Source organism: Actinophytocola sp. (assembly GCF_035762905.1).
Taxonomy (GTDB): Bacteria; Actinomycetota; Actinomycetes; order Mycobacteriales; family Pseudonocardiaceae; genus DASYTH01.
The window spans coordinates 112688-206709 of sequence record NZ_DASUCC010000070.1 but is presented as its reverse complement, the minus strand read 5'-3'; the positions used below and the strand labels follow the sequence as shown (position 1 = coordinate 206709).

92 protein-coding genes, 1 tRNA gene and 1 pseudogene (1 of these 94 cut by a window edge) are annotated in these 94022 nt (G+C 71.7%); 53 read left to right on the top strand and 41 right to left on the bottom strand.

Annotated features, from left to right (window positions below):
• On the bottom strand, window positions 1-416 hold a 416-nt coding region (locus VFV67_RS14510), incomplete at its 3' end, for a hypothetical protein (protein WP_326470368.1).
• 38 nt (window positions 417-454) lie between these two features.
• Here VFV67_RS14510 and VFV67_RS14505 point away from each other — a divergent pair.
• The 5 genes from VFV67_RS14505 to VFV67_RS14485 all read left to right on the top strand — a co-directional run bounded on the left by VFV67_RS14505 (window position 455) and on the right by VFV67_RS14485 (window position 4984).
• Window positions 455-976 carry a gamma carbonic anhydrase family protein gene (locus tag VFV67_RS14505; RefSeq protein WP_326470367.1) on the top strand — a complete coding sequence of 174 codons (522 nt, stop codon included), beginning with the start codon at window positions 455-457 and terminating at the stop codon, window positions 974-976.
• 44 nt (window positions 977-1020) lie between these two features.
• Entirely contained in the window at window positions 1021-1437 is a 417-nt protein-coding gene (locus VFV67_RS14500) for a 50S ribosomal protein L11 (protein WP_326470365.1), read from the top strand.
• 10 nt (window positions 1438-1447) lie between these two features.
• Window positions 1448-2710 (top strand): serine hydroxymethyltransferase, encoded by a 1263-nt coding sequence (gene glyA / locus VFV67_RS14495; protein ID WP_326470363.1) that lies wholly within the window; start codon window positions 1448-1450, stop codon window positions 2708-2710.
• Between the two features lie 142 nt (window positions 2711-2852).
• Entirely contained in the window at window positions 2853-3383 is a 531-nt protein-coding gene (locus VFV67_RS14490) for a MarR family winged helix-turn-helix transcriptional regulator (protein WP_326470362.1), read from the top strand.
• On the top strand, window positions 3383-4984 hold the full coding sequence (locus tag VFV67_RS14485; protein ID WP_326470361.1) for an MDR family MFS transporter: 1602 nt from the start codon (window positions 3383-3385) through the stop codon (window positions 4982-4984). Before VFV67_RS14490 ends, VFV67_RS14485 begins: the two co-directional genes overlap by 1 nt.
• Window positions 4985-5011: 27 nt before the next feature.
• On the opposite strand, the gene VFV67_RS14480 is transcribed toward VFV67_RS14485, so the two are convergent.
• Window positions 5012-5512: an inorganic diphosphatase gene (locus VFV67_RS14480; RefSeq protein WP_326470384.1), complete on the bottom strand. Its 501-nt coding sequence runs from the start codon at window positions 5510-5512 to the stop codon at window positions 5012-5014.
• Between the two features lie 51 nt (window positions 5513-5563).
• Here VFV67_RS14480 and dacB point away from each other — a divergent pair, with 51 nt between their 5' ends.
• The 19 genes from dacB (at window position 5564) to VFV67_RS14385 (ending at window position 24345) form a co-directional block, all read left to right on the top strand.
• On the top strand, window positions 5564-7309 hold the full coding sequence (gene dacB / locus VFV67_RS14475; protein WP_326470360.1) for a D-alanyl-D-alanine carboxypeptidase/D-alanyl-D-alanine endopeptidase: 1746 nt from the start codon (window positions 5564-5566) through the stop codon (window positions 7307-7309).
• A 54-nt stretch (window positions 7310-7363) separates the two neighbouring features.
• A complete protein-coding gene (locus VFV67_RS14470; protein WP_326470359.1) occupies window positions 7364-8437 on the top strand; it encodes a zinc-dependent metalloprotease in 1074 nt (357 codons plus the stop codon).
• A gap of 27 nt (window positions 8438-8464) precedes the next feature.
• Window positions 8465-10069 (top strand): penicillin-binding transpeptidase domain-containing protein, encoded by a 1605-nt coding sequence (locus tag VFV67_RS14465; RefSeq protein WP_326470358.1) that lies wholly within the window; start codon window positions 8465-8467, stop codon window positions 10067-10069.
• 20 nt (window positions 10070-10089) lie between these two features.
• Window positions 10090-11061, top strand: coding sequence for a tRNA lysidine(34) synthetase TilS (tilS, locus tag VFV67_RS14460; RefSeq protein WP_326470356.1), 972 nt, complete (start codon window positions 10090-10092; stop codon window positions 11059-11061).
• Between the two features lie 7 nt (window positions 11062-11068).
• Window positions 11069-11623, top strand: a complete 555-nt coding sequence (hpt, locus tag VFV67_RS14455) for a hypoxanthine phosphoribosyltransferase (RefSeq protein WP_326470354.1) — start codon at window positions 11069-11071, stop codon at window positions 11621-11623.
• Entirely contained in the window at window positions 11620-12264 is a 645-nt protein-coding gene (locus VFV67_RS14450; protein WP_326470383.1) for an ESX secretion-associated protein EspG, read from the top strand. The genes hpt and VFV67_RS14450 overlap by 4 nt, the downstream gene beginning before the upstream one ends.
• 189 nt (window positions 12265-12453) lie before the next feature.
• On the top strand, window positions 12454-14799 hold the full coding sequence (ftsH, locus tag VFV67_RS14445) for an ATP-dependent zinc metalloprotease FtsH (RefSeq protein WP_326470351.1): 2346 nt from the start codon (window positions 12454-12456) through the stop codon (window positions 14797-14799).
• Window positions 14800-14824: 25 nt separating this feature from the next.
• Window positions 14825-15427 (top strand): GTP cyclohydrolase I FolE, encoded by a 603-nt coding sequence (gene folE, locus VFV67_RS14440; protein WP_326470350.1) that lies wholly within the window; start codon window positions 14825-14827, stop codon window positions 15425-15427.
• A 35-nt stretch (window positions 15428-15462) separates the two neighbouring features.
• Window positions 15463-16266, top strand: coding sequence for a dihydropteroate synthase (gene folP / locus VFV67_RS14435; RefSeq protein WP_326470382.1), 804 nt, complete (start codon window positions 15463-15465; stop codon window positions 16264-16266).
• Entirely contained in the window at window positions 16263-16637 is a 375-nt protein-coding gene (folB, locus tag VFV67_RS14430) for a dihydroneopterin aldolase (protein ID WP_326470349.1), read from the top strand. The genes folP and folB overlap by 4 nt, the downstream gene beginning before the upstream one ends.
• Window positions 16634-17119: a 2-amino-4-hydroxy-6-hydroxymethyldihydropteridine diphosphokinase gene (gene folK / locus VFV67_RS14425; protein ID WP_326470347.1), complete on the top strand. Its 486-nt coding sequence runs from the start codon at window positions 16634-16636 to the stop codon at window positions 17117-17119. The genes folB and folK overlap by 4 nt, the downstream gene beginning before the upstream one ends.
• A gap of 400 nt (window positions 17120-17519) precedes the next feature.
• Complete coding sequence (locus VFV67_RS14420) at window positions 17520-17867, top strand: hypothetical protein (RefSeq protein ID WP_326470345.1); 348 nt, start codon at window positions 17520-17522, stop codon at window positions 17865-17867.
• Between the two features lie 156 nt (window positions 17868-18023).
• On the top strand, window positions 18024-18503 hold the full coding sequence (locus tag VFV67_RS14415) for a DUF3180 domain-containing protein (RefSeq protein WP_326470344.1): 480 nt from the start codon (window positions 18024-18026) through the stop codon (window positions 18501-18503).
• Window positions 18504-18549: 46 nt separating this feature from the next.
• Entirely contained in the window at window positions 18550-19857 is a 1308-nt protein-coding gene (locus VFV67_RS14410) for a DUF6779 domain-containing protein (protein WP_326470343.1), read from the top strand.
• A gap of 189 nt (window positions 19858-20046) precedes the next feature.
• Window positions 20047-21174 carry a PrsW family intramembrane metalloprotease gene (locus tag VFV67_RS14405; RefSeq protein ID WP_326470381.1) on the top strand — a complete coding sequence of 376 codons (1128 nt, stop codon included), beginning with the start codon at window positions 20047-20049 and terminating at the stop codon, window positions 21172-21174.
• A 123-nt stretch (window positions 21175-21297) separates the two neighbouring features.
• Window positions 21298-22194 (top strand): Rossmann-like and DUF2520 domain-containing protein, encoded by an 897-nt coding sequence (locus VFV67_RS14400; RefSeq protein WP_326470342.1) that lies wholly within the window; start codon window positions 21298-21300, stop codon window positions 22192-22194.
• Entirely contained in the window at window positions 22191-23066 is an 876-nt protein-coding gene (gene panC, locus VFV67_RS14395; protein WP_326470341.1) for a pantoate--beta-alanine ligase, read from the top strand. The genes VFV67_RS14400 and panC overlap by 4 nt, the downstream gene beginning before the upstream one ends.
• Before the next feature lie 10 nt (window positions 23067-23076).
• Window positions 23077-23550, top strand: a complete 474-nt coding sequence (gene panD, locus VFV67_RS14390; protein ID WP_326470340.1) for an aspartate 1-decarboxylase — start codon at window positions 23077-23079, stop codon at window positions 23548-23550.
• 6 nt (window positions 23551-23556) lie between these two features.
• Window positions 23557-24345 carry a type III pantothenate kinase gene (locus VFV67_RS14385; RefSeq protein WP_326470337.1) on the top strand — a complete coding sequence of 263 codons (789 nt, stop codon included), beginning with the start codon at window positions 23557-23559 and terminating at the stop codon, window positions 24343-24345.
• Window positions 24346-24467: 122 nt separating this feature from the next.
• Here the strand turns inward: VFV67_RS14385 and VFV67_RS14380 are convergent, their stop codons facing one another.
• Window positions 24468-25250 (bottom strand): class I SAM-dependent methyltransferase, encoded by a 783-nt coding sequence (locus VFV67_RS14380; protein ID WP_326470336.1) that lies wholly within the window; start codon window positions 25248-25250, stop codon window positions 24468-24470.
• Between the two features lie 64 nt (window positions 25251-25314).
• On the opposite strand from VFV67_RS14380, the gene lysS reads away from it, so the two are divergent.
• Together lysS and VFV67_RS14370 are read left to right on the top strand one after the other, a co-directional pair.
• Entirely contained in the window at window positions 25315-26820 is a 1506-nt protein-coding gene (gene lysS / locus VFV67_RS14375; protein WP_326470334.1) for a lysine--tRNA ligase, read from the top strand.
• A gap of 125 nt (window positions 26821-26945) precedes the next feature.
• Window positions 26946-27290 (top strand): Lsr2 family protein, encoded by a 345-nt coding sequence (locus VFV67_RS14370; protein WP_326470333.1) that lies wholly within the window; start codon window positions 26946-26948, stop codon window positions 27288-27290.
• Window positions 27291-27463: 173 nt separating this feature from the next.
• On the opposite strand, the gene VFV67_RS14365 is transcribed toward VFV67_RS14370, so the two are convergent.
• On the bottom strand, window positions 27464-28312 hold the full coding sequence (locus tag VFV67_RS14365; protein ID WP_414636247.1) for a (2Fe-2S)-binding protein: 849 nt from the start codon (window positions 28310-28312) through the stop codon (window positions 27464-27466).
• A 316-nt stretch (window positions 28313-28628) separates the two neighbouring features.
• Here VFV67_RS14365 and VFV67_RS14360 point away from each other — a divergent pair, with 316 nt between their 5' ends.
• Together VFV67_RS14360 and VFV67_RS14355 are read left to right on the top strand one after the other, a co-directional pair.
• Complete coding sequence (locus VFV67_RS14360; RefSeq protein ID WP_326470332.1) at window positions 28629-31187, top strand: ATP-dependent Clp protease ATP-binding subunit; 2559 nt, start codon at window positions 28629-28631, stop codon at window positions 31185-31187.
• A 1187-nt stretch (window positions 31188-32374) separates the two neighbouring features.
• Window positions 32375-35536 carry a BTAD domain-containing putative transcriptional regulator gene (locus tag VFV67_RS14355; protein WP_326470331.1) on the top strand — a complete coding sequence of 1054 codons (3162 nt, stop codon included), beginning with the start codon at window positions 32375-32377 and terminating at the stop codon, window positions 35534-35536.
• Between the two features lie 111 nt (window positions 35537-35647).
• On the opposite strand, the gene VFV67_RS14350 is transcribed toward VFV67_RS14355, so the two are convergent.
• Both VFV67_RS14350 and VFV67_RS14345 read right to left on the bottom strand, forming a co-directional pair.
• Window positions 35648-36460, bottom strand: coding sequence for an ABC transporter permease (locus VFV67_RS14350; protein ID WP_326470329.1), 813 nt, complete (start codon window positions 36458-36460; stop codon window positions 35648-35650).
• Window positions 36457-37431 carry an ATP-binding cassette domain-containing protein gene (locus VFV67_RS14345; RefSeq protein ID WP_326470378.1) on the bottom strand — a complete coding sequence of 325 codons (975 nt, stop codon included), beginning with the start codon at window positions 37429-37431 and terminating at the stop codon, window positions 36457-36459. The genes VFV67_RS14350 and VFV67_RS14345 overlap by 4 nt, the downstream gene beginning before the upstream one ends.
• Before the next feature lie 137 nt (window positions 37432-37568).
• On the opposite strand from VFV67_RS14345, the gene VFV67_RS14340 reads away from it, so the two are divergent.
• Together VFV67_RS14340 and VFV67_RS14335 are read left to right on the top strand one after the other, a co-directional pair.
• The gene (locus VFV67_RS14340) at window positions 37569-37790 is read left to right on the top strand and encodes a hypothetical protein (RefSeq protein WP_326470327.1); all 222 of its coding nucleotides are present in this window, start codon (window positions 37569-37571) and stop codon (window positions 37788-37790) included.
• Window positions 37771-38781, top strand: coding sequence for an endonuclease/exonuclease/phosphatase family protein (locus VFV67_RS14335; RefSeq protein WP_326470325.1), 1011 nt, complete (start codon window positions 37771-37773; stop codon window positions 38779-38781). The genes VFV67_RS14340 and VFV67_RS14335 overlap by 20 nt, the downstream gene beginning before the upstream one ends.
• 3 nt (window positions 38782-38784) lie before the next feature.
• Here VFV67_RS14335 and VFV67_RS14330 read toward each other — a convergent pair whose 3' ends face one another.
• The 3 genes from VFV67_RS14330 to VFV67_RS14320 are packed head-to-tail and all read right to left on the bottom strand — an operon-like array spanning window position 38785 to window position 41399.
• Window positions 38785-39612: an SIR2 family NAD-dependent protein deacylase gene (locus VFV67_RS14330; protein ID WP_326470324.1), complete on the bottom strand. Its 828-nt coding sequence runs from the start codon at window positions 39610-39612 to the stop codon at window positions 38785-38787.
• Window positions 39609-39923 (bottom strand): antibiotic biosynthesis monooxygenase, encoded by a 315-nt coding sequence (locus VFV67_RS14325; RefSeq protein WP_326470323.1) that lies wholly within the window; start codon window positions 39921-39923, stop codon window positions 39609-39611. Before VFV67_RS14325 ends, VFV67_RS14330 begins: the two co-directional genes overlap by 4 nt.
• 24 nt (window positions 39924-39947) lie before the next feature.
• Window positions 39948-41399, bottom strand: coding sequence for a M1 family metallopeptidase (locus VFV67_RS14320; protein WP_326470322.1), 1452 nt, complete (start codon window positions 41397-41399; stop codon window positions 39948-39950).
• An 81-nt stretch (window positions 41400-41480) separates the two neighbouring features.
• Between VFV67_RS14320 and VFV67_RS14315 the strand changes: the two genes are divergently transcribed.
• Window positions 41481-42251 carry an alpha/beta fold hydrolase gene (locus VFV67_RS14315; RefSeq protein ID WP_414636246.1) on the top strand — a complete coding sequence of 257 codons (771 nt, stop codon included), beginning with the start codon at window positions 41481-41483 and terminating at the stop codon, window positions 42249-42251.
• Here the strand turns inward: VFV67_RS14315 and VFV67_RS14310 are convergent.
• From VFV67_RS14310 to VFV67_RS14295, 4 genes are all read right to left on the bottom strand, one after another.
• Window positions 42248-42775, bottom strand: a complete 528-nt coding sequence (locus tag VFV67_RS14310) for a 2'-5' RNA ligase family protein (RefSeq protein ID WP_326470320.1) — start codon at window positions 42773-42775, stop codon at window positions 42248-42250. The genes VFV67_RS14315 and VFV67_RS14310 overlap by 4 nt on opposite strands.
• 21 nt (window positions 42776-42796) lie before the next feature.
• Window positions 42797-43828 carry an N-acetylmuramoyl-L-alanine amidase gene (locus VFV67_RS14305; RefSeq protein WP_326470318.1) on the bottom strand — a complete coding sequence of 344 codons (1032 nt, stop codon included), beginning with the start codon at window positions 43826-43828 and terminating at the stop codon, window positions 42797-42799.
• Window positions 43829-43920: 92 nt separating this feature from the next.
• A complete protein-coding gene (locus VFV67_RS14300; RefSeq protein ID WP_326470316.1) occupies window positions 43921-44808 on the bottom strand; it encodes an A/G-specific adenine glycosylase in 888 nt (295 codons plus the stop codon).
• A 15-nt stretch (window positions 44809-44823) separates the two neighbouring features.
• Entirely contained in the window at window positions 44824-45477 is a 654-nt protein-coding gene (locus VFV67_RS14295) for a winged helix-turn-helix transcriptional regulator (RefSeq protein ID WP_326470314.1), read from the bottom strand.
• Between the two features lie 93 nt (window positions 45478-45570).
• Here VFV67_RS14295 and VFV67_RS14290 point away from each other — a divergent pair, with 93 nt between their 5' ends.
• Window positions 45571-46368, top strand: a complete 798-nt coding sequence (locus VFV67_RS14290) for a nuclear transport factor 2 family protein (protein ID WP_326470312.1) — start codon at window positions 45571-45573, stop codon at window positions 46366-46368.
• On the opposite strand, the gene VFV67_RS14285 is transcribed toward VFV67_RS14290, so the two are convergent.
• From VFV67_RS14285 to VFV67_RS14275, 3 genes are all read right to left on the bottom strand, one after another.
• Window positions 46329-46820, bottom strand: a complete 492-nt coding sequence (locus VFV67_RS14285; RefSeq protein WP_326470310.1) for a carbonic anhydrase — start codon at window positions 46818-46820, stop codon at window positions 46329-46331. The genes VFV67_RS14290 and VFV67_RS14285 overlap by 40 nt on opposite strands.
• A gap of 74 nt (window positions 46821-46894) precedes the next feature.
• On the bottom strand, window positions 46895-47041 hold the full coding sequence (locus VFV67_RS14280) for a hypothetical protein (RefSeq protein WP_326470308.1): 147 nt from the start codon (window positions 47039-47041) through the stop codon (window positions 46895-46897).
• A 125-nt stretch (window positions 47042-47166) separates the two neighbouring features.
• Window positions 47167-48267 (bottom strand): LacI family DNA-binding transcriptional regulator, encoded by a 1101-nt coding sequence (locus VFV67_RS14275; protein ID WP_326470306.1) that lies wholly within the window; start codon window positions 48265-48267, stop codon window positions 47167-47169.
• Between the two features lie 152 nt (window positions 48268-48419).
• Here VFV67_RS14275 and VFV67_RS14270 point away from each other — a divergent pair, with 152 nt between their 5' ends.
• From VFV67_RS14270 to VFV67_RS14260, 3 genes are read left to right on the top strand one after another with little or no spacing between them, the layout of a single operon-like run.
• Entirely contained in the window at window positions 48420-49313 is an 894-nt protein-coding gene (locus tag VFV67_RS14270; protein WP_326470304.1) for a metal ABC transporter solute-binding protein, Zn/Mn family, read from the top strand.
• Complete coding sequence (locus tag VFV67_RS14265) at window positions 49310-50179, top strand: metal ABC transporter ATP-binding protein (RefSeq protein WP_326470302.1); 870 nt, start codon at window positions 49310-49312, stop codon at window positions 50177-50179. The genes VFV67_RS14270 and VFV67_RS14265 overlap by 4 nt, the downstream gene beginning before the upstream one ends.
• Window positions 50179-51066 carry a metal ABC transporter permease gene (locus VFV67_RS14260; protein WP_326470300.1) on the top strand — a complete coding sequence of 296 codons (888 nt, stop codon included), beginning with the start codon at window positions 50179-50181 and terminating at the stop codon, window positions 51064-51066. The genes VFV67_RS14265 and VFV67_RS14260 overlap by 1 nt, the downstream gene beginning before the upstream one ends.
• Here the strand turns inward: VFV67_RS14260 and VFV67_RS14255 are convergent.
• From VFV67_RS14255 to VFV67_RS14205, 11 genes are all read right to left on the bottom strand, one after another.
• Window positions 51017-52243 carry a DUF445 family protein gene (locus tag VFV67_RS14255; protein ID WP_326470299.1) on the bottom strand — a complete coding sequence of 409 codons (1227 nt, stop codon included), beginning with the start codon at window positions 52241-52243 and terminating at the stop codon, window positions 51017-51019. The genes VFV67_RS14260 and VFV67_RS14255 overlap by 50 nt on opposite strands.
• A gap of 13 nt (window positions 52244-52256) precedes the next feature.
• Window positions 52257-52805: a hypothetical protein gene (locus tag VFV67_RS14250; protein WP_326470297.1), complete on the bottom strand. Its 549-nt coding sequence runs from the start codon at window positions 52803-52805 to the stop codon at window positions 52257-52259.
• 19 nt (window positions 52806-52824) lie between these two features.
• Complete coding sequence (locus tag VFV67_RS14245; protein ID WP_326470295.1) at window positions 52825-54156, bottom strand: hypothetical protein; 1332 nt, start codon at window positions 54154-54156, stop codon at window positions 52825-52827.
• A 31-nt stretch (window positions 54157-54187) separates the two neighbouring features.
• Window positions 54188-55630: a hypothetical protein gene (locus VFV67_RS14240; protein ID WP_326470293.1), complete on the bottom strand. Its 1443-nt coding sequence runs from the start codon at window positions 55628-55630 to the stop codon at window positions 54188-54190.
• A 130-nt stretch (window positions 55631-55760) separates the two neighbouring features.
• On the bottom strand, window positions 55761-57194 hold the full coding sequence (locus tag VFV67_RS14235; RefSeq protein WP_326470291.1) for an MBOAT family protein: 1434 nt from the start codon (window positions 57192-57194) through the stop codon (window positions 55761-55763).
• Between the two features lie 67 nt (window positions 57195-57261).
• Entirely contained in the window at window positions 57262-58224 is a 963-nt protein-coding gene (rlmB, locus tag VFV67_RS14230) for a 23S rRNA (guanosine(2251)-2'-O)-methyltransferase RlmB (RefSeq protein ID WP_326470289.1), read from the bottom strand.
• Between the two features lie 2 nt (window positions 58225-58226).
• Complete coding sequence (gene cysS / locus VFV67_RS14225) at window positions 58227-59618, bottom strand: cysteine--tRNA ligase (protein WP_326470288.1); 1392 nt, start codon at window positions 59616-59618, stop codon at window positions 58227-58229.
• 37 nt (window positions 59619-59655) lie between these two features.
• Window positions 59656-60351 (bottom strand): HAD family hydrolase, encoded by a 696-nt coding sequence (locus tag VFV67_RS14220; protein WP_326470287.1) that lies wholly within the window; start codon window positions 60349-60351, stop codon window positions 59656-59658.
• Complete coding sequence (gene ispF, locus VFV67_RS14215; RefSeq protein ID WP_326470286.1) at window positions 60348-60830, bottom strand: 2-C-methyl-D-erythritol 2,4-cyclodiphosphate synthase; 483 nt, start codon at window positions 60828-60830, stop codon at window positions 60348-60350. Before ispF ends, VFV67_RS14220 begins: the two co-directional genes overlap by 4 nt.
• Window positions 60827-61492, bottom strand: coding sequence for a 2-C-methyl-D-erythritol 4-phosphate cytidylyltransferase (ispD, locus tag VFV67_RS14210; RefSeq protein ID WP_326470285.1), 666 nt, complete (start codon window positions 61490-61492; stop codon window positions 60827-60829). The genes ispF and ispD overlap by 4 nt, the downstream gene beginning before the upstream one ends.
• Before the next feature lie 21 nt (window positions 61493-61513).
• Window positions 61514-62005, bottom strand: coding sequence for a CarD family transcriptional regulator (locus VFV67_RS14205; RefSeq protein WP_325157921.1), 492 nt, complete (start codon window positions 62003-62005; stop codon window positions 61514-61516).
• Window positions 62006-62309: 304 nt separating this feature from the next.
• Here VFV67_RS14205 and VFV67_RS14200 point away from each other — a divergent pair, with 304 nt between their 5' ends.
• Window positions 62310-63011 carry a hypothetical protein gene (locus VFV67_RS14200; protein ID WP_326470283.1) on the top strand — a complete coding sequence of 234 codons (702 nt, stop codon included), beginning with the start codon at window positions 62310-62312 and terminating at the stop codon, window positions 63009-63011.
• Between the two features lie 36 nt (window positions 63012-63047).
• The gene (gene radA, locus VFV67_RS14195) at window positions 63048-64412 is read left to right on the top strand and encodes a DNA repair protein RadA (RefSeq protein ID WP_326470281.1); all 1365 of its coding nucleotides are present in this window, start codon (window positions 63048-63050) and stop codon (window positions 64410-64412) included.
• Here the strand turns inward: radA and VFV67_RS14190 are convergent.
• Both VFV67_RS14190 and VFV67_RS14185 read right to left on the bottom strand, forming a co-directional pair.
• Window positions 64386-64697: a DUF397 domain-containing protein gene (locus VFV67_RS14190; RefSeq protein WP_326470279.1), complete on the bottom strand. Its 312-nt coding sequence runs from the start codon at window positions 64695-64697 to the stop codon at window positions 64386-64388. The two genes, radA and VFV67_RS14190, sit on opposite strands and share 27 nt — an antisense overlap.
• Before the next feature lie 16 nt (window positions 64698-64713).
• Entirely contained in the window at window positions 64714-65556 is an 843-nt protein-coding gene (locus tag VFV67_RS14185; protein ID WP_326470277.1) for a helix-turn-helix transcriptional regulator, read from the bottom strand.
• A 113-nt stretch (window positions 65557-65669) separates the two neighbouring features.
• Here VFV67_RS14185 and VFV67_RS14180 point away from each other — a divergent pair, with 113 nt between their 5' ends.
• Window positions 65670-66047: a hypothetical protein gene (locus tag VFV67_RS14180; protein WP_326470275.1), complete on the top strand. Its 378-nt coding sequence runs from the start codon at window positions 65670-65672 to the stop codon at window positions 66045-66047.
• A gap of 103 nt (window positions 66048-66150) precedes the next feature.
• Here the strand turns inward: VFV67_RS14180 and VFV67_RS14175 are convergent, their stop codons facing one another.
• Genes VFV67_RS14175 through VFV67_RS14160 form a run of 4 tightly spaced genes read right to left on the bottom strand, consistent with a single transcriptional unit; the run spans window position 66151 to window position 71817 of the window.
• Window positions 66151-67233, bottom strand: a complete 1083-nt coding sequence (locus tag VFV67_RS14175) for a CU044_5270 family protein (protein WP_326470273.1) — start codon at window positions 67231-67233, stop codon at window positions 66151-66153.
• Window positions 67226-67783 carry a sigma-70 family RNA polymerase sigma factor gene (locus tag VFV67_RS14170; RefSeq protein WP_326470271.1) on the bottom strand — a complete coding sequence of 186 codons (558 nt, stop codon included), beginning with the start codon at window positions 67781-67783 and terminating at the stop codon, window positions 67226-67228. Before VFV67_RS14170 ends, VFV67_RS14175 begins: the two co-directional genes overlap by 8 nt.
• 34 nt (window positions 67784-67817) lie before the next feature.
• Window positions 67818-70361 carry a trehalose-phosphatase gene (gene otsB, locus VFV67_RS14165; RefSeq protein ID WP_326470270.1) on the bottom strand — a complete coding sequence of 848 codons (2544 nt, stop codon included), beginning with the start codon at window positions 70359-70361 and terminating at the stop codon, window positions 67818-67820.
• 16 nt (window positions 70362-70377) lie between these two features.
• Window positions 70378-71817, bottom strand: a complete 1440-nt coding sequence (locus tag VFV67_RS14160) for a trehalose-6-phosphate synthase (RefSeq protein WP_326470268.1) — start codon at window positions 71815-71817, stop codon at window positions 70378-70380.
• A 142-nt stretch (window positions 71818-71959) separates the two neighbouring features.
• Here VFV67_RS14160 and VFV67_RS14155 point away from each other — a divergent pair, with 142 nt between their 5' ends.
• The 3 genes from VFV67_RS14155 to VFV67_RS14145 all read left to right on the top strand — a co-directional run bounded on the left by VFV67_RS14155 (window position 71960) and on the right by VFV67_RS14145 (window position 73909).
• Window positions 71960-72874 (top strand): hypothetical protein, encoded by a 915-nt coding sequence (locus VFV67_RS14155; protein ID WP_326470266.1) that lies wholly within the window; start codon window positions 71960-71962, stop codon window positions 72872-72874.
• Window positions 72874-73821, top strand: coding sequence for a threonine ammonia-lyase (locus VFV67_RS14150; protein WP_326470264.1), 948 nt, complete (start codon window positions 72874-72876; stop codon window positions 73819-73821). The genes VFV67_RS14155 and VFV67_RS14150 overlap by 1 nt, the downstream gene beginning before the upstream one ends.
• Before the next feature lie 12 nt (window positions 73822-73833).
• A tRNA-Thr gene (locus tag VFV67_RS14145) sits at window positions 73834-73909 on the top strand.
• Between the two features lie 127 nt (window positions 73910-74036).
• Here the strand turns inward: VFV67_RS14145 and VFV67_RS14140 are convergent.
• Window positions 74037-74675, bottom strand: coding sequence for a hypothetical protein (locus tag VFV67_RS14140; protein WP_326470262.1), 639 nt, complete (start codon window positions 74673-74675; stop codon window positions 74037-74039).
• A 336-nt stretch (window positions 74676-75011) separates the two neighbouring features.
• On the opposite strand from VFV67_RS14140, the pseudogene VFV67_RS14135 reads away from it, so the two are divergent.
• Both VFV67_RS14135 and VFV67_RS14130 read left to right on the top strand, forming a co-directional pair.
• Window positions 75012-75333: pseudogene (locus VFV67_RS14135) on the top strand (sigma factor-like helix-turn-helix DNA-binding protein).
• Window positions 75321-75626, top strand: a complete 306-nt coding sequence (locus VFV67_RS14130; protein WP_326470260.1) for a hypothetical protein — start codon at window positions 75321-75323, stop codon at window positions 75624-75626. Before VFV67_RS14135 ends, VFV67_RS14130 begins: the two are co-directional and overlap by 13 nt.
• Before the next feature lie 1471 nt (window positions 75627-77097).
• On the opposite strand, the gene VFV67_RS36780 is transcribed toward VFV67_RS14130, so the two are convergent.
• Window positions 77098-78027 carry a pentapeptide repeat-containing protein gene (locus tag VFV67_RS36780; RefSeq protein WP_414636249.1) on the bottom strand — a complete coding sequence of 310 codons (930 nt, stop codon included), beginning with the start codon at window positions 78025-78027 and terminating at the stop codon, window positions 77098-77100.
• Window positions 77913-78824, bottom strand: a complete 912-nt coding sequence (locus tag VFV67_RS14120; protein ID WP_326470256.1) for an alpha/beta hydrolase — start codon at window positions 78822-78824, stop codon at window positions 77913-77915. The genes VFV67_RS36780 and VFV67_RS14120 overlap by 115 nt, the downstream gene beginning before the upstream one ends.
• A gap of 121 nt (window positions 78825-78945) precedes the next feature.
• Here VFV67_RS14120 and VFV67_RS14115 point away from each other — a divergent pair, with 121 nt between their 5' ends.
• Window positions 78946-79281 carry a helix-turn-helix domain-containing protein gene (locus VFV67_RS14115; RefSeq protein WP_326470255.1) on the top strand — a complete coding sequence of 112 codons (336 nt, stop codon included), beginning with the start codon at window positions 78946-78948 and terminating at the stop codon, window positions 79279-79281.
• A 15-nt stretch (window positions 79282-79296) separates the two neighbouring features.
• Here VFV67_RS14115 and VFV67_RS14110 read toward each other — a convergent pair whose 3' ends face one another.
• On the bottom strand, window positions 79297-81192 hold the full coding sequence (locus VFV67_RS14110; protein ID WP_326470254.1) for a family 20 glycosylhydrolase: 1896 nt from the start codon (window positions 81190-81192) through the stop codon (window positions 79297-79299).
• 58 nt (window positions 81193-81250) lie between these two features.
• Here VFV67_RS14110 and VFV67_RS14105 point away from each other — a divergent pair, with 58 nt between their 5' ends.
• A complete protein-coding gene (locus VFV67_RS14105) occupies window positions 81251-82543 on the top strand; it encodes a hypothetical protein (protein WP_326470253.1) in 1293 nt (430 codons plus the stop codon).
• A 14-nt stretch (window positions 82544-82557) separates the two neighbouring features.
• The gene (locus tag VFV67_RS14100; protein ID WP_326470251.1) at window positions 82558-83520 is read left to right on the top strand and encodes an NAD-dependent epimerase/dehydratase family protein; all 963 of its coding nucleotides are present in this window, start codon (window positions 82558-82560) and stop codon (window positions 83518-83520) included.
• Here the strand turns inward: VFV67_RS14100 and VFV67_RS14095 are convergent.
• The 3 genes from VFV67_RS14095 to VFV67_RS14085 are packed head-to-tail and all read right to left on the bottom strand — an operon-like array spanning window position 83482 to window position 85448.
• Window positions 83482-84372 (bottom strand): glycosyltransferase, encoded by an 891-nt coding sequence (locus tag VFV67_RS14095; protein WP_326470249.1) that lies wholly within the window; start codon window positions 84370-84372, stop codon window positions 83482-83484. The genes VFV67_RS14100 and VFV67_RS14095 overlap by 39 nt on opposite strands.
• A 35-nt stretch (window positions 84373-84407) precedes the next feature.
• A complete protein-coding gene (locus VFV67_RS14090; protein ID WP_326470247.1) occupies window positions 84408-84755 on the bottom strand; it encodes a DUF2304 domain-containing protein in 348 nt (115 codons plus the stop codon).
• Between the two features lie 3 nt (window positions 84756-84758).
• The gene (locus VFV67_RS14085; protein ID WP_326470245.1) at window positions 84759-85448 is read right to left on the bottom strand and encodes a glycosyltransferase family 2 protein; all 690 of its coding nucleotides are present in this window, start codon (window positions 85446-85448) and stop codon (window positions 84759-84761) included.
• Between the two features lie 152 nt (window positions 85449-85600).
• Between VFV67_RS14085 and VFV67_RS14080 the strand changes: the two genes are divergently transcribed.
• From VFV67_RS14080 to VFV67_RS14050, 7 genes are read left to right on the top strand one after another with little or no spacing between them, the layout of a single operon-like run.
• Window positions 85601-86623, top strand: coding sequence for a Gfo/Idh/MocA family oxidoreductase (locus VFV67_RS14080; protein WP_326470244.1), 1023 nt, complete (start codon window positions 85601-85603; stop codon window positions 86621-86623).
• Window positions 86623-87585 (top strand): NAD-dependent epimerase/dehydratase family protein, encoded by a 963-nt coding sequence (locus VFV67_RS14075; RefSeq protein WP_326470242.1) that lies wholly within the window; start codon window positions 86623-86625, stop codon window positions 87583-87585. The genes VFV67_RS14080 and VFV67_RS14075 overlap by 1 nt, the downstream gene beginning before the upstream one ends.
• Before the next feature lie 5 nt (window positions 87586-87590).
• A complete protein-coding gene (locus VFV67_RS14070; RefSeq protein ID WP_326470241.1) occupies window positions 87591-88712 on the top strand; it encodes a DegT/DnrJ/EryC1/StrS family aminotransferase in 1122 nt (373 codons plus the stop codon).
• A complete protein-coding gene (locus tag VFV67_RS14065; protein WP_326470240.1) occupies window positions 88709-89395 on the top strand; it encodes an acetyltransferase in 687 nt (228 codons plus the stop codon). Before VFV67_RS14070 ends, VFV67_RS14065 begins: the two co-directional genes overlap by 4 nt.
• Window positions 89392-90495 (top strand): DegT/DnrJ/EryC1/StrS family aminotransferase, encoded by a 1104-nt coding sequence (locus VFV67_RS14060; protein WP_326470239.1) that lies wholly within the window; start codon window positions 89392-89394, stop codon window positions 90493-90495. The genes VFV67_RS14065 and VFV67_RS14060 overlap by 4 nt, the downstream gene beginning before the upstream one ends.
• A 49-nt stretch (window positions 90496-90544) precedes the next feature.
• Window positions 90545-92062: a DUF2142 domain-containing protein gene (locus VFV67_RS14055; RefSeq protein ID WP_326470237.1), complete on the top strand. Its 1518-nt coding sequence runs from the start codon at window positions 90545-90547 to the stop codon at window positions 92060-92062.
• Window positions 92055-93608 (top strand): DUF2142 domain-containing protein, encoded by a 1554-nt coding sequence (locus VFV67_RS14050; protein WP_326470236.1) that lies wholly within the window; start codon window positions 92055-92057, stop codon window positions 93606-93608. Before VFV67_RS14055 ends, VFV67_RS14050 begins: the two co-directional genes overlap by 8 nt.
• Here VFV67_RS14050 and VFV67_RS14045 read toward each other — a convergent pair.
• Window positions 93605-94022 carry the final stretch of a class I SAM-dependent methyltransferase gene (locus VFV67_RS14045; RefSeq protein WP_326470234.1) on the bottom strand. 632 nt of this gene lie beyond the right edge of the window, so 418 of the gene's 1050 nt are visible here — the last part of the coding sequence; its start codon lies off the right edge, out of view; the stop codon is at window positions 93605-93607. The two genes, VFV67_RS14050 and VFV67_RS14045, sit on opposite strands and share 4 nt — an antisense overlap.

The window sequence follows — 94022 nt, the reverse complement described above, 5'->3', positions numbered from 1 at the left end:
GGTGTCGGGGAGGTAGAGGGGGTCGGGGTATGCGGGGTGCGGGGTGCGGGGAGGGGGAGAGTGGTAGTGGAGGTTGATGGGGGCCAGTCGCCGAGGAGGGATACGGCGCCGATGTGGCGGAGGCAGCTGGCGAGGGCGGCGGGGAGGGGGCCGATCTCGTGGGTGAGGGTGTCGAGCTCGGTGTGGTCGGTGGGGGTGGGCGGACGGTGGAGGGGGAGGGTGGCTTCGGGGATGAAGCCGAGGTGGGGGAGGGCGGCGGTGATGCGGGCGATGTGCCGGGCGACGCGCTGCATGGTGGCGTCGGCGACGGCGGTGACGTCCGCACGGAGCCGCGGGGGGACGGGGCCGAGGGCACGTAGTTCCCGCCAGACGGACTCGTGGTCGCCGCGGGTGTACCGGTGGAGGAAGGACGTCACTGTCAGAGGGTAGGGGCGGGGCTGGCTAATGTGGACGGATGCCGCTGTTTTCGTTTGAGGGTAAGAGTCCGATGGTGCATCCGGAGGCGTGGATCGCGCCGACCGCCAGTCTGATCGGGGATGTGGTCGTGGAGGCGCGGGCCTCCGTCTGGTATGGGGTGGTGGTGCGGGCGGACTTCGGGCGGGTGGTGATCCGGGAGGGGGCGAATGTGCAGGACAACTCGGTGATCCATGTGGGGGAGTACGGCTGTGAGGTGGGGGTGGGGGCGACGATCGGCCATCTGTGCATGGTGCACGGGTGCACGATCGGCGCCGAGGCAATCGTGGGGAACGGGGCGACGGTCCTCGACGGTGCGCATGTGGGGGCCCGCACGATGGTGGCGGCGGGCGCCGTGGTGACGCCGGGGACCCGGGTGCCGGACGAGGTGATGGCGGTGGGGGCGCCGGCCAAGCGGTTCCTGCCGGTGTCGGAGTCGGCGCGGTTGTTCGTTGAGCACAACCCGGCGATCTACCAGGAGCTGGCCCGGCGGCACCGGGACGGGACCGCCGAGGTGTCGTAAAGAGTTTGCGGTTGCCGTTGCGGCAATGCCTAGCGTCGCGCGGCGTGGCGAAGAAGCAGACGTATCAACAGACGCTGGAGCTGGTCGCCGGGGACGCGGCCATGATGGAGCTGGGCAAGATGCTCGGCCCGACCGGGGTGAACCTGGTCGAGGTGAAGCGGGCCTACGACGCGGGCACCGCGGACCAGCGCGGTGACGTGGTCCCGGTCGTGGTGACCGTGTTCGACGACCGCGGGTTCGAGCTGCGGTTCAAGACGCCGCCGACCTCGTTCCTGATCCGCAGGGCGTTGGCCGGCAACGGATCGAGCCGGCTGAGCCGGGAGCAACTCGAAGCGATCGCCCGGCGCAAGCTGCCGGACCTGAACACCGGTGATCTCGTGAAGGCGATGCGCACCGTGGCCGGGACCGCACGGTCCATGGGTGTCCACGTCGACCATGGTTTCTCGAGCGGAGGCGACTAGGGTCTTGGGCATGCACGAGCCCGCCATTCCGCACCTCACCGCCGCCGACCCGGAGCTCGCCGCCCTCGTGGAGGGGGAGGCCCGCCGCCAGTTCGAGAAGGTCCGGCTGATCCCGTCGGAGAACTACGTGTCGACCGCCGTGCTCGAGGCGACCAGCTCGGTCCTGACCAACAAGTACTCCGAGGGCTATGCCGGCAAGCGGTACTACGAGGGTCAGCAGTTCATCGACCAGATCGAGACGCTGGCGATCGAGCGGGCCAAGGCGCTGTTCGGCGCGGACCACGCCAACGTGCAGACCTACTCCGGCTCGCCCGCCAACCTGGCCGTCTACCTGGCCCTGGCCAACCCGGGCGACACCGTGATGGGCATGGCCCTGCCGGCCGGCGGGCACCTCACGCACGGCTGGGCCGTGTCCGCCACCGGCAAGTGGTTCAACGCGGTGCAGTACGGCGTGCGCAAGGACACCGGCCGGGTCGACCTGGACGAGGTGCGCGAGCTGGCCCGTGCCGAGCGGCCGAAGCTGATCTTCTGTGGCGGCACGGCGATCCCGCGCACGATCGACTTCCCGGCGTTCGCCGAGATCGCCCGCGAGGTGGGCGCGGTGCTGGTCGCCGACATCGCGCACATCGCCGGCCTGGTCGCCGGCGGGGCGCACCCGTCGCCGGTCGGGCACGCCGAGGTGATCACCACGACCACCCACAAGACGCTGCGCGGGCCGCGCGGCGCGATGATCCTGTCCGACGCGGCGCACGCGAAGGCGCTGGACAAAGCCGTGTTCCCGGGTCTGCAGGGGGGGCCGCACAACCACACCACCGCGGGCATCGCGGTGGCCCTTGCCGAAGCGGCCCGGCCGGAGTTCGCCGAGTACGCCGCCGGTGTCGTGGCCAATGCCAAGGCGCTGGCCGAGGCGCTGATCGAGCGCGGGTTCGACCTGGTGTCCGGCGGCACGGACAACCACCTGATCCTGATCGACCTGACGAGCAAGGGGATCGCCGGGAAGCCGGCGGCGCAGGCGATGGACCGGGCCGGGCTCGAGCTGAACTACAACACCGTGCCGTTCGACCCGCGCAAACCGTTCGATCCGTCCGGGGTGCGGCTGGGCACGCCGGCGATCACCACGCGTGGTCTGGGTGTCGAGCAGATGACCCAGATCGCCGACTGGATCGACCGGGCGGTGCAGGCGGCCGCGTCGGCGGACGAGGCGACGATCGACAAGATCGCCGCCGAGGTGCGCGACCTGCTGGCCGACTACCCGATGCCCGGCTGGGCCTGACCAGGTCAAACCCGCCGATTGTCGGTGGCCTCCGGCATGCTCGCCGGATGTGACCCGAATCGAGTTGCGCGTGGCCCCCGGACGGATGCATGCTTGTACCGAACAACTAATTGGTTGATACAAGCAAGCAGGGAGTGCCCCGGTGGTTGCGCAGAGTGATCAGGCGCAGGTCCCGCAGCTGACCCAACGGGAATTGGAGTGCGGCCGGCGGCTGACCGCGGCTATGTTCGCGATGGGCAAGCAGCAGGCCACCATCGGTGCCCGACTCGCCAAGACGGGCGGCTTCGACCGGTCCGGGTTCATCCTGCTCAAGACCCTGGTCGCGATGGGTCCGACCAGGTCGAGCACGCTCGCGGCGGCGGTCCACTCCGATCCGTCCACGATCAGCCGGCAGGTCGCCGCGCTGGTCCGGGACGGGTTGGTGGAACGCCAGGCCGACCAGGAGGACGGCCGGGCGAGTCTGCTCGCCGCCACGCCGGCCGGGGTCGCGTTGCTGGAGGAACAACGCAGGCGGATGGGTGTCTCGCTGGCCAGGGTGGTCCAGCAGTGGTCGCCGGAGGATCTCGACCGCTTCGTCGAGCTGTTCGAGCGGTTCGTTGCCGACCACGAGAGCTACCTGCCCACATTGATCGACGAATGCGCCCGGTGGGCGCGTTCCGAAGGGGAGAACTGATGTCGGAACAGGCCCTGAAGCCGGACGCACCAGGGGAGGGTGCGCTCGGCCATCGCCAGATCATGCTGGTGGTGTACGGCCTCATGCTGGGGATGCTGCTCGCCGCCCTGGACATGACCATCATGGGGACGGCGACCAAGACGATCGCCGACGAACTGCACGGGCAGACCATCCAGGCGTGGGTGACCACCGCCTACCTGATCACGTCCACGATCGCCACACCGTTGTACGGCAAACTGTCCGACATCTACGGGCGCAAGCCGATGTACCTGACCGCGATCCTGCTGTTCCTGGTCGGCTCGGTGCTGGCCGGCATCGCGAACTCGATGTACGAGCTGGCCGCGTTCCGGGCCGTGCAGGGCCTCGGCGCCGGCGGTCTGATGTCGCTCGCACTGGCGATCATCGCCGACATGGTTTCGCCCCGGGAGCGCAGCCGCTACCAGGGCTACTTCATGAGCGTCTGGGGTCTGTCCAGTGTGGCCGGTCCGGTGGTCGGCGGGTTCTTCGCCGGCGTCGACACCTTCGCCGGGATCGACGGCTGGCGCTGGGTGTTCCTGGTGAACGTCCCGGTCGGGATCGTCGCGCTGATCGTGGTCACCCGGTACCTGAACCTCCCGCACCGCCGGGTCGACCACCGGATCGACTACTGGGGTGCGGCCGCCCTGACCCTCGGCGTGGTCCCGCTGCTGATCGTGGCCGAGCAGGGGCGCGAGTGGGGATGGGACTCCGGCCGGGCGATCCTGATGTACGCGAGCGGCGTGATCGGTTTGGCGCTGTTCGTGTTCGTGGAGCGCCGGATGGGCGACGAGGCGCTGATCCCGTTGCGGCTGTTCAAGTTCTCCGTGTTCTCACTGTCCAACGCGGTCAACTTCGTGATGGGCCTCGGCATGTTCGGCATGATGATGTCGCTGCCGCTGTACCTGCAGATCGTCAAGGGCGCCTCGCCCACCGAGGCCGGCCTGCTCAGCCTGCCGATGACCGTCGGCATCATGACCACCGCGATGGGCAGCGGTGTGGTCATCTCGCGGACCGGGCGCTACAAGGTCTTCCCGATCGTCGGGCTGGGCATCATGTCCGCGTCGATGTTCCTGTTCGGACAGATCGGCACGGACACTCCGCTGTGGCACACCATGCTGATCATGGTGCTGGCCGGCGCCGGACTCGGGCTGTGCATGCAGACGCTGGTGCTGGCGGTGCAGAACGTGGTGCCGCCCAAGGACATGGGCGTGGCCACCTCGTCCGCCACGTTCTTCCGGTCGATCGGCGGCACGGTGGGCACCGCGGTGTTCCTGTCCATGCTGTTCACCGTGGTGATCGACCGGCTGGCCGGGCTCGCCGGGCCGCGGGCCGGCGCCATCGACCTCAACGACACGTCGTTCCTCGAGCAGATGAGCCCGGAGCAGAAGCGGCCGATCCTGGACGCCTTCTCGCACGGCATCGACGTCGTCTTCACGGTCGGCGGGTTCGTCGTCCTGGTCGCGTTCGTGATGATCTGGTTCCTCAAGGAGGTGCCGCTGTCGATGAAGTCGGGCCTGGAGCGGCGCGCCGACGAGGACGGTCAGAAGAGTGAGCCGGCCGCGACGGCGACGCCGGTGAGCTGACCCGAGGAGGGAGCGGCCCCGTCCACGTCAGTCGTGGGCGGGGCCTTCGGCGTCCCGCAGCCGCTGGTAGGAGCGGTTGATCTCGGCCTCGGCCTCGACCCGGCCCACCCAGGTGGCGCCCTCGACGCTCTTGCCCGGCTCCAGGTCCTTGTACACCTCGAAGAAGTGCTGGATCTCCAGCCGGTGGTACTCGGCCAGGTGGTGAATGTCACGCAGGTGCTCGGTGCGCGGATCCGCCGCCGGCACGCAGAGCACCTTGTCGTCGCCGCCCTTCTCGTCGGTCATCCGGAACATCCCGATCGCCCGCGCCTTGATCAGGCAGCCGGGGAAGGTGGGTTCCTGGACCAGTACCAGGGCGTCCAGCGGGTCGCCGTCCTCGCCGAGGGTGTTCTCCACGAAGCCGTAGTCCGCCGGGTACTGGGTGGCCGTGAACAGCGTGCGGTCCAGCCGGATGCGACCGCTTTCGTGGTCCATCTCGTACTTGTTGCGGACCCCTTTCGGGATCTCGATGGTGACGTCGAACTCCACGCAGTCCTCGCTCGTGTCGGCCATTCCCCCAACCTCACTAGTGTGGACCACGTGCCGGAACACGATGGGGACGGTCAGGCGGACGCCGCCTGGCCACAGGTCGACGACGACGAGTCGGCGCCGGCGCCGGCCGACGCGCCGACCAGGCGGATTCCGGTGCCGCCGCCGGCCGACGAGATCACCCGGCATGTTCCGCGGCCGCCCCAGCCGGTGGCCGACGTCACCCACCGGATCCCGATCCCACCGCCCGGGCCGTCGGCACCGCCCGCGCCTCATCCGGACCAGCGGTTCACCGGTGTGATCCCGATCCCGGCCGCCTGGGGTCCCGAACCGCAGCGGGCCGTGCCGATGCGGATTCCGCCGCAGCCCGAGCTGCAGGTGCCGCCGCCACGCCCCGGACGCAGGCGCACCGCGCTGCTGGTGGCCGCCGCGCTGGTCGTGGCGGTCGGCGCCGGCGCGGGCGTGGTGTTCGGGGTGCCCGGCGTGGCCCGGACCCTTGGCCTTACCGACGACGAGCCCGAGGTGGTGATCTCGCCGCCGGCGGCCCCGGTCCAGTTCGCCCCGGCGCTCAAGGCTCCCGGCGATCAGGTCCCGGCGCCCACCCCGGCCGGGGTGCGGACCGCGCTGGCCGGGCCGGTGGCCAACCCCGCGCTCGGCACGCTGACCGGCACCGTGCTCGACCCGGTCAGCGGCACCGTGCTCTGGGAGCAGGGCGCCGACACCGCACTGGTGCCCGCGTCCACCGGCAAGATCCTCACCGCGGCGGCCGCGTTGCTCGCCCTCGACCACACCGAGCAGCTGACCACGACCGTGGTGGCCGGCAAGGATCCCGGCTCGGTGGTGATCATCGGCGGTGGCGACCCGACGCTGTCCGCGCTCAAGGCCGGTGCCGAGTCGGTCTACCCGGGCGCCGCCCGGCTCGACGACCTGGTCGCCAAGGTCAAGACCGCGGCCGGCGACGTGCGCACCGTCTACGTCGACCTCGGCCGCTACACCGGCCCTGGGCTGCAGACCTCGTGGGATCCCCGCGACGTTGCCGGCGGCTACATCGCCCCGATCGTGCCGGCCATGCTGGACGGCGGCCGGGCCGACCCGACCGCGGAGAACTCCTCTCGCAGCCCCAACCCGGCCAAGGCGCTGGCCGACGAGTTCGCCAGGCGGATCGGCGCCACAGTCGGTGCCACCGCCGCGGTCACCGCCCCGCAGGGCGCCGCGGTGCTCGGCGAGGTGCGCTCGGCGCCCATGGTCGAGCTGGTGGACACCATGCTGCAGCGTTCGGACAACGTGCTCGCCGAGGCGATCGGCCGCGAGGTGGCTCGGGTCGCGGGCGCCGAAACCTCGTTCACCGGAGCCAGCCAGGCCACGCTGAAGGTGTTACGGGACAACGGTTTCGATCTCAGCGGCGCGAACCTCGCGGACGCGAGTGGACTGTCCGGCCAGGACCGGGTGCCGGCCCGGCTGCTGGCCCAGATCCTGTCCGTGGCCGCCGGTCCGGACGGCAAGGACCCGCGCACGGCCAAGTTGCGCCCGCTGCTCGGCGGGCTGCCGGTGGCCGGCGGCAGCGGCACGCTGGCCGACCGGTACCAGACCCCGGCCGCCGCGCCCGGAAAGGGCTGGGTGCGCGCCAAGACCGGAACGCTGAGCGTGCCGCCGGTCAACTCGCTGGCCGGGGTGGTGCTCGACACCGACGGCCGGCTGCTGGTGTTCGCGCTGATGACCAACGGCTCGGCGGCCAACACCGCCCGGCCCGCGCTGGACGCGATCGCCGCTGCGCTGCGGCAATGCGGTTGCCGCTGAAGCTCCACCCAACCGACACAACATCCGCGCGAGAACACAGGTAGCGTCGGTGAGGTGAGCGAAGCGGCCGGCGGCAACGGGTCGGCGCCCGGACCGGCGCCGGTGGACTGGGGGCTGGCCGTGGCGACCGCCCAGCGGCTGGTCCGGCCGGGCCCGGTGATCCCGCTGGCCGAGGCCGAGCGGACCGTCGCCGAGCTGCGCGACGTCACCGGCGTCGCGGAGAACCATGTACGCGAGCTCACCGGTCTCGGCGCGGGTCTGACCGTGCATCCCGGCGAGGTGGTCGACCGGCACGGCTGGGTCGCGGCCGCCGCTGCGGGTCTCGAGGCGCTCACCGACGGCGCGCTGCCCACCGGCGCCAACGGCTATCTCGGCGGGGTCATGGCCGGCGGCGCGGGGCTGCAGGCCGGCCTTGTGCTCGCCTACCTCGGCGGGCGGGTGCTCGGCCAGTACGACCCGTTCGGCGGTGCGGGCGCCGGCCGGCTGCTCCTGGTGGCGCCGAATGTCGTTGCCGCGCAACAGGCTCTGGACGTGCCGGCGGCCGACTTCCGGATGTGGGTGTGCCTGCACGAGTGCACGCACCGGTTGCAGTTCACCGCCGTGCCGTGGTTGCGCGACTACTTCGCCGGTGAGGTCGGCCGGTTCCTGGCCGGTCTCGAGGACACCGCCGGCTCCGCGCTCAGCCGGCTGCCCGAGCTGATCCGGGGGATGCGTGAGCGCAAGGCGTCCGACGAGCGTGGCGGTCCGATCGCGGTGATGGAGATCATGCAGTCGCCCCAGCAGCGCGCGGTGTTCGACCGGCTGATCGCGCTGTCCACGCTGCTCGAGGGGCACGCCGATCATGTGATGGACGCCGTGGGTCCGACCGTGGTGCCCAGCGTCGGGCTGATCCGGCAGCGGTTCACCGCGCGCAGGCGCGGCGGCGGGCTGCTCGACCGGGCGCTGCGCACGCTGCTCGGGGTGGACGCCAAGGTGCGGCAGTACGCTGTCGGCGCGGAGTTCACCAGGCAGGTGGTGGATGCCGTCGGAATGGACGGGTTCAACGCGGTGTGGACCGCGCCGGACACCCTGCCGCTGCGTTCGGAGATCAACGATCCACCCGCCTGGCTGCGCCGCGTGCACGGGTAGGCACAAGAAAGATCCTGGGGAAAGACAATGACACCGCTGGCTAAACGCTGGGTCCTTGGCGTACTCGTCGGCACCTGCGCGGTCATCGTGACGCTGGCCGTGGTCGTGGTGTGGCCGACGAAACCGGTCGGCGCCAACACCGGCCCGGCCACCTCGGCCTCGGTCACGGCGCCCGCACCGCCGACGTCCGACGTGGCCGGGGCGTTCCTGGCCGCGTTCGCCAAGGGGGACGCCACCGCGGCGGCCGCGCTCACCGACGATCCGCAGGCGGCCGCCGGCACGCTTTCCTCGGTGTGGCGAGGACTCGCGCCGCAGTCGGTGATCGCGGAGCGGGCCGCGCCGGACCCGGCGGCCACCGAAGTACCGTTCACGGTCACCTGGACGTTCGGCCCGCAGCGCGTCTGGACCTACCCGAGCACGCTGTCGCTGACCGAGGCGCGGCGGGTGCGCTGGACGCCGGCCCTGGTCCACCCGAAGCTCGCCGCCGGGCACGGCCTGGTGCTGCGCGGCAGCACCGGGCAGCCGGCGGTGCTCGACCGGGACGGCACCCCGCTGCTGGTCTGGCAGGCCGACGGGCCGGCCGTCGTGGACCCGGCGCTCGCCCCGCTGCTCCTGCCCGCCATGGCCAGGGTCGCCCGGGAGCAGGGCGGCGCGAACGGCTGGCACGTGGCGCTGACCGACGCCGCCGGCACCGAGCTGGAGCGCCTGGCCGGGTCGGGCGGCGAGGGCAAGCCGCTGGCCTCGGTGCTGAGCATCCCGGTGCAGCGGGCCGCCCAGGCCGCGGTCGACTCGGTCGCCGCACCCGCCCGGTTGGTCGCCATCAAACCGTCCACCGGCGACATCCTGGCCGTGGCCCAGAACGGCCCGGCCGGCGCGGAGCCGAGGGCGCTCAACGGTCTCTACCCGCCCGGCTCGACGTTCAAGATCGCCACGGCGACGGCGGCGCTGCAGGCCGGCGTGGCCACCCCGGACACCGTGCTGCCCTGTCCGGGGTCGCTCACCATCGGGCAGCGGACCATCCCCAACGACAACGGGTTCGCGCTCGGGGACGTCCCGCTGCACAGCGCCTTCGCCCGGTCCTGCAACACCACGTTTGGCCAGCTGGCCGCCGACCTCGGACCGGACGCGCTGAGCACCGCCGCCGGCCAGCTCGGGCTGAACGCAGACTTCACCATCCCGGGCCTGACCACCGAGGCCGGCGCGGTGGAGCCGGCGCAGGGCAACGCGCAGAAGGTGGAGAACGGCATCGGTCAGGGCACGGTGCGGGCCAGCCCGTTCGGCGTCGCGCTGATGTCGGCCACCGTGGCCAGCGGCCGGGCGGTCGTGCCGCGGCTGTGGCGGGACCTGGCGACCGAGGTGACCGCCGGGTACCAGCCGCCGCCGCGCGCGGTGCTGGACCGGGTGCGAGCGATGATGCGCGAGGTGGTCACCGCCGGCACGGCCACCGCGATCGGCCGGCGCGGGGCGGTGTTCGGCAAGACCGGGACCGCGCAGTTCGGCGACGGCTCGGCGGCGCACGGCTGGTTCACCGGTTACCGCGGCGACCTCGCGTTCGCCGTGCTGGTCGAGAGCGCCGGCTCGTCCGCCCCGGCGGTGGCCGCGTCCAGCGCGTTCTTAGGTGGTGTCGGATAGCTCGTGGGATCCTGCTGCCGATGCACGATGCGGTCGCGGAAACCCGGGGCGCGGTTCGCCGGCTGCTGACCGGCGGCCCGGCCGGTGCGCACCTGGCCGCCGGGACGCTGGCCGTGGCCGTGTCCGGCGGCGCCGACTCGCTGGCCCTGGCCGCGGCGGCGCAGCACGTGGCGCACCGGCTCGGGCTGACCGTCACCGGGCTGGTGGTCGACCACGGCCTGCAGCCCGGTTCGGCCGACGTCGCCGCGGCCACCGCCAAGGAGCTGGATCGGATCGGGCTGGACGACGCGCGGGTGCTGCCGGTGACGGTGGCCGGGCAGGGCGGTCCGGAGGCCGCCGCCCGCCGGGCCCGGTACGGCGCGCTGCGCGCCGCCGCGCCGGACGGTGCCCTTGTGCTGCTCGGCCACACCCGGGACGACCAGGCCGAGACCGTGCTGCTCGGCCTCGGCCGGGGCTCGGGCGCGCGTTCGATCGCCGGTATGCGGCCGCTGGACCCGCCGTGGGCCCGGCCGTTTCTCGACCTGCCACGGGCCACCACCCGCGCGGCCTGCTCGGCGCTCGGCCTGCAGCCGTGGGACGACCCGCACAACGGCGACGCCCGGTTCACCCGGGTCCGGCTGCGGCACGAGGTGCTGCCGCTGCTGGAGGACGTGCTGCGCGGCGGGGTGGCCGGCGCGCTCGCCCGGACCGCCGCCCAGCTGCGCGAGGACGCCGAGGCCCTGGACGGGCTGGCCGCCGAGCTGTCGGTGCGGGCCGGGGTCGGAGCGGAGTTGGACGTGGCGGCGCTGTCCACCGCGCCGCCGGCGCTGCGTCGCCGGGTGCTGCGGTCCTGGCTGCTCGAGGCCGGGGCCCGGGAGCTGACCGACGCGCAGCTGCGTTCGGTGGACGACCTGATCGGGGCGTGGCGCGGCCAGGGCGGCGTGTGGCTGCCGGGCGGGTTGGAGGCCGAACGCGCGCATGGCAGGCTGCGGGTGACCGGGCCGCGACGTTAGGGGAACCGTGTACGACGGCGATATCGCCTCCGTGCTGATCACCGAGGACCAGATCAACGAGAAGATCGCCGAGCTGGCCGTCAAGGTGTCGGCGGACTATCCGGAGCAGGGCGACCGCGCGGATCTGGTGCTGATCGGCGTGCTCAAGGGTGCGGTCATGTTCATGACCGACCTGGCCAGGGCGCTGACCGTGCCGGTGCAGCTGGATTTCATGGCGGTCAGCTCGTACGGCTCGGCCACCTCGTCCTCCGGTGTGGTGCGCATCCTCAAGGACCTCGACCGGGACATCGAGGGCCGCAACGTGCTGATCGTCGAGGACATCATCGACTCCGGGCTGACCCTGTCCTGGCTGCTGAAGAACCTGGCCTCGCGTAACCCCGCCTCGCTCGAGGTGTGCGCGCTGCTCCGGAAGCCGGACGCGGTCAAGATCGACGTGCCGGTGCGCTACGTCGGCTTCGAGATCCCCAACGAGTTCGTGGTCGGCTACGGCCTCGACTACGCCGAGCGGTACCGGGACCTGCCCTACATCGGCACCCTCGAGCCGAAGGTGTACTCGCCCTGACCGCCCGGCTCGACCCGCTGGAGCTGGACTTCCTGTGGGAGGCGCGGCAGGTGGGGGAGCCGCCCTACCCGTTGCGGATCAGCTCCCACGGGGACACCGACGACGAGCGCGCGGAGCTGCGCCGGGCGGTGCACGCCCGCCCGGTGGACCCGCGGGTGCCGGACTGGCTCGGGGTGCTGGCCGGCGCCGAGGTCAGCATCGACGCGGTGTTCGTGCCGGAGTCCGGCGCCGAGCCGGTGCGCGCGCTGGTCGCCGCGCGCGGGCGGGCCGCGGTGCTGGCCGTGCAGGACGCCGGCGGCCTCACGCTGCGGCCGATCGAGCCGACCGGGCTGGTCTGGACGATCGTCGAGCTGCTGCCGGCGGCGCCCCGGGGCAGCCGGCGGTCGGTGTCGGTGCCCTCGGCGGAGTTCGGTCCGCTCGGCGCCCAGCGCGGGCTGCGCGGCGGGCAGTTCGCCGCCAACGGGCGCGGCCGGGCCGGGGTGCGCCGCCGCTCACCGGTGCTGGCCTGGTTCGACGACGACACCGGCCGCTACCTCGGGCAGGCCACCAAGGGCTGGACCACCGTGGCACCGGCCGACGCGCCAGCGCTGCGCAAGCGCATCTCTGAGATGATGACGGGCGTCACGGACGGTGGCCGGTAGGCCAGGGAACCTACCGCCCGTGCGGACCGTTGACCGAGTTGCACGCTGCGCCCACTTCGTGAGGTAAGGGTGCCCTAGCGGGCGGTAGGCTGGTTGTGATCCGGTTCGTGCCGTCCGGCCGGGTGATGGGCCGTCAATGCCCCACATGCACGTCAGGGAGGGTCGGGCCGCCCCCGCGGCCATAAGTGAATGGACCGCAAGCGCCTGCTTCGCAACCCGCTGTTGTGGATCTTGGTAGTGCTGCTGCTCTACTTCGGTATCAGCACGCTGTTCGACGACACCCGCGGGTACACGGAAGTTCCGACCTCCAAGGCGATGGCCCAGATCAACTCGGGCAACGTCGAGCGAGCCGAGTTGGAGGACAAGGAACAGCGACTCAAGCTGATCCTGCGCAACTCGATCGACCAGGACGGTCAACAGACCAAGCAGATCCTCACCCAGTACCCGGGTGGGGGTGAGGTCACCAACCAGATCTACGACTCGCTGCTGCGCAACGGCAACACCGAGTTCAAGACCACGGTGACCCAGGAGTCGTTCCTCACCCAGATCCTGATCTTCATCATCCCGCTCGGCCTGCTGCTCATCCTGCTCATGTGGATGATGAACAACGTCCAGGGCGGCGGTAACCGGGTGCTCAACTTCGGCAAGTCCAGGGCCAAACAGCTGCCCAAGGACATGCCCAAGACCACGTTCTCGGACGTGGCCGGCGCCGACGAGGCGGTCGAGGAGCTCTACGAGATCAAGGACTTCCTGCAGAATCCGGCCCGCTACCAGGCGCTCGGCGCGAACATCCCGAAGGGCGTGCTGCTCTATGGCCCGCCGGGCACCGGCAAGACGCTGCTGGCCCGCGCGGTGGCCGGCGAGGCCGGCGTGCCGTTCTACTCGATCTCCGGCTCGGACTTCGTCGAGATGTTCGTCGGTGTCGGCGCCTCCCGGGTGCGCGACCTGTTCGAGCAGGCCAAGCAGAACGCGCCGTGCATCATCTTCGTCGACGAGATCGACGCGGTCGGCCGCCAGCGCGGCGCCGGCCTCGGCGGCGGCCACGACGAGCGCGAGCAGACCCTCAACCAGCTGCTGGTCGAGATGGACGGGTTCGACGCCCGCGGCGGGATCATCCTGATCGCGGCCACCAACCGGCCGGACATCCTGGACCCGGCGCTGCTCCGCCCCGGCCGGTTCGACCGGCAGATCCCGGTGTCCGCACCGGACCTGATGGGCCGCAAGAAGATCCTCGAGGTGCACTCCAAGGGCAAGCCGTTCGCACCGGACGTCGACATGCACTCGCTGGCCAAGCGCACCGTGGGCATGTCCGGCGCCGACCTGGCCAACGTGATCAACGAGGCGGCGCTGCTCACCGCACGGCAGAACGGAACGCTGATCAACGGGGCCGCGCTCGAGGAGTCGGTCGACCGGGTGGTCGGCGGACCGGCCCGCAAGAGCCGGATCATCTCCGAGAAGGAACGGAAGATCACCGCTTACCACGAGGGCGGGCACGCGCTCGCCGCGTGGGCGATGCCCGACCTGGAGCCGGTCTACAAGCTGACCATCCTGCCCCGCGGGCGCACCGGCGGGCACGCGCTGGTCGTGCCCGAGGACGACAAGCAGATGCTCACCCGCTCGGAGATGATCGCCCGGCTGGTGTTCGCCCTCGGCGGTCGCTCGGCCGAGGAACTGGTCTTCCACGAGCCGACCACCGGTGCGTCCGGTGACATCGACCAGGCCACCAAGATCGCCAAGGCGATGGTGACCGAGTACGGCATGAGCGCCCGGCTCGGTGCCGTGAAGTACGGCCAGGAGCACGGCGATCCATTCCTCGGCCGGTCGATGGGCCACGCGGTGGACTACTCGCTCGAGGTGGCGCACGAGATCGACGAGGAGGTGCGCGCGCTGATCGAGGCCGCGCACACCGAGGCCTGGGACGTGCTCAACACCTACCGGGACGTGCTCGACGACCTGGTGCGCGAGCTGCTCCAGAAGGAGACCCTGCAGCGCAAGGATCTCGAGCGGATCTTCTCCAACGTGGAGAAGCGCCCCCGGATCACGGCGTTCAACGAGTTCGGCGGCCGCACGCCGTCGGACAAGCCGCCGATCAAGACCCCGGGCGAGCTGGCCAAGGAGCGCGGCGAGCCGTGGCCGCCGGTGCTCGAGGAGCCGGCGCCGACGCCGGTGTCCACCGCGCCCGGTGCCGGCGAGCTGCCCGGCGGTCCGCCGCGCACCAGCCCGGAGCCGGCCGGCGGCAATGGTGCCGGCCCGAACGGCCTGCCGCAACCGGCGCCGCCGCCGCGTCCGTACGGCGGCCCGCCGCTGTACCCGCCGCCGCCCGGCACCGAGCGGCACACCGAGCGGCACGGCCGGGTTGCCGGTCCGCCGAACTACGGGGCGCCGCCCGGCTGGACGCCGGCGACCACGCCGTCCGGCTACCCGCACCGGCAGGACTGGCCGCAGCCGGGCACGCCGAACGTGTCCGACGCGGCGCCGTCCGAGGAAGACCGGGAGCGGCGTGACCGCGGGTCCGAATGGGATAGTGGCCGCTGAGCCACCCCATCCGTCGGAGGTACCCGTGAGTGCCGCTGTGCCCCTCGAACTGCCCGGGTTCGACCAGGACCGGGCCGAGAAGGCGGTCCGCGAGCTGCTGCTGGCCTGCGGTGAGGACCCGGACCGGGACGGCCTTCGGGAGACCCCGGCCCGGGTGGCGCGCGCCTACCGGGAGATGTTCGCCGGCCTGTACACCGACCCGGACTCGGTGCTGGACAAGACCTTCGAGGAGAGCCACGACGAGCTCATCCTGGTCACCGACATCCCGATGTTCTCGGTCTGCGAGCACCACCTGGTGCCCATGTACGGCATGGCGCACGTCGGCTACATCCCGAGCGAGGCCGGCCGGGTCACCGGCCTGTCCAAGCTGGCCCGGCTGGTCGACATGTACGCCAAGCGGCCGCAGGTGCAGGAGCGGCTCACCTCGCAGGTGGCCGACGCGCTGATGCGCAAGCTGGAGCCGCGCGGCGCGATCGTGGTGATCGAGGCCGAGCACCTGTGCATGGCGATGCGCGGCATCCGCAAGCCCGGGGCGCGGACCACCACGTCGGCGGTGCGCGGCGTGTTGAAGACCTCGGCGTCGTCCCGGTCCGAGGCGCTGGACCTGATCAACGGGCGCAGCCGGTGACGGTGCGGCTGCCCAACCCGGGGCGCTGCGCGGTGATGGGCGTGGTGAACGTCACACCGGACTCGTTCTCGGACGGCGGCCGCTACCTGGACCGGGACGACGCGGTGGCGCACGGCCTGGCGATGTGGCGCCGGGGGGCCGACCTGATCGACGTCGGCGGCGAGTCCACCCGGCCGGGAGCGTCCAGAGTGGACGCCGAGACCGAGATCGCCCGCGTGGTGCCGGTGATCTCGGCGTTGGCCACGGCGGGCGCGCTGGTCAGCGTGGACACCACCCGCGCCCAAGTGGCCGACGCGGCGCTGGCCGCCGGTGCGGGCGTGATCAACGACGTGTCCGGCGGGCTGGCCGACCCGGACATGGTCTCGGTGGCGGCGGGGTCCGGCGTGCCATGGATCCTGATGCACTGGCGCGGGCACAGCCGCGACATGGACACGCTGGCCCGGTACACCGACGTGGTCGCCGAGGTGCGCGAGGAGCTGTGCCGGCGGGTGGACGCGGCGCTGGCCGGCGGGGTCGACCCGACCGCGATCGTGGTCGATCCCGGGCTGGGCTTCGCGAAGCACGCCGAGCACAACTGGGCCCTGCTGCGCCGGCTGGATGTGTTGCTGGGGTTGGGTTTCCCGGTGCTGATCGGCGCGTCCCGCAAGCGGTTCCTCGGTGCCCTGCTCGCCGGTCCGGACGGTGTCCCGCGGCCGGCGGACGGCCGGGAGGAGGCCAGCGTCGCGGTGGCCGCCCTGGTCGCCGCGGCCGGCGTGTGGGGGGTGCGGGTGCACGACGTGGACCGGACGCTGGACGCGGTCGCGGTGGCCGCGGCGGTGCGGGCGGAGGCGAGTCGATGACCGACCGGATCGTGCTGACCGGGCTGCGGGTGCGCGCCAACCACGGGGTGTTCGAGCACGAACGCCGCGACGGTCAGGACTTCTTCGTGGACGTGACCGCGTGGCTGGATCTGCACACGGCGGCGCGCACCGATGATCTTGCCGACACCCTCGACTACGGCGCGCTCGCCGTGCGGGTCGCGGAGATCGTCGGCGGCCCGCCGCGAAACCTGATCGAGGCGGTGGCCACCTCGGTCGCCGAGGAACTGATGGCCGACGAGCGCATGCATGCCGTCGAGGTGACCATTCACAAACCCACCGCCCCGATCCCGCTCACCTTCGCCGACGTCGCCGTCACCGTTCGCCGCTCCCGCCGAGGCGGCCGCCGTTGACCCGGGCGGTCCTGTCCATCGGCTCCAACCTGGGCGACCGGCTGGCCAACCTCCGCATCGCCACCGCCGGCCTGGCCCCCAACCTGGTGGCCGCCTCCAGCGTCTACGAGACCGCGCCCTGGGGCGTCACCGACCAACCCGACTTCCTCAACGCCGTGCTCCTGGTCGACGACCCCGAGGCCGACGCCTGGGCCTGGCTGCACCGCGCCCAGGACCTCGAACGCCGCGCCGGCCGGGTCCGCACCCAGCACTGGGGCCCGCGCACGCTCGACGTGGACATCGTCACCGTCGACGGCGTCACCAGCGACCATCCCGACCTGCTGCTCCCCCACCCCGGCACCCCCCACCGCGCCACCGTTCTCCTTCCCTGGCTGGAAATCGACCCCACCGCCACCCTCCCCGGCCACGGCCCCCTGCGCGACCTCCTCGCCACCCTCGACACCACCGGCATCCACCGCTGCGACGACCTCACCCTGCACTGACGGGCGTCCTCATCCGATCAGGTGGTCGATTCGAGCCGCGCGGAGTGGCGAATGGGCGACAAAGCCGTGCCCCGGGCAGCATGCAGAAAAGCAGAGGCTGACACGGGGCGTACAAATCGCAGGTTACCACCCGAGAAGGGCACGGGCTCGATGAGAGAAAACCCGAACCAGCAGGTCCATGCCCTGTTGCGGGACTTTTCGCCGGGCCGGATGGAGCCTTACCTCAACGCGCGTCGCGTTCCGGCTGTACGCCTGGAACGTCGCGGTGTCGGCAGCGTTCGCTGGTCCACTGCATTGCCTGGAGGTCGTCCTTCGGAACGCCGTGCACCGTGCGCTGACCGCATGCTTCGGTCGGGAGGACTGGTGGGCCCGTCGCGGTCTGACCCTCCACTCGATTGCCATGCAGAGCATCGCCGAAGCCACCGCGAAGATCGACCGGAGGCGGAAGGAGGTGACGGCCGATCGGGTCGTCGCCGAACTCAACCTCGGCTTCTGGGTCGCGCTGCTCGGCCGAGGTCTCAACTATGAGACCCGGCTCTGGCGGCCGGCGCTGCGCCTGGCGTTTCCGCGGTACACCGGCGGACGGGCGGCGCTACACGAGGAGTTGGAGACGGTCCGGCTGTTGCGGAACCGCATCTCTCATCTCGAACCCATTCACCGCCGGCATCATCTTGCCGACTACGACAAGATTCTGCGCATCGTCGGCTACATCTCCCCGGAGGCCGTGGCGTTTCATCAGGGGCCATGACCGGGTGCGGGAGGTGTTGGCGCGGCGCTCCGGGGTGTTCGCCGGTTCGGTCGATCCCCGGTTCTGAGCGGCCCGGCCAGGTACACAGTGGACAGACACGGTGTGATCGAGCGCGGCTGTCGGGGTGATCGGGGTTGGGTGGGTACCGTGGGCGGCATGCATTTCACCAGGGCGCGGGATCTGGCCGGGGTGGGGCTGGTGGCCGCGGTGGTGGTGTATCTGGTGGTGCGGCTGGCGTATGGGGAACTGCCGAAGTTTCCGGCGTTGGGCGGGGTGCCGCTGCTGGTGTTGGGGGTGGTCGAGGCGGCGTTGGGATCCTCCTTGCGCAACCGGATCCGGAACCCGGGGGACGGGCGGCCGGTGCAGCCGCTGACCGCGGCGCGGGCGGTGGCGCTGGCGAAGGCGTCGTCGGTGCTCGGGGCGATCATGCTGGGCGCGTGGCTGGCGGTGCTCGGGTATGTGGCGCCGCGGCAGGACGAGTTGGCGGCGGCGGCCGACGATCTGCCGGGAGCGGTGGTGGGAGTGCTGTGCGCGGCCGTGCTGATCGCCGCCGCGCTGTGGCTGGAGTACTGCTGCCGGACCCCACACGACCAGGATGATCAGCGTTCGAATACGCAACCCGGTCCAGCGGGTTGAGATTGTCCGGCATCCACGTTATTAACGGACAGGTATGGTACGGCGCATGCCAGCCTCGGACTTCGAGCCGGCGACCCGCTCTCAGGCGGGCCGCCTGATTCTTGCTGGCGGGCTGGTTCTTGCCGTCGGCGCCGCCGCGGTCCTCGTGCTCAGCGACGACCAGCGCTGGCTGCGGTTCGGCGTGATCGCGGCACTGTGGGCGGCGCTGATCGGCGCGTTCCTCGCGGCCAGGTACCGCGGCCGGGCCGGCGAACGCGACGACCGGGCGGCCGACCTGCAGGCCATGTACGAGCTCGAGCTGGAGCGGGAGATCGCCGCCCGCCGGGAGTACGAGGCCCGGCTCGAGGTGGAGATCCGCACTCAGGTCGAGGACCAGGCGCGGCAGGACGTGGCGGCGTTACGCGACGAGTTACGCACGCTCCGGCAGACGTTGGAGAACCTGCTCGGCGGCGAGGTACTGGTCGAGCGATATGCGTTACAGGCGCGGGCCACCCGGATGCGCGCTCTGCCCGAGGAGATGCAGCAGCGGCCGCTCAAGCGACTCGCCGCCGGCGGCGGCGCCGGGCCGCGGCCGGGTGACCCGATGACCGAGGTGTTCGACTCCGTACGGTCGACTTCCCGCCCGGTCCAACCGGTTCCCCGCCAGGATCCGCCGCCGCTGCGGGTAGTCGACCCGGCTCCGGCGGCCAGGCCGCCCCAGCCGCAGCGCCCCACCGGCCCGGACCGGATCGACCCCGGCTGGACGCCGTCCTGGGAGCAGCGCGACCCGCGGTCCCGCCCGCCGCAGACCAGCGGCGGTTATCCCCGGGCCCAGGCCAGCGGTTCCTTCCCGCCCGCCCAACGCAGCAGCGGCGGCTTCCCCCCGGCCCAAGCGAGCGGAGCGTTCCCGCCGGCGCAGGCGAGCGGAGCGTTCCCGCCGGCGCAGGCCAGTGGCGCCTTCCCGCCCGCCCAGCGCAGCGGCGCCTTCCCGCCCGCGCAAAGCAGCGGAGCCGCGTTCCCACCGGCCCAGCGCCACCCGCAGCAGCCGCCGGGCTACCCGAACCCGCAGAGCAGCAGCGGCGGGTTTGCCCCGGCCGCACCCACCGGTCGCCGGCACCGGCCGGACAACCCGGAGCCCGAGCCGCAGCGCCGCCGCCACGCCCGGCCCGAGGACCCCGAACCCGGTGGCCGCAGGCGTCGCGCAGAGGGCGTGCCGGCCTGGCAGGAGGTCGCCGCCTGGAAGCCGGAGGCCGCCCCCGGCAACCGCACCAGGAACGAGCGGACCGGCTCGCACACCAGCGGCTCGCACTCCGTTGCCGACCTGCTTGCCAGCCAGAGCGAGCCGCCGCGGCGGCGCCGCCGGCGCGAGGACTGAGCCCGAACCGGACCACCCGACGTGAACACCAGCGGCGCGGACCGCGGATCCCCGCAACGCGGCCCAACCCCCCGGCGACGCGGCCACACCCCCCGGGAACGCGGCCACACCCCTCGGGAACGCGGCCACACCCCCCGGGAACGCGGCCACACCCCCCGGGAACGTGGCCACACCCCCCGCCGGCTGACGGTGCTCTTCCCGGTGGCCGGCCTGCTGCTGCTCGCCGCCTGCGGGCTGATCCTGCTCGCCCTGTCCACCGCGCGGGTCGGACTGGTCGCCGAGTTGGTCGGGGTGGCCGCGGCACTGCTGCCGGTCGGACCGGTGGTGGCCGCGTTCCTCTGGGTGGACCGGTGGGAGCCGGAGCCGGCCCGGCTGCTGTGGCTCGCGTTCGGCTGGGGTGCCTGCGTCGCCACGATCACCGCGCTGCTGATCAACAACACCGCCGAGGCGGTCGGCGACCTGCTGCTCGGTTCGGGCAAGGGCGACCGGATCAGCGCCGTGGTGTCCGCGCCGCTGTTCGAGGAGGCGGCCAAGGGCGCGTTCGTGCTGGCGATCATGCTGCGGTTGCACCAGGAGTTCGACGGGGTGATCGACGGCATCGTCTACGCCGGGTTCGTGGCCGCCGGGTTCGCGTTCACCGAGAACATCTACTACTTCGGCCGGGCGTTCGCCGAGCACGGCTTCGGCGACACCACCACGTCCGGCGTGATCACCGCGTTCATCCTGCGCGGGGTGCTCTCCCCGTTCACCCATCCGCTGTTCACCTGCATGATCGGGGTGGGCGTGGGGATCGCGGCGCGCACGTCGAAGCCCCAGCTGCGGGTGGTCGCCCCGGTGGCCGGCTACCTGGCCGCGGTGGTGCTGCACGCGCTGTGGAACGGCGCCGCGACGCTGGGCGGCGGGACCGCGTTCCTCAACGTGTACTTCCTGGTCATGGTCCCGATCTTCATCGCGGCCGTGCTGTTCGTGAACTGGCATCGCAAGCGCGAGCAGCAGATCGTCGCCGCGGCGCTGCCGGCGATGGCCACCCAGCGCCTGATCGCGCCCGGCGAGGCCCGCTGGCTGGCCAGCCTGACCGCGCGGCGGTCCTGGCGCTCGGCGACCCGCAGGCGGTCCGGCCGGGCCGCAGCGGGCGCCGTCGCCGGCTACCAGGCCGCGGTGAGCGAGCTGGCCTTTCTGTGGCATGCCAAGGAGTTGGGCCTGGCCGGACCGGACGGCGCGCAGCGGGAGGCGGTCCTGGCCACGGTGCTGGTCGCGCGCCGTCAGGAGGCGGTCCGGTTGGCCGGGCTGGAACCGTCGGCTCACCGGGACCGGTGAAAGCCGTCACGGGAGCTGCGTGTGGACCCGGCGCGGCGGCTACTCTCGGCGCCGTCGTCTGGTACCCACGACAAACGGGACTGGAACGAGTGAGGAGCCACTGCGGATGAACGCGACGACGCGATGAGCCGTCCGGCGCGGTTGGCGGTCGGGGTGGTCTCCGCCGGCCGGGTGGGGGCGGTGCTCGGGGCCGCGCTGGCCAGGGCCGGACACACCGTGGTAGCCGCGTCCGGGGTGTCCCGGCAGTCGGTGCGGCGGGCCGAGGAGCTGTTGCCCGGGGTTGCGCTGCTGCCCCCGGACCAGGTGGCCGGGGGCGCCGACCTGGTGCTGCTGGCGCTGCCCGACGACGCGCTGGCCGGGACGGTGCGCGGGCTGGTGGCCACCGGGTCGGTGCGGTCCGGCCAGATCGTGGTGCACACCTCCGGCGCGTACGGCGTTGAGGTGCTCGATCCGGTCGCCGAGATCGGCGCGCTGCCGCTGGCGCTGCACCCGGTGATGACCTTCACCGGCCGGGCCGAGGATCTGCACCGGATCTCCGCCTGCAGCTTCGGGGTCACCGCCACCGAGGGCGACGAGGCGGCCTGGAGCGTCGGGGAGGCGCTGGTGGTGGAGATGGGCGCCGAGCCGGTGCGCATCCCGCCCGCGGCCCGTCCGCTGTATCACACGGCGCTGGTGCACGGCGCCAACCACCTGATCACGCTGGTCGGCGAGAGCGCGGAGCTGCTGCGGGACTCCGGCGTCGGCGAGCCGGAGCGGCTGCTCGGTCCGCTGCTGTCGGCCGCGCTGGACAACGCGCTGCGACATGGCGACCGGGCCCTGACCGGTCCGGTGGCCAGGGGCGACGCCGGCACGGTCCGCGCGCACCTCGCGGTGCTGACCAAACACGCCCCACAGATGCTGCCGGCCTACCGCGCGCTGGCCACCCGCACCGCCCGCCGGGCCCAGGACGCCGGCCTACTGCGCGCCGACCTGGCCCCGGACGTGATCGCGGCGATCGAGAGCGGCGAGGAGAAACAATGACCGCCCAGTTCACCCGGGGCCAGCTGCACGTGCACAGCGAACCCGACGAGGTGGCCAAGCTGACCCGCGCGCTGCGGTCGGTGGGCCGCAAGGTGGCGCTGGTGCCGACGATGGGCGCGCTGCACGCCGGCCACCGGGAGCTGCTGCGCCGGGCCGCGCGGATCCAGAACACCGTGCTGGTCGCGTCGATCTTCGTCAACCCGTTGCAGTTCGGCGCGGGCGAGGACTTCGACCGCTACCCGCGCCCGCTCGAGGCCGACCTCGAGATGTGCGCGAAGGAGCGGGTCGAGGTGGTGTTCACGCCGGAGCGGTCGGCCATGTACTCGCCGGACGCGCAGGTGACCGTCGACCCTGGACCGCTCGGTGCGCAGCTCGAGGGCGCCGCCCGGCCCGGGCATTTCGTCGGGGTGCTCACCGTGGTGGCCAAGCTACTCGGCATCGTGCGGCCGGACTTCGCGTTCTTCGGCGAGAAGGACTACCAGCAGCTGGTGCTGATCCGGCGGATGGTGCGCGACCTCAACCTGGACACCCGGGTGATCGGCGTGCCGATCGTGCGCGAGCCGGACGGCCTGGCGCTGTCCTCCCGCAACGTCTATCTGGATCCGGAGCAGCGCCGGTCGGCCGCCGTGCTGTCCGCGGCGCTCGCCGCCGGCGCGCACGCGGGTGCGCACGGCCCGGCCGCCGTGCTGGCCGCGGCCGGCGCGGTGCTGGCCGGCGAATCCGGGGCGGACGTGGACTATCTCGAGCTGCGCGACCCGGTGCTGGGCCCGGCGCCGGAACACGGTGAGGCGAGACTCCTGGTGGCCGCGAGGGTCGGCACCACCCGGCTGATCGACAATGTTCCGGTGCTGCTGGGCAACCAGCCCGCCTAGGAGGGTCGTCATGCTCCGCACGATGCTCAAGTCCAAGATCCACCGGGCCACGGTCACCCGCGCCGACCTGCACTACGTCGGCTCGCTCACGGTCGATGCGGACCTGCTGGACGCGGCGGACCTGCTGCCCGGCGAGCAGGTGTCGGTGGTCGACGTGACCAACGGGGCCCGGCTGGAGACCTACGTGATCCCGGGCGAGCGGGGCAGCGGGGTGCTCGGCATCAACGGCGCGGCCGCGCATCTGGTGCACCCCGGCGACCTGGTGATCGTGATCTCCTACGGGCTGATGGACTCGGCCGAGGCCGCCGCGCACCGGCCGCGGGTGGTGTTCGTGGACGCCGGCAACCAGGTGGTGACCACCGGCGCCGACCCGGGGCACGCCCCGGCGGGCTCCGGCCTGAAGAGCGAGCCGGCCGCGGGACGCCCGGCGGCCGAGACGGCCGACGCGGCCCGGTTGGACGCGTTGCTGTCCACCGAGAGCTGAGCCCGCGTGCTGCTGACCATCGATGTCGGGAACACCAACGTCGCGCTCGGCCTGTACTCCGGCCAGGGCGACGAAGCGACGCTCGAGCACGACTGGCGGATGCGCACCGACGCCCGGATCACCGCCGACGAGCTGGCCCTGACCATGCGCGGCCTGCTCGGCCCGCAGGCCGACGCGGTCACCGGGGTGGCCGCGCTGTCCACCGTGCCGGCCGTGCTGCGCGAGCTGCGGGTGATGCTCGGCCGGTACTACGACGCGGTGCCACGGGTGATCGTCGAGCCGGGCGTGCGCACCGGGGTGCCGCTGCTGGTGGACAACCCGAGGGAGGTCGGCGCCGACCGCGTGATCAACACGTTGGCCGCGCACCACCTGTACGCCACCGCGTGCGTGGTGGTCGACTTCGGCACCTCCACCAACATCGACGTGATCTCGGCAAAGGGGGAGTTCCTCGGCGGGGTGTTCGCACCGGGCATCGAGATCTCGGTGGACGCGCTGGCCGCCCGCGCCGCCGCACTGCGCAAGGTGGAGCTGGTCCGGCCGCGCTCGGTGATCGGCAAGAACACCGTGGAGTGCCTGCAGTCCGGCATCATGTACGGCTTCGCCGGGCAGGTGGACGGCCTGGTCCGGCGAATCACCGACGAGCTGGCCCGGACCGGGCACGCCGGTCCGGTGACCGTGATCGCCACCGGTGGGCTGGCCCCCCTGGTGATCGACGAGTCGCAGACCATCGCGCACCACCGGCCGGACCTGACCCTGCTCGGGCTGCGGCTGGTCTTCGAGCGCAACACCCGCTAGCGGGCCCGGTGGATCACCGAGACAGCCTCGGCCCACCCAACGCAACCTCAGGGGCACCGTGACGCAACCCGGCCACAATCAACCCGCCAACCGCACCATCGGCTGGAACGCAACAACAGCAGTTAATCCCGGAGAGGCGGAACAGTCCGCCGGGCGCGCTGCACCACGGTGCGCAGCGGCAGGTCGAACTCGCCGCCGGCGATCTCCGGGCGGGACTCCAGGAAGGCCTGGATCCGGGCCAGGATCGCCGCCCGCTGCGCCGCCGGGATCATCGCGGTGTGCGAGTAGGTGGCGATGGTCGCGGTCAGCGACTCGGCGGTGCGCCGCTGGACGTGCGCGAACTGGGCCACCTCGAACGGCTCGAGCCCCGCGGAGGCCGGCATCCCCGACTCGTACGGCCACGGGTCACCGTGCGTCTCCGCGCGCACCCGGGCCAGCTCGGCGACCCATTCGACCCGGCGGTCCTCGTCGTTCCACAGCCCGGCCACCACGCCGCCGGGCCGCAGCACCCGGGCGCACTCGGGGAACGCCCGGTCCAGGTCGAACCAGTGGAACGCCTGCCCGGCCAGCACCGCGTCCACCGACGCGTCCGGCAGCGGGATCCCCTCGGCCGTGCCGTCCAGCGCCGGCACGTCGGGGTGCTGCCGGGCGAACTCGGCGCGCATGCCGGGATCGGGCTCGACCGCGGTCACCGCAAGGCCGAGGGCGAGCAGGCCGTCGGTGAGCTTCCCGGTGCCGGCGGCGAGGTCGAGCACCTGCCGCACGGGACGAGCCGCGCCGGCCAGCGCCCACCGGATCGCCTCGGCCGGATAGTCGGGCCGGTGCTGCGCGTAGGCGGCGGCGTTGGGGCCGAACGTGGCCAGCCGGGCGGCGATTGTCGGGTCGGCTGTCGGGTCTTCCGCCATGCCCCGAACCTAGCCGGTCAATACCCGTTGGCCTGGCCTTCTGCGCTCTCCGTAGGCTTGAATCATGACCGAAGAGCTCCCCCAGCCCGCGCCCGACGATCTTCCCGAGCAGATGCGGATTCGTCGGGACAAGCGGGACCGGCTGCTGGCCGCGGGGGTCGAGCCCTATCCGGTCGAGCTGCCGAGGACGCACACCCTGGCCGAGGTTCGGGCCGCCCATCCGGGGCTGCCGGCGGACACGTTCACCGGCGCGGTGGTCGGGGTCGCGGGGCGGGTGATGTTCCTTCGCAACACCGGCAAGCTGTGCTTCGCGACGCTGCGCGAGGGCGACGGAACGGAACTCCAGGCGATGCTCAGTCTGGACCGGGTGGGTGCGGACGCCCTTTCCGAGTGGAAGTCGGTCGTCGATCTGGGCGACCACGTATTCATCCGGGGCGAGGTCATCACGTCCAAGCGTGGCGAGTTGTCGGTTCTTGCCACCGATTGGCAATTGGCGGCGAAGGCATTGCGTCCGCTACCGGTCGCGCACAAGGAGCTTGGTGAGGAAACGCGCATTCGGCAGCGCTACGTCGATCTCATCATGCGACCGCGCGCGCGTGAGGTGGCGCGGATGCGGGCCGCGGTTGTCCGTTCGTTGCGGGAAAGTTTTCACCGCCGGGGTTTCCTCGAGGTGGAGACTCCGATGTTGCAGACGATGCATGGCGGTGCTACCGCTCGTCCGTTCGTCACCAAGTCCAACGCCCTCGACATGGACCTCTACCTGCGCATTGCACCGGAGCTGTTCCTCAAGCGATGTGTGGTCGGTGGTATCGAGAAGGTCTTCGAGATCAACCGGAACTTCCGCAACGAAGGCATGGATTCTTCACATTCGCCCGAGTTCGCGATGCTGGAGTACTACGCCGCCTACGAGACCTACGACAGCATGGCCGTGCTCACCCGCGAGTTGGTGCAGGAAGCCGCGCAGGCGGTATTCGGTGGCCAGCAGGTCACCTTGGCGGACGGATCCCCTTACGACCTTTCGGGGGAATGGGGTTCTCTCACGATGTACGGATCGCTGTCCGAGGCACTTGGCGATGAGATCACGCCGGACACTTCCGTCCAGATGTTGGCCAAGCACGCACGGGCGCACGGCATCGAGCCGGACCCGAAGCACCTGGGTCACGGAAAGCTCGTCGAGGAGCTGTGGGAGCACTTGGTGGGCCGGCACCTGGGGGTGCCGACATTCGTCCGGGATTTCCCGGTCGAGACCGCGCCGCTGACCCGACAGCACCGCAGCGTGCCTGGGGTGGCCGAAAAGTGGGACCTCTACGTTCGGGGTTTCGAGCTGGCCACGGGTTACTCCGAGCTGGTGGATCCCGTTGAGGAGCGGACCCGGTTGGAGCAGCAGGCGAAGTTGGCCTCGGCCGGGGACGACGAGGCCATGCGTCTTGATGAGGACTTTCTGCGCGCACTGGAGTACGGAATGCCGCCGAGCGGCGGTGTCGGAATGGGCATCGATCGGTTGCTGATGGCGCTCACCGGTCTCGGCATCCGGGAGACGATCCTGTTCCCGCTGGTGCGACCGGAATGATCCGGCCCGATCTCGTCGGATCTCAACAATAGGACGTCGATTTGCGCTAACCTGGCCCGGAGGAGTATTTATATTGGGGGCCGGGCCCGGCCACAATCCCCGTGTGCTTACCCAGGAGGATCCGCATGGCGCAGAAGGTGACGGTCACACTGGTCGACGACTTGGACGGTTCCGAGGCGGAGGAGACCGTCGAGTTCGGTTTGGATGGGGCGTCGTACCAGATCGACTTGTCCGAGGACAATGCTGAACGGCTACGCGACGCTCTGGCCGAGTATGTGGAGCACGCCCGCCGTTCCGGTGGCCGTAAACGTGGCCTCAGCCGGCCGGCCGGGCGCCCGCCCCGTACCGCTTCGGCGGACCGCGAGCAGAACCAGGCAATTCGGCAGTGGGCGCGTAAGCAGGGTATGAAGGTGTCCGACCGCGGGCGAATCCCGTCCGACGTTATCGACGCGTACAACTCGCAGGCCTGATACGTCGGTCCCGTTGAGGGGGCCTGCCGGTGGGGTGACCGGCATGCCCCTTGGCCGCCCGGGGGATTCGCTAGGCGTGGAAATACTGGGGCAAACACCGATCGGCGACGGCAATCTCGCCGGTTTGGGGCACCGCGGAATGGACGACCGCACGGCGATCCGCCGGGTATCGGTCAGCAGGGCGACTCGCGGGGGGACAGCCGGGGGCAGGACGCGCACACGCCCTGGCCCGACTCGAGCAGGTAATGGAAGCAGCAGCTTTCCCGGCGGCGGGTCCAGTGCGGATGGCCGTCCGGGTCCAGCTTCGGCCGCACGGTCGACGTCGAGGTGAGCGGCGCCACCTGGCCGTCGAGCACCAGTGTGGCGTCCAGCACCCCGGCGCCCTCGTCGCCGCCGTAGCGCCCGGCGTACCACAGGGAGGTGTCCAGCGCGTCGGTCGCCGTCGCCCACAGCGTGTGCCGGCCGAACCGCACGGTCGGCTCGAACGCCGTCACGAACCGGGTGGCGTGCGCCACGTACCGGCCGCGCAGCAGTGCGGCCAGCGCGTGCTCGTCGGGTACCACGGTGGCGTGCGGGGTGCCGGCCGCCGGATCGTCCGGCAGGCAGGCGAACGCCGGGCTGCGCACCGCGATGGCCGCCGGGTGCGGCCGCGGGTCGGCCATCCGGAACGCCAGGTCGGCCGGGCGCAGCGAGGGCACCCGGCGCTCATGGTGGAACAGCAGCGCGGCCAGGTAGGCCGGCACGAACATGTACCAGTACATGACGTAGCCGGCGGTGGTCCGCTCCGGCGCGTCGCCGTACCGGTCGGTCAGCCACCGGGCCAGCTCGGCGCGCCACCGGTCGAAGCCGGCCGGGTCGTCGAGCAGGCGTTGGCAGCCATGCCAGCCGGTCTCGCCGGCCGGCACGCCCAGCCGCAGCCGGGCACGCCGCTGCAGCGTGCTGACTCTGGCCAGCGAATCCTCCAGGTACCGCGGTCGCTCGCGGCGTCCGGCACCCGGCACCGGCGCGTATCCCGCGGTCACCCGTTCTCCTATCCGGTGAGGTATGCCTTACCTTACCGGACCCACTCGGGTGCTCGCTCGGCGCTCAAGCAGGAGTCCAGCCGAACGTCCTGTTCGCGGGGAGCGGAAATATCCACAATTGCGGAATCCGCCCAGGCCCTCGCACGTTGGGCAGGGTGACGACGAGTTCATGGCGTCGAGGAAAGAATGCGGACCGCTTGGTCGTCGCTAAGTCGTACTGAGCGCGACGGGCCAGGCGACTACAGTGGTCCTACGGTGCTGAATCCACCCGGTGGAGGTGGTAGAGGGCCGCCGGCGCAGCAGTCAGGGAGTGCACATGTTTGAGAGGTTCACCGACCGCGCGAGGCGGGTGGTCGTCCTGGCCCAGGAAGAGGCCAGGATGCTCAACCACAACTACATCGGCACCGAGCACATCCTCCTGGGTCTGATCCACGAGGGTGAGGGTGTCGCCGCCAAGGCGCTCGAGTCGCTGGGGATCGCTTTGGAAGGCGTGCGTCAGCAGGTCGAGGAGATCATCGGCCAGGGCCAGCACGCGCCGAGCGGTCACATTCCGTTCACCCCTCGGGCCAAGAAGGTCCTCGAGCTGTCCCTGCGCGAGGCGCTGCAGCTCGGCCACAACTACATCGGCACCGAGCACATCCTGCTCGGCCTGATCCGCGAGGGCGAGGGTGTCGCCGCGCAGGTGCTGGTCAAGCTGGGGGCCGACCTCAACCGGGTGCGTCAGCAGGTGCTCCAGCTGCTCTCCGGCTACCAGCACGGCAAGGAGTCGGCGGAGACCGGTGGCCGGGGGGAGGGCACCCCGTCCTCGTCGCTGGTGCTCGACCAGTTCGGCCGCAACCTCACCGCGAGCGCCCGCGAGGGCAAGCTCGACCCGGTGATCGGCCGGTCCAAGGAGATCGAGCGGGTCATGCAGGTGCTGTCCCGGCGCACCAAGAACAACCCGGTGCTGATCGGCGAGCCCGGCGTTGGCAAGACCGCGGTGGTCGAGGGCCTGGCCCAGATGGTGGTCAAGAACGAGGTCCCCGAGACGCTCAAGGACAAGCAGCTCTACACGCTGGATCTCGGTTCGCTGGTGGCCGGCTCCCGGTACCGCGGTGACTTCGAGGAGCGCCTGAAGAAGGTGCTCAAGGAGATCCGCACCCGGGGCGACATCATCCTGTTCATCGACGAGATCCACACGCTGGTCGGCGCGGGTGCGGCCGAGGGCGCGATCGACGCGGCCTCGATCCTCAAGCCGATGCTGGCCCGTGGTGAGCTGCAGACGATCGGCGCCACCACGCTGGACGAGTACCGCAAGTACGTGGAGAAGGACCCGGCGCTCGAGCGGCGGTTCCAGCCGATCCAGGTCGGCGAGCCGACCCTTGAGCACACGATCGAGATCCTCAAGGGCCTGCGCGACCGGTACGAGGCGCACCACCGGGTGACGATCACCGACCCGGCGCTGGTGGCCGCGGCCACGCTGGCCGACCGGTACATCAACGACCGGTTCCTGCCGGACAAGGCGATCGACCTGATCGACGAGGCCGGCGCCCGGATGCGGATCCGCCGGATGACCGCGCCGCCGGACCTGCGCGAGTTCGACGAGAAGATCGCCGACGTGCGCCGGGAGAAGGAGTCCGCGATAGACGCGCAGGACTTCGAGCGGGCGGCCAAGCTCCGCGACCAGGAGAAGACGCTGCTCGGGCGCAAGGCCGAGCGGGAGAAGCAGTGGAAGGACGGCGACCTCGACGTCGTCGCGGAGGTCGACGACGAGCAGATCGCCGAGGTGCTGGCGAACTGGACCGGCATCCCGGTGTTCAAGCTCACCGAGGAGGAGACCACCCGGCTGCTCCGCATGGAGGACGAGCTGCACAAGCGGATCATCGGCCAGGTGGACGCGGTCAAGGCCGTGTCCCAGGCGATTCGCCGCACCCGCGCGGGCCTGAAGGACCCGAAGCGTCCGTCCGGCTCGTTCATCTTCGCCGGGCCGTCCGGTGTGGGTAAAACCGAGCTGTCCAAGGCGCTGGCGAACTTCCTGTTCGGCGACGACGACGCGCTGATCCAGATCGACATGGGCGAGTTCCACGACCGGTACACCGCCTCGCGGCTGTTCGGCGCCCCGCCCGGGTATGTCGGCTACGAGGAGGGCGGCCAGCTCACCGAGAAGGTGCGGCGTAAGCCGTTCTCGGTGGTGCTGTTCGACGAGATCGAGAAGGCGCACCAGGAGGTCTACAACACCCTCCTGCAGGTCCTCGAGGACGGCCGGCTGACCGACGGTCAGGGCCGCACGGTGGACTTCAAGAACACCGTGATCATCTTCACCTCGAACCTCGGCACCCAGGACATCTCCAAGGCGGTGAGCCTGGGCTTCACCTCCGGTGGCGGTGAGCAGAGCTACGAGCGGATGAAGGACAAGGTCAACGACGAGCTCAAGAAGCACTTCCGGCCGGAGTTCCTCAACCGGATCGACGACATCATCGTCTTCCACCAGCTCGAGGAGCACGAGATCGTCCAGATGGTCGACCTGATGATCTCCCGGGTCGAGGCCCAGCTGCGGAGCAAGGACATGGCGCTGGAACTCACCTCCGCCGCCAAGAAGCTCCTCGCCAAGCGCGGCTTCGACAAGGTGCTGGGCGCCCGCCCGCTCCGGCGCACCATCCAGCGCGAGATCGAGGACCAGCTCTCCGAGAAGATCCTGTTCGGCGAGCTGATGCCGGGCCAGATCATCATCGTGGACGTCGAAGGCTGGGACGGCGAGGACGGCGGCTGGGACAAGGCCCGCTTCGTCTTCCGCGGCGAACCCAAGCCCTCCAACGTCCCCGACTCCCCCCCGGTCGACCTCGCCGTTTCCCAGGGCCCCATCGACCCCGCCGCCGAATCCGCCGAGTCCGACTAACCACCCAATCAACCCACCCGAAGGCCGCCTCCGCCCCCACGGCGCAGGCGGCCTTCGCCTTCCCCACGAGTCACCGCGTCAGGCACCGAGCCACCAGGCCCAGGCACCCGAGCCACCACGTCCAGGCACCCGAGCCACCACGTCCAGGCACCCGAGTTGCCAGGTCGGGCAGCCGGGCCGCCAGGTCCAGGCGCCCGAGTCGCCGCGTCGGGCAGCCGAGTTGCCGTGTCGGGCAGCCGAAACGCCGCGTCGGGCACCGGCGTCGCCGAGTCGGGCAGGCGAGGTGCTGATCGCGGCGTGAGATGCCGGGTCAGGCAGCCGAGCTGCCGGGTCGGAGCACGCGAGTTGCCGTGTCGGGCACCCGACCCGGCGCGTCCGTCGCCGAGTTGCCGATCGAGCACGTGAGCCGCCGGGTCGGGCAGCCGAGTTGCCGTGTCGGGCACCGGCGTCGCCGGGTCGGTGCACGCGAGTTGCCGGGTCCGGCAGCCGAAACGCCGTCTCGGGCACCCGAATCGCCGGGTCGGTGCACGCGAGTTGCCGTGTCGGGCAGCCGAAACGCCGTCTCGGGCACCCGAATCGTCGGGTCGGTGCACGCGAGTTGCCGTGTCGGGCACCCGACCCGCCGCGTCCGGCAGCCGAGTTGCCGATCGAGGCACGTGAGACGCGGGGTCAGGCAGGCGAGTTGCCAGGTCAGGCAGCCGAGTCGCCGTGTCCGGCAGCCGAGTTGCCGATCGAGGCACGTGAGACGCGGGGTCAGGCAGGCGAGTTGCCAGGTCAGGCAGCCGAGTCGCCGTGTCCGGCAGCCGAGTCGCCAGGTCCGGCAGCCGAGTCGCCGGGTCGAGCACCGGCGTCGTCGGGTCGGGCACCCGACCCGCCGCGTCCGGCAGCCGAGTTGCCGATCGAGGCACCTGAGATGCCGGTTCGGGCAGGCGAGTTGCCGCGTTGGGCAGCTGAGTCGCCGGCTAGGGCGGTTCGAGTCGCCGCTTGGGGGTGTGGGGTCGGGAAGGCGGGTTGGCGGGTTGGGGCTGGTGGGTGGGTGGCTGGCGAGTTGGTGGCGTGTGGTCAGGGTTGGCCGGAGTTTGGTGGGCTGGGTGTGGGTGTGCCGGGGGGTTGGGGGTTTCTGGGAAGCTGGGGGTGTGCGGGTGGGGTTGTTGGGGCCGCTGAAGTTGGCTGCCGAGGATGGGTCGGTGATCGACCTCGGTGGGGCGCGGCTGCGCATGTTGTTGGTGCGGCTGGCGTTGGAGGCGGGGCGGGTGGTGCCGACCGAGGTGTTGATCGATGGGTTGTGGGGGGAAGCGCCGCCCAATGACGCGAATAATGCGCTGCAGTCGTTGGTGTCGCGGTTGCGGCGGGCCTGTCGGGGGGAGCAGGGGGAGCGCGGGGGGCGGAGGGAGAACGGGGGGAACGGGGGGATTGTCGAGTCGCATCCGGCGGGGTATCGGCTGGTGGTGCGGCGGGAGGATGTGGACGTTTACCGGTTCGAGGAGCTGGCGGGGCGGGGCCGGGACGAGCTGAGGGCGGGGCGGCCGGGGGAGGCGGCGGGGACGCTGCGGGCGGCGTTGGAGCTGTGGCGGGGGCCGGCGATGGTGGATGTCGCGGAGGCGGCGTTCGCGGCGGCGGTGGCGGCGCGGCTGGACGAGGTGCGGGCGACTGCGGTCGAGGATCGGATCGAGGCTGACCTGCAGCTGGGGCGGCATCAGGAGGTGCTCCCCGAGCTGCGGACGCGGTTGGCGGAGCAGCCGTTGCGGGAGCGGCTGGCGGGGTTGCTGATCCGGGCGCTCTACCAGGCGGGGCGGCAGGGAGATGCGCTGGCCGTGTACGAGAGCACGCGGCGGGTGTTGGGGGAGGAGCTGGGGGTCGAGCCGTCGGCGGAGCTGCGGGACGTTCAGCTCGCGGTGTTGCGGGGCGAGGACACCGAGCGGGATGGCGGGAAGGGAGGGTGGCTGCCGGCGCGGCTGACCAGCTTCGTGGGGCGGCGGGACGAGTTGGCCGAGCTGGCGCAGCGGCTGCGGGACGGGCGGCTGGTGACGCTGGTCGGGCCGGGTGGCGCCGGGAAGACCAGGCTGTCCACCGAGGTGGCGGCGGCGAGTGGGATGCCGGGATGGTTCGTCGAGCTGGCCCGGGTGACCGACCCGGCCGACCTGACCGGGGCGATGCTGACCGCGCTGAACCTGCGAGAGGTCCGGGTGCTCGAGCCGGGCGCGCACCGGCCGGCCGAGCCGATGGACCGGCTGGTGGAGGCGCTCGGCGCGCAGCGGTGCCTGATCGTGCTGGACAACTGCGAGCATCTGATCGCGGCGGCCGCGGAGGTGGCGGACGCGCTGCTGGCCCGGTGTCCGGCGCTGCACATCCTGGCCACCAGCCGGGAGCCGCTGGCGATCACCGGCGAGGTGGTTTTCCCGGTCGGGCCGCTCGACCTGCCCAAGGCCGCCGCCGACCTGGACGAGGTGCGGGGTACCGACGCCGTCCGGTTGTTCACCGACCGGGCCGCGGCGGCGCACCCCGGGTTCGTGCTCGACGCGCACAACATGGCCGCCGTGGTGGAGATCTGTCACCGGCTCGACGGGCTCCCGCTGGCCCTGGAACTGGCCGCGGCCCGGCTGCGCTCGATGACCGTCGAGCAGATCGCCGCCCGGCTCGACGACCGGTTCCGGCTGCTCACCGCCGGCAGCCGCACCTCCATGCCGCGGCACCGCACGCTGCGCGCGGTGGTCGAGTGGAGCTGGGACCTGCTGGAGAAGCCGGAGCGGATCCTGGCCAGCCGGCTGGCGGTGTTCGCGAGCGGGGCCTCGCTGGAGGCGGCGACCGCGGTCTGCGCCGACGACGACCTGCCCGCCGCCGACGTGCTCTACGTGCTGGCCTCGCTGGTGGAGAAGTCCCTGGTCGACGCGTACGGCAGCGCCGACGGGCCGCGGTACCGGATGCTGGAGACGGTGCGCGCCTACGCCGCCGAGCGGCTCGCCGAGGCGGGCGAGACGGACCGGGTGCACGCCCGGTTCAACCTGTTCTTCCTGGCCCTGGCCGAGGAGGCCGACCCGCACCTGCGCGGCGCCGAGCAACTGCGCTGGATCGCCCGGCTGTCCGGCGAGCAGGACAACCTGCTGGCCGCCATCCGGCACGCCACCGACGCGGGCGACGCCGACACGGCGCTGCGGCTGACCATGGCCTCGGCGTGGTTCTGGGCCATGTCCGGCCGGCAGCAGGAGGCGGTGGCGCTGGTCCATCGGGTGGTCGACCTGCCGGGCCCGGCCCCGGACCATGCCCGGGCGGCGCTGCGGCTGGTGGCCGCCGCGTCCAACCCCCCGCCCGGATCGCCCGGCCTGCTGGACCGGGACCTGCTGGCCCGGGCCCGGACGGAGCTGGCCGAGAGCAACGCGATGCTGCACTTCCCGGTGCTGGCCATGGTGGAGCCGATGCTGGCCGCGTTCACCGGCGACAAGGCGGGCGCCTGGGCGGTGCTGGACCGGGCGGCGCACCACCCCGACCCGTGGGGCCGGGCCGCGGCCGAGCTTGGCCGCGCCTACCTGGCCGAGAACGAGGGCCAGGCGGCCGAGGCCGAGCGGGCCGCGACGGCGGCGCTGGAGGTCTTCCGGGAGCTGGGCGACCGGTGGGGCCAGGCCCTCGCGCTGGGCCAGATCTCCGAGCGCCGGACCCTGCGCGCCGATCACACCGGCGCGATCGCGGCCTACGAGGAGTCGATCAGGCTGGTGTCCCAGCTCGGCTCGCTGGACGACGTGCCGGAGCTGCACGCCCGGCTGGCCGCGCAGCGGGCCAGGGCCGGCGACCTGGACGGGGCCGAGCGGGACCTGGCAGCCGGGCTGGCGCTGGCTCGGCAGCGCGCCTCGCCCGAGTCCGAGTCCATGCTGCTGTGCTCGGTGGCCGGCTTGGCCCGCCGGCGCGGCGACCTCGCCGCGGCACGCGAGCACCTGGCGCGGGCCGCCAGCCTGCTGGCCGGCGTGGAGCGCCCGATCGGCCACTGGCAGGCCTGGTACGAGCTCGCCGCCGTGCCGATCACGATCGCCGCCGGCGATCTGGCGGCCGCCCGGGCGGGATTGCGCCGGGCGCGCGAGGCGCTGGCCGAGCTGATGGACCTGCCGCTGATCGCCACCATCGCGGCGAACGCCGCCGACCTGCTGGTGCACACCGGCGACCCGGCCGGCGCGGCCCGGCTGCTCGGTGCCGCCACCGCGTTACGCGGCACGCCGGACCTGGGCGACCCGGAGCTGACCGAACTGATCGCCACGATCACGGCGGAGATCGGCCCGGACGCCTACACGACGGCGTACGAGCGCGGGCTCGGCCTCGACCGAAGCCACGCGCTCGCCGCCCTAGACGAGGTAATTGGCTAGGCCTGTCCACAGTGGATCAACGCGTGACGTCCTGGCCCGACCAACGCAACCTCAGGGGACCGTGACGCAACCCAGCCACTATCAATCCGCTCCCCGGAGAGGCGGACAGCCCTAACCAACCCGGCGCCGGTAGGCGCGCAGGGCCAGCGGGAAGAACACCACCGCGATGCCGACCGCCCAGAGGAACGCCCAGCCGGCATGCCCGGCCCAGTCGCCGCCGAGCAGCAGCCCGCGGGCCGCCGAGGTCAGGTGGCTGACCGGGTTGACGTCCACCCAGCCCTGCATCCAGCCGGGCAGCGTCTGCGGGGAGACGAACACGTTGCTGGCGAAGGTGAGCGGGAACAGGATGCCGATCAGCGTGCCCGGCACCGCGTTCGGCGACTTCACCAGCATGCCGACCAGCACCGACACCCAGCACAGGCACAGGCCGAACAGCACCATCAGGGCCGCCGCGAGCAGGAACGATGCCGGGTCGGTCTGCACCCGAAAACCCATGATCACCGCGGTGACGATCAGCACGGTGAGCGCTGCGACGTACCGAACGACGTCCCCGAACACGGCCCCGACCAGCGGTGCGGACCGGGCGATCGGCATGCTGCGGAACCGGTCGAAGACGCCCTTGGTGATGTCGGTGTTGAGTGCCATGCCGATGCCCAGGCTGGCGAACACGGTGTTCTGCACCATCAGGCCGGGCAGCAGCACCTGCAGGTACTCGTCGCTGCCGCCCTGGATCGCGCCGCCGAACAGGTAGACGAACATGACCAGGAAGATGATCGGCTGCAGGGTGACGTCGAGCAGGCTCTCCGGGTTCTTCTTGATCTTCACGATGCTCCGCCCGGCCAGCACCAAGGCGTGCCGGACGGCCTGGGCGGGGGCGACGGTGCGGACGACCGGCCGGGGCTCGGCCATGGTCAACGTGGTCATTTCTGGCTCCCTTCGGTGACCAGCTCCGGCTCGCCGGTGCTCGACCTGTGCCCGGTGAGGGCGAGGAACACGTCGTCGAGGCTGGGCAGCCGCAGCGACAGCTCGTCCACGGTCAGACCCCAGTCGTCCAGCCGGCGCACCACGGCGGAGAGCAGCACCGGGTCGTCCACCGGGACGGTGAGCAGCCCGGTGTCGTCCCGGTTCGGCCGGGTCCCGGTGAGCTCGTGCAGGATCGTGCCGATCGTGTCCAGGTCGCCGGCCTGGGTCGGGCGCACCTGCAGGGTCTGGCCGCCTGTGCGCCGCTTGAGCTCGTCCGGCCGGCCGGCGGCGATCACCTGGCCGCGGTCGATGACCGTGATCAGGTCGGCGAGGTGGTCGGCCTCGTCCAGGTACTGGGTGGTCAGCAGCACGGTGGCGCCGTCGGCGACCAGCGAGCGGATGATCTGCCAGACCTCGGCCCGGGCGTGCGGGTCGAGGCCGGTGGTCGGCTCGTCCAGGAACAGCACCCGGGGCCGGCCGACCAGGCTTGCGGCCAGGTCGAGCCGCCTGCGCATGCCGCCGGAGTAGGTCTTGACCGCCCGGTCGCCCGCGTCGGACAGCTCGAACCGGTCGAGCAGCTCGCCGGCCCGGACCCGGGCGCCGGCCTTGGCCATGTTCAGCAGCCGTCCGATCAGCACCAGGTTCTCCCGGCCGGTCAGGTCCTCGTCCACCGACGCGTACTGCCCGGTGAGGCCGATCAGCCCGCGCACCGCGACCGCGTCGGTGCGTACGTCGTGGCCGCCGATCGCGGCCCGGCCGGCGTCCGCGCGCAGCAGCGTGGCCAGGATCCGCACGACGGTGGTCTTGCCGGCTCCGTTGGGCCCGAGCAGCCCGAGCACCTTTCCGGCCGGCACGGTCAGGTCGACCCCGTCCAGCGCGACGGTGTCGCCGAACCGTTTCACCAACCCCTCGGCCTCGATGGCCGGTGTGATCGTGTCCCTCGTGTCACTCATGTGGACACCATCTGGGGCCGCGCTGACAGCGCACGCACATCCCGCTGGCACCGGCTGACAGCGCGCCGTTGCGATAAATCACAGCCGGTCGGGCCGGCGTGCGGCATTCTGGCGGTGTGAGCCTGGACGATGACCCGTTCGACTGGCGAGTCACCAAGGACGGTCAGGTGCTGGTGTCCCGCCGCGGCCGGGTGGTGACCACGCTGCGCGGCGCGGCGGCCGCGCGCCTGATCGGTCTGCTGGACTCGGCCGACGACGCCGCCGCGCAGCAGCTGCTCGCCCGGGCCACCGGCAACTACAAACGAGGCAACGAGCGCCATGCTCAAGAAACCCGCTGACCGAACGCCCGAACCGAAGCCCGAGCGCGGGGCCGGGAAGGAGCGCCGGCCCAAGGTCGGCGGCCGCCGGACCACGGCGGTGCTCGGCCTGTTCACGCTGGTGTTCCTCGGCATCGCGGTACTGCGGGTGTTGGGGGTGGACGGCGCGCCGGTGCTGGTCGCGGCCCTGACCCTGACCCCGTACATCGCCGCGGCGGGCCTGCTGCTGGCCCTGGTCGCGTTCCTGCTGCGCCGCCGGGCGCTGGCCGCCGCCGTGCTGGTGATGGCGCTGTCGATGGTCGTGCTGCTGGTGCCCAGGTACTTCAGTGACGCCCAGCCGCCGGCCGACGGCGAGCGGCTGCGGGTGATGGCCGCCGACCTCAACGCCGGCCGGACCGACCCGGCGACGGTGCTGCGGCTGGCCCGCGAGCAGGGGGTCGACGTGCTCACCCTGCCGGAGCTGACCCAGGAGGCGTTGGAGGCGCTGGACACCGCCGGGCTTGCCGAGGTCATGCCGTACCGGGCGGTCGATCCGCGGCCGGGCGGCAACGGATCCGGCATCGTGGCCCGGCTGCCGCTGCGCCAGACCGTGCCGGTCGATCCGGTCATCCGGGCGCAGGTCGCGGCCGTGGTGGACCTGCCGGGGCGGGACGACGTCGAGGTGCTCGCGGCACACGTGGTGTCGGTGGCCGACGGCGACGCCGCACTGTGGCGCGCCGAGCTGGCCCGACTGCCGGCCCCGCAAGGGGACCGGGTCCGGGTGCTCGCCGGGGACTTCGCGGCCACGTTCGACCACGCGTCGTTCCGCCGGATCCTCGACCCGGGCTACGCCGACGCCGCCGAGCAGACCGGCGAGGGCCTCACGCCCACCTGGATGAGCTGGCCGTTCGGCCCGCCGGCCACCATGGACCACATCCTGGTGGACGCCCGGTGCGCCGTTGCCAGCTACGCGGTCTTCGACCTCCCCGGCGGCGACCACCGCGCCCTACTCGCCGAAATCGTGTTGCCGTAGACCTCAGCCGAGCCCACTATCCAGTTCGGACAGGGTGGCCGCGGCGCCGGCCGCGATCGCCACGCCCCGGCCGTGCCGGACGGCGGGCTCGCGCGGGTTGATCCGGATCAGCGCGCCGGTCGTGGCGGCGGCCAACTCGGCCTGCCGGCGCACGGTGGGCACCGCGGTGCCGGCGCCGATCTCCAGCACGACAAGGTGAACCCCGCGCAGCCCGCGCCGCCAGGCGGTCAGCTCGTCCAGCCGGTCCTGGCAACGATCGGGCACCCAGCCGGCATCGCCGAACATCAGGATGTTGGGCCGGGCCAGGCCGCCGCAGTGCGGGCAGGTCGGCAGCGGCCCGACCGCGCGCATGGTGTCCGGGTCCACGGCCACGTCGATCCCGTCGGCCGGCCAGGTCACGTCCCGGCACGGGCCAAGGCACTGCAGGTGGTGGATCGAGCCGTGCACCTCGGCCACGTGGTCGGCCGGGAACCCGGCGACCTGAAACTGTCCGTCCACATTGGACGTGAACACCCGGGCGCCGGCCGGCGCCGCCGCCGCCCACCGCAGCAGCACCTCGAACCCCTTGTGCGGCTTGGTGTTCCGGTACAGCGCCAGGCGATGACCGTAGAACCCCCAAGCCAGCTCGGGATCCTCGGCGAAGTGCACCGGGTCGGCCAGCTCGACGAACCGCAGCCCGAGCCGGGCGTACGGCGGGTAGGCGTGCCAGAACCCCTCGTCGCCACGGAAGTCCGGCAGCCCGGAATCCACCCCCATGCCGGCGCCGGCGCAGATCAGCAGCGCCTCGGCCCGGCGCAGCAGCGCGGCGGCCGCGTCGAGTTCCGCCGTCACTCCGCCGGTTTGGGCGTGGCCGAGTGCACGATCTCGAACTCGAGCAGGCTCGACCCGGTGCCGACCGGCTTGGCCCGCTCACCGGAGTGCGCGGCCATCCCGGAGCCGCTCATCCACTCCCGGAAGTGCTCGTCGGACTCCCACTTGGTGACCACGAAGTAGCGGCTCTCGCCGGACACCGGGCGGAGCAGGTCGAAGCCGAGGAACCCGGGCGCGGAATCCACGGCGCCGAGGCGGGCGGCGAACCGCCGTTCCAGCTCTGGGCCCGAGCCGTCCGGCACCTCGATCGCATTGATCTTCACCACTGCCATGGGCCCAGCGTAGGCCAGCCGACGCTACCGGCGCAGGTTCCCCGGGTAGAGGTACTGGTCCGCGGGCTTGCCCTCGTTGCGGAACCAGGCGGCGAAGAACTCCCGCAGGTCCTGCCCGGCCACCTGCTGGGTGAACTCCTCGAACTCCGGCCACGAGGCGTTGCCGTCCCGGTGCTTGGCCGGCCATTCGCGCAGCACCCGGTTGAACGCCTCGTCGCCGATCTGCCGGCGCAGCGCGTGCAGGGCCAGTGTGCCCTTGTCGTAGACGGCGGTGAACTCGTTGCCCGGGCCCATGTCGTAGAGCTTGCGGTTCCAGAACCGGTCGGAGGCCCGGGCCACCTCCCGGCGGTACTCGGCGTCGAGGTCCTTGTCGTCCTTGGCCTCTTCCCACAACCACTGCGCGTAGCTCGCGAAGCACTCGTTCAGGCAGATGTCCGCCCAGTTCTGCACGCTGACCGAGTCGCCGAACCACTGGTGCGCGTTCTCGTGCACCAGGACGGGCAGATCGGCCCACTTCGCGTAGATCGGCCGGCCCTGGGTCTCCAGCGAGAACCCGATGTTCTCGTTGAGGTAGATGCCGCCGGCCGCGCTCTGCGGGTAGGGCCCGAACTTCTCGCTCAGGAACGCGAGCACCTCGGGCAGCCGCCGCTCGACCGACTTCTTCTCCTCCGCGCCCGGGGCGTACGCGCTGACCACCGGCAGCCCGTCGGGCAGGGTGGACCGATCGAAGGTCCACTTGTCGATGCCGACCGTGGTCAGATAGGTGGCGATCCTGGTCGGCTCCACCCAGGTGTAGGTGGTCCAGCCACCGTCGCTTGTGGACGGTTCCTCGCGCCCGTTGGAGATCACGCTCCAGCCGGTGGGCACCCGCGCGGTGAGCTTGAAGGTGGCCTTGTCCCTCGGGGTGTCGTTGGCCGGGTACCAGCTGGTCGCCGAGTGCGGCTCGCCGGCCGCGAACGCGCCGCCGGAGCGGGCGATCTGCCAGCCGTTGGTGCCCAGGTTCGATTCCTCCATCGTCTTGGGCACGCCGCCGTAGCGGACCCGGGTGCGGAACGTCGAGCCGTTGGCGACCGGCTCGGCCGGAGTGATCACCAGCTCGTGCTCGCCCTGCCGCTCGAACGTGGCCGGCTTGTCGTTCACCTCGATGGCGCTGACCTCGAGCCCGTGCAGGTCGAGGTTGAACCGGGCGATGTCGGTGCCGGCCTTCGCGGTGATCACCGTGTCCCCGTCCAGCTTCCTGGCCGGCGGGTCATAGCTGATCGACACGTGGTAGTCGGTGACGTCGTAGCCGCCGTTGCCGTCGGTGGGGTAGTACGGGTCGCCGGCGCCGTCCGCGGTGACGGTCCCGGTGACCGGGGGCGCCGGCGTGCTGCTGCTCGGCGGGTCGGGCTGGCTCGGGGCAGTGCCGCTGCACGCGGCCACCGCGAGGGCGGCGGACAGCGCGCCGGCGAGCCGGATCGCGGTTGCCAGTGACATGGTTGGGCTCCCCGAGTCGGTGGTCTTGTGCGACATCATGACCGGTTTGGAGTATTGCGCGAGTTGGGTTGGAGGTTTCGCGTGGTGGCGACCCCGGGAGTGGTCGAGTTCGGCGGCACCGGACCGGGCATCCTGCTGCTGCACGGGCTGATGGGCCGGGCGACGACCTGGTGGCCGGTGTCCCGCTGGCTGACCGGATACGGCCGGGTGATCGGGCTGGACGCGCGCGGGCACGGCCGCAGCCCGCACCGGGGCGAGGCGGTGCGCACCGAGGACTTCGTGGCCGACGCGGCGGAGCTGATCCGCGGGTACGGCCTGGCCCCCGCGGTGGTCATCGGCCACTCGATGGGCGGCCTGCACGCCTGGGCGCTCGCCGCCACCCATCCCGACCTGGTACGCGCCGTGGTGATCGAGGACATGGCACCCGACCAGCGCGGCCGGACGGTCGACGACTGGCGGGCGTATTTCGAGTCCTGGCCGGTTCCGTTCGCCGCGCTGGCGCACGTCCGCGAGTACTTCGCCCCGCTCGGGGACTACTTCACCGAGTGCGTCGAGGAACGCGCCGACGGCTATCACCTGATCGCCGAGTTGGACGAGCTGTACCGGATCGCCGCGGAGTGGGGCGAGCGGGAGTACTGGGCGCTGGTCGAGGCGGTGCGTTGCCCGGTGCTGGTGCTGGAGGCGGCGGACAGCCCGATGCCGGCCGGGCAGCAGGCCGACCTGGCCGCCCGCACCGCCGGTCCGGCCCGGCACCTGATCGTGCCCGGGTCCGGCCACGTGATCCACGCGACCAGCCCGGAGGCCTATCGCGGTGCGGTCGAGGCGTTCCTGTCCGACGTCCTCGGCCGCTAACGGGCGAGCAGTATTTCTCCGGCGCCGGTGTGGGTGTCGACGACGGCGACCTCGACGACGGTGGCCCGGATCGGGTCGACCGGGTTCAGCGCGGCGAAGCCGGCGGCGGTGCGGTCCGGCGGGATGCCCTGGGCCAGGGTGCAGTGCGGCACCCAGGAGCCGGGCAGGTAGTACGCCGACGGCGCCTTGACCCGGCCGGCCAGCACGTCGTGCACGGCGGAGTGCACGGCGAGCAGTTCGGTGTCCACCACGGCGGCGAGCATCAGCACGTTCTCCACCGACGCGAACGCGCCGAGGGTGGACAGCCACAGGCGGGGGATGGCCAGCCGGGCGAGGTCGGTGCGTAACGCCTCGCGGGTGGCCGGCGGGATCCCACCGGCCAGCGCGAAGGTGACGTGCGGGCGGTGCCGGCCGTGCGTGCGGGTGGCCAGGCTGTCCACCCCGGCCCGGTCCAGCCGGTGCCACAGCTCCCGCACCGCACGGTCGGCCTCGTCGTCGAACCGGAACTCCAGCGCCTGCGCCATGCCGCGCAGCGTGTCATGCGCTCAGCGCAGCAACGACCGCCAGGTGGGGGTGTCGATGAGGGTGTCGGTGCCGGCCCGCCGGCCGGCGGCGTCCAGCAGGATGCGCGCGGCCTTGCCGACGTCGTCCGGCTCGTCCACCTGTACCGGGCGGACCAGCAGCGGCCAGCCGGAGGCACCGAGCAGGCCGCTTTCGTCGTCGTGCCGGCAGCCGTAGCACGGCTCGTACGGGATCGCGTCCCGCACGCCGAACCGCTGCACGGCGGCGAACATGGCCGGCCCGTAGACACCGTCCAGCGGTACCTCGGTGATTCCCCTTGCCCGCAACAGGTGTTGTGCGGCGAGCACCTTGGCTCCGGTGTCGCCGGGACGCAGCAGCGGCCAGGTGTCCGGATCGGACACCGGCGCGCCGAGCAGCCGGCCGACCGCGGTGCGCAGCTCCGGCAGCCGCCGGTAGAGCACGTCGCCGGGGCACAGGGTGGCGTTGAAGTCGCGGTGTCCCATGATCCGTGAGGTGGGGATCGCGTACTGCTGGGCGATGTAGGCGACCAGATGGACGAGCGAGGCCCACAGCCGGGTGGTGACGTTGACCTCCATGTAGAGGCCCTCGTTCTCGATGCCGATGCAGGTGCTGTTGTTGTTCGCCACGTGCGCGCCCATCACGTGCCGGTTGCGGGCGGTGAGCACCTCGAGGCTGCGGTGCCGGCCCTCGGTGACGAACCCGCCCCGGCTGTTGGTCAGCTGCTGGCCAGAGTCGATCCAGCCGCGGCTGTCCATGTGGAAGTTCTGGATGCCGCGGGAGATGGCGAAGGCGTGCTCGAGGGAGAGGTCGGTGCTGTTGGCACCGGCGGTGTGGTGCACGACGATGAACGTCGGGCGCTGGTTGAGCACCTGGATGGTGCCGTTGGGCGGGCGCGCGCCCCAGTTCCTGGTGTCGTAGATCTGCGGTTCGCCCACGGCCGGGGCGGCCAGGGCGGGTCGGGCGAGACCGGCGGTGGCGCCGAGTGCGCCCACGGTCAGGCCGGTGCGGAGCAGGGCACGGCGGTTGATGGACATCGTGATCTCCCGGGTGCAGGGGGCCCAGTGTCGTCGCCGACAGTAGCCACCTCAACACCAGATTGACAAGTTATTCCCCTACTAAGTGGGGATCATGTTGCCGAGTTTCGATCGCCGGGTAACGCGAACCGGCCGTCCGGGGTCTGCTCCACCAGGCCGTCCACCAGCAGCGAGTCCAGGCAGCGGTCGCGCTGGGCGGCGTCCGGCCAGGCGGCGTCCAGCCGCGCCCGGACCACCGGCTCCGGCGTGTCCCGCAGCACGTCCAGCAGCCGCCCGCGCACCTGCCGGTCCGTGCCGGCGTAGCGCTGCACCGCCTTGACCGGCCCGGTGTATGTCGGTCGCCCGGCCCGCTGCCAGGCGCAGTCCGCCCGCACCGGGCAGACCGCGCAGCGCGGCGTGCGCGCGGTGCACACCAGCGCGCCCAGTTCCATCAGCGCGATGGACAGCCGCGCCGCGGCCGGCTCGTCGGCCGGCAGCAGGGCGTCCACATCGGCCAGATCTCGCGTGGTCGACGCCGGCCCGGCGTCCCCGGCGCCGTGCACCGCGCGGGCCACTACCCGCCGGACGTTGGTGTCCACCACCGGGCAGCGCCGGCCGTAGCCGAACGCCGCCACCGCCCGGGCGGTGTAGGCCCCGATGCCGGGCAGCGCCAGCAGCGTGTCCACATCGGACGGAACGACGTCGCCGTGCCGCTCGGCGATCACGGCCGCGGCCTCGCGCAGCCGCAGTGCCCGGCGCGGGTAGCCGAGCTTTCCCCAGGCGCGCAACACATCCGCCGGCGAGGCGGCGGCCAGGTCGGACGGCCGCGGCCAGCGCGCCAGCCAGTCCAGCCAGGCCGGTTCCACCCGGGCCACCGGCGTCTGCTGCAGCATGATCTCGCTGACCAGCACCCCCCACGCGGTCGTTCCGGGCGCCCGCCACGGCAGATCGCGGGCGTGCGCGGCGTACCAGTCGACCAGGGTGTCGGTGGGCAGGTTCATCGCCGGGGAATTGTCTCAGACCGGCGGCGGGAACAGCGATCGCAGCCGGGTCAGCGCGGCGCGGTCCCCGGTGGCGCGGGCCCGGCCGGCCCGGACCGCCTCGCGCAGCCGCTGCCGGCCGTGCGCCAGGTCGGCGAAAGTCTCCTCGTCCGCCTCGATCACCGCGTCCGGCCGGTCGGCCGGGCCCATCCTGCTGGACACCCGGCCGCCGTCCACCCGGGCATGGAACACCGCGTCGCCGACCCGGAACTCGTACACGGCAACGACTCCCTCCGCGGCCACCGGATCGAACGCGGCCTGCATGCCGAGCACCGCCCAGCCCGGCCGGAAGCCGTCCCGCTCGGCGCGCGGTCCCATAGCGTGCCGCAGCCCCCAGCGGGCCAGTGCCAGCACCGCGGGCTCAAGATCCTGACCGGCCGGGGTCAGCTCGTAGACCGGGGTCGCGGCCGGCGGCGGCAGCATGGCACGCCGCAGGATTCCTGCCGCCTCAAGGTGTTTGAGCCGCTCGGCGAGTAGGCCGGTGCCGATCCCGGCCAGGCTGTCGCCGAGGTCCTTGAACCGCTTCGGACCGGTCAGCAGCTCCCGGACGATGAGCAGGGTCCAGCGCTCGCCGACCAGGTCGAGGGTGCGCGCGGTGGCGCAGTACTGGTGGTAGCCGCGGCGGGTCACGCTGCCGATTTTAGCGCCTGGCCCTTCCGCTTTTTGAAGTTCATGATTAGTGTGTGAACACTTCTTATTTTTGAAGTTCACTGAGGAGGAGAGATGGCTGAGGCCAAGGAGTTCGTCGAGCACTGGACCCGCATCTGGGCTGAGCACGACGGCGCGGGATGGCCGGAGCTGCTGCACGAGGGGTGCGAGCTGCGCAACCCGCTCGGCACGGTGCCGCGCTCCGCGTTGCCCGGGTACATGGCGAACCTGCTGCGCGCCATGCCCGACCACACCCTCACCCCGACCGGCTGGGGCGAGACGGCCGACGGCGTGCTGATCGAATGGGTGATGACCGGCGGCGGCGTGGAGATCCGCGGCGCGGACCGGTTCACCCTGCGGGACGGGCGGGCCACCGAGGGGTTCGCCTACTTCGACCCGGCACCGATGATCGCCGCGATGACCCCGCCGCCGCTGCCGGTCGAGCGGCTGGCGCGGGAGTACGACGCCGCCTGGAACGCCGGAGACGTCGAGGCGATCGTCGCCCGGCACGCGCCGAACGGCTCGTACCGGCTGCACATCGGCGGCGGGCCGGAGATCACCGGCCGGGCGGCCATGCACGGGGCCTTCACCGCCGCGCTCGGCAACTGGCGGGAGCTGTCCTTCGAGCTGAACCGGATCCGGTGCGGCGCGGACTACTACGTGTGGGAGAGCACCGTGCGCGGCGAGCTGGCCCGGCCGCTACGGCTCGGTCCGGTGACCATCGAGCCGACCGGTCGGACGCTCACGTTCACCGGGATCGACCTGGTCAGCCTGGACGCGGACGGCCTGATCAGCGCCAAGGACACCTGGTTCGACATCCTCGCGGCGGTGGCTCAGAGCACCTCGGTCAGCCCGCCGGTGCCCACGTCGTAGACGAACCCGCGGACCAGGTCGCGGTGCGGCAGGAACGGACTGCGGCGCACCCGCAGCACCGACTGCCGCACGCTGTCCTTGACCTCGCGGAACGCCTCGATCGACCACGGCGGGCGCAGGCCGGTGTCCCGTTCCAGCTCGTCCTTGAACTCGTCCTCGGTGATCATCGACAGGCCGCACGAGGTGTGCTGCATCACGATGACCTCGCGGGTGCCCAGCTTGCGCTGGCTGACCGCCAGCGACCGGATCGCGTCGTCGGTGGCGATGCCGCCGGCGTTGCGCAGGATGTGCGCCTCGCCGTGCCGCAGGCCGAACACGTCGAACACCTTGATCCGGGCGTCCATGCAGGTCAGCACCGCCAGCCCCAGGGCGGGCACCGGCGTCGGCACCTGCGGGGCGCCTCGGTCGGCCGCCCTGGTGTGCCGCTTCAGCAGCTCGTCGATCGCGGTCATGGCACCTCCAGCGGTCGGTCCACCCGCCGCCAAATATGCCTTCCCGCGGCCACGCCGCGCTCGATTCAGGCTGGTCATTTGATGAACGTCACGGTGTTGACGGTTCGCTCCCGCGCGACCGCTCTGGTGCCGGCTTCCCTGCGTGCGCTGCTCGCCGCTCGTTCCTCGCGGCTGCGCTGCTCCTCCGGTCCAGCCGGCACCGCGGTCGCGCTCCCGCTCACGGTGTTGATGGTTCGCTCCCGCGCGACCGCTGCTGGCGCCGGCTTCCCTCGTGCGCTGCTCGCCGCTCGTTCCTCGCGGCTGCGCTGCTCCTCAGTCCAGCCGGCACCGCGGCCGAGCCTCCCGCTCACGGGCCGAACCAGCGTTCTTCTGCGGTGCGCGGCGGCGCGGCGGTGGATCCGGCCATCACCTCGGTGGGCAGGATGATCTGTCGCGGCCGGCCGTGCTCGACCGCGCCGAGCAGCAGCTTGCCGGCCGCCTTGCCCTTGTCCAGCACGGGCTGGCGGACCGTGGTCAGGCCGACCCGCTCGGCCTCGGCGATGCCGTCGAACCCGGTCACGGTCAGGTCCTGCGGCACCCGCAGGCCACGCCGCCGGGCCTCGGTCAGCGCGCCGAGGGCGAGGATGTCCGAGGTGCAGATCACGGCGGTCAGGTCCGGTTCGGCGTCGAGCAGTTGGGCGGCGGCCGCCGCGCCGCAGGTGCTGCTGTGGTCGAACCGCTCGACCACCGGCACCTCGGCCCAGTTCACGCCGACCGAGGCGAACGCGTCGGCGAGCCCGGCCAGCCGGGCCTTCTGCACGTGGAAGTGCGCGTTCTGCTGCCGCTCGGTTCCGGCGAAGTCGTCGTGCCGGTCGCGGGCCAGGCGCATGCACAGCACCCCGACCCGGCGGTGTCCCAGTGCGATCAACCGCTCGGCGAGCTGCTGCATGGCGGCCCGGTCGTCGATGCCGACCCGGTCCACGCCCTCCACCCGCGGCTGGTCGCACACCACGGTCGGCACCGGGCGGGACAGCACGGCGGCCAGGTGCGGGTCGTCGTCGGGTACCGAGTACACGACGAACCCGTCCACGCCGGCCCGGTGCACGGCGGCCACGTCCTCCCGCTCGGGGTTCACCGGCACCAGGTGCAGGCCCTGGCCGGCGCCCTCGCAGGCCATCGACAGCCCTTCCAGGAAGCCGAGCGCGGCCGGGTCGCGGAAGGCGTAGGAGAGGTTCTCGGTGAGCAGCAGGCCGACCGCGCCGGCCTTGCGGGTGCGCAGCGAGCGCGCGACGGGATCCGGGCCCGGGTAGCCCAGCCGCCGGGCGGTCTCCAGTACCCGGCGGCGCAGTTCGGGGGAGAGCTGGTCGGGCCGGTTGTAGGCGTTCGACACCGTGGTCCTGGACACCCCGAGCTCGGCGGCCAGCGACGCCAGTGTCGCCGGTCTCCGCATGTGCATTGAGCGCGCCATTGCCTGACCGTAACGTTCCAGAACCAATTCCAGAAGCCCACCCGGGCAACGTCGCTCGGCCCGGTTCCCGGCCCGCCGGGTGTGACAGCAGCCGGTCCGGTCGCCTAAACTGAATCCGATAACGGTTTCCATTTCAACCCCGGGGAGTACGGATGGGGCTTCGCCCAGCCTGGCTGGTGACCGCCGTCGCCGTGGCCGTCACCGGCTGCGGCACGTCGGACGAACCGCAGGCGGACCCTCCCGGCACCATCGCCGTGGTCGCCTCCACCAACGTGTGGGGCAGCGTCGTGCGGGCCGTGGGCGGCGACAAGGTCAGCGTCCGCTCGGTGATCGACGATCCGTCCGCCGACCCGCACTCCTTCGAGGTCCCCCCGGCCGACGCCGCCGCGGTGGCCCGGGCCCGGCTGGTGGTCTACAACGGCGGCGGCTACGACGACTTCATCACCCCGCTGACCGAGCGGATGGGCCCGGACAGCCACGCGATCGAGGCGTTCGCCGTTTCCGGCAAGCCCGACGGCGCCAACGAGCACGTCTGGTACGACCTGGCGACCGTGCGCAAGGTCGCCGACGCGGTCGCCGCCGACCTCGCCGAGATCGCCCCGGACGACGCGGACCTGTTCGCCGGCAACGTGAAATCCTTCGGCACCCGCCTGGACGAGCTGACCACCAGGACCACCGCGATCGGCGCGGCGAAGCCGGGCGGCACGGTCGCCGCCACCGAGCCGGTGGCCGCCTACCTGATCGAGACCGCCGGGCTGACCGACGTCACCCCGGCCGAGTTCAGCGAGGCCGTCGAGGAGGAGACCGACCCGCCGGCGGCCGCGGTCGCCGAGGTCACCGCGCTGATCACCGGCAAGCGGGTTTCCGCCCTGGTCAACAACGTCCAGGCCGAGACGCCGGTGACCAACGGCCTGATCGAGTCGGCCCGGGCCGGCGGCGTGCCCGTCGTCGCCGTGACCGAGACGCTGCCCGAGGGCGTCACCGGCTACGTTGACTGGATGAGCGCGCAGGTGGACGCGCTCGCGGACGCGATGGCCGGGACATGACCGTGGACCCAAGCACCAGAACCTCGCCGGCACTCCGGGTGTCCACACCGGACACCGCGGGACCGGTCGTGCGGCTGCGCGGGGCCACCCTCGGCTACGGCGCCCGGGTGCTCTGGCGCGACCTCGACCTGGACGTGCGGCCCGGCGAGTTCGTCGCGGTGCTCGGCCCGAACGGGTCCGGCAAGACCAGCCTGCTCCGGGTGCTCCTCGGCCTGCAGCGGCTCTCCGCCGGCACCGTCGAGGTGGCCGGCGCGGCACCCGGACGGGCGAACCAGTGGATCGGCTACATCCCGCAGCAGCGCGCGCTCGACCCGACCGTGACGATGCGCGGCCGGGACCTGGTCGGGCTCGGCTGGGACGGGCACCGGTGGGGGACCGGCCTGTCCCGGATCCGGGAGCGGCGGCGCCGGGTGCAGGCGGCCCTGGTGGCGGTCGGCGCGCTCGGGTACGCCGACCGTCCGGTCGGCCTGCTCTCCGGCGGTGAGCAGCAGCGCCTGCGGGTGGCCCAGGCGATGACCGGCGACCCGCGGCTGCTGCTCTGCGACGAGCCGCTGCTGTCCCTCGACCTGGCCAACCAGCAGGTGGTCAGCCGGCTGATCGACGAGCGGCGGCGCACCGCCGGCAGCGCCGTGCTGTTCGTCACCCACGAGATCAACCCGGTGCTGCCGCTGGTCGACCGGGTGCTCTACCTGGTGGACGGCCGGTTCCGGATCGGCCCGGTGGAGGCGGTGATGACCTCCGAGACGCTCTCCGAGCTGTACGGCACGACGGTGGACGTGCTGCGGGTGCGCGGCCAGATCCACGTGGTCGGCGCGCACAGCGGCCTGTGCGAGGACCACGCCCCGCACCACCTCGGGGAGGCCTGATGGACCAGCTGTTCGACTGGCAGCTGACCCTCGACCTGCTCGGCGAGGACTTCGTCCGCGACGCGCTGCTCGCCGGCCTGGTGCTCGGGGTGCTGGCCGGGGTGCTCGGGCCGCTGGTGGTCAGCCGGAACATGGCATTCGCCGTGCACGGCACCGCCGAGCTGTCCTTCACCGGCGGCGCCGCCGCGCTGCTGCTCGGCATCGGCATCGGCTACGGGGCGATCGCAGGCGCCGTGATCGCCGCGCTGATCCTGGGGCTGCTGTCCCGGCGCAACGCCGACCACGACTCGCTGATCGGCGTGCTGCTCGCGTTCGGCCTCGGCCTCGGCGTGCTGCTGTTGTGGTTCTACCGCGGCCGGGCGACCAACAAGTTCGGTCTGCTGTTCGGCCAGGTGATCAACGTGAACTCGGTCAGCCTGGTGCAGATGGCGGTGTGCACGGTGCTGGTGCTCGGCGTGCTCGCGCTGCTCTACCGGCCGCTGCTGTTCGCCAGCGTCGACCCCGAGGTGGCGCTCGCCCGCGGCGTGCGGGTGCGGGTGCTGACCCCGGTGTTCGCCGTGCTGGTCGGCATCGCCACCGCGCTGGGCGTGCAGACCGTCGGCGCGCTGCTGGTGCTGTCCCTGATGGTCACTCCGGCCGCGGCGGCCTGCCGGATCACCGCGAGCCCGTTGCGCGCCACCGTTCTCGCGGTGATCTTCGCCGTGGTGTCCGCGGTCGGCGGCATCGTGCTCTCGCTGGCGCCGGGTGCGCCGATCAGCTCGTTCGTCACCACGATCTCGTTCCTGATCTTCTTGGTCTGCTGGACGATCTCCGTGCTGCGCGGTCGTCCCCGCCGGCTCAGCCGAGCAACAGCAGCACCTGAAGTTCGCCAACCAGCGCTCCGATGACCGCGCCGACGCCGATCAGCTTCCACTCGTCCTGCCGGAACGCCGGGCGCAGCAGGCCCTCGTACTCCACCCGGGACAGCCGGCGCATCCGGCCGGCGATCGTGTCCGCCACGTCCATCGCGCCGGTGACGTAGTCGGTGGCGTGCAGGGCGGTCGCGGACAGGTAGGCCACCGCCCGGTCCGCCGCCGCGTGCTTGAGATCCTCGAACCGCCGGGCCCCGATCGCGACGGACACGAGGGGCCGGGCGATGTCGGCCTGCTCGTCCACGGTCTGCCGGACCACCCGCTGGATCAGTGCGATCAATCGATCTGAGCGCGGCCCGGAAAGCAGCCCGGTCACGATGTTCGGCACGGTCATCACCTCGCGGGCGACCAGCGCACCGTACTGGCGGGCCACCTCGTCCCGGCGCCGCTGGAAGATCCCCTGGAACGGCACCAGTCCGAGGATCTTCTTGGGCTCCCGGGGAAAGAACACCAGCTTGATCGCCAGCCAGTCGGTGAGCAGGCCGATCGTCGCGCCGAACAACGGCAGCACCAGCGGTGCGTGGGTGAGCGACCACACCACCGTCTGCACCAGACCGAGCACGAGTCCGAAGTAGATCCCGCACCGCGCGATGAACGCCATCTCCGGCCGGGAGATGTCCCGGACCAACCGGACCAGCAACTCCTTGTCCCGCTCCAGCGCGGAAACCGCGACCTGCTTGATGTCCAGCACGTCGGCGATGTTCGCCCGGATCTCGGCCATGATCCGGCGCACCATGGCCGGCGAGGAGGCCTGCACCTGCTTGACCACCATGTCCCTGGCCAGCGCCGGCATCGACGCCCACAGCGCCGGCGCCTGCTCGGCCATCAGCTCCCGGGTGACCCGGTCCACCGCGCGCAGCAGCGGCGCCTCGATCTCCTCGGCCATCCGGTCCGGGTCCAGCCGGGCGAAGATCTCCGCCGGGTCCACCAGCCGGGTGGTGATCAGCTCGGCGGCCGTCCCGATCATCCGGGTGGAGTTCCGCGGCACCACCCCCTGCCAGCCGAGAACCGGTGGGATGCCGATGAAGTCGACCGGCCGGAACATCATCTGGATGGCGGCCAGCTTGGTGACGTATCCGATGATCGCGGCGATGAACGGCATCGAGACGTACACCGGCCAGCGGGCCGCGACGTCGTCCAGGATGGCGTCCACGCGCCCACCGTACTCAGGACCGGGTCGCGCGCAGCAGCTCCAGCTGTCGTTTCTTCAGCGTGGCGAAGGTTTCGCGGACGTAGTCCAGGTAGGTCGAGCCGGGATGGTCCACTATGGACCCGATCTCGGCGATGTCCCCGTCCTCCCAGCCCCGCACCACGGGCTCGTACCCGGCCACGTGTGCGCAGAAGTCCAGCAGGCAGCGGGGCATCTCCTCGCCCTCGAGCAGGTGCGCCTTGGTCACGATCACCTCGTAGGCGCGCCGGTTCATCGGCAGGAACACGTCCCGGATCCACCGCACCCAGACCTGCCGCTGCTCCTCGGTCAACTCCGCGGCGGGCACGAACACCATGCCGAACCGGTGCCGCTCGCGGAACGTCCGCCACACCGCGTTCGATGCTTGGGACAACGCGAACAGCGGCCCGTACAGCTCCTCCAACTGCGCGTTCACCCGCGCCAGCCGGTCCTGCCGCACGCTCGCCGCCCGGCTGTTCAGGTAGGCGAACAACCCTGCGAGCACCGCCACCAGGACGCTGCTGACCGCCGCGATGACCGCCGTCACGTCCCCGATCCTTCCGGATCTACGCGGGTGGCGGTTCCCCGGGTTCGCTCGGCTCGCCGGGCCGCGGCTCCGGCCGGCGCAGCACCGTCATCAGCACGGCGCCGCCGAGCAGGAGCACGCCGGAGATCGCGCTTCGCACCAGCAGTTGCGCCCCGTCTCCCGTGGTCAGCGGACCGTCGTTCACCAGCGTGTCGGCCTCGCTCAGGCCGAGCCAGATCGCCGGGGCGATCAGCCCGAGCGCAACCGGCAGCGGCCCGTGCGGTCCGATCGTGGCCGCCGCCGCGACCGCCCCGGCCGCCAGGGCGAAGGCCGCACAGGCGAGCAGCAGCCAGGCCAGCGGTGCCGGCAGCAACCCGTCGTCGAGCACCGCGTCGTCCGACGTCGTGTCCAGTACCCAGGCCAGGAATGTGAGCAGGACCAGTCCGGCGGCCGCCCCGGCCCAGGCGTGCCGCTGGCGGGTCGCCGCCGCGAGCCCGCCGAGTGCCGCACCCACCAAGAACACGACCAGGCCCACCACCGGTGGCGAGCCCTGGAACGCGGCTGAGCCGGCGGCATAGCTGAGCGGGAGGCCGCAGCCGTAGCCGATCAAGACGATGGCCAGCACGGCGCCGAGCACGCGCCGGCCGAGCCGCGCCGCCAGCGCGATGCCGACCGCGGTGACCGCGACTCCGGCGATCCCGAGCGCGGTCCGATCCGACCCGACGGCGATCCGCTCGACCAGGTCCAGCCCGAGCGGGAGGACCGCGGCGACGATCCCGGCGACCAGGACCGTCCGGCTCGGCGCGGCCGGCTCCGCATGCCAGCGCAGCACCGACACCCGGACCGCGATGCCGATGGCCGCCGCCAGCCCGGTCAGTCCCAGCCCGAGCCCGCACCAGACCAGCACCGCGAATGCCTCCCGCAGCAGGAGTGCCGCGAGCACGCCCGCCGTGCTGACGGTGAAGGTGCAGGCGATCACCGGCACCGCGGCCCTGGCGCCCCCGGTGTGCAGCAGCAGGTTGCCGGCGCCGAGCAGGCCGAGGCTGACCAGCACCGGTGCCGCTCCCCGCGCGCAGGCCCACCACCACCCCACGGCCACGGGGTCGTCCGTGCCGATCAGCGGCACCGGCAGCGCCGCGCACAGCAGGGTGCCGGCCAGCAGCACCCACACCCACCCGGCGGCCCGGTCCCGCCGCATGGCCGGCAGCGCCAGCCCGGCCGCCAGCGCCGCCGAGCCGGTCGCGAACGGCAACGCGAACACCCCGCCCTGCGTGTCCCCGCCCGACACCGCGAGCACCGGACTGACCAGCGCACCGGCCGCGACCAGCCCCAACCATGCCACCGCCCGCGGCGGTCCCTCCACTTCGGACACACCGGCACTCTACGTCGTGGCCGGCTGTGGCCTAGCTCGCGCGGACCGGCTCCGGTTCACGCGGCTCAGCCGGCTCGGTGGGCGCCGCCGGCACCGGCCGGTGCAGCGCCGCGATCAGTCCGGCGCCGGTCGCCAGCGTCACCGCGGACAGCAGCCCGAGCAGGACGACCGGGCTGCGCACATCGCCTCCGCTGACCGCGCTGTGGTTCACCAAACCGCCCACGTTGGTCAGGCCGACCAGGATCGCCACCGCGATCAGCCCGAGCGCGACCGGCAGCCGGCCGCCCTCGCGCACCGCCGACCCGGCCGCCACCACCCCGGTCGTCAACGCGAAGGCGGTCCCGGCAAGCAGCAGCCAGCCCAGCGGTGCGGCCACGGCCGGCTCGATCAGCAGCGCTGCCGGCTGGTTCCGCGATGGTGGGTTCGCGCCGATGCCGAACAGCAAGCCGATGGTGCCGAGCGCGACCAACCCGCCGGCCACCCCGGCGAACACGTGCCGCCACCGGGTCGCCGCCGCGACCACGCCGAGGCCGGCACCGGCCAGCATGACGATCAGGATGAGCACCGGGTTCCCGAGCCCGACGACGGAGAAGGACTGCGGGAACAGGATGCCGTAGAGCACCAGCCCGGCACCCAGCGTGGCGACCAGTGCCCGCCTGCCGAGCAGCGCGGCGAGCCCCGTTGCCGCCGCGACCATCGCGGCGCCGGTGATCCCGAGCCCCAGCATCCGGTCGTCGCGCCAGTCCTGGGCCGCCGGCCTGAACAGCCCGCTCTCCAAGCCGGCGGCGCCCGGTGCGTTGCTGATCCGGTCGACCAGGTCCGGCGCGAGCAGCAGGACACCCGCGCCGATGCCGGCCGCCGAAACCAGCCAGGTCGGTGCCGGCGGTACCGGCTGCCGGCGCAGTGCCCGCGCCATGACCAGGATCCCGATGGCCGCGACCGGAGCGACCACGGCCAGCGTGTAGGTCACCCCCTCCAGCAGTTCTCCGTTCCACCTCGTGGCGAGCACGAAGGGCATCGGCAGCGGTCCGAGGAAGGCGGTCGCGATCACCGGTGCCGCGACCGCCGTTCCGGCCGTGTGCAGCAACCAGTTGGCGCCACCGAGCAGCCCAAGCACCACCAGAACCGGGCCTGCCCCCATCGCCGCATACGGCCACCACCGGCTGTCCCCGTCCAGGCCACTCAGCAGTGGAATCACCCCGGCCGTGCTCAACAGCGCCCCGACCGCCAGCAGCGCGGCCCAGCCCACGACCCGGTACCACCGCAGGACCAGCACTCCCACAACCGCGGCCAGCGCCGCCGCCCCGATCATGAACGGCAGGTCCGGATCCATGACCCGCGTCGTCAGGTCGTCCAGCCCGAACCAGCGTCCCCCGCCGGACAGCACCGCCACCGGGTTGACCAGCGACGCTCCCGCCACCACGCACAACCCCGCCACACCCCAGCTCAGCCCCCGTCCGGCCCCGTCCGCCATGGCGCGCACTCTACGAGCACCGGGCGGCCAAAGGTACCGCTCAAACGGCGACCGTCGTGGACTTCCACGCCCACGACGACGAGGTCCTCCTCACCGGCGGCCGCCAGCGGCCTGACCTCGTTCCTGGTGATCAGAATTGGAAGTACAGGAAGGGGCTGAAGGTGCCGGTGGCGATGAGGATGGCGGCGTAGAGGAGGCCGCCGGTCATGATGGTGACGCGGAGGATGGCGGCGGGGCGGCTGCGGGAGGACTCCAGCAGGGGGCCGGTTACCGGGTGGGCGGGGAGGAAGAAGACGGCGAGGGCGGCCAGGAGGATGATCAGGCGCTGGTTGGTGACGGCGGCCGCCACGACGTCGGTGAGGCCGTCGAAGTCGGGCAGGAGCATGTGGCCGATCATGGTGAGGGCATCGGGAAGTTCCGGGGCGCGGAAGATGACCCAGCCGAAGATCACCAGGGCCATGGTCAGGGTCCGGCGGGTGATGAGGGATCGGCGGGAGCGCGGGGCGGCCTCCCGGCGGTAGCCGCGCTCCACGATGAGCAGTGCGCCGTGGTAGAGGCCCCACACCAGGAACGTCCAGTTGGCGCCGTGCCACAGGCCGGTCAGCGTGAAGACGATGATCAGATTGCGGTACGTGCGTGCGGCGCCGCGCCGGTTGCCGCCCAACGGAATGTAGACGTAGTCCCGGAACCACCGGGACAGCGACATGTGCCAGCGCCGCCAGAACTCGGTGACGGTGACCGACGAGTACGGCCGGGCGAAGTTCTCCGGTAGCCGGAAGCCGAGCATCCGACCGAGTCCGATCGCCATGTCCGAGTATCCGGAGAAATCGAAGTACAGCTGCAGGGTGTACGTGATGGCACCCAGCCAGGCGATCGCGAACGTCATCTGGTCGCTCGGCGTCGCGAAACACGCGTCCACGATCGGGCTGAGCGAGTCGGCGATGATCACCTTCTTGCACAGGCCGAGCGCGAACCGCGGGAACCCGGACGCGATGTCGTCCAGCGGATGCGTGCGGTGCTGCGGCAGCTGGTCGGCGATCTCCCGGTACCGCACGATCGGACCGGCGATCAGCTGCGGGAACATCGCGATGTAGGTGACGAAGGACACCGGGTTGCGCAGCGCCGGCCGCTCGCCCCGGTAGATGTCCACCACGTAGGAGATGTGGTGGAACGTGTAGAACGAGATCCCGATCGGCAGCGCCAGATGCACCACCGGGAAGTCGCCGCCGAGCAGCCGGGCGAACCCCTCGAGCTGCTGGGTGAAGAAGCCGGCGTACTTCCACACCACCAGCACCCCGAGGTCCACGGCGATGGCCCCGATCAGCACCCACCGCCGCCGGCTGCGCGCCAGGTTCCACTCGTCCGGCTCCAGCAGCGGCCCGGCCAGGAAGTTGACCACCATGCAGACCAGCAGCAGCAGCGTGCTCGGCCCGGCCCCGGCCGCGTAGAAGATCAGGCTCGCGGTCGCCACGATCCCGTTGCGCCAGCTGCGCGGGCAGATCAGCACCGCGACGAGCACGATCGGCGTGAAGTACCACAGGAACAGCGGACTGGCGAACGACATGCAGGCGACCTCGGCTCCCGGGCAGGACACCTGACCTTAGCCGAGCGTTACCCCAGGCCGGGAGCGATCAGGTACGTCCGGCGGCGCGCCGCCTGCGGGCGATCTCGGCGAGCGTGACGCCGGCCGCGACCGAGGCGTTGAGCGACTCGACGCCGGCCGCCATCGGGATGGACACGGTCTGGTCGCAGGCCTGCTTGACCAGCCGGGACAGGCCACGTCCCTCCGACCCGACCACCAGCACCAGCGGCGAGGTGGCCAGCTCGAGCTCGTCCACGGTCACGTCGCTGTCCGCGTCCAGGCCGACGATCATCAGCCCCTCCTCGGCCAGCGAGCGCAGCGTCCGGGTCAGGTTGGTGACCAGCGCCACGGGCAGCCGGGCGGCGGTGCCGGCGCTGGTCCGCCACACCACGGCGGTGACCCCGGCGCTGCGCCGCTGCGGCACGAGCACCCCGTTCGCGCCGAACGCCGCCGCCGAGCGGATCACCGCGCCGAGGTTGCGCGGATCGGTCACGCCGTCCAGCGCCACGATCAGCGGCGGCTCGGGGGATTGCCGGGCCGCGTCCAGCAGGTCGTCCGGGTGGGCGTAGTCGTACGGCGGCATCTGGAGCCCGAGGCCCTGGTGCACCGCGCCACCGGTGAGCCGGTCCAGCTCGGCCCGGCTGACCTCGAGCACCGAGATGCCCCGGTCGGCGGCCAGCCGCACGGCCTCGGTGACCCGGTCGTCGGTGTCGATGCCGAGCGCGACGTACAGCGCGGTGGCCGGGATCTGCGCCCGCAGGCACTCCACCACCGGGTTGCGCCCGGCGACCAGTTCGGCGGTCGGCCGATCCTTCGACCGGCGCTGCTGCTCGGCCTTCGCGGCGGTGGCCGCCGCCCGGCGCTGGGCCGGATGTCCGGGCCGACGTTCGGCCCGCGGGGTCGGCCCCTTTCCCTCCAGCCCCTTCGACTTCTTGCCGCCGGAACCGACCACCGGCCCCTTTTTGGTCCCCGGTTTGCGAATCGCACCCCGGCGCCTGGAATTTCCTGCCACGTCTAATTTTCCTTCAAGGTCCACAGTGGACCGTCTGGTGTGTCCTCGACGGCGATCCCGGTGGCCAGCAGCCGGTCCCGGATCGCGTCGGCGCGGGCGAAGTCCCGTCCGGCCCGCGCCGCCGCCCGCTCGGCCAGCAGGTCGTCGACCAGCGTACTGAGCGCCCGCAACGCTCCGGTATCCACTGTAGATTCAGTGGACCAGTTGGGGGCCAACGGATCCAGCCCGAGCACATCGAGCTGTGCGCGAATCATACCGGCCGCGGCCCTTGCCGCGTTCTCGTCCCCGGAGTCCAGCGCGATGTGGCCGGCCCGCACGCCGTTGTGCACCACGGCGAGCGCGGCCGGGGTGCCCAGGTCGTCGTCCATGGCCGCGGCGAACTCGGCGCCCGGCTGGCCCACGGTGACCACCCCGGTGCGCTGCGCCACCTGGCGCACGAACGACTCGATCCGCCGGTAGGCCCGGACCGACTCGTCCAGCGCCTCCGGCGAGTACTGCACCTCGGAGCGGTAGTGCGGCCCGACCAGGTAGTACCGCAGCTCCTGCGGCCGGACCCGGCTGAGCATCTCCGGAATGGACACCACGTTGCCGAGCGACTTCGACATCTTCTCCCCGGCCATGCCCACGATCCCGTTGTGCATCCAGTACCGCACGAACGGGTCGCCGGCCGCCCGGGACTGTGCCTGCTCGTTCTCGTGGTGCGGGAACACCAGGTCCTGCCCGCCGCCGTGCACGTCGAACTCGGCGCCGAGGTAGGTCAGCGCCATCGCCGAGCACTCCAGGTGCCAGCCGGGCCGGCCCGGTCCCCACGGCGTCGGCCACGCGGGCTCGCCGGGCTTGGCGCCCTTCCACAGCGTGAAGTCGCGCGGGTCGCGCTTGCCCGCCGCGGACGCCTCGCCCTGCTGCACCTCGTCCGGCCGCTGGCCGGACAGCTCGCCGTAGGCCGGGTAGGAGGACACGGCGAAGTACACGTCACCGGCGGCCGGGTAGGCGTGCCCGCGGTCGATCAGCCGCTGCATCAGCTCGACCATCTGGGTCACGTGCCCGGTGGCCCGCGGCGCGATCGACGGCGGCACGCAGCCCAGCGCGGTGTAGGCCGCGTCGAACGCGCGCTCGTGCGTAGCCGCCCAATGCCACCACGGCGCGCCGTTCTCGGCGGCCTTGTTGAGGATCTTGTCGTCGATGTCGGTGACGTTGCGGACCAGGGTCACCTCGTGCCCGGTGGCCGAAAGCCAGCGGCCGAGCACGTCGTAGTTCAGCGCGCCGCGGACGTGGCCGATGTGCGGTGGCCCCTGCGGGGTGGGTCCACAGACGTAGATCGACGCCGCTCCGCTCCGCACGGGCTGGAATTCCCGCTGCGTCCTGGTTCCGGTGTCGTATATCCGCAGACTCACCCCGGAAATGGTACGGGGCGGAGCATCGCGACACCGATCAGGTTTCGCCGGCCAACCCGTGTTCGGCGAGTGCGCTGATCAGAGCGTGCGGCCGGTCGGCCGGCGGAATCCGTTCGACCATGGCGAAGCCGAGGCCGGCGCCGCGGGCCCCGCCGTCGGCCGCCTCGCTGTCGCCGATCATCAGCGTGCGTTCCGGCTCGGTACCGATCCGGTCGCAGGCGGCGAGGAAAATGGCCGGATCCGGCTTCATCACGCCTTCCTCGTAGGACAGCACGAAGGCGTCGACCAGTTCGGCCATCTCATTGCGGCGGAACACATCCCGAATGTCGAACGGAATGTTGCTGACCACACCGACCGGAACGCCGCCGGCGCGCAGCTCGCGCAGCGCGGCCAGGGTGTCCGGGTACGGCTCCCACGATGCGGCGGCGGGCAACCGGGCGTAGATCGTCTCCAGCAGGGGGTCCGGCACGCCGGGCAGCGCGGCGCGCAGTGCGGCCAGGTACACCCGGTGGTGGATGGCCGGGTCCAGGTCGCGCCGCTCCCAGTCGTCGGCCAGGTCGTCCGGCAGGTGCTCGAAGGTGGTCGGCGAGGTCAGCACCTCGACCACCAGAGCGGCGTCGAGGTCGAGCCCGTCGAACCACTGCGGGCGGGGGGTGAGGTGGAACAGGGTGCCGGAGAAGTCGAACAGGACGCCATTGGCAGGGTCGAATGGTTCGCTCGCTAGCTCGATCACGAACCCAGGCTACGGTCGGCCGGCAGCAGGCACGCGGTGGCCACCGCGGCGACGCCCTCGCCGCGGCCGGTCAGGCCGAGCCCGTCGGTGGTGGTGCCGGAGACCGAGACCGGGCCGCCGATCGCGTCGGAGAGCACGCGCTGAGCCTCGTCCCGCCGGGTGCCGATCCGGGGCGCCTCGCCGATCACCTGCACCGCGGCGTTGCCCACCCGATGACCGGCCGCCTCGATTCGGCGGCGCACCTCGGCGAGCAGCTGCACGCCGTGTGCCCCGGCCCAGCGGGCCTGATCGGTGCCGAACACGGCACCCAGGTCGCCCAGCCCGGCGGCGGACAGCAGCGCGTCGCACAGCGCATGCGCGGCCACGTCCCCGTCGGAGTGGCCGGCACAGCCGGGCAACCCGGGCCAGTGCAGCCCGGCCATCCAGCACTCCCGGTCCGGGTCGACCGGATGCACGTCGGTGCCGATGCCGACCCTCATCGGAGTATCGCCTCGGCCACCGCCAGGTCGAACGGCGTGGTGATCTTCATCGCGTAAGGATGCCCGGGGATGGTGTCCACCGGCACGCCGAGGCGCTCGACCAGCCCGGCGTCGTCGGTGGTGGCGTCCGGGTAGGCGTCGTAGGCACGCCGGAGCACCTCGGCCCGGAAGCCCTGCGGAGTCTGCACGACCCGCAGGTCGGCCCGGTCCGGGGTAGCCGCGACCCGGCCGGCGGCGTCCACCCGCTTGATGGTGTCGGCCACCGGCAGCACCGGGATCACCGCGTCGGCCCCGCCGTCCACCCGCGCCACCACGGCCTTGACCAGCTCGGCGGGAGTGAAGGCGCGGGCCGCGTCGTGCACGAGCACGACCGTGGTGTCCGGGGGCGCCGCACCCAGGGCCAGCCGTACCGATTGGGTACGGCTCGACCCTCCGGGCACGACCCGCGCGTGTGAGCCGGCAAAGGCCAGCACGCGGGTCATGGTGTCCACGTCGGAAACGGGCGCGGCAACGACTACGCTGTGCACACAGCCGGCGGCCAACAGACCGCGAACTGCGTGCACGAGCAGCGGTTCACCGCGCACCGAAACCAACGCCTTGGGTACACCGGCACCCAGGCGTTCACCTCGCCCGGCAGCGGGGACAAGCGCGACCACGCTCATCGGGCAGGTGGACGGGCGCTATCAGACCACGGCGGTGCCGAGGACCTCGTCGAGGATGACCTCGGCCTTGTCCTCATCGGTTCCCTCGGCCAGCGCCAGCTCGCTGACCAGTATCTGCCGGGCCTTGGCGAGCATGCGCTTCTCGCCGGCAGACAGCCCGCGGTCCTTCTCACGTCGCCACAGGTCACGGACCACTTCGGCAACCTTGTTCACGTCGCCGGAGGCGAGCTTCTCGAGGTTGGCCTTGTACCGGCGTGACCAGTTCGTCGGCTCCTCGGTGTGGGGAGCCCGCAGGACATCGAAGACGCGGTTGAGACCCTCCTGGCCCACGACATCCCGCACGCCGACGATCTCGGCGTTGTCTGCGGGGACGCGAACCGTGAGGTCACCCTGCGCGACCTTAAGGACGAGGTACTTCTTCTCCTCGCCCTTGATCACGCGGGTCTCGATTGCTTCGATGAGTGCGGCACCGTGGTGCGGGTAGACGACGGTCTCTCCGACCTTGAAAACCATAGTGTCCTCTGCCCCTTTCGCTGCCTCCATCTTAACACGCGCTGGAGCCTCGCTGAAACCGGCCCGGACTCCGTAACCGCAGGTCAACGGGTCCTTGGCTGGAGAAACGCGGGGTTGACAAAACCCCGTCGCACATGCTGCTGGCATCTCGCTCAATTGCGTTTCCCCCGGTTCTGTGATCATCTTCGATGATCCACTGTGGATCGGACGGATGCCCGCTGCGGTGACCTTGTGCGGCTCGCATGCCCGCCCCCGGATACCCTTCCCGCGTGGTTGCCGCACCCCGAGGAAGGACATCGCGACCGTGAGCCGTGCACCGCTGAAGTCGACAGATCGGTCGCGCACCCCACTGGCCGCGAGCCTGGTCGGTCTGGTCGCGGCGCTCGCCGTCACCGGGTGCGGGGCCGGGCAGGACACCCAGACCGATTCCGTGCAGCCCGCGGTGAACGGCGCGCACGGCAACGTCGGCTCGATCGCGATCCGCAACGCGCAGTTCGCCTACCCGCGCGGCGGCGAGTACCCGGCCGGGAGCAGCGCCCCGCTGGTGTTGACGATCGTCAACACCGGGACCACTGAGGACGAGCTGGTCGAGGTGAGCAGCGCGGTGGCCGGCAACGTCCGGGTCGGCGGCGACCGCGCGCTGTTGCCGGGCCGGTCCATCCAGGTCGGTACCCCGGACGAGGAGGTCGATCCCAACCCGACCTCGAGCGCCCGGGCGACCACCACCTCCGTGACCGTCACCAGTGGACCGTCCGCACCGTCCGCCCCGCCGTCGTCGCCGACGGCCCCGCCGTCTTCCGCGGTCTCGGCGAGCGCGACCGACGAGCCGGCCGACATCGAGATCGGCAAGGCCACGATCGTCCTCACCGGACTGAGCGACCCGCTCCGGCTCGGCCAGACCTACCAGGTGACCTTCGTGTTCCGCCAGGCCGGCACCGTCACCCTGGCCGTGCCGGTCGCCTCGCCGATCACGCCGCGGGCCGAGCCCTCGTCGGAGCACGGCTGACCGGTTTTGTCACCCCCGCGCCGTAGTCTGCGCGCCGTGGTGAAGAACACGCGTCCCGGCTATCGGTGTGCCGAGTGCGGGCGCGAGGAGACCAAGTGGGTCGGCCGGTGCCCGGAGTGCCAGGCCTGGGGCACGCTGGAAGAGGTCGGCGTGCCGCGGGCCGCGCTCGCCCGGATCACCGCCGGCACCCCGAGCGCGCCGGCCCGCCCGATCGCGGACGTGGACGTGGAGGTGGCCAGGGCCCGCCAAACCGGCGTGCCGGAGCTGGACCGCGTGCTCGGCGGCGGCCTGGTGCCCGGCGCGGTGGTGCTGCTGGCCGGTGAGCCCGGGGTCGGCAAGTCGACGCTGCTGTTGGAGGTCGCGTTCCGCTGGGCGACCCTGGACGCCGGGCCGGCGCTGTACGTGTCGGGGGAGGAGTCGGCCGGCCAGGTGCGGCTGCGGGCCGAACGCACCGGCGCCGTGCACGAGCAGATGTACTTGGCGGCGGAGAGCGACATCTCGGCGGTCCTCGGGCACGTGGACATGGTCAAACCGAGTCTTCTGGTGATCGACTCGGTGCAGACCCTGGCCTCCGCCGAGGTCGATGGCACCCAAGGCGGCGTGACCCAGGTCCGCGCGGTGACGGCGGCGCTGGTCGCCCTGGCCAAGGACCGTGACCTCCCGGTGCTGCTGGTGGGTCACGTGACCAAGGACGGCTCGATCGCCGGGCCCCGGCTGCTTGAGCACCTGGTGGACGTGGTCCTGCAGTTCGAAGGTGACCGCCACTCGGCCCTGCGCATGGTCCGCGGTGTGAAGAACCGGTTCGGCCCGGCCGACGAGGTCGGCTGCTTCGAGCTGGTCGACCAGGGCATCGTCGGCGTCCCGGACCCGTCGGGCCTGTTCCTGAATCGTCGCGACACCGGCGTCCCCGGCACCGCCGTCACGGTCGCCGTCGAAGGCAAGCGCCCGCTGCTCGGCGAGGTCCAGGCCCTGGTCGCCCATTCCCACCTCGGCACGCCGCGCCGTGCGGTCAGCGGCCTGGACTCCTCCCGGGTCGCCATGGCCCTTGCCGTGCTGGAGCGCCGTGGCGGCATCCGCCTTGCCGAGTCCGATGTCTTCACCGCGACCGTCGGCGGTATGCGCATCATCGAACCCGCCGCCGACCTGGCGGTGGCGTTGGCCGTGGCCTCGGCCGCCAAGGACTTCGCCTTACCCCCCGACCTGGTCGTGCTCGGCGAGGTCGGTCTGGCCGGCGAGGTACGCCGGGTCGCCGGCGTCCGCACCCGGCTCGCCGAGGCCGCCCGCCTCGGCTTCACCCGGGCGCTGATCCCACCCGACGCCGGCAAGATCCCCGAGGGCATCCGCGCCCACGTGGTCCCCGACCTCGGCGCCGCGTTAGCCCTGGTGATGCACGGCGTCTAGCAGCCCGACAAAGGCGGTCGGCGCGAACAGAAGGACCGGTCCCGACCGATCCTTCGAGTCCCGCACCCCCACCGCCACCTCACCGCGCGCCACCTCAACACACGACCCGTTGGGCTGGGTGTAGCTGGATGTACGCCACTCTGAAGGGAGGTAAGCCACCTCAACACAAGCGCCGTTGCCCTGCGAGTAGCTGGACGTGCGCCACTCGGGAGGGAGGTACGCGACCTCAACACATGAGCCGTTTCCGCTGCTGAAGCTGGACCTGCGCCAGCGGGGAGTGAACATCCCGCGTCTCCTTGCTCTACGACGTGGACAGGTCGGCGACCGCGCGGGAGATGAGCTTCGCGGACTGGCGGGGGCTCAGCGCCTCTCCCAGTACGCGGCTGAAGGCCAGCTTAAAGGGCCGGACGTCCTCTGCGTCTTCCAGTATGGAAAAGCCAACCAGGTTCTCGGTGAACACCACATCGGGGTCAGCCTGATCTGGAAAGCCCAGCAGGATGAAGTTGGTACCCGATGCGGGTTGAGCGCCGGCCGTGAACGGAAGCACTTGGATCGTGACGCTGGGGAGCTTGCCCAGATTCTGCAAGTGCTCCAACTGGGCTCGGAGCACTTTGGGTCCACCGACTTGGTTGTAGAGCGCGGTCTCGCCAAGCACCGCCACAAGTTCCGGTGGGTTGCCTGCGGAGAACCGCGCCTGGCGGGCCATCCGCAGCTCAACCAGGCGCTCGATCTCAGATTCGCTCGGGTTGAACGCGCTGACGCTGATGACGGCGCGGGCATAGGCCTCGGTCTGTAGGAGCCCGTGCACCAGATCCCACTCCAACAACGAGAGGTCGCTTGCCTCCGATTCGAGTTCGAGGTACTCGCCGAGGGTCTTCGAGATCAGGTCCCGGTAGTGCCGAACGATGCCGCTCCTGTCTCGATCCTTGGCCAACTGCACCATCTCGTGCACCACATCGGGCGGCGCGCCGTACAGCTCCAACAACGTCTTTACCCGCAACGGCACCGCATTGAGCCCGTTCTCCATCCGGTGAATCGTCCCCACCCCGCACAGCGACCGCTCTGCAGCCTCCTCCATGGACAGTCCCGCGCTGTTCCGGTAGTGCACCAGCGCCCGCATCACGCGCCGCTTCCGTACGTTCATTTCATCCTCCACCTCGATTCGCGCATCCTAGAATGGAAGGACCCAATTACGCAGTCCTCCGATCGGGTGGATAAGAATGGAAACTTCCAATTTCTAATCTATTCTTCGGAACCGTGGATCTGGAGTACTGGCTCACGGAGCTGCGCCGCCGCCACTGGACTCTCCACCTCGGCGGCCCCGACCCGCGCCAACCCGACTGGCTGGCCGCCCACTTCGCCTGGCCCGACTGCGCCGACGTCCTGATCCTGCGCGACGAACACACCGCGACCGCCTACCGCACCCCCGCCGCCCCGGACACCGACCTGCTCGCCCCCGACTGGGTCACCTGGGTCTACTCCCACAACCCCATCTGGACCCTCCGCGCCGTGCTCACCCTCGAACCCCCCGGCTCCCCGCACGAACCCTGCACCCTCATCCCCGCCCCACCCGCCTGCCACATTCCCGCACAAGGCCGCCGCCCCGTGACCATCCGTCCCCTCACCCAATCCTGACCCCGACCGCGAGTCCCAGCAGCCGAACTCCCGTTCCGGCCGAACAAAACCTCGTCCCGCCGGGCGGCTCCCGGCGGGACGAGGATCCCCCTTTGTTCCCCAGTCAGCCGGGTGGACGGACGCCGATGCCAGGCGCCACCCCGGTCGTGAGGGCGGTGGAACTCCACACCGTGCCCCCGCGGGTCTCCCGCACGCCGATGAGGTCACCGGTGCCCGGCTCGATGATCAGCTCCCGCCGGACGTCACCCCGGATCAAGCCGTAGCCGACCCCCGACCGGCCGTCCAGGTTCGCCGCCGGGTCGGTGATCTGCACGCCCGGCAGGCGCGCCAGCACCCGGTACAGCGCCGCCCGCAGATCTGCTGGCACCTGGCCGGTGGCCAGCACGACACAGGCGTGGTCCAGCATCCGCCACTCGCGGTTGGGCTCAAATGTTCCGAGATCCCCCCCGTTGAATTCGGGCAGCACCTCTTCCAGTTGGTCCGGATCCCGGGGCAGTCCGGCCAGCCACGCCGGCCTGGGCATCCACCAGTTTTCGACCTCGCGGAACTCGGGGCACGGACGGCGGTCCTCGTGGTTGGACGCCTCCGGCCGGCCCATGGCGGTCCCCAGCGCCTCTTCGTCGGTGCCGACGATCCACTCGTACCTGCCGGTGACCATGATGCGGAGCAGACATTCCCCGGCCAGGTCGCCGGGTATCCAACTCTCGGTGCGCGACTCGGTCCGCATCGAAAGTTCACGGGTGGGGCCCGGCCAGTCGCTGCGGTCCCAGGTTTGTGTGGCCCCGTAGCGGTACTGGCCCGGCGAGATCACCGGGGCCGAGGCGACGACCCGGTCCGCCGCGGCCTCAAGGGCCCGCGCCGCCGCACCGGGTTGCCCGGGGTCGGGCGGTGGGCCCGGCCGCGCCGAAATGATCATCTGCACCATGCCGAGCCCGGCCACCAGCGCGGTCACCGCCGCGGCGGCCAGGATCCAGCTCCGCCGCCCCCGCTGACCCTGCCGTCCCCGCCGCACACCCCGCGTGCCCCGCGACTCTCGCGTGTCCCGCGTTTCCTGCCGTTCGCCGACCAGCCCGGTCCGGGTCTCGCGCAGCCGCCGCTCGTCGGTGTCGACGTCGGCGTACAGCGTGGCCAGCGCCAGGTCCAACTCTTCGTCCGACCACACCCGCCGGACCTTCCCCTCAGTCATCGCGTCCCTCCGGTGCCGTTGCGCGCAATCCGGTGCGCACCCGGTGCAGCCGCGACCGCACGGTCCCGACCGGGATGCCGAGCGCATCGGCCACCTCGTTGGAATCCAGTCCCGCCCAGGACGTCAGCAGCAGGACGTCCCGGTCCCCCTCGGAGAGCCGGGCCAGCGCTCCGGCCAGTCGCCCGGCCAGCACGGCCGCGTCCACCCGTTCGGCCACTCGGCCGTCGAGCGCAGGCTCCGCCGTCGCGGCGCGGACCTCCGCCCGGGCCGTGGCCCGCAGTCGCCGCGTCTCCTGCCGCACGTGCCGGCGCAGCAGGTTCGTGGCGATGCCGAACAGCCACGAGCGCACCGCACCCCGGCCCGGGTCGTAGTCGCGCCGCTGGTGCAGTGCCACCAGAAACGTCTCGGACACCAGGTCGTGTGCCTGCTCGCCGCCGATCCGCCGCGCCAGGTACCGGTGCAGCGGAATCGCGTAGCTGTCGAATAACCGGCCGATCTCGGTCGCCGGATCCGGACCGCCAAGGTCTGGCCGGTCCTCCCCCTCGGTCAACGCCTTCACACCTTGTGTTGCCCGATGCCCGCGGCTACGTTCGCGGGTCCGGTAGGGAGAGCAACTGGGCGCACCGGATCAGGCCCAGATGCGAGTACGCCTGCGGGTGGTTGCCGAGCGAGCGTTCGGCGATCGGGTCGTACTCCTCCGGCAGCAACCCGGTCGGCCCGGCGGCGTCGACGATCTGGGCGAACAGGTCCTCCGCCTCGGCCCGCCGGCCGGTGCACAGGTACGCCTCGATCATCCAGGCCGCGCACAGGTGGAACCCGCCCTCGTTGCCGGGCAGGCCGTCGTCGCGGTGGTACCGGTACACCGTCGACCCGCTGCGCAGCTCCGCCTCGATCGCGGTCACCGTGGCGTGGAACCGTTCGTCGTCCGGGTCGACCAGCCCGACCATCCCGATCAGCAGGGTGGCCGCGTCCAGGTCGGCCCCGTCGTAGGCGGTGGTGAACGAGCGCACCTCGTCGTTCCAGCCGTTGGTCAACACGTCGTCGGCGATCGCGGTGCGCAGCGGCGGCCAGCCCGGCTCCACCGGCCGGCCGTACGTCTCGGCCAGCCGGATCGCCCGGTCGATGGTGAGCCAGCACATGACCTTGGAGTACACGTGGTGCCGGGGGCGGTGCCGTTCCTCCCAGATCCCGTGGTCGGGCTCCTGCCACCGCCGGGTCACCGCCTCGGCCATGGCGCCCACCATCCGCCAGTCATCGTCGGTGAGCTTGCCGCGCACCTCGGACAGCGCGGCCACCAGGTCCACCACCGGACCGAACACGTCCAACTGCACCTGCTGGTTGGCCAGGTTGCCGACCCGCACCGGCCGCGACCCGGCGTACCCGGGCAGCGTGTCGATCACGGCCTCGGGCGGCAGCGTGGTGCCGGCGATCGTGTACAGCGGGTGCAGCAGCTCCGGCCCGGGCAGCGTGGCAAGCACCCCGTGCAGCCAGCGCAGGAACGCCTCCGCCTCCGCGATGGATCCCAGCGACACCAGGCACTTCGCGGTCAGCGACGCGTCCCGCAGCCAGCAGTACCGGTAGTCCCAGTTGCGGATCCCGCCGATCTCCTCGGGCAGCGACGTGGTGGCCGCGGCCATGATCGCGCCGGTCTCGGTGTGGCACAGCCCGCGCAGGGTCAGCGCCGAGCGCGCCACGAGGTCCCGCTCCACCTCCGGCAGGGTCAGCGTGGCCAGCCACTCCGACCAGTACGCCGACGCCCGGCCGCGCCGCTCCAGCTCCGGCACCTCGTGCGCGTCCAGGCTGTTCGTGCCGCACCGCAGCTCGAGCACCACCGGTTGCTCGGCGGTCGGCCGCACCACGGCGCGCGCCGTGTCGTGCACGCCGTCCGAGGTGATCTCCCAGGCCACGCCGGGGGAGCGGAGCACGACCGGGTCCGAGGTGCCGCGCACCCGCAGCCCCTCGCCGGTGGCCACCAGCCGCACCTGGACCTGGCCGAACTCCGGTCGCGGCGCGAACTCCACCACGGCCGGGGAACTGCCCGAGATGACCCGCACCAGGTCGGTCCGGTGCACGGTCGCGTAGTGGTCCAGGTAGTCCGTGACCAGCAGCCCGGACCAGCGGGTCTCCACGGTCATCGTGCCGGGCAGGTAGCGCTGGCCGAGCGGCAGCCCGCCACGTTCCGGCGAGATCGAGAAGTGCCCGGCGGCCGGACCGCCGAGCAGGTCGGCGAACACCGCCGCCGAGTCCGGCTCCGGGTGGCACAGCCAGGTCAGCCGGGCGTCCGGGGTGAGCAGGGCGACCGAGCGCTCGTTGGACATCATGGTCAGCCGTTCGATCGGCGGCGCCTGCCCGCCGTAGAGCCAGTTGCGCCGCTCCTCGACCAGGAACGCCAGCACCATGGCCACCGTGGTGGTGTCCGGAACCCGGAACCCGGCAAGGGTGTCGCCGCCGCCGACCTTCACGCCCAGGTCCGGGCCGGAGAGCCGGGCGAACGCCTTCTCGTCGGTGACGTCGTCGCCGAGGAACATCGCGGCGGTGGCGCCGACCTGGTGCCGCAGCACGTCCAGCGCGTGGCCCTTGTCGGTCTGCACCACGGCCAGCTCGATGACCTGCTTGCCCTCGGTCACCTGCACGCCGTCCCAGGTGCACGGCCCGGACCGGACGACCGAGGCGACCTGGCCGGCCACCTCCGGGTCGGCCCGCCGGGTGTGCACCGCGATGCTGGCCGGCTTGACCTCAAGGTGCACCCCGGGCGCGTCCGCGGTGAGCACCTCCAGCTCGTCCTCCAGCCGGCGGTGCAGCTCGCGGGCCCGGTTGTCCAGCGCGTGCACGAACCCGATGTCGAACTCCGAGCCGTGGCTGCCCACCAGGTGCACCTCGGCCGGCAGCCGGGACAGCGTCGCCAGGTCGCGCAGCGCCCGCCCGGAGATCACCGCCGTGGTGGTCTCGTGCAGGCCGGCAAGGGACCGCAACGCCCCCACCGACTCCGGCAGCGGCCGGGCGCTCTCCGGATCCTCGACGATCGGCGCCAGCGTCCCGTCGTAGTCACACGCGACCAGCAGGCGCGGCGTGCGGGCAAGCTGAACGATCGCCCGCCGCAACTGGGGTGTGAGTGCGTCCGCGGTCAACGCGTCTCCCTTGAGATCAGGGCTGGGTTTGCTCCGGTCCTAGGGCATCGAGGAAGGATCGTGCCCACCGGTCGACGTCATGGGTGAGCACCTGACGTCGCAGTGCGCGCATCCTACGGCGACCTTCGGCGGGATCCACGGACAGGGCGGCTTCCATCGCGTTCTTGACCCCGTCGAGGTCGTGCGGGTTCACCAGGAACGCGCTGGTCAGCTCGGACGCGGCACCGGCGAACTCGCTGAGCACCAGGGTGCCGCCCAGGTCGTGGCGGCAGGCGACGTATTCCTTGCAGACCAGGTTCATCCCGTCGCGCAGCGGGGTGACCAGCATGACGTCGGCGGCGGAGTAGAACGCGGCCAGCTCGGCCCGGTCCACCGACTGGTGCAGGTAGTGCACGACCGGGCGGCCGACCCGGGCGAACTCGCCGTTGATCCGGCTGACCATCCGCTCGATGTCGCTGCGCATCTTCTGGTAATGCTCCACCCGCTCCCGGCTGGGTGTGGCGAGCTGGATCATCACGACCTCGTCCGGGTCGACGCGACCCTCGGCGAGCAGCTCCTGCAGCGCGTAGAGCCGGATGTCGATGCCCTTGGTGTAGTCCAGCCGGTCCACCCCGAGCACGACCTTCTTCGGGTTGCCCAGGTCGGTGCGGATCTGCTGGCTGCGCTGGACCACCGGGCGGCTGCGGGCAACGCTGTCCAGGTTGACCGAGTCGATCGAGATCGGGAACGCGCCGACCCGCACCGGCCGGTCGCCGACCTGCACGATGCCCGGCCGGGTGCGCACGCCGACGTTGCCGCGGCTGGGGTCGAGGCCGAGCAGCCGGCGGGCCAGCCACAGGTAGTTCTGCGCGCCGCCCGGGCGGTGGAAGCCGACCAGGTCGGCGCCGAGCAGCCCGCGGATGATCTCGGCTCGCCAGGGCAGCTGCATGAACAGCTCGGTCGGCGGGAACGGGATGTGCAGGAAGAAGCCGATCCGCAGGTCGGGGCGCTGCTCGCGGAGCATCGCCGGCACGAGCTGGAGCTGGTAGTCCTGCACCCAGACGATCGCGTCCTGGGCGGCGACCTTCGCGCACGCCTCGGCGAACCGGTGGTTGACCTTGACGTAGCTGTCCCACCAGCCGCGGTCGAACACCGGCGGGGCGACCACGTCGTGGTAGAGCGGCCAGAGCGTGGCGTTGGAGAAGCCCTCGTAGTAGTCGCGCACCTCGGCCGCGGACAGCTCGACGGCGTGCAGCCAGATGCCCTCGTCCTCGAACGGCTCCACCGCGGAGTCGGCCAGACCGGGCCAGCCGACCCAGGCGCCGCTGTTGTTGCGCAGGAACGGAACCAGCGCACTGACCAGACCCCCAGGGCTGTGCTTCCACCGCTGCGAACCGTCGGAGAGCCGCTCCAGGTCGACCGGCAGGCGGTTCGCGACCACGACGAAGTCAGCGCCCGACGGATTTCCGCTGCTCACGCCGAACGGCCTCCCGTCGCCACGACATCCCGTTCGAGGTTAACCACATCGGCGGGAAATCGCGCCCCGCGGCCAGGTGTTGACCATCACGGAAGGATGGGTTTACGGCGGGAGGAACCCTCGGCACGGAGGAGATCTGCACATGCGTGGCACCGCTCGAATGATCATGATTTCGGCGCTCGCCCTGCTGGCGACGACCGCGTTCACCGCGCCGGCGGCCGCGGACCGACCGGATCAGGTGATCGTCTTACCGGGAATCAGCTCCGCCGAGGGCATCGCGGCGGGGAAGGGCAGCACGTTCTTCGCCGGTGACCTGTTCGGCGGTGACATCTTCCGCGGCGACATCCGGCGCGGGGCCGCCGCGCTGTTCATCGACGTGCCGGCCGGGCGCAACGCCGTCGGCATGACCGCCGACACCCGGCACGATCTGCTGTTCGTGGCCGGCGGCGGGGGCAAGGGCTACGTCTACGACACGCGCCGCCGTACCACCGTGGCCGAGTACGACTTCGCCGACCCGGCCGCCTCGTTCGTCAACGACGTGACGCTCACCCCGTTCGGCGCGTTCTTCACCGACTCGCGCAACCCGGTGCTGTACTTCGTGCCCGTGCGGCACGGCGTTCCCGGAGCGTTCCGCACGCTCGCGCTCAGTGGCCCGGCCGCGGAGATCGCCGGCGACTTCAACCTCAACGGCATCGTGGCCACACCCACCGGTCGGCTGATCGTCGCCCACTCCGCCCTGGCGCAGGTGATGACGGTGAACCCGGTGACCGGTGCCAGCGCGGTGATCTCCGGTGTCGACGTGTCCAACGTCGATGGCCTCGTCCTGGACGGCCGGCGCCTGTGGGCGGTGCAGAACGCGGACAACCAGATCACCGAGTGGCGGCTGTCCGGCGACCTGTCCGCCGGCACGCTGGTCGAGACGATCACCAGCCCGGCGTTCGCCGTGCCGACCACCGCCGCCAAGTTCGGCTCCCGGCTCGCGGCGGTGAACTCGCACTTCGACACCGGCATTCCGCCGACCGCGCCGCAGTACGAGGTCGTGGTGGTCGACTCCTGATGACCGACGACGTGGCGGCCGGCACCGATCTGTCTCTGGAACGGATCGAGCTGGCCGCCCGCGTCATCGATCCGGTGTTCCGCGACACCCCGCAGTACATCGACGAGCAACTCTGTGCCGCCCTCGGCCGTCAGGTGATCGTCAAGGTGGAGACCGCCAACCCGATCCGCAGCTTCAAGGGTCGCGGCACCGACTACCTGATCGGCCAGCTCGAACCCGGCCGCCACCCGGTCTGTGTCTCCACCGGCAACTTCGGCCAGGGCGTCGCCTACGCCGCCCGCCGTCGCTCGCTGCCGGCCACCGTGTTCACCCCGACCGGGACCAGTCCGTCCAAACTGGACAGAATCCGCGCTCTGGGCGCCGAAGTGATCTCCATCGACTCCGATCCCCGCGCCGCCGCCGCCGAGTTCGTCGCCCATTCCCCTTCCCGGCTGCTCGTCAAGGACGGCGGCGACCCCCGCATCGCCGAAGGCGCCGCCACCATCGCCGTCGAACTGTTCTCGACCTACCGCCCCGACACCCTGGTCGTCCCGGTCGGCGACGGCGCCCTCATCACCGGCATCGCCCGCTGGGCCAAAGCGGTCGCCCCCACCACCCGCATCATCGGCATCTGCGCCGCAGGCGCCCCCGCCATGCTGCACAGCTGGCACGCCCGCACCCCCCGCCAGGCCCCCGCCACCACCATCGCCGAAGGCCTCGCCATCACCACCCCCATCCCCGAGTCCCTCAACCGCATGCTCCCCCTCATAGACGACCTCCTGGAAATCCCCGACGCCCCCCTCCTCGACGCCATGCGCCTGGCCGCCCGCACCCTCGGCCTGCTCCTCGAGCCCTCCGGAGCCGTCGGCCTCGCCGCCCTCACCACCCTCCCCATCCCCGGCACCACCGTCGCCACCATCCTCACCGGCTCCAATCTCCGCACCGAACACCTCCACCACCTAAACTGAACCCCACACCCCGCCGGTGTAGCTCAATTGGCAGAGCATCCGCCTTGTAAGCGGAAGGTTCCGGGTTCGAGTCCCGCCACCGGCTCCAGGCTTGGCCAGGGCAGACTCTTCAGCTGAAGATCACCTAGTTGATCAGTGGGAGTCGCGCTGGCGGACCAGGCCAATACTCGCTACCGCGATGCCGCAATGCCCTGGCGCATCTGGGCGGCGTATGTCTACCTCATCGGGGACGGACTGGCGGACGGCTTGACGGTAGGAGATGGCTCAACTGAAGGAGACGGCTCGACAGAAGGGTCCTGTGTGTTGGTCAACAGTCCGAGGATGTCCTCAACGAGGGGCACGATATGCACCGGCAACTGCGGCGCCTCCGGCTTCGCATTAGCTTCGGTGGGAGTTATCGAGGTTGGAGTAATCGGTGGAATATTGGCAACCGTCGAATTCGTCGTCTCCTGCGCCGAGATCGGCGGCGCCGGGTCAGCCGGGATATCCGAGCCTGTTGATCGCGCCTTACCTTTCTCCGCTGTCGCTGACTGAGTGGGCGCCTGTTCGGTAGGAGCCGAAAATGGACTTGAGGGGGGGAGGTTCTGAAGAGTTTCGCCGCCTTGAGCGGCCTCGGCTCGGCACACCGGGACAGCCGCAGGGCTTGTAATGCCAAATCCGGTAAACGAAAAGAAGGTCGCCAAGAGGATGGCCACCGCCAGTCCTCCTGAAATGGCCCAGACGACTTGGCGGAGAGTGGGCCGGTGAATCGGGATGACGACTTCGGGGATGTGGATGTTGAACAGCAGACGGCGACTACGTTCAGGACTGCGCTCAGCACTCACATTGGCTTCGCTGCTCGGACTTTCGGCCACCGGTTTCGACCTCCCGTAAGTACGCGCAAGTTCGGCGGACACGGCAAGATACGGGTCTTCCGTGTCGAGGGCACGCCGACTCGACGGGGCCCCGTGCGGGATCATCCACTCGAGTGACGCACCGGGATAGGACACCGCGCCTGTTCGCTCGGAATCCGGTCGTGCACCCCAGTCGTGCCGCCCACCTGCGAGATTGGTTGCGGGTGTGGCGGCCGGTGTCGTCGAGTTGTTCGGCCCATTCGTGTTCGGGGCCGTGATCATTCAGCGGCATCCGTGGTCGTTTGCGCGCTGGGGCGTGCAACCATCCGGGGCGGCGGGGGTGTCAGGGGTGTGGGCATGTTGCGTAAGGGCCGCGATGAGGAGTCCTTCCGGGTGTTCGTGGCGGTGGCGAGCGAGCCGTTGGGGCGGTTGGCCTTCCTGTTGTGTGGGGATCATCATCTGGCTAACGATCTGGTGCAGAACTGCCTGATCCAGGCTGTATCGGGCCTGGCCGCGGCAGCGCGCCACGGTGGTGCTGCGTTACTGGTCGCAGCTCTCCGTCGCGGAGACGGCGGCCGCGCTGCGCTGCAGTGTGGGTGCGGTGAAGAGCCAGACTGCCCGGGGACCGGCTCGTTCGGTCCGGCCCAGAACGGCTCGTTCGGCAAGGTGGTCGCCCTGACCCGCGACGACGTCTGGCTCTTCGGCGGCTGGATCGAGTTCGCCCAGCACTGGGACGGCTCGTCCTGGACCGTCACACCCGGGCCTGCCACGGGCACCGACAGCCAGGAGTTCATCCGGGACTTCGCCGTCGCTCCCGGATCCACGGTGCTGTGGGCCGTCGGCGAACGCTTCACCGGTGGCGGACTCCGCACACCCGGCCGCACCGGCACCGTCGAGGAACTCACCGCCATCGTCGAGAAACCGAACGACACGGCGTTCGCCGCGTACCGCCGGCTGACCGGCTCCGCCTAGCACATCGGGTCCATCTCCGAAAGCGCAATTTTGCGCTGTCACGGCGTTTGTGGACGCGGTCTACTGCGGCTGGCTGGGCCACGTAGGTGGCCGGGCGGGTGGAACGTCTATCCGGGGAAGGTGCCGGGATGTCGCGTAAACGGAGATATCGCCAGTACGTGTTCACTGCGCCGATCATGACCGCCGCGCTCGCGGTACTGGTCGGTCCCGTTGCCCACGCGCAGTCGGCGCCGGAGGGCAGCACGATCGCGGTGTCGGTGCACGCCGGTGGGGACTCGTTCACCAGCGGCGAGGGCGCCGACCGCGGCAGCTACACCACCCGGCCGGTCCAGCGCGACGGCAACACCACGAACGAGGTGGACCCGGCGCACCAGTCCAGGAACGCGCCGGCGTTGCAGTCGGTCGAGCGGATGCGGACGGCCAACCCGGACGCCGCGATCTCCGGCACCCTCGGTGCGGTCTCCGGCGCCACACGCGAATCGATGAGCAGCCCGACCGCACCGGGTACGCCGTTCGAGCACCCGCCGCAGATCGAGCAGTACCAGGGCATCGATGTCGGGATCATCGGGATCGGCGGCGACGACGCCGGCTTCACGGCATGGGCCTGGACCGCGTTGATGTCCGCGGACGAAACCTCGGAGCGCCTGTACCCGCCCTATCTGGCGGCGGTCGAGGATCCGGCGTTCGCGAGCCGGCTTGCCGAGCTGTACCAGGTCCTGATCGACCAGCTCGCGGCCAACGGCACGCTGGTGGTCACCACGTATCCCCGGATCCTGCCGGACGTGCTGCCGCCGGACGCACCGACCGGCACGAGCGGGTTGGCCATCTCCCCCATGGAGGCGGAGCTGTCCAACAAGCTCGTCCGGGCGATCAACAACGCGATCCGGGCGGCCGTGCCGACGGTCGCTCAGTACGCGCAGGCAAAGGCCAAGTTCGTCGACCTGGCGGAGTTGGAGGACGCGCTCGACGGTCACCTGCTGTCCTCCCAGGACCCGGCGGTCAGGGGACATCTGTCCGGCGACACCGCCGGCTCGTACCACCCCAACGAGCTCGGTCAGCGACTGCTCGGCGAACGCTTGGATCCGATCCTGGACCAGGCCATAGACCGAACCATTACGGCGCGGCAGGCGCAGGAGGGCCTTGGGCCGGTGGAGCTGACCGGCCCGGGCCAGGTCCAGCTGCCGGCCGTTCCGGTTGGTGGGCTGGAGCCGGTGCTGGTCCCGCCCGCGCAAGGACAGCCGGCTCCGGGCGGCGGCGCCAACGGACCTGATCGCCCTCCGCAGACTCCACAGCCTCCACAGCCTCCGCAGGCTCCGGGCGGCGGGACCCCGCTGCCTCCGTCCCGGCCGCCGACCCCTCCGCCTACGGTGGAGGACCCGCCCGAGTCGCCCGCTCCGCCTGACGACGACCCGGGCGGGGGAGGGTCCGGGGACGGCAACTTCGGCTCGGATGGTCCGGGGAGCGACGCGGCTCAGCCGGCTGACACCGACTCGATGGACGACGACGCGGACGCCGATGACAGCGATGCCGATGACAGCGATGCCGATGACAGCGATGCCGATGACAGCGATGCCGATGACAGCGATGCCGACGACAGCGATGCCGACGACAGCGATGCCGACGACAGCGATGCCGACGACAGCGATGCCGACGCCGACTCGGATGCCGACGCCGACTCGGATGCCGACGCCGACTCGGATTCCGACTCTGACAGCGATGCCGACTCCGACTCCGACAGCGACTCCGACTCCGACAGCGACTCCGACTCTGACAGCGACTCCGATTCCGACAGCGACAGCGACTCCGACTCCGGCGACAGCGATTCCGGCGACAGCGACAGCGGCGACTCCGGGGATTCCGGTGACGGTGGCGACTCCGGAGATGGCGGAGATGGCGGCGACGGTGGTGGCGACGGCGGCGATGGCGGCGGCGACGGTGGTGGCGATGGCGGCGGCGGCGATGGTGGCGGCGGCGGCGATGGTGGCGACGGTGGTGGAGGTGACGGCGGCGGCGGCGATGGCGGCGGCGATGGTGGCGGCGATGGTGGCGGCGACGGTGGCGGCGGCGGCGATGGCGGCGGCGGTGGTGGTGACGGCGGTGGCGGCGGCGATGGCGGCGGTGGTGGTGACGGCGGCGATGGCGGCGGTGGTGGTGACGGCGGTGGTGACGGCGGTGGGTTCTGACCGCCACGTCGTCGAGGTATGACGGTTCGCGCCAAGCGGGCTAACTGAACCGGCGGCTGGTGACCCGCGAACGCGGGCGCCAGCCGCCGGTTTTGCGTTGGGGCTAGCGCGGTCGGGGGGACAGGTGGCGGTGGAGGAATTGGGCGGTCGCGGCGGTTGCGGCGGTGACGTGGGGGTCGGCGTCGTAGAGGTCGATGTGTTGGGTGCAGTCGAGCCACACGATCTGTTTCGGGCCCGCGGCTCGGTTGTGGAGCTCGGTGGCGAGTTCGGGGGCGCAGAAGGCGTCGATCCGGCCGTGCACGACGAGGAGGGCGGTGGCGGCAAGCAGGGGTGCGGCGCCGAGCGCGTCGAAGGTCATCAGGGAGTGCAGGGAGCCTCGGGTGACCCGGTTCTCCCAGTGGGCCGAGTTGCCGCGCTCGGTGCCGTAGTAAGCGAAGGGCTCGTCGCCGGCCATCGCGGCCTCGGCGTTGTCGGGGGCGACCGCGGGCAGGTATTCGTCGTACCGGTCGACGAAGGAGCGCAGCGCGGCCCGGTAGGTCTCGATGCCCATGCGCTCGGCGAACCAGGACGGGCTGTTGTAAGCACCGGCGATACCGGCTACCGCCCCGATTCGGGGATCGGTCGCGCCGGCCCGGACCGCGTAGCCGCCGCCGAGACAGATGCCGACCATGCCGATCCGTTCGGGATCGATCTCGGGACGGGAGGCCAGGACGTCCACCGCGGCGCGCAGGTCGGCGAGCTTTCCCTGGCTGTCCTCGTGGCCCCGCCGGCCTTCGCTCTCGCCGAAGCCGCGATGGTCGAAGGCGAGGGTGGCGAAGCCGGCCTCGGTCAGCCCGGCGGCGTAGGTGGCGACCACCTGGTCCTTGACCCCGGTGAACGGTCCGGTGAGCACGACGCCCGGCACGGGTCGCGGACCGGCCGGCAGCCGCAGCTCGCCGACCAGAGTGACGTCCTCGCTGGCGAAGGTGATTCGGTCCGGCCGGCTCATGCCCTGCCGCGCCTGTGCAGCCGACATCGGGAAGTGGTGTCCTTTCCGGAGAAATTCGATGATCCACAGGCTAGGTTGTGGTCACGGCACCGGCCAGAGGGCACTTTTCGGTGCCCATGACCCAGCCGCACCGCAGGGGAGCGTCGCCATGGAGCTGGTGATCCCGGACGTCCTCGAGGAAAGCTGCCCTACCCGTCAGGCCCTCGAGCGGTTGGCCGCCAAGTGGCGGGTGTTGTTGATCTACGCGCTGTTCGCCGGCCCCCAGCGACCCGCTCAACTGCGCCGCCGGCTCCCCGGCATCTCCCAGAAGGTGCTCACCGAAACCCTGCGCGGCATGGAAAAGGACGGCCTGGTCGAGCGCCACCTGATCAAACTGGACGCCCCCCAGCACATCGAGTACGCCCTGACCGAACTCGGCAGGACGCTGCGGGAGCCGCTCGCCGCCATCTGCTCCTGGGCCGCGGCCCATCCGCCCGGGAGCTGAGCCCGCCAGAGTGTCCTATGTGGACGGTTTGAGAGCGAAGGTGGCGGCGGTGTGCTCGTGCGGGATTTCCTGGACGAGGACGTCGGTGTGCACGGCGATCATCCGGGTGATCGCGTTGGTGAGCGTGACGGTGTCGTTGGTCCTGGCGAGTTGCCAGCGTTGGAGCCGGTTGGTGGCGGCGCAGGTTTCGGCGGTGATGGGGGTGCCGGGTTCCAGGGGGGTGTTCAGGTCCCGGGTGCCAAGGCGGGATTCGGCGCACAGGTTGGTGGGAACGTGGCGCAGGGTGTGGTAGCCGTCGGGGGTGGGGTCGATGCGCCACGTGCTGGGCTCCGCGGCGGTGGTGAGGGCGGCGCCGGGGGTGGGTTCGGCGGGGGTGAGGTACTCCTCGTCGAGGGCGAGGGTGACGGGGGCGTCCGGGATGGGCGTGTTGCCGGGGGGAGGGATGCCGGGGGAGCGGCCGGCGCGTTCGGCGCGCCGGGTGAAGGCGGTGATGTCGGGATCGGGGCGGGTGGCACCCCAGGTGGACTGGGCGATGAACCGGAGCGGCAGGAAGAGGTGTGCTTCGGTCTCGTTCTCGGTTTCGGCGGAGCCGTTGTCCGGCCAGAGGGTCAGCTTGGCGCCGGTCACCTTTGCTGACGGGGCAACGGCTTCGTCCTGGAAGAACAGCGGCGACCAGTCCCGGGCGTAGAGCGTGGCGATGTCGGCCTTTCCGGTGCCACGGCCCAGATACAGCGCCTCCGCGGCGTTCATCACGTCGTGCCCACGGTCGATCAGCGCGCTGGGCCGGACGTGGCCGCCCTGCCAGTGCTCGATCACGATGTCGGTGTCCAGCGGAACGGTCTGGGCCACGATGAGGCCGTCGTTCCAGATGCGCAGCCGCTTTCCCTTGGCCTTCACGTGCGCGTTGACCCGGTTGATGAAGTCGATCAGCGCGTCCTGGGCGACGGCCTGCGGACCGTACCTGGCCCGCGCGTAGTCGAGCAGGTGCGGGTAGTTGGCGTAGTCGTCGCCGATCAGGTACTCGTCGGCGCCCAGGTGCCAGAACGGGGTGTCGAACACCGTCAGGTACTCGTCGATGAGGCCGGTCACGTAGTCGAACGCCTCGGGCTTGGTGACATCGAGGACGGTCGGGTTGCGGGTGCCGTCGGCCCCGGCGAGTTGGAGCTCCGGGCGGTTGCGCAGCCACGGCGTCATGTGGCCGGGTGCGTCGACCTCCGGCACCAGCGTGACGTGGTAGCGGGCGGCCAGTTCCTGCAGCGCGGCCGCCTGGAGTTTGGTGTAGTAGCCCCACTCGACGGTGTCCGGATAGGCGTCGCTGCGCACCTTCAGCTCGATCCAGAGCTGGTTCAGCTTCAGGTACGACGCGTCGCGGATCAGACGGTGCAGCGCGTCGGTGGAGATGTGCACGATGCAGGCGCAGATTCCCACGCCGCGTTCGGCGTAGCGCGGAACGTCGGTGACCGCGCCGGCCGGCAGCGGTCCCCCGGCGCGCAGCATCTGGAGCAGCGTGCGGGTGCCGTAGAACGCCCCGGCGTCGGTCCGCGCGGTGACCGTGACCATGTCGGCCACCGACAGCGCGTAGCCCTCGGCGCCGAGGTCGGCGCGGTTGCCGTCGAGCCCGAGCACGATGTCGCCGGACCGGCGCGGCTCGGTGACCACCGGCAGCCGCCGGCCGATGATCTCCGCCGCGTCCCCGGCGAACGTCTCGGCGTCGTCGCGCACGTGTTCCTGTTCCGGGTCGACCACGATCCGGCTGTCCGGGGTCAGCTCGAACCGCCCGGCGGCCGACGTCCACCCGGTCAGCGCCGGCACGGTCACCGGCGGCGGGCCGGGCGGCAGTGGTTCCGGCGGCGGCGTGGACGTGCAGCCGACCGCCAACACCGCGACAACCCCCAGCGCCCAACCCTTCACGATCCGAACCCGACACCACCCACCCGGCTCAGGTCAACCCGTTCTCTACAGTGGCGGCGTGCTGTCGCTGCGCTCCCGCCGGCTGGTCGCCCCATCGCTGCAGATGGGCGCCGGCCTGGTCGTGTTCGGGATCGCCGGTTACGTCTTCGTCGCGCTCACCGGCCGGACACTGCCCAAGGCCGAGGCCAACCTGGCGCTCGCCTTCTACTTCGTGGTCAACGTGGCCGGCCCGGGCGTGTTCGCCGCGCTCGAGCAGGTGGCCAGCCGGTCCACCAGCCGGGCGCTGGCCGCCGGCCGGCCGGTCGGGCCGGAGCTGCGCAAGGTGCTGCGGGCCGGCGCCATCCTGGTGGCGGTGGTGACCGGCTTGCTGGTGCTGCTCGCGCCGGTGCTGGTCGGTGCCACGCTGCACGGCGACTGGGTGGTCTTCGCCGCGGTGCTGACCACGCCGGCCCTCAACGGCGCACTGCACCTGGTGCGCGGCCAGCTGGCCGGGTCGCGGCGGTTCGGCGGTTACAGCGCGGTGCTGGCCATCGAGGGCGCCGCCCGGATGGTGCTCTGCCTCGGGCTCGCCGTCGCCGGCGCCGACCATGCGTGGGTGTACGCGGCGGCCTACCAGATCTCGACCGTGGTCGCGGTGCTCGCCGGCCTGGCCTGGCTGCGCGCCCGCCGGCCGGCCGAGCCGGTGGAGCCGGTGGAGCCGACCGCCGAGGACACCACGATCGGCCGGAGTCTCGCCGCGCTGTCGGTGGCGACGCTGTTCGCCCAGCTGCTGCCCAACATCGCGCCGCTCGCGGTGACCTCCCGGCTGGCCGAGGACAGCGCGGTCGCGCTGGCGTTCGGCCAGGCCGCGGTGATCGCCCGGATCCCGGTGCTGCTGTTCTTCCCGGTGCTGACCATGCTGCTGCCGTCCCTGACCGCCGCGGTGACCCGGGGCGACCTGGCCCTGTTCGCCCGCCGGATGCGGCTGCTGCTGGCCGGGATCGTCGGCGCCGGCATCCCTGGCGTGGCCCTGTTCGTGGCCATCGGCCCGTGGGTGCTGCGGACGTTCCTGGCCACGCCGCAGCCGCCGGACACCGGGATCATGCTGTTGCTGGGGACCAGCACGGTGGTGCTGATCGCCGCGTACGCCGTGCAGCCCGCACTGGTGGCGCTCGGCCGGGACCGGGTGGTCACCGTGGGCTGGGTGGTCGGGTCGGTCGTCACGCTCGGGCTCGCGCTGCTGCTGCCCGACGCGGTCACCGCGGCCGCGATCGGGCAGCTGCTCGGGCCGGGCCTGACCCTGCTGATCGTGCTGCACGGCCTACTACGGGAACTGCGTTCGGACAGCCGTCCGGCCGTGGCCACGAGATAGGAGAACCCTCGCAGATGCGTGCCCTTGTCACCGGTGGGGCGGGATTCATCGGATCGACCCTGGCCGACCGGCTGCTGGCCGGCGGCCACGAGGTCGTGGTGGTCGACGACCTGCGGCGTGGGCGGCGGGAGAACCTGGACGCCGCGCTGGCCGCCGGTGCCGTGCTGCACGAGTTGGACGTCCGCGCGCCCGAGCTGGCCGGCCTGCTCGACACGGTCCGGCCGGAGGTGGTGTTCCACCTGGCCGCGCAGATCGACGTGCGGGTCAGCGTGGCCGATCCGCTGCTGGACCTGTCGCTGAACGTGCAGGGCACGGTGAACCTGGCCGAGGCGGCTCGGCGGGCCGGGGTGCGCAAGGTCGTCTTCGCGTCGTCGGGCGGTTCGATCTACGGCAACCCGACCCAACTCCCGGTCGCCGAGACGGTCCCGATCAACCCGGCGTCGCCGTACGCGGCGTCCAAGGTCGCCGGCGAGGTGTACCTCAACACGTATCGCGAGCTGTACGGCCTGGACTGTACCCATCTGGCGCTGGCCAACGTGTACGGCCCGCGCCAGGATCCGCACGGCGAGGCGGGCGTGGTGGCGATCTTCATCAACGCGCTGCTCCGCGGGGCGCCGACCAGGGTCTTCGGCGACGGCGGCAACACGAGGGACTACGTGTTCGTCGGCGACGTGGTGGACGCGTTCATCGCCGCGTCCGGGCCGGCCGGCGGTGGCCGCCGGTACAACATCGGCACCGGCCGGCAGACCTCCGACCGGGAGCTGCATTCGTTGGTGGCCAAGGAGATCGGGGTCGCCGACGACCCGGAGCGGGCGCCGGCGCGGCTGGGTGACCTGCGCGCATCCGCGCTGGACGGCTCGGCGGCGGGCCTGGAGCTGGGCTGGTCGCCGCGGGTGGACGTGGTCGAGGGGATCCGGCGAACGGTGGAGTACTTCCGGTCAGCGGGCGGGTCGCAGGGCGCGGCCGACCAGGGATAACGCGAGCTTGACGTCGCGGCCGCCGAGCGCGCCCAAGGCGGAGCGCAGGGCGTGCAGGCGGGTGGTCAGGTGCAGCCGGGCGGCGCGGGCGGCGCGGGTCCAGCCGGTCTCCCGGAGCTTGCGGGCGGCGGCGGCGTAGTAGCGCTGCTCCTCGTCGAACCGGGCCAGGGTCTTGGCGTGCTGGGAGGAGTGGTTGGCCTGGTGGCGTCGGTAGCGGAAGACCGGCGTCTTGTCCATCGCCATGGTGCCGCCGCCGAGCAGCATGTCGATGGTCCAGGCGAGGTCGGCGATCGAGGCGTACTGGCCGACCTGCTGGGCCCTTGGCACGACGTCGGTGCGGTAGCACATCGCCGGGCAGTAGAGCCAGTTGCCGCGCATCAGGCTGCGGGCGGCGGTGGGACCATCGAGCTCGTCGTGCCGCCATGCGGAGCGGCTGACCAGGCGCTTGATCCGGTCAGCCAGGCTGTCGGTCGGGTTGCCGTCGCCGTCGACCAGGTTGACGCCGGGGTGGACCATGATCGCGTCGGGGTGCCGCTCGAAGGCGTTGACCACGACCTCGACGTAGTTGGGTTCCAGCGCGTCGTCGGCGCCCATCACGGTGAGGTACTTGAGCTTGCCCATGGTCAGGCACTTCGTCGTGTTGCCGGTGGTGCCCAGGTTCTGCTCGTTCTGCACCCACTCGATCCGCGGGTCGTCCAACTCGGCGATGTAGTCGCGGGCCGCGGTGCCCGGGTACTGGTCGTCGACGATGGTCAGCTTCCAGTCGTCCCGGGTCTGCTTGCGGACGCTCTCGATCAGCTCGAACAGGTACTTGGGGTCGACGTAGTAGGGCACGACGAAGTGGACGCTCATGAGTTCCCTGTCGCTCGGTGGGGTTTGGGAGAAAGTCAGTCCACGGGAGCGTCGCTCGGCGGCTCCGCGTTCTGCAGGGCGATCGCCCGGGCCAGCCGGGCGTAGCGCAGCTCAAGTTCCTTGAACCGCAGGTAGGCATTGAGGGTGGCGAAGGTGAAGATCACCACGAGCGCGTACAGCAGCAGGTCGGTGCCGCGGCCGACGCCGAGCCAGTCGGCGACCAGTTGGACGTCCATCGGCCGGACGGCGGCGTAGATGCCGAAGATGACGAAGAGCAGGAAGGCGAGCTTCGTCCCGGCCGCGGTGCGCGCGGTGCCGCGCCTGCGCAGGAACAGGATGAGCAGCCCGACCGACGAGGCGACGAGAACGTACTGAATCAGCATGGGCTACAGACCCGCCCTGTTCTTGATCATCGTTTCGAAGACGATGTTGATTCCATTGATCATCGACTGCCCCTTGGCCATGGAGTAGTCGGTGTAGAGGATCGTCACCGGCTCCTCGGTCACCCGCCAGCCGTACCGCTCGATCATGTGCACGATCTCGGAGGCGTGGCTCATCCCGTTGAGTGTGATGTTCATCTGGTCGGCCACGGTCCGGTTGAACACCCGCAGGCCGTTGTGCGCGTCGGTCAGGCCGAGCCGCCGGGTGCGCCGGCTGAGCAGCACCACGGTTTGCAGCACGAACCGCTTGATCCACGGAATGTGTGAGGTGTCACCGTGGAACCGGGTGCCGACCACGATGTCGACGTCCTCGGCCCGCAGCCGCTCGAGCATGGCGAGCACGTCGTCGACCTGGTGCTGCCCGTCGGCGTCGAACGTCACGAAGTACCGGGCGCCCGGCCGGGACCTGGCGTACTCCAGGCCGGTCTGGATCGCCGCGCCCTGCCCGAGGTTGACCGGATGCCGGACCAGGTGTGCCCCGGCCGAGCGAATCTCCTCGGACGAGTTGTCCCTGCTGCCGTCGTCGACACACACGATGTTGGGGAACGTCTTACGGGCGTTCCGCACGACGTCGCCGATCACCTGTCCCTCGTTGAACACGGGGACGATCAGCCAAACGTCTGGCCAGTCGGCCATGCGCTCTCCGCTACGTTGGGGGTGGACAGGACGGCCTGAGCGTAGTACAGGCTCCGGCCCCGTCTACGATGCCTGGGGCGCTAAAGGGTGATCACCCAAAGGTTGTAGATGACTACAGCCAGTGTGATTGGCGACAAACCGAAAGGACATTGATGGTTGGCGTAGCGGTAATCGGTGCGGGCTACTGGGGGCCCAACCTGGTGCGCAACATCCAGGCGACCCCGCAGTTCGACCTGCGGGCGCTGTGTGACCTCGACCTGAACCGGGCCAAGGCGGTGCTCGGCCGCTACAGCACGGTCCGGGCGACCGACTCGCTGGCCGAGGTGCTCGCCGACCAGGACGTGCACGCCGTCGCGATCGCCACCCCGGCCGGGACGCACCTGGAGATCGCGCTGGCCGCGATCGAGGCGGGCAAGCACGTGCTGGTGGAGAAGCCGCTCGCCTCGTCCTACGCCGACGGGGTGAAGCTGGTCACCGCGGCCGACGAGCGGGGCCGGGTGCTCATGCTCGACCACACCTACTGCTACACCCCGGTGGTGCGCCGGCTGCGCGAGCTGGTCCGCGCCGGTGAGCTGGGCGACCTGCAGTACGTCGATTCGGTGCGGATCAACCTCGGCCTGGTCCAGCCGGACATCGACGTGCTGTGGGACCTCGCCCCGCACGACCTGTCGATCCTGGACTCGATCCTGCCGCCCGGGGTGCACCCGGTCGCGGTCGCCGCGCACGGCTCGGACCCGGCGAACCTGGGCCGCGCCTGTGTGGCGTATCTCTCGGTACAGCTGTCCAACGGCGCCATCGCGCACGCCCACGTGAACTGGCTGTCCCCGACCAAGATCCGCACGATGATCGTCGGCGGCTCGCAGCGCACCGCGGTGTGGAACGACCTGGATCCGGGCGCGCCGCTGGCCGTCTACGACCGCGGCGTGGACTGGCCGGACAGCGCCGAGCAGCGCCGGGTCTCCTACCGGATCGGCGACATGGTCGCGCCCGCGCTGCCGGCCGGCGAGGCGCTGCGCGCGGTGATGGCCGAGTTCGCCGCCTCGATCATCGAGCAGCGCGCGCCGCTCACCGACGGCCGGTCCGGCCTGCGGGTGCTGGCCCAGCTGGAGGCGGCGTCAACTAGCCTCGCCGAGGGCGGCACGTTCGTGCCGGTGGTGAACGGAAAGGGAGCCTGATGGACCTGGCCGACCGGCAGATGCTGGTCACCGGCGGCGCCGGCACGATCGGCTCGCACGTGGTGGACCAGCTGCTCGACGCGGGCGCCGCGCGCGTGCTCGTGGTCGACGACATGAGCCGCGGCACCCCGCGCAACCTGGAGCGCGCACTGCGGGTGGCGCCCGACCGGGTCGAGGTGATCGAGGGCGACATCCGCGACGCCGCCCTGCTGCACAAGGTCAGCGCCGGCACCGACGTGGTGTTCCACCTGGCCGCGCTGCGCATCACCCGGTGCGCCGCCGAGCCGCGCACCGCGCTGGAAGTGTTGGTGGACGGCACGTTCAACGTGATCGAGGCGGCGGTCGACGCCGGAGTGCGCAAGGTGGTGCTGTCCTCGACCGCGTCGGTCTACGGGCTGGCCGAGGAGTTCCCGACCACCGAGCGGCACCACACGTACAACAACGACACCTTCTACGGCGCCGCCAAGGCGTTCAACGAGGGGATGCTGCGCAGCTTCCACGCCATGACCGGCCTGGACTACGTGGCCCTGCGCTACTTCAACGTGTACGGCCCGCGGATGGACGCGCACGGCAAGTACACCGAGGTGCTGATCCGCTGGATGGAGCGGATGGCCGAGGGCCAGCCGCCGCTGATCCTCGGCGACGGCAAGCAGACCATGGACTTCGTGCACGTGGCCGACATCGCCAGGGCGAACATCCTTGCCGCGCAGGCGGATGTGACCGACCGGGTGTACAACATCGCGACCGGGACCGAGACCTCGCTGCTCGACCTGGCCGAGGCGCTGGCCAAGGTGATGGGTTCGACCGAGCCGCCGGAGTTCGGCCCGGCCCGCACGGTGAACAGCGTCACCCGGCGGCTGGCCGACATCGAGGCGGCCCGGCGGGATCTCGGCTGGGAGCCGCGGATCGGCCTCGAGGACGGCCTCGCCGACCTGGTCGACTGGTGGAAGGCGCTGCAGTGATCCCGGTGATCCGACCCTCGCTCGGCGAGGAGGAGGCGCTGGCCGCGGCCGAGGCGGTGCGCTCCGGCTGGGTGGCCCAGGGGCCGCGGGTGGCCGAGTTCGAGGCCGCGTTCGCCGGCTCGGTCGAGGCCGGCCACGGTGTGGCGCTTTCGTCCTGCACCACCGCGCTGCACCTGGCGCTGCACGTGCTCGGCATCGGACCGGGCGACGAGGTCATCGTGCCGTCGCTGTCGTTCATCGCCACCGCGAACGCGGTGCGCTACGTCAACGCGCAGCCGGTGTTCGCCGACGTCGATCCGCTGACCGGCAACCTCACGCCGGAGACGGTGGACGCGGTGATCACCCCGCGCACCGCGGCGGTGCTGGCCGTGCACCAGGGCGGCGTGCCGTTCGACGCCGACGCCCTCGCCGAGCTGTGTGCCCGGCGCGGGCTGGCGCTGGTGCACGACGCCGCGTGCGCGGCCGGGTCGACCTACCGCGGCCGGCCGGCCGGCGCCGGTGCGACCCTGGCCGCGTGGTCGTTCCACCCGCGCAAGCTGCTCACCACCGGCGAGGGCGGGATGCTCACCACGGACGACACGGAGCTCGCCGCGCGCTGCCGCCGGCTGCGCGAGCACGGCATGAGCGTCTCGGCCGGGGACCGGCACCGCTCGGACACCGTGGTGCTGGAGACCTACGACGAGGTCGGCTTCAACTACCGGCTGACCGACATCCAGGCCGCGATCGGGCTGGTGCAGCTGGCCCGGCTGCCCGAGGTGATCGCCCGCAGGCGGGCGCTGGCCGAGCGCTACCACAAGCTGCTCACCGACCTCGACGGCGTGCGCGCGGTCACCGACCCGGACCACGGAACCACCAACTACCAGTCGTTCTGGGTGGTGCTGCCGGAGGATTACGCCGGCACCCAGCGGGACGTGCTGGCCGGGCTGAAGGCCCACGGGGTCTCCGCCCGGCGCGGGATCATGGCCTCGCACCTGGAACCGCCGTACGCGGACCTGCCGGCGGACCTGCCGGTGACCGAGCACCTGGCCCGGCGCTCGGTGATCCTGCCGCTGTTCCACCAGCTGACCGAGGCGGAGCAGGACACCGTGGTCACCGCGCTCACCGAGACGCTGCGGGGCCGCCGGTGACCGCACCGCTGCTGATCATCGGCGCCGGTGGGTTGTCCAGGGAGACGCTGGCCGCCGTCGAGGCGGTCAACTCGGTACGTCCACAGTGGACTGTGCTGGGCTTCCTGGACGACAATCCGGCGCTGCACGGCCAGATCATCGACGGCCGGCCGGTGCTCGGCCCGACCGGGCTGGTCGCCGAGCAGCCGGACGCCGCGGTGGTGCTGACCATCGCCAGCCCGCGGAACCTGGGCACCCGCAAGAAGATCGTGCACCGGCTGGACCTGCCGGCGCACCGCTGGGCCACGGTCGTGCACCCAACCGCCAGCATCGCCCCCGGCACCGAGCTCGGTGCCGGATCGGTGTTCCTTGCCGCCACCGTGGTGACCGCGCCGCAGGTGATCGGCGCGCACGTGGTGGCCATGCCGCACACCACGATCACCCACGACGACAACATTTCCGACTACGTGCAGTTCGCCAGTGGGGTGCGTCTCTCCGGCGGTGTCACCGTCGGCGAGAGCGCTTACCTCGGCAGCGGTTCGATGGTCCGCGAGGGCCTGACGATCGGTGCCGGCGCGCTGCTCGGCATGGGCGCGGTCGTACTCAGCGACGTGCCGCCCGGCGAGGTGTGGGTGGGCAATCCCGCCCGGCGCCTGCGCACCACGAATTCCGTCGATCAGATTCCCACGAGGACACCCGCATGACTGCTCCCATTCCCCCCGTCGACCTGTCCGTCCAGCACGCCGAGATCGCCGGGGAGGTCGAGGCCGGCTGGGCACAGGTGCTTGAGCGCACCGCGTTCATCAACGGCCCCCAGGTCGGCGAGTTCGAGCGCGCCTACGCCGAGTTCAGCGGCGTCGGCCACTGCATCGGCGTGGGCAACGGAACCGACGCGCTGGAGTTCGCGCTGCGCGCGGCCGGCGCCGGACCGGGCACCGAGTGCGTGCTGCCGACCAACAGCTTCATCGCCACGGCCGAGGCGGTGGCCCGCACCGGCGCCACCGCGGTGTTCGTCGACTGCGACCCGGCCAGCTTCCTGATCGACACCAAGGCGGCCCTCGCCGCGATCACCGAGCGCACCAAGGCGATCCTGCCGGTGCACCTGTACGGCCAGATCGCGCCGGTCGAGGAGCTGCTGCCGGTGTGCGCCGAGCACGGCGTGACCGTGGTGGAGGACGCCGCCCAGTCCCAGGGCGCCACCCGCAACGGCGCGGTGTCCGGCTCGATCGGCCACATCGCCGGCACCAGCTTCTACCCGGGCAAGAACCTGGGCGCCTACGGCGACGCGGGCGCGGTCACCACCAACGACGACGCACTCGCCGAGTCGGTGCGGCTGCTCCGCGATCACGGCTCGCCGGCCAAGTACGTGCACAGCACGCTCGGCTTCAACAGCCGGCTGGACACCCTGCAGGCCGTGGTGCTGAGCGCGAAGCTCAAGCGGCTGGCGGCGTGGAACACCGCGCGGGCCGAGGCGGCCGCCTACTACACCGAGCTGCTCGGCGGCCTCGCCGGCGTGGTCCCGCCGAGCACGCTGCCCGGCAACACCCACGTCTGGCACCTCTACGTGATCCGGGTCGCCGAGCGCGACCGGGTGGTGGCGCACCTGCGGGACAACGGGGTCGGCGCGGCCATCCACTACCCGACGCCGATCCACCTGACCGAGCCGTTCGCCGGCGCGGGGCGCGGCGCGTTCCCCAACGCCGAGCAGGTCACCGGCGAGATCCTCAGCCTGCCGATCTACCCGGGGATCACCCGGGCGCAGCAGGACCGGGTGGTCGAGGTGCTGGCCGAGGCGGTCCGCTGACCAGGGTCGCCCGACCGGGGTGCTTCGCAATCGCATACGATCGCCGCTCGTGAACCGTCGGCGTTCCGGAATCCGCCTGTGGCTGCTGGCCTTCGTCGGGTTCTGGCTGCTGCACGCGGCGTGGTCGTTCGCCACGCCGCTGAACGGCCCACCCGACGAGCTGCAGCACGTCATCCGGGCGGCCGGGGTGGGCCGGGGCGAGATCATCGCCCCGGCCGAAGGGATACACGGGTACCAGAACGTCCCGAAGACCCTCAACCGGGGCTGGTGCTTCCCGACCAAGGTCGAGGTCGCGGCCAGCTGCGAGCCGGAGCCGGTCGGCGACGAGACGGCCATGATGGTGAACACCACGGCGGCCCGGTACAACCCGGTGTACTACCTGGTGAGCGCCTGGCCGGTGGCGGTGTGGCCGAACTGGACCGGGATCATGCTGTCCCGCCTGATCAACGGCGCGCTCATGGCCGCGCTGCTGGCCTGCGCCGTGGTCGCGGCGGCCCGGTGGTTCGGGCACAAGGGCATCGTGGCCGGGGTGGCGGTGGCGCTCACCCCGATGATCGCCCACCTCGGCGGGGCCATCAATCCCGCCGGCATCGAGATCGCGGCCGGGGTGGCGCTGTTCGCCGCGCTGATCCCCCTGCTGCACGAGAAGACCGGCGAGGTGAACCGGGCCCAGGTGGCCCTGGCCGCGGTGTCCGCGGGGGTGCTGGTCACGCCCCGGTTCACCGGTCTGATGTGGTTGCTGATCATTCTCGGCGTGCTGCTCGTCCCGGCCAGCCGGGCCCGGCTGCGCGAGCTTGCCCGGTCGCCGGCCGTGTGGCTCGCGTCCGGGTTCGTCGTGCTGTGCGTCGCCGCGTCGCTGGCCTGGACCCTGGTGGCCCGTACCGCGGAACCGGCCGGCTGGGAACATGGCCTGAGCGTCACCACGATCCTGCGGTTCGCCGTGTTCGAGATGTGGCCCAACGTGGCCAACCAGATGATCGGCGTGATGGGCTGGGCCGAGACGCTGATGCCCCGGCTGGTCTACGTCGTCTGGTTCATGGCCGCCGGGCTGGTGCTGCTCGGTGGGCTGATCATGGGCAGCCGGGTGGACCGCTGGCGGCTGATCGCCCTGTTCGTCGGCACCTTCGCCCCGCTTCTGGCGCTTGAGATCCTCTCCGCCAACCAGATCGGCTTCTTCAACCAGGGCCGCTACTTCCTGCCCGGGGCGGTCGGGCTGCCGATGCTGGCGGCCTGGATCATGGCCCGGCGCGGTCTGCCGGCCGAGCAGCAGCGCTCGATCACCCGGCTGGTGCTGGTGCTGCTGCTGCCCGTTCAGCTGATCTGCCTGCCGTACACGATGGCCCGGTGGAACTCGGGGCTGGTCAGCCTCAACCCGTACAACGGCTCCTGGGAGCCGCCCTACGGCAACACGCTGCCGCTGGTCCTGGTCACGGTCGCGGTCGGCGTGCTGTTCGTGACCTTCTGGCGGGCCGCCGGGGCGCCCGAACCGGTGCCGCCCGCCGAACCCGAGCACGAGGACGCGTCCGATGTCACCGTCGACGAGCCGGTCAAGGCCGGTCATGCGTAGCGCGGTCCGGCTGTGGCTGCTGGCCTTCGCCGGCTTCTGGCTGCTGCATCTGGCCTGGGCGCTGGCCGCGCCGTACAACGGCCCGCCGGACGAGCAGCGGCACGCGATCCGCGCGGCCGGGGTGCTCGACGGCCAGTTGATCGCCCCGCCGGTGCAGCCGGGCGGCGCGGACATCGCGCGGGACGGCGACGTGTTCAACCCGGTCCCGTCCAGCGAGCGGGACCTCAGCGGGTACCAGACCGTGCCGCGCAGCCTGGTCCGGCCGCGCTGCTTCCCGCAACACCCGGACGTGCCGGCCGACTGCGCGCCGGAGCCGGGCGGGGACACCACGCCGGTGCGGGTGACCACCGAGGCGGCCAAGGCCAACCCGGTCTACTACGTGCTCGCCGGTTGGCCGCTGTCGGTCTGGCCGTCCTGGCCCGGAATCATGCTGGCCCGGGCGCTCACCGGGGCCGCGGTGGCCGCGCTGCTGGCCTGCGCGCTGGTCGGGGCCAGCCGGTGGACCCGACACCGCGCGCTGGTCGCCGGCGTGGTCGTGGCGGTCACCCCGATGACCGCGCACCTGGCCGGGGCGATCAACCCCAACGGCATCGAGATCGCCGCCGGGGTCGCCCTGTTCACCGCGCTGATCACCCTGGTGCACGAACAACGCGCGGGGATCAACCGGGCCGCCGTCGCGCTGGCCGGCGCCTCGGCCGTCACGCTGGTCACCCCCCGGTTCACCGGTGTGCTGTGGCTGGCGGTGATCGTCGGCGCGGTGCTGCTGCCGTCCTCCCGGCAGCGGGTGCGCGAGCTGGTCCGGGACCGGGCGGTGCGCGGCTGGGGGATCGCCGCGGGCGTCGCCACGCTCGCCGGGCTGGGCTGGACGCTGGTGGCCGGCACGGTCGACCCGCTGACCTACGACCACGGCTTCAGCACCGCCGAGATCCTGCGCGCCACGGCCATCGACCACGTGTGGCCGAACATGGCGAACCAGATGGTCGGCGTGATGGGCTGGGCCGAGACGCTGATGCCCCGGCTGATCTACGTGGCCTGGTTCATGGCCTTCGGGCTGCTGTTCCTCGGCGGCCTTGCGCTGGGCACCCGGGCCGACCGATGGCGGCTGATCGGCCTGTTCGTGGCCACCTTCGCGCCGCTGACCCTGATGGAGATCCTCACCGCGAACCAGATCGGCCTGTTCAACCAGGGCCGCTACTTCCTGACCGGGGCGGTGGGTCTGTGCCTGTTCGGCGCGCACGTGCTGGCCCGGCGGTGGCTCTCCGCGCAGTGGGTTCGGCTGACCACCCGGCTGCTCGCCCTGGTGCTGCTGCCGATCCACCTGGTCTGCCTGCTGTTCACCATGGTCCGGTGGGACTCCGGGTTCCGCAGCATCAACCCGTTCAACGGGAGCTGGGCGCCGCCGCTCGGCGTCGCGCTGCCGATCCTGACCTGCACCGTCGCGGTCGGAGTGCTGTTCGCGGTGTACTGGCTGGCCTCGCGGATTCCGGTCGGGGAGACCGAACCGGAGCGCACGGACGAGCCGGCACCGGCGTTGACCGGAGTCTAGAGACCGAGCCGGCGCAGCAGCCTGGCCAGCCGGCGTAACGCGCCGGCCAGCCGGGGACGGAACCGGCGGCCGAGCAGGCCGCGCAGCCGGTCGACCTCCAGCTGCAGGGCGAGCACCTGGTTGGCCTGCCGGGTGGCCGCCGCCGCCAGCTCATGTCGTTGCCGGGCAACGGTTTCGGCCAGCCGGTCGGCGTCGTCGGCGTGTGCGACGGCCTCGAACTGCATCTGCAACACCTTGGTGTACAAGGCGATCCGGTTGTTCTCGAGGATGCACAGCAGTCTGGACTCGGTGAATGGCCGCAGCCGCTCGAGCAGCCGGTCGGCCTCCGGCGTGGTCCGGACCAGGATGCCCATCCCGAACACGGCCGGGACCAGCTCGAACCGCCAGCCGTCCGGCCACGGAGACTCGGCGACC

Excerpts from the sequence above, each read along its gene's own strand:
- VFV67_RS14350 (WP_326470329.1), bottom strand. The coding sequence starts at position 36,460 with ATGACCACGTTGACCATGGCCGAGCCCCGGCCGGTCGTCCGCACCGTC.
- VFV67_RS14410 (WP_326470343.1), top strand. The coding sequence starts at position 18,550 with ATGCCAGCCTCGGACTTCGAGCCGGCGACCCGCTCTCAGGCGGGCCGC.
- VFV67_RS14300 (WP_326470316.1), bottom strand. The coding sequence starts at position 44,808 with ATGAACCTGCCCACCGACACCCTGGTCGACTGGTACGCCGCGCACGCC.
- VFV67_RS14505 (WP_326470367.1), top strand. The coding sequence starts at position 455 with ATGCCGCTGTTTTCGTTTGAGGGTAAGAGTCCGATGGTGCATCCGGAG.
- VFV67_RS14050 (WP_326470236.1), top strand. The coding sequence starts at position 92,055 with ATGCGTAGCGCGGTCCGGCTGTGGCTGCTGGCCTTCGCCGGCTTCTGG.
- VFV67_RS14100 (WP_326470251.1), top strand. The coding sequence starts at position 82,558 with ATGCGTGCCCTTGTCACCGGTGGGGCGGGATTCATCGGATCGACCCTG.
- lysS (WP_326470334.1), top strand. The coding sequence starts at position 25,315 with ATGACCGAAGAGCTCCCCCAGCCCGCGCCCGACGATCTTCCCGAGCAG.
- VFV67_RS14095 (WP_326470249.1), bottom strand. The coding sequence starts at position 84,372 with ATGAGCGTCCACTTCGTCGTGCCCTACTACGTCGACCCCAAGTACCTG.
- folB (WP_326470349.1), top strand. The coding sequence starts at position 16,263 with ATGACCGACCGGATCGTGCTGACCGGGCTGCGGGTGCGCGCCAACCAC.
- VFV67_RS14360 (WP_326470332.1), top strand. The coding sequence starts at position 28,629 with ATGTTTGAGAGGTTCACCGACCGCGCGAGGCGGGTGGTCGTCCTGGCC.
- VFV67_RS14075 (WP_326470242.1), top strand. The coding sequence starts at position 86,623 with ATGGACCTGGCCGACCGGCAGATGCTGGTCACCGGCGGCGCCGGCACG.
- VFV67_RS14235 (WP_326470291.1), bottom strand. The coding sequence starts at position 57,194 with ATGTCGTTCGCCAGTCCGCTGTTCCTGTGGTACTTCACGCCGATCGTG.
- panC (WP_326470341.1), top strand. The coding sequence starts at position 22,191 with ATGACCGCCCAGTTCACCCGGGGCCAGCTGCACGTGCACAGCGAACCC.
- VFV67_RS14310 (WP_326470320.1), bottom strand. The coding sequence starts at position 42,775 with ATGGCGCAGGCGCTGGAGTTCCGGTTCGACGACGAGGCCGACCGTGCG.
- VFV67_RS14335 (WP_326470325.1), top strand. The coding sequence starts at position 37,771 with ATGCTCAAGAAACCCGCTGACCGAACGCCCGAACCGAAGCCCGAGCGC.
- VFV67_RS14290 (WP_326470312.1), top strand. The coding sequence starts at position 45,571 with ATGGCTGAGGCCAAGGAGTTCGTCGAGCACTGGACCCGCATCTGGGCT.
- VFV67_RS14115 (WP_326470255.1), top strand. The coding sequence starts at position 78,946 with ATGGAGCTGGTGATCCCGGACGTCCTCGAGGAAAGCTGCCCTACCCGT.
- VFV67_RS14400 (WP_326470342.1), top strand. The coding sequence starts at position 21,298 with ATGAGCCGTCCGGCGCGGTTGGCGGTCGGGGTGGTCTCCGCCGGCCGG.
- VFV67_RS14175 (WP_326470273.1), bottom strand. The coding sequence starts at position 67,233 with ATGACTGAGGGGAAGGTCCGGCGGGTGTGGTCGGACGAAGAGTTGGAC.
- VFV67_RS14270 (WP_326470304.1), top strand. The coding sequence starts at position 48,420 with ATGGGGCTTCGCCCAGCCTGGCTGGTGACCGCCGTCGCCGTGGCCGTC.
- VFV67_RS14185 (WP_326470277.1), bottom strand. The coding sequence starts at position 65,556 with ATGAACGTACGGAAGCGGCGCGTGATGCGGGCGCTGGTGCACTACCGG.
- VFV67_RS14320 (WP_326470322.1), bottom strand. The coding sequence starts at position 41,399 with ATGTCACTGGCAACCGCGATCCGGCTCGCCGGCGCGCTGTCCGCCGCC.
- VFV67_RS14150 (WP_326470264.1), top strand. The coding sequence starts at position 72,874 with ATGACCGACGACGTGGCGGCCGGCACCGATCTGTCTCTGGAACGGATC.
- ispF (WP_326470286.1), bottom strand. The coding sequence starts at position 60,830 with ATGAGGGTCGGCATCGGCACCGACGTGCATCCGGTCGACCCGGACCGG.
- VFV67_RS14060 (WP_326470239.1), top strand. The coding sequence starts at position 89,392 with ATGACTGCTCCCATTCCCCCCGTCGACCTGTCCGTCCAGCACGCCGAG.
- VFV67_RS14370 (WP_326470333.1), top strand. The coding sequence starts at position 26,946 with ATGGCGCAGAAGGTGACGGTCACACTGGTCGACGACTTGGACGGTTCC.
- folP (WP_326470382.1), top strand. The coding sequence starts at position 15,463 with ATGGGCGTGGTGAACGTCACACCGGACTCGTTCTCGGACGGCGGCCGC.
- VFV67_RS14325 (WP_326470323.1), bottom strand. The coding sequence starts at position 39,923 with ATGGCAGTGGTGAAGATCAATGCGATCGAGGTGCCGGACGGCTCGGGC.
- ftsH (WP_326470351.1), top strand. The coding sequence starts at position 12,454 with ATGGACCGCAAGCGCCTGCTTCGCAACCCGCTGTTGTGGATCTTGGTA.
- VFV67_RS14265 (WP_326470302.1), top strand. The coding sequence starts at position 49,310 with ATGACCGTGGACCCAAGCACCAGAACCTCGCCGGCACTCCGGGTGTCC.
- VFV67_RS14260 (WP_326470300.1), top strand. The coding sequence starts at position 50,179 with ATGGACCAGCTGTTCGACTGGCAGCTGACCCTCGACCTGCTCGGCGAG.
- VFV67_RS14485 (WP_326470361.1), top strand. The coding sequence starts at position 3,383 with ATGTCGGAACAGGCCCTGAAGCCGGACGCACCAGGGGAGGGTGCGCTC.
- VFV67_RS14190 (WP_326470279.1), bottom strand. The coding sequence starts at position 64,697 with ATGTTCACTCCCCGCTGGCGCAGGTCCAGCTTCAGCAGCGGAAACGGC.
- VFV67_RS14080 (WP_326470244.1), top strand. The coding sequence starts at position 85,601 with ATGGTTGGCGTAGCGGTAATCGGTGCGGGCTACTGGGGGCCCAACCTG.
- VFV67_RS14380 (WP_326470336.1), bottom strand. The coding sequence starts at position 25,250 with ATGGCGGAAGACCCGACAGCCGACCCGACAATCGCCGCCCGGCTGGCC.
- VFV67_RS14120 (WP_326470256.1), bottom strand. The coding sequence starts at position 78,824 with ATGTCGGCTGCACAGGCGCGGCAGGGCATGAGCCGGCCGGACCGAATC.
- tilS (WP_326470356.1), top strand. The coding sequence starts at position 10,090 with ATGCACGATGCGGTCGCGGAAACCCGGGGCGCGGTTCGCCGGCTGCTG.
- VFV67_RS14090 (WP_326470247.1), bottom strand. The coding sequence starts at position 84,755 with ATGCTGATTCAGTACGTTCTCGTCGCCTCGTCGGTCGGGCTGCTCATC.
- ispD (WP_326470285.1), bottom strand. The coding sequence starts at position 61,492 with ATGAGCGTGGTCGCGCTTGTCCCCGCTGCCGGGCGAGGTGAACGCCTG.
- VFV67_RS14205 (WP_325157921.1), bottom strand. The coding sequence starts at position 62,005 with ATGGTTTTCAAGGTCGGAGAGACCGTCGTCTACCCGCACCACGGTGCC.
- glyA (WP_326470363.1), top strand. The coding sequence starts at position 1,448 with ATGCACGAGCCCGCCATTCCGCACCTCACCGCCGCCGACCCGGAGCTC.
- VFV67_RS14155 (WP_326470266.1), top strand. The coding sequence starts at position 71,960 with ATGCGTGGCACCGCTCGAATGATCATGATTTCGGCGCTCGCCCTGCTG.
- panD (WP_326470340.1), top strand. The coding sequence starts at position 23,077 with ATGCTCCGCACGATGCTCAAGTCCAAGATCCACCGGGCCACGGTCACC.
- VFV67_RS14085 (WP_326470245.1), bottom strand. The coding sequence starts at position 85,448 with ATGGCCGACTGGCCAGACGTTTGGCTGATCGTCCCCGTGTTCAACGAG.
- VFV67_RS14305 (WP_326470318.1), bottom strand. The coding sequence starts at position 43,828 with ATGTCCATCAACCGCCGTGCCCTGCTCCGCACCGGCCTGACCGTGGGC.
- VFV67_RS14275 (WP_326470306.1), bottom strand. The coding sequence starts at position 48,267 with ATGGCGCGCTCAATGCACATGCGGAGACCGGCGACACTGGCGTCGCTG.
- VFV67_RS14420 (WP_326470345.1), top strand. The coding sequence starts at position 17,520 with ATGCAGAGCATCGCCGAAGCCACCGCGAAGATCGACCGGAGGCGGAAG.
- VFV67_RS14465 (WP_326470358.1), top strand. The coding sequence starts at position 8,465 with ATGACACCGCTGGCTAAACGCTGGGTCCTTGGCGTACTCGTCGGCACC.
- VFV67_RS14240 (WP_326470293.1), bottom strand. The coding sequence starts at position 55,630 with ATGGCGGACGGGGCCGGACGGGGGCTGAGCTGGGGTGTGGCGGGGTTG.
- VFV67_RS14415 (WP_326470344.1), top strand. The coding sequence starts at position 18,024 with ATGCATTTCACCAGGGCGCGGGATCTGGCCGGGGTGGGGCTGGTGGCC.
- VFV67_RS14285 (WP_326470310.1), bottom strand. The coding sequence starts at position 46,820 with ATGACCGCGATCGACGAGCTGCTGAAGCGGCACACCAGGGCGGCCGAC.